Source organism: Aliiroseovarius sp. S1123, from assembly GCF_023015885.1.
In the GTDB taxonomy this organism is placed as follows: Bacteria; Pseudomonadota; Alphaproteobacteria; order Rhodobacterales; family Rhodobacteraceae; genus Aliiroseovarius.
Genome location: NZ_JALKBE010000005.1, coordinates 1 through 114,609, shown reverse-complemented (window position 1 = coordinate 114,609; position 114,609 = coordinate 1). Strand labels below are relative to the sequence as shown.

Genomic DNA, 114,609 nt, shown 5'->3' with positions numbered 1-114,609 from the left:
CGCGCTGGGTGTACATCAGCAGGTGGCCTGCGGGGTAGACGTGCAAACTGGCGTTCGGCAGCATGTTGGACAGCAGGATCTGATTGGTGATCGGAATGAGCCCGTCAAACTTCCCGGCAATCACCAGCGTTGGCTGGGTCAGCGTCCGCAGCCACGGCAGGCTGGTCCAACCACACATCGCCCGCACTTGCGAAAAGTACCCTTCCGGGCTGGGACGAATGGCGTGTTTCGAGTACTCGCGGAATTCGGCCGGTGCAAAGATCGCCTCGCCGCCATACATCAACGGGCCGATGAAATTGCCATAAGCTTTGCTGGTAAATCGCAGCGGGAACATGATTTCAGACAGCGCGATGGGCGTGCCCCACCAGCTGCCGATGCCGCCTGCGGAACAGATCGCCAGCACAAGCTTGGCCACACGATCCGGCACCGTATGGGCGATTTGCTGCGCCAAGGCGCCGCCCCACGAAATGCCGAGGATATCGAAATTCTCGATCCCGATCCGCTCCAGCACCCGCAGGGTGAAATCCGCATAGTCCGGGATGGTCGAGACCCCGTCAATCATGTGCGACCGGCCCGTACCGGGCATGTCGATTGCGATTAGGCAGCGGTCGTTGATCTCGTCCAACAAGGGCAAGAGCACCTCGATGGACTGAGCAAGGCCGTTGCAGACCAGAAGCGGCGGCAGGTCCGAATTCACGACGCGGTAGAGGTAACGGATCTTCGCGCCGTCCACCTCGATCATGTGAAATTCAGACTGGTCGATGGCCTCGATCGCCTCTTGCACGCCCATTACCCTTCGCCCTCAAGCACATAGGTGCCGGGGGCGTCAGCCAATGGCTTGTACTTGCGATTGCCCAGCGACTTGGCGGGCGCGCCGCGTTCGGCGGGGTTGTTCTGGTCCAGCCATTCCAGCCAATGCGGCCACCAGCTGCCTTCGGTCAGCGCGGCACTTTCCTGCCAGCTTTCTGCGCTGGATCCATCCGAGCCCTTGACCCAGAACTTGCGGCGCGTCTTGGCCGGGTGGTTGATCACGGTGCCCGAGACATGGCCGCCGGTGGTCAGCACGAACTCGGTCGGGCCGGACACCAATTCGGTCGCCGTGTACGAGGATTTCCACGGCACGATATGATCTCCATCCGCCGCCAAGAAATAGCACGGCACATCAATGTTGCGCGTGTCCACGGGCGTCCCGCACAGGGTCAGCGCACCCGGCTCTTTCAGCTTGTTCGCCATGTACATCTCTTCGACGAAGAAGCTGTACCACTTGGCCGGAAGGTTCTGCGTGTCGGCGTTCCAATACAGCACATCGAACGGCGCGGGCGATTTGCCCATCAGATAGTTCGACACCACGAAGCCCCAGATGCTTTCGTTTACGTGCAGCATCGCCATTGCGTTGGCGATGTCGCGGCCGGGGGCCACCCCTTCGGCCTGAAGGCGCTGGTTGTAGGCTTCGACCTGCGGCTCGTCGATGAACACTTTCAACTGACCCGGATCCGCAAAGTCGATCATCGAGGACAGGAAGGTTGCCGTGCCAAGCTTGGACTTCAGATCGTCCGGCATAACGGCCAAAGCCGCGACCAGCATAGTGCCGCCATTGCACCAGCCCATGATGTCCACAGCGTCCGATTTCGACACCTCGGACGTCACGCGCAGCGCTTCGAAAATCCCGTCCGAGACATACTCGTCCCAACCCAGATCGCCCAGTTCGGCGCTGGGATTGCGCCATGCCATCATGTAAACGCTCTGCCCTTGTTCAAGCAGATAGCGCACCATGGATTTCTTTTCGTTCAGGTCGAAGATGTAGAACTTGTTCACGCAGGGCGGCACGACAAGGATCGGTGCCTTGCGAGTCTTCGCAGCCATCGGCGTGTACTGGATCAGCTCGATCAGCTCGTTGCGATAGATGACCGATCCGGGCGTGGCACCAATGTTCTTGCCCACTTCGAACGCATCTTCGTCGGTGGTGCTGATATAGCCCTTTTCCAGATCTTCCATCACGTTCTGAAAGCCATCGATCAGGCTTTGCCCACCGGTTTCCTGCGCCAGCTTCTGCGCTTCGGGGTTGGTCGCCAGGAAGTTCGAGGGCGACATGTTGTCAGCAGCGACACGCGCGTAGAAACTCAGCTTGTCCTGTTCCTGCTCTGACAGCCCGGCTTTGTCGGCCAAATCCACCATCGCCTTCGCGGTCAGTTCATAGGAATGGCGCAGCAGCGGGAAGACGCCTTCGTTCCATGCGTCACCTTTGAACCGATGATCCTTCGACGGCTCGATTCCATCACCAGCTTTCAGCGCGGTGGTCATCCACAGCTTCGCCATGTCCTGCTGATAGGTCATCCACGTTTCAGCCCAAGCACCAAAGGGATTGTCCCCGGACTTGTTCATGTCTTCCAGCAGTTTGAAGAATTCTTTGTTCATGACGCGCGCCTTCTGATTCCGGTTTCTCGCGTTGCACTATTCCAACGAAATGCTTCACGAGTTTTTCAACTCGGTCCTTTAGGAGGGTTTATGGTTTTTTTCTCGAGCGTTTTTCAGCTTCCCCTGAAGCTTCTCGTCTTGATCGGGAACCATCGACGCCAGCCCCTCGATCAACCCGGACAGATGTTCGGCAGGGACTTTGTCTTCGATTTCGGACAGCATCAGACCGCCATAGACTTTCCACATCTCCGCCCGCAGCGCTTTGCCTTCGTCGGTGATCCGAAGCTCACGCCCACGTCGGTCATCGGCGGCAGGGCATTGGGTGACAAGCCCATCATCGACCATGCGCTTTATGGTGCGTGACAGGTTGGGCTGATCATATAGCGATTGGCGCTCTAGCTCGTTCTGGCGCATTCCTTCTTCGGCACGTTCCAGCGTCCACAAGATGTCGTACCACGCCGCCGACGGCAGGTGCGCACGCTTCAACTCTGCCTCGAAGGTTTGCGTGACCCGCTTGTGGGCAATGTTCAGAAGCACCCAGATCGCGGTGGTCTGGCTATTCGGTTTTCTATCCATCTCACATTCCCGTTACCGGCAGATTTGCCGTCTTCCCCTACGCGCTTATATTAGATACATGCACATGTATCTAATATTTCATCCCACGTTGTCCTGCAACATGACAAAGGAGCCGACACAATGAAACCTCTTCTGACCGCTGCCGTCCTTGGACTGGGCCTTACTGCCGCCGGAACCGCCACTGCCGAGATCTATAAATTCGACCCCGGCCATACCGAAATCCGCTTTTATTATAACCACGCCGGTCTGTCCGAACAGTCGGGCCAGTGGAAAGTGATCGGTGGCGAAGTTGACTTCGACCCCGCCAATGTTGCGGCCACCAAAGTCACAGTGACCGTTGACCCGGCCAGCGTCGACACCGGTGTCGGCCCGCTGGACGATCACCTGAAAAGCGCCGATTTCTTCGACGTCGAGAACTTCCCCGAGATCACCTTCACCTCGACCGGGGTCGCGCAGACCTCGGACAACACTATCACGCTGGTGGGCGACCTGACCATCAAGGACAACACCAAGCCGATCACCATGAACTTCACCCTGAACCACAATGGCCCGCACCCGCTGGGTGACTTCTTCGACTATTACCAAGGTGAATGGATCGGCGTTCAGGGCACCGGTGACATGCTGCGTTCGGACTATGGCGTGGGCATGTTCGCGCCTGTGACGTCCGACGAAGTGCGTCTGGAAATCTCGGCTGAACTGCGCGCGGGCGGCTGGGAATAAGCCATGCGGCTTACCAACACGACACAAAGCTGGGGGGCGCTGGCGCGCCTCCTGCATTGGGCGATTGCTGGGATCATCCTGTATCAATTGGGGATGGGCGTGTGGATGACGAAATTCGTCACCGACGCTTTGGCCCAGTTCCCGCTGATACAGACCCATAAAAGCTGGGGTTTCGTGGTATTCGCCTTGGCTGTAATCCGCGTGATCTGGCGTCTTCTCAATCGCAACGCGCCAGACCTGCCCGAACATATGCCCCCGCTGGAAAAGCTGGCGGCGAAGCTGGGGCATCGGGGACTTTACGCGCTGATGTTCATCATGCCGTTGTCTGGGTGGCTGATGGCCTCGGCCTCGCCGCTTCAGGATCGGTTCGGCGTGAAGAACAAGGTGTTCAACTGGTTCGAGATGTACGACCCCTTCGTACCCGGAAGCCAAACCCTGACAGACTTTTTCGCACAGGTGCATTTCCTGTCCGCCATCGCCCTTGGCCTGCTTCTGCTAGGCCATGCCGGGGCGGCGATTTGGCATCACGTCCATCACAAGGACGACGTGCTGAAACGCATGACATGGGGCAAATGACCCACCCTAAATGAAAAGGCCCGGCGCAATGCCGGGCCTTTCCGTTTTCAAGCAACAGTACGATCAGTTGCTGTCATTCCCGATCGCATTCGGATCAAACACATTTCCAAAACCGGAATTGTTCGACGACCCTGCGCCACCTTCGTCCGTAGCGCCCTCGGCTTCGTTCTGCAGCGTGTTCGGAGCGAACACCCCACCGAAGCCCGAGTTGTTGGACGGTTTCGGCGCCGACTGGCTTGCCCCACCTTCCGCACCTTCGGCGGCAGCTTTCTCGGCTGCGTCCTTGGCACGACGGTCACGCAGTTCCTGAATGCGCTTCTCGGTCTCAAGGCGCTTCTGTTCCTGCACATCGGCGATGCACTGATCCGGGCTGTAGGTCATGGCAGACGCCGTGACCGTCGCCACACCGATCACCAGCACGATCAAGGCAATCGCGGCCGGGTTACGGCTGACCAAACCGGGCACTTCGATCTTGCCCGCCAGCTCTCCCACGGTGGCATCCTTGCGCGCCTCGGCGATCATTTTCTTACGCTTGATGTTCGCTTCGTTGACCAGAGCAAAGAACACCGTCAGCGCCACGATCATGAAGGCCAAGGCCGAGATCGCCGGAGTGATCCCGTAACGCACCTTCTGGGCCAGTTCGATCGTCAGGGTCGGGTATTCGCCAAAGGTGAAAGTCGTGGTGTTGTAGTTCTCGAACGAGGCCAAGAACGCCAGCACCGACGCCGACAGGATCGCGGGCATCATGAAGGGCATCAGCACCTTACGGAACGCCTGTGCATGGGTTGCTCCAAGATCCAGAGCCGCTTCGGTCAGCGCCATATCATAGCGCTGAAGACGCGCCACCAGCACCAGCATGCAGTAGCTGGCGATAAAGGTGGACTGACCAATGATGGTCAGGAACAGACCGTTCGACAGGAAGCTATCTGCACCCAGACCCAACATCCGATTGATACGGTCCCAGAACACCAGCGTCGAAATACCAATCACAACGCCCGGAATAAGGATCGGGGCAATGATGATCGTGTAATAGGTCGCCCGAAGCTTGGGCCAGATCTGCGTCAGCATCAGCGCCCCTGCCAGACCCATCGATACCGACAGGATCACCGTGCCAAACCCAACAAGGATCGAGTTCCAGATCCCGTTCAGGATACGCTCGTCCCTAAACAGCTCGCCAAACCAGTTGAAGGTCAGGCACTCCCACGGGGTCATGCGCGGGAAGCTGGGCGAGTTGAACGCCGTCACCGACATGATGATCAGCGGGCCAAGCAGGTAGGCAAAGAAGATGCCCAGATAAACCCAGATGGATACGCGAATGATTTTATCAGTCGTCATTTGCCAATATCCCCCATGTTCACTTTGAACACACGCATCAGGGCCAGCACCAGCAGGATACAGGTGACAAGCAGAACGATCGCGTAGGCAGCGCCTTGCGGCCAGTCAGAGTTGTCGTTGAACTGCTGATAGATCAGCTGCGTGAACCACAGACTGGACGGTCCCCCAAGGATCTGGGGCGCGGCCAGAGCACCTGCAGACAGCATAAACACCATCGTACAGCCCGAGCTGATGCCCGGCTTGGCATAGGGAATGACCACTCGCTTGTGGATCCGCCACCACGGTGCGCCAAGGTCACGCGCGGCCTCGATCTGGTTGTGGTCAAGGCTTTCGATCACATTGTAGATCGGGAAGATCATCAGAAGGATGTAGGCGTATCCAAGACCCGCATAAAGCGCGATGTCGTTGCGGATAAAGTCAAAGGGCGTATCGAAAACCCCCGAACCGACAAGCAGCGTGTTGATGACCCCGCTTTCGCCAAAGATGATCCGAAGCGCAAAGGCGCGCAGGATCTCGTTGATCCAGTAGGGGATGATCAGCATCAGCGCGAAAACGCGGATGTGGTTACCCTTGTTCTGACCCAGATAATAGGCAATCGGATAGCACAGGATCAGGTTGAAGATGGTCACACAGACGGCGGCCACCAGCGTACGGAAGAACACCCGAAGGTCCACCGCGTTGTAATCCTGCGACCCGCCTTCAGGGCCAAAGATCAGGTATTTATAGTTCTCGAGTGTATAGACATCCTTCGGCCCGCCGATTTCAGGCGGGGGAAGGTTCGGACGGAACGAGAAGTCGAGCATCGACAGCTGCGGAAGAATGATAAGGCCGACGGTCCAAAACAGGACCAGACCCAGCATCAGGGATCCCATCAGCGTGCCGTTCCGGTTGAAGAATTCCTTCAGGAAACTTGGCATCGCTCCACTCCTTATTCCGCGGCCAATTCGCCGGCGGGAACCGCAACGGCGTTGTTCACGTCATATTCCAGCGTCATATCCTGACCCGAGTGGTCATCGAACGACTGGCCGTGGTTGGGGATTGCGACCTTCAGCTCTTTACCGCCATCGCCCTCCATGAAAATGTTAAAGCTGTTGCCTTCGAACTCTTCGTGGTTGACCTTTGCGGTGACGAAGTGATCGCCCTGCGTTCCGGTCGGGGCCAGCGACAATGCTTCTGGGCGGATGAACATCATCGCATCGTCGCCCACGTTCATCTTGCCCTGATTGGCGGTCGAGATGCGGGACAGCAGATCGCCCGAACGGTTGGTGCGGATCAACGCCTGATCACCTCGAACCTCAAGCACCTTCCCGCGGAAGACGTTGTTTTCACCCACAAAGCTGGCGGCAAACGCAGTCGCCGGATCGTTATAGATGGTCTTGCCGTCTGCAATCTGGTCGATCACACCGGCGCGCATCACAGCGATGTCGTCCGACATGGTCAGTGCTTCGCCTTGGTCATGCGTGATGTAGATGAAGGTAATGCCAACGCGCTTTTGAATTTCGCGTAGTTCGGTGCGCATGTGTTGACGCAGCTTCAGGTCAAGCGCGGACAAAGGTTCGTCCAGCAGCAGCACGTCAGGCTCGGCACATAGCGCACGGGCAATCGCCACACGCTGACGCTGACCACCGGACAGCTCCGAGGGCAGCTTGTCGCCCTGACCCGGCAGCGCGATCATGTCCAGAAGCTCGTCAGCACGTTTGCGACGATCACGTGCGGATGCACCCGCGATCTCCATCGAGAAGGTGATGTTTTCCCAGACCTTCATAAGGGGGAACAGCGCAAGGTTCTGGAAGATCAGCGCGGTTGGGCGCTTGTTCGGTCCAATACCCTTCATGTTATTGCCGCCGATCAGCACGTTGCCTTCGCTGGGCTCCAGAAAACCCGAAACGGCACGCAGGATCGTGGTCTTGCCACAGCCCGACGGGCCTAGGAACGAGAAGAAGTCGCCCCCTTTGATGTGCACATTCGCGTCGCGCACTGCGACGAAATCTCCAAAGCGGATCCAGAGGTTTTCAAGATCGACGCCTACTCCGGCACTCATATGGTCTCTCCCCATAAACGGGTCGCTCACGCGCTGATCTCAGGCGTGCGACCGTGTTTCCAGACGTTTCAGTCAGTTTGGTAAGGCGCCCCCATCCCACGACGGGGGCGCGCAGGTTTCAAGTCGCTTAGGCGCTCTTGAACTTGTTGACGAACTCGGTACGCACATCGGCATACCAAGGCGCTTCTGCAGGCCAGGGGTTCAGGTTGGCCAGGCTGTCACCCGGATAGGCTTCCGAGAAGTTCTTCTTGTAGGTGTCACCCGAATAGGTGTCGGCACCCAGCACCGGCGAGTTATAGCCGTGGCTGTCAATCGCCACACCAGCAGGCTGCTGACGGTAGGCGTACTCGATGAAGGCATAAACTTGCTCTTCATTCGTGGCACCTACCGGCATCGACATACCGTCGACCCATGCCATCGCACCTTCGACCGGAGCCTGATAGTGCACCGGCTCGCCTGCCGATTTCAGGGCCAGCGGCGGACCATCCCAAGTCTGACCAACCACAACGCCTTCGTTCAGAAGACCGTTCTTCTGGGTGTCAGCGTCGTTCCAGATCAGCTTGATGCGCGACTTGCGCGCGATACACCAATCGGCAATCTGACCCCAGACCTTACGCATGGTGTCTTCGTCGTTGTAAGCCGCCCAGACCGAGCCCGGCTCCATCTCGCCAGCGCGTTCCATGTAAAGACCAGCGCCCAGCATCATCGAGTGTGCACGGCCCATGGTCTTGCCAGCGTTCTCTTCCGACCAGACGTCACCATAGCTGGGGGCATCCCCTGCTGGCAGCCACTTGTCGGTGCGATATGCGATACCTTCGGTACCCCAGATATGCGGCAGCCAGTGCGCGCCGCCACCTGCGAAGTTCCAAGCATCGGTACCGATCTTGGCCATCGCCGGGTTCACAGCGTCGATGTTCACTTTCGCCAGATCGAACGGCTTCAGAAGCTCAAGCGGCTCCCACTGCAGCGAACGGTTGTTGGTCGGCGATACGATGTCGAAGCCCTGACCTTTGGTCGCTTTCATCTTGTTGATGATTTCTTCGTTCGATCCGATACCGGTGTAGTTCACCTTGATGCCGGTCTCAGACTCGAAGCCCGCGATGAACTCGGGCGGCAGATAGTCCGACCACATCAGGATGTTGACTTCACCCGAGGACGCCAGCGCGTTCTTCACGTAAAGCGGCGTCGCCAGTGCGGCAGCACCCATCGTGGTCGCGCCTTTCAGCACGGAACGACGACTGAACTTGTTCTCTGTTGTCATTGTATTCTCCCGTTGGTTTTTTAATTATTGTCTTGCGATAGTTTTTTTCATTATCCGGCCCACCAATAGCGCCAGCTTTTATCGCATGGTCAGTCCAGTTTTGGCGCGCCATGTAGGCTTCTGGACGTATACTCAGCGAAAACCCCCGCCAATCAGGACCTAGACTTGCATTTCTCCCTTTTATTTCAAGTCTTTATGTATCAAGCGCAAACTGGATACATTGGCGCGGCAATTTTCGATTTCACTGGACCGACTCCTCGGCCACTTTAAGAAGTGAACGACCTGAAAGGGGTATGAGTCAACATTTTAAGCGCTCCGCGTTTGGATTGGGCATCAGATAGATAGCCCGATAAGCGCGACTCCCCCTGCCATCAGAACCGCTGCCAACAGGCGACGTTGCCAGTTGCCTTCACCCAAAAAGACAAAGCCAATGAGTGCCGCAAAAATGACCGAGGTTTCACGCAAGGCCGACACGGCGCCCAGCGGGGCGAAGTTCTTGGCATAGAGAACCAAGCCATAGGCAGTCATCGAGACCATGCCGCCCAGAATGCCAATCATCCAGGTCCGGCGGGGCAAGGCGCGGATGGCATTCCCGCGGCGCACGGCCACGAAGCCGGTGATGAAGATGTGCAGCACCGAATGCCAAGCCCAATAAGACAGCGTGCCCCCTGACAGGCGCACACCGACCCCATCCACCAGCGAATAGCCCGAGATGCAGACCCCAGTGCCCAGGGCAAAGAACAGCGCCGCCCGGCCAACCCCGTGCCGCAGCGCCGCCCAGCTTGAAATCTGGATGGCCACCGCGATCAGCGCGATGCCGAACCATGCCTGCGCGGGAAGGATCTCGCCCACAAACAGCATGGCCCACAGCGACACCAGCGCGGGCACGATGCCGCGCGCGATCGGGTAGACGACGCTGAGATCTCCGTGTTTATAGGCCTGCCCCAGCATGTAGAAATAGCCGAAGTGGATCACCGTCGAGGCGATCAGATAGGGCCAGCTTTCCACGGCAGGCAATGGCAGCACCGCCACCATCGCCAAGCCGGGGATGACGTGGCCCAGCGCCACCAGCCCCAATGTGGCCGTCCGATCCCCCGCCGTTTTCACGATGGTATTCCACGTGGCGTGCAACATCGCCGCCGACAGGATGATCAGGACAATGCCCGTGGTCATGGGGTCAGATCACGGCTTCAAAGAGTTGACGCAGATTCTCGCGCGTCAGCTCGACCGGATTGCCACCACAGCTGGGGTCTTTGATGGCCCCTTCCACCAGAGCATCCATTTGATCGGCGCTCACGCCCATCTCAGACAGTTTGCGCGGGATTTCGAAGCTGTCGTTGAAGTCTTGCACGAAGCTTTGGAAACCTTTGAAGCCGCCCTCGATGCCTAGATAACCCACCGCACGGTCGAAACGATCCGCGATTTCAGCCGCGTTGAACTCCAACACGGCGGGCATGCAGACCGCATTCGTCGTCCCGTGGTGCGTGTTGAAGATCGCGCCCACCGGATGCGACAGCGCATGGATCGCGCCAAGGCCCTTCTGGAAAGCCGTCGCGCCCATCGCAGCGGCGGACATCATATTGGCCCGTGCCTCAAGGTCGGTGCCATCCGCATAGGCGCGCGGCAGATAGTCGATGACCAGACGCATCCCTTCCAGCGCAATGCCTTGGCTCATCGGGTGGTAATGCGGGGACGAGAACGCCTCGACACAATGCGCAAACGCATCCAGACCAGTGCCAGCGGTAATGAACTTGGGCATCCCCATGGTCAGCTCAGGATCCGCAATCACAACCGTCGGCAGCACCTTCGGGTGGAAGATGATCTTCTTCTCATGTGTGACCGAGTTCGTGATGATCGAGGCACGGCCCACTTCCGAACCGGTCCCCGCCGTGGTTGGCACCGCGATGATCGGCGCAATCGCATCCGCATCTGCGCGGGTCCACCAATCGCCAATATCCTCGAAATCCCAGATCGGGCGGGTTTGGCCCGCGTAGAACGCGACCATCTTGCCCAGATCCAGCCCCGAGCCGCCACCGAACGCGATCACCCCATCATGGCCGCCTGCCTTATAGGCTTCGACGCCCGCATGCAGGTTGATCTCGGACGGGTTCGGGTCCACGTCGCTGAACATGCCGCGGCCCAGACCGGTGGCCTTCATGATGTCCAGCGTGGCTTGCGTGATCGGCAGATCGGCAAGCCCCTTGTCCGTCACCAGAAGGGGGCGCTTCATGCCCGCCTGCGCGCAGGCCTCGGGCAGTTCCTTGATACGGCCTGCGCCGAATTTCATTGCGGTCGGATAGGACCAGTTTCCAACAAGGCTCATGATGTCACCTTCTTCAGATGGTAGGATTTGGGGCGTGTCAGGTTATGGAAGCCAATGACGGACAGACCACCCCCACGCCCAGTGTTTTTGCAGCCGGTCCAGCACAGGCCGGGATCAAGGTAATCGGCACGGTTCATGAAAACAGTCCCGGTTTCGACCTGATCGCCCACACGCGCGGCACGCTCCACATCGCGGGTCCAAAGGCTCGCGGTCAGACCGAACTCGCTGTCATTCATCAGCGCGATGGCTTCCTCATCGCTTGATACCTTCATGATCCCCACGACAGGACCAAAGCTTTCATCCCGCATCACACGCATGTCGTGGGTGACATTTGTCAGGATCTGAGGCGTCAGATACGCGCCGCCATCATCCTCGGCAAATGTCTCGATATGGGCCACAGCCCCATCGGCCAGCGCCTCGGAAATCTGCGCGCGGACCTCATCTGCAAACCGCACATTGGCCATCGGCCCAAGCGTGGTTTCCGGGTCCAGCGGATTGCCCAACTTATAGCCCTTCACGATCTCGACCGCCTTGGCGACGAAGTCGTCAAAAAGGCTCTCATGCACGTAAATCCGTTCAATCCCGCAGCAACACTGGCCCGCGTTGAACATGGCCCCGTCGATCAGCGTATCAACCGCCGCGTTCAAATCGGCGTCGTCCATGACATAGCCGGGATCTTTCCCACCCAGCTCGGTCCCCACGCCGGTAAACGTGCCCGCCGCCGCGCGCTCCATCGCCTGACCGCCGCCGACGGACCCCGTGAAATTCACAAAGTCGAACGCATTGCCCGCGATCAGATCATTGGTCACGTCATGGGACAGGAAGACATTCTGAAACACATCCGCAGGCACACCGGCCGAGGCAAAGGCCGCCGCCATCCGTTCGCCCACCAACAAGGTTTGCGTCGCGTGTTTCAGCACCACCGTGTTCCCGGCAATCAGCGCAGGCGCGACCGTGTTGATCGCCGTCATGTAAGGATAGTTCCACGGGGCGACGACAAAGACCACGCCATGCGGCACGCGCTTGATATAGCGCTTGAAGGTCTCATCCTCACCCACCTCGATATCCGCCAGACTGTCCGCCGCGATCGAGGCCATGTGGCTGGCGCGTTCATTGAACCCGCCGAACTCACCACCATAGCGCACCGGACGCCCCATCATCTGGGCCAGCTCCGGCACGATCTCGTCATTCATCGCACCAACAGCGGCAACGCCTGCCATCACCAGCTTGATCCGCTCAGCCAACGGACGCGCAGCCCAATCTGCCTGAGCAGCCCGCGCACATGCTACGACTGCCTCAGCGGCCTCCAGCGACAGAACCTCGCGCTCGGCAAAGACCGATCCGTCAATTGGCGAGATACATTTCAACATTTGGCCCATGCCAAACCTCCACGATACAGGGCAATCCAGCCCTCTTCCTCTTGCTTCAAATACCTCGGGGAGCGCGAGGCGCTGGCCCCTCGCCTAGCTCTTATGCCCGCTCAAACCCACGCGCGACTTCCCAATCGGTCACAACACGCTCGAATTCCTCGATCTCGACTTCGGCAGCGCGGGTATAGTGGTCGACCACCTCATCCCCCATCGCTGCCCGCAACATCGCGGATCCGTGCAGCGCATCGCGCGCGGCGGACAGATTGCCCGGGATCATTCCGGTTTCCCCCTGATAGACATCGCCAGTGGTCGGGGCCTGAAGCTCCAACCCTTCTTCAATGCCAGCAATACCCGCTGCCAGCATTCCAGCTATCGCCAGATAGGGGTTCATATCCGATCCAGGGATGCGGCATTCGACGCGCACCGCCTTGGTGCCATCCCCGCACAGACGGAAACCCGCTGTCCGGTTATCCACCGACCAGATGATCCGCGTGGGCGCAAAGGTGCCCTTCATGAAGCGTTTGTACGAGTTGATATAAGGCGCCATGAAATAGGTATAATCCGGCGCGTATTTCAACAGCCCCGCCATATAGTTTTTCATCAGATCCGACATGCCCAGCGCATCATCAGGATCAAAGAACGCATTCGCACCATCCTTCCACAGCGACTGATGCACATGGCTGGACGATCCCACCTTGTCGTGATGCCACTTGGGCAGGAAGGTCGCGGCATGGCCTTGCTGCCACGCAATTTCCTTCACCGCGTGTTTGGCAATCGAGTGATACTCGGCATTGTCCATCGCAGGCGCGTATTTGATGTTCAACTCTTCCTGACCGGTCTCAGCCTCGCCCTTCGAGTTTTCGATCGGCAGACCAGCGTTCCACAGGTGATTGCGGATCGGCCGCATCACGTGTTCTTCCTTGGTGGTCTGTAGGATGTGGTAATCTTCGTTGTAGCCCGAAATCGGTGCCAGATCGCGAAATCCCTCTTTGCGGATCTCGTCAAAGCTCTTCTCGAACAGGAAAAACTCCAGCTCGGTCGCGGTCATCGCGTCAAAGCCCAGCTCGGCCAGACGGACCACCTGACGCTTCAGGATCGCACGTGGCGAATGGGGAACATCCCCATGCGTATGGTGATCCAGCACATCGCACATCACCATCACCGTGCCTTCAAGCCACGGCACCGGGCGCAGGGTCGACAGGTCGGGCTTCATGACATAGTCGCCATAGCCCCCTTCCCACGAGGTCGAGGCATAGCCATCCGGCGTGCCCATTTCCAGATCCGTCGCCAGCAGATAATTGCAGCAATGGGTTTCTTCATACGCCCCATTCACAAAGTGGCCCGCATGGAACCGCTTGCCCATCAGGCGCCCCTGCATGTCGACCAGACATACCAGAACCGTATCAACGCTGCCTTCGGCAAATCGGGCTTTCAGATCATCGAGTGTCATAACTGCCTCTTTCAAGAAATGCGGGGGCGGCAGGTGGCCGCCCCACGCGGTAACATTAACCGTAGCGGTAAGGCCGTCCAGCCTTCTGCATGTCGGAATTATACTTGCGGAAGATCTCGACCACTTTGGCCTTGGTCGGGCTTTCGGCGGCGATCTCGTCCCAGAACTTGACGGCGGCCTCTTCGACCTGCGCCCATTCCTCGTCCGGGATGGTGGTCAGGCTCATCTTGTCGCCGTTGACGCGTAGACTGGCTTCTCCGCCCCAATACCACCACTGGCGATAATAGTGCGACTGATCACAGCACACGCGGAACAAGGTTTGCAGGTCTTCCGGCAGCTCGTTCCAGCGATCCAAGTTGGTGAAGAACGACCCAGCCCATGCGCCCGAGATGTTGTTGGTCAGGAAATAGTTGGTCACATCGGCCCAACCCACGGTGTAGTCTTCCGTGATGCCCGACCATGCGATCCCGTCCAGCTCGCCGGTTTGCACGGCGACCTCGATGTCTTCCCACGGCAGGGTTACGGGGACCACGCCGAACTGCGACAGGAAGCGGCCTGCGGTCGGGAAGGTAAAGACGCGTTTGCCTTTCAGATCGGCAAGCGAGTGGATCGGATCCTTGGTGGCGAAGTGGCAGGGATCCCACGACCCGGCGCTGACGTGCTTGATGCCAACGGCCGAGTATTCTTCGTCCCAGATCTCGTTCAAACCGTACTGGTTGAACAGCACCGGCACATCCAGAGAATAGCGCGAGGCGAACGGGAAGTAGCCGCCGAACACAGTCACATCGGTGGGCGAGGCCATCGAATCGTCATCCGACTGCACCGCATCAATCGTGCCCTTCTGCATGGCGCGGAACAGCTCGCCTGTCGGGACCAGCTGGTCGGCATAGAACAGCTCGATCTGCATGCGGTCTCCGGCGATCTTGTTGAACATCTCGATCGCCGGGTCGATCACGTGGGCGGCCAGTGCGGGGCCCGCATAGGTCTGCATGCGCCACTTAATCGTGCCCTGTGCAATCGCGGGCGTTGCCAAAGGAGCCGCGGCCAGACCGGCCCCGGCGGTGGTTAAAAACTTACGTCTTGTCGTCATCTTCTCTCTCCTAGTTGGTTGTTTTTATTATTGTTATTTTCCGTACACGTAATTGGGCAGCCACAGGGCGATTTGGGGGAATATCATGATGATTGCCAAAGCCAACATCATGATAAGGACGAATGGCACGATCGAACGATAGATGTCCCCCAGCCCAATTTCTGGTGGTGCCATGGCCCTCATTAGAAACAGGTTATAGCCAAAGGGTGGCGTCATATACGCGATCTGGGTGGTGATGGTGTAAAGCACCCCATACCAGATCAGATCGAAGCCCAGCACATTGACCAAGGGCACATAAAGCGGCGCCACGATGACCAGCATCGCGGTGTCATCCAGAAACGTACCCATGATGATAAAGCTTAGCTGCATCAGGATCAAAATGACCCACGGATTCAGCCCCAGCTGCTCGGTAAACAGGTTGTCGATGGCCTTGACCGCGCCCAGCCCGTCGAAGACTGCACCAAAGCCCAATGCGGCCAGAATGATCCACATGAACATGCAGGAAATCAGCAAGGTCTGCTTGGTGCAGGTCTCGAAGATGTGCCATGTCATGCGGCGTTTGGCGACGGACGCGAACAGGGCCGTCAGCGCGCCAATGGCCGAGCTTTCCACCAGCGACGTCCAACCGTTTACAAACGGAACCATCATCGCGGCGAAGATGGCCAACGGCAGCACACCCGCGCCCAGCAGACGGATCTTTTCAGCGCGCGACACTTCATGCGCGTCTTCCATGGCCGGACCAAGATGCGGTTGGATTTTACAGCGTAGCCAGATGTAGATGATGAACATCGTCGCCATCATCAGACCGGGCAACACACCCGCCAGCCACAACTGCCCAACCGGTTGCCGGGCGATCATCGCATAGAGCACCAACACAACCGAGGGCGGGACGAGGATCCCCAGACTGGATCCCGCCTGGATAACCCCCGTCACCATGATCTTATCATAGCCGCGGCGCAGAAGTTCCGGCAGCGCGATAGTGGCGCCAATGGCCATGCCCGCAACACTCAGCCCGTTCATGGCGGACACAAGAACCATCAGGCCGATGGTACCGATGGCAAGGCCTCCGTTCACCGGGCCCATCCAGACGTGGAACATACGATAGAGGTCGTCTGCCAAGCGGCTTTCGCTCAGGACATAGCCCATGAAGATGAACATCGGCAGGGTCAGAAGCGGATACCATTTCATCAGCTTCATCGCGGCGGAAAACGGAATATCCTGCCCGCCAACGCCCCAAAGCGACAGCGCTGCAATCGCACCTACAGCTCCGATTGCACCGAACACGCGCTGTCCCGTGAACAGCATCAGCATCATCGATGCGAACATGAAAATGGCGATATATTCTTGGCTCATGTGCGTGTCACACCAATCTCGTTGCCGCGGATGCGGGCGATGTCTTTGAACAGTTCGGAAATGGCCTGAAGCAGCATCAGGAAGAAACCGATGACCATGATGGATTTGATGGGCCAGGCATAGGGACGCCACGCGGTCGAAGAACGCTCAAGCCGCCCGACCTCCTCGGTTCCTGTGATCAGCCCCCAGAAATAGGAAAACGGCGCGTCTCCCCAGTATCCCAGCGAATAGGCGGTCGATCCGACGCCGCCCCAGATCAGCACACCCAGATAGACCAGCAGGAAGAACACCGTGAAGGCGTCGAACCACGCTTTCTTGCGATGGTTCCAATTGTGATAAAACAGGTCCATCCGCACATTCGACCCCATCTGGAGAGAGTACGGACCGCCCATGATGTAATAGGTCACCATGGCGAACTGCGCCATTTCCAAGGTCCAGAGCGACGGAAGGAAAAACGTCTTCGAGATCGAGGACCACAGAAGGATCCCCATCATCACGAACAGCCCCCACATCATCACTCGACCAATGCGATAGTTCACGGCGTCGACGACGCGCACATATCCGGTCATGAACGCAGTCACGCTGTGTTCCTTTCATTCATCGCGGCCCCGGCCTTTGCGATCCAGTCTGCCAGCGCCCCGACAATGCTGGCATGTTGCTCGGCCGTCTCGATCAGGTCGTTACGGATTTCGATCATCACGTTTGGCAATCCATACGGTACCGCATGTTTATTCAGGGTATGGGCCACGCCATCGACAGCCGCATAAGGTTCGTTCAACTGCACTTCCATGCCCAGATCTTCCGGGACGGTCCGCATCATGGACAGGGCCAGCCGGTCGTCATCTCCATGCAATATTCCGATCTGCACATCCCGCATCTGGCCGCGATAGACAGGCGTGAAACTGTGTACCGTCACCATCATCTGAAGGTGTGGCCGGTGCACGCCGATCTGCTCTTTCAGTGTGGTTGTGAACGGACGATAGACCTGCTTCGCCCTTTCGAAACGCTCGGCATCTGTCAGGCCAGTATTTCCGGGAATATCAAATACTTCACTACGAGATGGGATCGCGTCATGGGCCTCGGGCGGTCGGTTGCAGTCATAAACCAGCCGCGAAATGCCACCATGCACAAGCACAGCGTTCATCCGCTGCGCCAGCCCCTTGGCAACCGGCAGCGCGCCGGGATCCCAAGCGATGTGACGGGTCAGAGTTTCGTCATCCAAACCAAGCCCATCCAGATGCGCGGGTACCCGGTTCGAGGCATGCTCGCACACCACGATCACCCGGGGCGCATCGCCCATCTGGTCCACATGCACGGCCGGACCGAAGTTTGATTTTATGGTCTGTGATTCCATGTGGAAAAACATCCACAGCTTAATTAACTGTGTCAATAATTTTCCGTAACGATTTTCCCGCTCTTGATTTTCCTGTCGATTTTTTGACAGAATGACTAAATTCACAGCGAAAGGGTTTTGCCACGTGCGCGTAACTGATCAGCTTTTACAACATCGCGAAGAGATGACCCCGTCCGAGCGGCAGCTTCTGAACGTGCTTCTGGACGACTACCCCTTGTCCGGGCTGGGCAGCATCACTGAACTGGCCGCGAACGCGTCGGTGTCCACCACCACGGTTGCGCGGCTTTTGCAAAAAACCGGTTTCAAGGGCTATCCACAGTTTCAGGCTGCCCTGCGGCGCGAGTTGAAAGAGATGATCTCGGACCCGGTTGCCAAGCGCGATGTGTGGAAGACCGATCTGCCGGAAGAGCACATGCTGAACCGGTACTCGCGACAGGCGCTTGAGAACCAGCGGCGCACGCTGGACGAGGTCGACCCCGAGGAGTTCGACGGGCTGTGCAAACTGCTTTGCGATCCCAATCGCCGTATCTTCATCACCGGGGGCCGGATCACCGGCACGCTGGCGCAGTATTTCTATCTGCACCTTCAGATGATCCGCCCCGATGTGCGCATCTTGCCAGTCTCGGCCTCGTGGACACACGAGCTTTTGGACATTCGCAAAGGCGACGTGCTGATCGCGCTGGATGTGCGCCGGTACGAGAACACGACGTTGGTGATCGGGCAGCTCTGCCACGAGCGCGAGGCCGAGATCGTGCTGTTCACCGACCAGTGGCGCTCGCCCATTCACCGTCTGGCGCGCCACACTTTCAGCGCACGTATCGCTGTCCCATCTGCATGGGATTCCATGGCCGCGATTCTGGTCTTGCTGGAATGCGCTGTGGCCGAGGTGCAAGAGCGCTTGTGGGACGATGTGAAGGCCCGAACGGATGCGCTGGAAGAGGCGTTCGACCGCACCAAACTGTTTCGTAAATTCGGACAAAGTAGCGGCTCCAGCTAGAACCTTACGCTTTGTAGAAACAGTATAATTTCAGCTTCCCCCTTTTTTGTTGGGTCGAGCGCGGCTCGGCGACACCTGCCCCATTTTTGCCGCAATTATGAGAAGACCCCACTTTGTGATAGAGTAAGGGGGTAAGCCTTCTAAATTTAATTGCAAATTCTGATTTGGGCCGCGGGTGCGCATGTCCGACATTGATACCAAAATTGTGCAGAAAAACGGGGTCCGGGCAGATTGGGTTGATCTGCGGGATCAGACCTATGTTCCAAACTTGGCCATCCTGAAACACGCGCTGTCGATAGCCCCCCAACTGCTAACCCCTGCTAACGACACGGGGTTGCGGCATCCGGTTTTCACAGTGCGCAATCAAGGGACGTCTGGCCGCTGCGTGGGCTTTGCGCTGGCCAACCTGATCGACATTCAGCGTCACCTTCAGCGAACCGACCGGGGTGAACTTCCGCAGGGCAACCCAGCGCCTGCCGATGATATCACCAGCGCAGACATGCTGTATCGCATGGCACATTTCCACGACCGCTATCCCTCGCTTGAGGCCATGAAAGCCGACGCGCACGAGGGCGTTCTGACCCTGCGCTCGGCCATCAAGGGGTTTTATCACCATGGGGCGTGCCTTGACTGGCCCTTCGACACGCCGCCACCCGACGACACGCGGTGGCAGAGCGACTGCTATCTGCCGGGCGGGCCCGATGCCGGTCGACGATTCACCAGCGTGGCGCAAGCCCGGCACGCGCGCGACATCGGGCTGGGGGCCTATTTCCGGCTGGCCTCGGTCCTGAACCATTTTCACGCCGCGCTGAATGACGCGCAGGCCGTGCTGGTCAGCGCGAATATCCATGACGGCTGGCTGCAGGCCACGCCACAAAACAGCGGGGCGATTGGCTGGCCGCCCGCACAAGGTAAGCTGGGCACCCACGCTTTTGTACTGACCGGCTATGACGAACACGGCTTTCACGTGCTGAATTCGTGGGGTTCGGACTGGGGCGGCTATCTGGGACAGGCCGGGATCGGGTTATGGAGCTATGACGACTGGGCGCGCAACGTCATCGACGGTTGGGTGCTACGGCTGGGCGTCCCCGCCCCCGCCGCCTTTGGCGCATCGGTTGGCGAGAAGGGCACCAAGGGCGTGATCGGCAAGATCCGGTCCGGCTCGACCCCGTGTTTTGAACTGGTCGGGCACTACATGCATCTGGATGACGGCTATCACGTCTCGACCGGCTCCTACCCGTCGTTCAAAGACGGCTGGGTGCGGACCCAGGCGCATCTTGCCCCCAAACTGGACCCCAAAGCCGCACCGGATGACCCGCATAAATATCGCGGCGTGCTTCTGTGGATCCCCGGCAGCCTGGAGGGCATCAAGCCTGCCTTCTCCGCCGCCGTCGCGCGCAAGAATGCGATCAAGGCGATGGGGCTGTATCCGTACTCGATCTTCTGGTGCAACAGCTTCGTCGAAAAGTCGCTGGAAGTGCTGGCGACCCTATTCGAGAGCTGCACCGAACAGGCAGGCGACACTGCCGAGCATCTGGATGAACTGATCGAAAACCGCGTGCGCGGCGTCGGGCGGGCCTTCTGGCGCGACATTGAAATGAGCGCAATGCGTGCGCTGAAAGGCACCGGAGAGCTGCCATTTGAGCAGCATCACGACCGCAGCTATTCGAAAACCGGGATCGTCGGGGATTTCCTGCACAGCCTTCTGGATCTGAAGGAACAGACCGGATGTGAGCTGCACATCGTCGCCGAGGGCGCGGGCGTCTTGATGGTGCACGAGATGCTGTCTCTGCTGCAGCCCGACATGCCGCCGCCCTTCTCGCGCCCCGGCGTGGATTTCCGCGAGACATGGTTCGACACGATGCATTTGGTGCATCCAGCCATAGGACTTCCCCGTGCACAAAACGTCCTTCTTCCCCGGATCACGCAAATGAACGTTGCGTTGGATCCCGCACGCCACAGCAAAAGCCGTGCACGCGGACCCGTGGTGCAACCGCTATTGCGCGCCGCCGATCACGTGCCCGCCCGGATCTATGTCCCAACAGAAGAGCTGGAGGATCGCGTCTGCTTCGGCGCCTATGGCAAGTCTGTTTTACATCTGGTCTCGAACGCATTCGAAGACCGCTATCCCCTGCCGCGCGGCACCGACACGCCAGACGCTGGCGCTTATCTGAAAGCGCGGCCCTTTCTGGGCATGGCCAGCCTTATCGACAACGACGCGGCGGTCACCAGCGGCGCGATCTTTCGCCTGAACCGCATCCACGACCAGAAACACGATCTTGAGCGCATTCAGCAGACCGACCTGAACGCCGACCCGACCATCACCACCAGTATTTTCGAGTGCATCAGAGGATTTCAGAAACACGTGACCTGACAAAGGAGAAGACCGATGGCCAAAATCTCAGTCGAACAGCTTATGTCCCAAATGGCGGATCCCAACGTCGAAGAGACAGATCTGGCCAAGTATTTCATTCTGGACGAAGCGACCTCGGGCGCATTCAACCCGATGTTCAAGCTGAACCCGGACACGGTCGACATTCCGGAAGGGCCAGATGCACGGGCGCGCACGGCGGCGGCGATGAACTTTTTCAACTGGATTTCACGGGCACGGCGGCAGGGCATGTTCCGCGACAAGCTGAAGGCGGGCTATACTGGCCCGATCATCGTGTCTGAAGGCGACAGCTGGTTCCAGTATCCGGTGCGTCTGCGCGACACGATTGATTACCTGATGAAGCCCTATGCGGTGTTTTCGCTGGGGGCCGCGGGTGACCTTCTGAAAAAGATGGCGGACAAGCAGGAATACCTGAACGCGCTTGATGACGAGAAGGGCGAGATCCTGCTTCTGTCCGGCGGCGGCAATGATCTGGTTGCGGGCGGGGCGCTGGCTTCGCATCTTGAAAAATACGACCCGGCGCTGAAGCCTGCGGATTATCTGCTGCCCTCGTTCCACGCGCTTCTGGACGATGCGATCCACAATTACGGGCGCATGTTTCGGGACGTCCAACAGCACTTCCCGCATGTCAGCGTGCTGTGCCACGGCTATGACTATCCGATCCCGGATGGGGGCCGCTGGCTGGGCGCCCCGATGGAAGAGCAGGAGATCCTCGACAAGAAACTGCAGCGCGACATCGCGATCGAGATGATGGATGCCTTCAACCGCCGCCTGCGGCGGCTGGCGCGGTCGGTGCCGAACGCCAGTTATATCGACTGTCGCAACGTGGTCGCGGACGAGAACTGGTTTGACGAGCTACACCCCGACGACACCGGCTATGGCAAGGTCGCGCAGAAGTTCGAGGCCGAGATCAAGAAGATCGCGGCAGAGCGTATCGAGACGCCCCCCGTCATCAGCGGCCCGTTCGGGTTGGCCAGTGACCTTGAGGCCGACATTCACCCCACCCCCGTCATCGCAGGCGGCGCGCCTAAGGGCATGTCTCTGCATGTGGGTCTGAACTTGGTGGACCCGGCCCATTACGACGGCTGGGACGGAAAGTTGAACGCCTGCGAGGCCGACGCACTGGACATGGAAGCCTTGGCCTTGGCCGAAGGGTTCACCCCCACGCGGCTTCTGACCGCTGACGCCACGCGGCAAAACGTGGTTGCTGAAATCGAACGCGCCGCGGCTGAACTGACCGCGGGCGATATGTTCCTGTTCACCGTCTCGGGCCACGGGGGTCGGGTGCCTGATTTCAATCAGGACGAAGACCACGACGGCGACGAGAAGATGGACGAGACGCTGTGCCTTTACGATTTCCAGATCGCCGATGACGAGCTTTACATGCTCTGGACCAAGTTCCGCGCGGGGGTGCGGGTTTTGATGGTGCCGGACACCTGCCATTCAGGGTCGATGATCCGCTTTGGCCCCGGTGCGCCGACAACCCTGTTTGGCCGTCCGATGTCCCCAAACCCCAACGTGCGGGCGATGCCCTTACATATCGAAGACCGCGTCTGGCGCGCCAATGAAGCGGCCTATCGCGAGGCGTCGAAATCCTATAGCGCGCTGAAGGAAAGCGTGATGACCTCGCCGCTGTCCAGCCCGATCCAAGCCTCGGTCCTGAACCTTGGCGCCTGTAAGGACGAACAGTTCGCCATGGACGGCCCGCAAAACGGAGCCTTCACCGGCGCGCTTTTGAAGGTCTGGTCCGATGGCGCATTCAAAGGCGACTATCGGTCCTTCCGCATCGCCATCGACGCTGAAATCAACAGCGACAGCCAAACCCCACAACTGTTCGAAGCCCTTCTGAAAGAGCCGAATTTCGTCACGGATCGACCTTTCAGCCTGCTGCCAGCACGGGGCCATGCCACCGTCGCCAGCCCACCCCGCACCAGCGCCGAGGACGAAGAAGGCGACGAGCACGACCAGATCCCCGACAGCCAAGTCCGCGCGATCCTAGATGCCAAGGCGCGGGGTGCGGGGTTCCGAGATTCGACTGCCGCGTTGAACTGGCCGGACTATGCCGCGTTTGACGCCTTCATCCGGTCGCTGGGCCTGCGCAATTTCTCGACCGACGAGTTTCTGGTTCTGGGTGGTGGACACAACACCCCCGGCGGGGCGTGTCAGGGGAAAAACCTGTTCCCGTCGCGCAACCTTTGGGAGAACATCGCCAAGACTGCGCAGGTGCTCGACCATCTGCGGGATCGTCTGGGCAAGCCGATTGCGATCACCAACGCCTATCGCGGGCCGGCCTATAACCAATGCATCGGCGGAGCGAAATCCAGCCAGCATATGGCGTTCCGGGCGCTGGATTTCCAAGTCGCGGGGATGGAGGCCCCACAGGTCGCCACGGCCCTGCGCTGGCTGCGCGACAAGGAAGGCTTCTTCACCGGCGGGATCGGACGCTACAACAGCTTCACCCATATCGACACCCGTGGCGCGAACGCCACATGGCCGCCCGCCTTCCGAGACGCGGCCCTGCCCAGCGCATCGCCGCTTCTGCCGGTCGGCCCGGGCGCGGCCCCTGTGGTGCACAGCCCGACAGGCAAGCTGGATCTGGCGGACCGCATCGCGACGTTGTTCGCGACCGTTCTGGCCAAACCGCGATCGGCTCCGGGCGACGTCCACTCGGCCTTTGCCGAACCCACGTCACGATCTGCCGAGGAGTTCGATCCAAGCACCACCAACGCCACTGCGCAGCAAGCGCTGCAATCGGCGGTGAATGCCTCCAGCGTGATTTCCTTCGTCGACAACCTGACCCCGCTGCAAAAAGAGGACGTGCTTCTGTCGACCCTCTTCGCCCAGCGCGCTGCGGATGCCGTCTTTGACCCGGTCAAAGACCGCGCCGCGTGGTTCGTGAAATACATGGACCTGATGAGCCTTATGGGTTGGAGCCGCGAAGCCGCGCCCTTCGAGGCCAGCCAGCGGATGAAAGGCAATGGCAGCTTCGATCAGGTCATTCTGGCCACGCTGGCGCAGGTGGCAACGGGCAACCAGTTCCGCATCGTCGAAAGCGCGATAGAAGCCTTGCGCGGGCTGACGCAAGACGATGGCAAGATCAAACTGTTTGACTTCGAGACCTCGTCGTCCACTGGCGGCAACTTCCAGATCGGCAGCGCCGAGGCTTCAGGCGATGTAATCAGCATGGCCTTGGGCGCGTTCAACTTCACCTACAAGGATCGCAAGCAGAACCTGCTGTTCGTCACGTGGGGCAAAAACGAGCTGCAATATTGGCTGTCCGCCCAGAAGCTTGCGCTTAGCCCGCTGATCTACGCAGATGTGCGCGAGATCATACGCGACAAGCTGTCGGACTCGCGTAAGACGTTGATTGCAGACATTGATCTGGGCTGAGCGGGGGCTGTGATGACGCGCACCTATGACATATCCAAACTGCAAATTGATCCGCGTTATCTGCTGATCATGCTGCTGCCGGTCGTTGTTCTGATCGTGTCCGAATATTTGCTGGGTACGTTTGGGGACACGACGCTGCATCTTGAGGGGCTGGAGCTGAAAGACCAGTCCCGCCTGATCGAGTTAAGCGCGCGCTATCGCTTTCTGGCCGCGCTGTTTTTCTTCGGTGGGGCGACCGTCTCGGTCACCGCGATCTTCGTGTTCGAACTGTATTCACGCCACACGCGGCGCTCGATCTTGACCACGATTGTGGGGATCTTGGGGATCATTGCAGTCTCGCTCAGCTTTTCGACCTTTGAGCCCGACTGGATGCCCGCAGGCTTTAAAAGCCAAGCCCTTCTGGGGGACAACCTGTTTCACGCCTTGATGATCCCGGCCAGTTTGTCGGGGTGCGAAGAATGGGGAAGCCTGCCGAATGGCTGCGACCAGCAAGGAGCCTATTTCGCGATGGATTACCTGTTGGACCGTGCGAACATCCTGACCTCGCTGTCTGCAGGCGCGGTGATTGCCGGAATGGTGCTGGCCCTGTCCCGCCCGGCACATATCGGCCAGCCGACCCACCCGGACTTGGAAACAGAGGCACGCCTTCTGAAAACCGCGCAAGAGGCCACGCAGCGGTACCTCTATTGCTCAGGCATTTTGCTGACAACCGGAATGGTGCTGATGCTGTCGTGGATGTCCTGGCCGGGCGACGCCATCCTGAATGACGACATGCGCAAAGCCCATGCCGAGCTGGTCAGCGCGCTATCCATCTATCGGGGCGTCACCTATTCGGTCTTGATCCTGTCTTACTATCTGCCGGTCAGCCTGATCCTTAAAGTGCGCATCGACACCTTCCACGACGCGGTGGGTGCAGCAGGGACACCTGAACTGGCGCAGGGCGTCGCAGGCTTTGACATTCAACGCATCGCAACGCTGGACGCGCTGAAGGCGATCATTGCCATCGTGTCTCCGATCCTGACTGGAGCGATTGGATCCTTTGGAAGCCTAAGCGGATTCGGCGGGTAACTGCACCCCCGCACTACGCAACCAAGACGTGAAATTACCAGACGTCGCCACAATTTTGCTAGATTCTTGGATCCAAGATACATTAGGCTTGAAACACCACTCGCGGACAACCGTCCTTCTACCGAATAGTCATCAATGAAACAGAACATTTCAGACAATGAAGCGCGCGCTCTTTTGACTGGGCATCACATGATGACCCAAAGGGATGCATGCGCATTTGCCATCACGCGCAATATATTGATCCATGAAAACGAATGCGCCGTGCCGCCCACCCCATGGACACGGCAAAACAGTTTCAAAGAAGAACTGTGTATGGAAGGTGCCATGTGCATAATGAATGCACGTCTGCGCATCGACGAAAACTTCGATGATCTTGGCTCAGATCCGGCCGCCACCCATGTGGATTACACACAGAAAATGGGTGCGGCCGGACTGGCGGGCCTTCTACGCAAAGCGGCGACCCTACGTTCGCGCATGTCCCCTGAAATCTCGGACTGAATTGTCATGGATATTGTCGACAGCCACACCGGTGGCGAACCCACGCGCGTCATCTTGAATGGTGGACCTGATCTTGGTACCGGCCCCTTGGCCCAGCGCGCCAAGTTGCTGGCCGAGGAGCACGAGGATTTCTACCTGTCCGTGATGTTAGAGCCACGCGGCCAGCCGGCCATGGTCGGCGCGCTTCTGGTCGAACCGGTGGACCCGACCTGCGTCACCGGCGTAATTTATTTCGACGCAGGCGCGGTGATTGGCATGTGCGGGCATGGCACGATCGGGCTGGCCGTGACGCTCTATCACCTTGGGCGGATCGGGCTGGGCACCCACCGGATCGAAACCCCCGTCGGCGTGGTCGAGGTTCTTCTGTCCGATCCCAACACCGTCACCGTTACCAATATCGAAAGCCGCCGTGTGCACGCGGGCGTTTCGCTTGATGTGCCGGGGCTTGGGCACGTGACCGGGGACGTCGCCTATGGCGGCAATTGGTTCTTCATCCTTGACCCCACGCCCCTGCCCGTCGCCCCAAACAACATCCGCGCGCTGACTAATGCGGCCATCGCCATCCGCGACACCGCCAACGCACAAGGCATCGGTGGCGAAAACGGCGAGCCGATTGACCATGTGATCTTCCAAGACGCCTCGCCCAACCCGGACATGCACAGCCGCAACTTCGTGCTCTGCCCCGATGACGCTTATGATCGCTCGCCCTGCGGAACAGGAAGCTCGGCGCGGCTGGCCTGTCTGATCGCAGACGGGCGGCTGCAGTTCGGGGAAGAGATCACGCAGGAAAGTGTCATTGGCAGCCCCTATCGCCTGTCCTGTACGCCGGGGCCGAACGGGGGGGTTATCCCGTCGATCACCGGCCAAGCTTTTATCATGGCCGAGGGTCGATTGATCTTTGACGCCGCCGATCCTTTCAGGAATGGTATCCGCACCTGACCCACGTTTCCCACAAGGTCCAAGATGTCTAACGAAATCACAATCATCGGTGCCGGTATCATCGGCGTCAGCATCGGGCTGGAACTGGCCCGCCGTGGTCAGAAGGTTCGCGTTCTGGACCGCAAAGGCGTCGCGGGCGAGACCTCGGCCGGGAATGCGGGGGCGTTTGCCTTTCAGGAAGTCGAGCCGCTGGCCAAACCCGGCATCATGAAGCAAGCGCCCCAATGGCTGCTGGACCCACTCGGGCCACTGTCGGTTCCGCCCGCCTATGCGGTGCAGATCGCGCCTTGGATGCTCCGGCTGTGGCGCGCCAGCTGGCGCGACCGGTACGAAGGGTCCATGAAGGCACAGTCCGAGTTGATGCATGTGGCCAAGGCAGCCTTTGAACGACAGGTGGCGCATATCAAGCGCGAAGACCTGATCCAACGCAAAGGCCAGATGGCGCTGTATGAGGGCGAGAAAGCCTATCGCGCGACCCTGCCCGCGTGGGAGTTGAAGAAACAGCACGGCTTTGACGCCATCCACCTGACCAGCCCCGAGGCGATTGCCGAATATCAGCCAGGCCTGCATCCGCGTTTCACCCACGGGGCGTTTACCCCCAACTGGTTCAACACCGTGGACCCGAAGCTGTGGACCGAAACCGTGGCGCAAGCGCTGCGTGACGCGGGCGGCGAGATCCAGATTGCCTCGGTAAGTAACATCCTGCCCACCGAAACCGGGGTGCGGATCGACACGGATGACGGGCCGATCGAGACCTCGAAACTGATCATCGCGGCGGGTGCGTGGTCGCACCATCTGGCGCGCCATCTAGGTGACAAGATCCCGCTAGAAACCGAGCGCGGTTACAACACCACCCTGCCCCCCGGCGCGTTCGATCTACGCACCCATCTGACCTTCAGCCAGCACGGCTTCGTTGCCTCTGTGATCAATGGCGGCGTGCGGATTGGTGGCGCGGTGGAACTGGGCGGGCTGACCCTGCCCCCGAACTACAAACGCGCGGATGCCCTGTTGAAGAAAGCAAAAGCGTTTATGCCGGGGCTGAATACAGAAGGCGGCACGCAGTGGATGGGATACCGCCCGTCGCTGCCGGATACCCTGCCCGTCATCGGCGCCTCGCCCAAGGATCCAAGGGTGCTCTATGCCTTTGGTCATGGCCACTTGGGCCTGACGCAATCGGCAGGCACGGCGGAACTGGTTGCCGATTTGGCCCTCGGCGCAACGCCGGGGCTGGACCTTGCCCCCTTCGCACCGACGCGGTTTTAGGGTCAGGCCCCACTAATTCTGCACCGCTGGTTTGACTGATTTTGTCGCTGACAAGGAACATGTTCGCCGGAATAGTGGTTCTATTTCAAGGACATGTGACGCAGATCAGAGGCAAAATCAGTCAAATCCTGCGGACGCGTGAACCGCTGCAGAGCAGCGGCCTTGATCGCTTGGAAATGACCCCGCCAATCCCGGCGCGATCAAAACCACAGCTCTATTGCCGTTCGCGCGCCAGCGGTGCAGAATTAGTGGGGCCTGACCCTGCCATTCGTTACAGAGCGCTCACGCCAACGTGCGCCGCATAGCGCTTCCAATTTGCGCCCCACACCCCATATCCTTGGCTCACACCGAAGGAGGACCGCATGCGCTATCAAAAAACCCAAGACGCCATTGAACGCCTGACCCCGGAAGAATACCGGGTGACCCAACAAAACGGGACCGAGCGGGCGTTCACGGGCAAGTATGACAAGCATTATGAACCGGGCATCTATGTGGATGTCGTATCCGGCGAGCCGTTGTTCTCGTCCTCGTCCAAGTTCAATTCTGGCTGTGGCTGGCCCGCGTTTTCGACACCCATTGAAACGGCGCATGTGACCGAACACCGCGACAGCACTTTCGGAATGGAACGGGTCGAGGTCCGATCCACGCATGGTGACAGCCATCTGGGGCACGTGTTCCCCGACGGCCCGCGTGAAATGGGCGGGCTGCGCTATTGCATCAACTCGGCCTCGCTGCGCTTTGTGCCGAAAGACCAGATGGAAGCCGAAGGCTATGGCGACTATCTTGACCTTGTGGAGGGAAACCAATGACTGAACGCGCAATTCTGGCCGGTGGCTGCTTCTGGGGCATGCAGGATTTGATCCGCAAGATGCCCGGCGTGACGAAAACCCGCGTGGGATACACGGGCGGGGACGTTCCCAACGCCACTTATCGCAATCATGGCACCCATGCTGAAGGGATCGAGATCTGGTTTGATCCGGCCCAGATCAGCTATCGTACGCTGTTGGAGTTCTTCTTTCAGATCCACGATCCGACCACGGTGAACCGTCAGGGCAATGACCTTGGCACCAGCTATCGCTCGGGCATCTACTATTTGTCGGACGAGCAAAAGGCGACCGCGCTGGACACCATCGCAGATGTTGATGCCAGCGGGCTGTGGCCGGGAAAGGTCGTCACTGAAGTGAAACCCGCAGGCGATTTCTGGGACGCCGAGCCTGAACATCAGGATTATCTGGAGCGTCTGCCGAATGGCTATACCTGCCACTTCGCCCGCCCCGATTGGGTTCTGCCCAAGCGCGCAGCGGAATAAGACCGCGTATGTCACAAGCAGAGTTTGACAACAGCTTCGTCCGCGATCTTTCTGGCTTCTACGTCGATTGGAAGGGGGCGCAAGTCCCCGACCCAAAGGTCTTGCGCCTGAACCGCACCTTGGCGGACGAGCTTGGGCTGGACGCCGATCACCTTGTAACCCGCGAGGGCGCCGAGGAATTGGTCGGCATGCGCATTCCCGACGGTGGCAGTTCGGTCGCGATGGCCTATGCGGGCCATCAGTTCGGGGGGTTCTCGCCGCAACTGGGCGATGGCCGCGCGCTGTTGATTGGCGAGCTGATCGACACCTACGGCAGGCGCCGTGACCTGCATCTGAAAGGCTCGGGCAAGACGCCGTTTTCGCGTGGCGGTGACGGGAAGGCCGTGCTTGGCCCCGTGCTGCGCGAATACCTGATGGGCGAGGCGATGCACGCCCTTGGCATCCCCACCACCCGCGCGCTTGCGGCCTCGACCACGGGCGAAACGGTGCTGCGTAACAATGGGCCCGAGCAGGGCGCGGTGTTGGCGCGGGTCGCGGCGTCTCACCTACGGGTCGGCACGTTCCAATTCTTTGCGGCGCGGGGCGACCATGGGCGCGTGAAGCAACTGGCGGACTACGCCATTGCGCGGCATTATCCAGAGGTTGAAAGTGCCGAAAACCGCTATCTGGAACTGTTCCGGCAGGTGCAGGCCCGTCAGGCCGCGATGATTGCGCAATGGGTCCATGTGGGCTTTGTCCACGGGGTGATGAACACCGACAACATGACCATTTCGGGCGAGACGATTGATTACGGCCCCTGCGCCTTCATCGACGCCTACAGCCCGGAAGCGGTGTTTTCGTCCATCGACCGGCAGGGGCGCTATGCCTTCGGGAACCAACCCAATCTTGCACAATGGAATCTTGCGCGGCTTGCCGAAACGCTGGTCTTGCTGATCAACCCGGATGACCAAGACGCGGCCATCGCGCAGCTGATGGAGGTGCTGGAAGAATTCCCTGCGCTGTACCAACAGCATTGGCTGGAGGGCATGCGCCGAAAGCTGGGGCTGCTCACCGCGCGGGACGAGGATTTGGATCTGGCGAACGATCTGCACAGCCTGATGCAAGAGGCCGGCAGCGACTACACCCGCACCTTCCGCGCGCTGTCGCGTGTGGCGGATGGGGATACAGAGGCGCTGAACGGGCTCGTGACCGCCGAGGGGACCAAGGATTGGATCGCCCGCTATCAGCACCGTCTAGAGCATGACGGCGTAATCGATGCCCGCGCGGCGGCGATGGATGCGGTGAACCCCATCTACATCCCGCGCAATCACAAGGTCGAGGAAGCCCTAAGTGCCGCGTCCAACGGCGACTTGGAGCCGTTTGATCGGATGTTGGAAATTCTCAGCGCTCCTTTTAAAGAGCGTTCGAACGCCGAGGCCTTTGCCCTGCCCGCCCCGGACGGGTTCGGGCCCTACACGACCTATTGCGGGACATAGGCCGACAGATTGGCAGTTTTCCACCTTCAGCAGACCATTCCCAATCGCTCCACCGTGCTTTCCTAGCGGCAGAACGGACCTGTATCAGGGATGTTGCCGGGGCAATTCAACCAGCTCGTCTTCTTGCCGGTGAACCCGCAGAACCACCCGCATGTGAATGCGAAAGGGGCTTTAGCTGCGCGCCATCAAACGGGCGACATCCAGCATCCGGTGCGAGAAACCCCACTCGTTGTCATACCAGCCGAAGACACGCAGCAACCCTCCCTCGGAGACTGAAGTTTCAGGCCCGGAAATGACAATGCTTTCCGGCCGCATCCGCAGATCGGACGAGACCAGAGGCTCTTCTGTCCAGCCCAGCACTTTGCCGGTGGCGCCCTCTTGCAAGATCGCGCGGGCCTCGGCCTCGGTGACCTCGTCGCGGACGCGGACGGTCAGGTCGATACAGGATACGGATGCAGTGGGCACACGGATCGCGCGCGCCTCGACCTTGCCGGCCAGTTGGGGCAGTACGTCGCCCACCAGCTTGTGCGCGCTGGTCGTGGTCGGCACCATCGACAGCGCCGCAGCACGCGACCGCGCCGCATTGGCGCGGGGTTTGTCGACGGTGGGTTGGCTGCCGGTATAGCAGTGCACGGTGGTCATATGACCGCCGATCACGCCCAAGCGGTCATCAAGCAGCTTCAGCAGCGGGGCTAGCGCATTGGTGGTGCAGGACGCATTCGAGACAATCCGATGACCGGCCAACTGATCCTCATTCGCGCCCAGCACGACGGTCACATCTGCCTCGGATGACGGACCCGAGATCAGGACATTGCGCGCGCCTGCCGCCAGACCACGTTCCGCCACGGCGCGTTTGCCCGCCATGCCGGTGCATTCCATCACCACATCCACGTCAGATAGGTCCATCGTGCTAATGTCGGGCTTGTCATAGAAGGGAATGCTCTGCCCATTGATCACAAGCGCCTGATCGCCGGTCGAAACCTCGCCCGGGAAGGGGCCGAATACGCTGTCATATTTGAACAGGTAGGCGCAGGTGTCCAAGCTTTCGATATCGTTGATGAACGCCACCTCGAACGGGCCGTGATCCTGCGCCAAGATACGCAGAATGGATCGGCCAATGCGGCCAAATCCGTTCAATCCGATGCGAATCTTCTGTGACATCGTTGATCCCTCGCGCGTGTTTCCGTGCCACAGAAGGGGAAATGCGCGGAAGGTTCAACCCTTATGATCAAAACGCGTTCTAGGGCCGCGACGGCAACAGAACTATGACGAATGCTCACGTTTTCGTATGTCGCATGGACGCGAGGGGCAGATTTGGTCCAGATACCAAGAAACGCCGCAATAGATCGGCGATGGGAAAGGGCGCGTCATGCTGGACGCTTATGCACGGAAACTGATTGATCCGCCGCTGGATCGCGTGGGCGGCCTTTTGGCGCGCGCGGGCGTCGGCGCCAATGCGGTGACTCTGGTGGGGCTGGGGCTTGGCCTGCTGGCCGCGATCAGCATCGTGTTCGGGCAGTTCACGCTGGCATTGTGGCTGGTCTTGGCCTCGCGCGTCGCTGACGGGCTGGACGGAGCAATCGCCCGCGCCAGCACGCGCACCGATTTCGGTGGCTATCTGGATATCACCGCCGACTTTGCCTTTTACGGCGCCATTCCCATGGCGTTCATACTGTACGACCCCGCCACAAATGGCATTGCCGGCGCAGTCCTGCTGCTAAGCTTCTATGTCAACGGCGCCAGCTTTCTGGGCTATGCGATCCTTGCTGCGAAGAAGGGGCTCGATACCCGCGCGCAGGGCGTCAAGTCGCTCTACTATTCCAATGGCATCCTTGAGGGCACCGAGACGATCCTGTTCTTCGTCATCCTCTGCCTTGCCCCCCGTTTCTTCATGCCTCTGGCATGGCTCTTTGCCATCGCCTGCTTCGCCACCGCCATTCTGCGTGTCTGGGGTGCGTATCAGGCCTTTGGCCCCACACTTTCCGATCAACAGGAGACCAAATGAAACACCTTGCTCTTGCCGCCAGCCTTTTGGCGTCGACCCTTCTGCCCACGGCCAGCTTTGCTGATCCTGATCCCTCGAATTGGGATGCCGTGCTGAACGAAGCCAAAGGCCAGACCGTCTATTGGAACGCATGGGGCGGTTCACCCACCACGAACGCGTTCATCGAATGGGCAGGCGACCAGATCGAAGCGCGCTATGGCGTGACGCTGGAGCATGTAAAACTGACCGACACCGCCGACGCCGTGACCCGCGTGTTGTCGGAAAAGCAGGCTGGTCAAGATGATGACGGCGCGATCGACATGATCTGGATTAACGGGGCGAATTTTGCCTCGATGAAGGACAACGGATTGCTGTTCGGCCCGTTCGCCGAGGACCTGCCGAACTGGCAATTCGTGGATGCCGAGGGCAAGACCGTCCGCACCGACTTCACCGTTCCTGTCGAAGGCTTTGAAGCCCCATGGGCCATGGCGCAGGTTGTGTTCATGTACGACACGGCTGATATCGCAAAGCCGCTGCCCTCGGCCGCCGCGATTTTGGAATGGGCCAAAGCCCATCCCGGTCGCTTTACCTATCCGCAGCCGCCCGATTTCTTGGGCACAACCTTCCTGAAGCAAATGCTGGTCGAGTTGCTGGACGACCCCTCGGTTCTGGCCGCGCCCGTGTCGGACGAAAACTACGCCGATGTCACCGCCCCGCTCTGGGCCTATCTGGAAGAGCTGACCCCCACCCTCTGGCGCGAGGGCCGTGCCTATCCGCCCAACGGCACCCGCCAGATCCAGCTGATCAATGACGGAGAGCTGGACATGGCCGTGTCCTTCAGCCCCAGCGCCGCCTCGACCGCGATTGCAAACTACGAGTTGCCGGACACCGTACGCACCTTCGTCTTGGACAAAGGCACAATCGGCAACGCGTCCTTCGTGGCGATTCCCTATAACTCGGGGTCGAAAGCGGGCGCGATGGTGCTGGCGGACTTCCTGATGTCGCCCGAGGCACAGGCCAACGCCCAAGACCCGAACGTGCTGGGCTATGGCACGGTTCTGAACATGGCCGTGCTGTCCGACGAAGACCGCGCCCGATTTGACGCGCTGGATCTGGGCATCGCCACACTGACGCCCGCCCAACTTGGCCGCGTGCAGGATGAACCGCACCCCAGCTGGATGACCCGCATCGCCGAAGATTGGCAGTCGCGCTACGGCGTTCAGTAAACTCTTGATTGCCCCGCGTCCTGCGCGCGGGGCAGTATCCGAACATGATCCGCTTCCCCCGCCTTCCCCTGTTTCCATTGCTGACGGTCCTGTTTCTGCTGGGGCCGCTGGTGGCAGGGCTGTGGGGAACGCTTCTGCCCGCCTTTGGGCACTTTCCAGCGGGTGGACATACCGGCCCCTCACTCGATCCTTTCCGCGCGCTTTGGGAGTGGCCCGGCCTGTCAGATGCCTCCCGGCTTTCGCTGGTCACCGGCATTGTTTCAGCGCTGTTGTCCTTGGCCATCACGGCGCTGATCCTCGCAGGCTGGACCGGCACACGCGGGTTTCGCGTGCTCGAACGCCTGCTGTCCCCCTTCCTCTCGGTCCCCCACGCCGCCGCCGCTTTCGGACTGGCCTTTCTAATCGCCCCCTCGGGCTGGATTGCACGGCTGTTTTCGCCGTGGCTGACCGGATGGGAGCGCCCACCGGACCTTTTGATCCTGAACGACCCGTGGGGGCTAAGCCTCATCGCAGGCATGGTGGTGAAAGAGGTGCCGTTCCTGCTGCTCATGTCCATCGCCGCCCTTGGTCAGATCGACGGCCGCCGCCGAATGGCGTTAAGCCAGAGCATGGGCTACGGCCGCATCAAGGCGTGGATGGTCGCCATCTTCCCGGCGCTCTACGCCCACATCCGCCTTCCCGTCCTTGTGGTCCTGACATGGGCCATGTCGGTGGTGGATGTGGCGGTGATCCTTGGCCCGTCGACGCCGCCCACGCTATCGGTGCAGATCGTGCGCTGGATGTCGGACCCTGACATCGGCTTCCGCCTGCTCGCCGCCGCGGCCGCGCTGTGGCAGCTGGTGCTGGTGGTCGCGGGCGTCGGCCTGTGGTTTCTGGGAGAGCACCTGATCGCCCGCCTTGCCTGCCGCCTTATTCAGACTGGACGGCGTGGTCGCAGCGACACACCACTGCGCGTCGCGGGCTTCGCCCTTGGCACTACCGTTTCCCTGTCCCTGCTTCTGGGCTTCCTCGGCCTGATCATCTGGTCCTTCGCCGGGTTCTGGAGCTTCCCTGACCTTCTGCCCGACCAGTTCACGTTCCGCAGCTGGATGCGCCACCGCACCGGCAGTCTGGACGCGTTGGGCGAGACCGCGCTGATCGCTGGCGTCTCGGTCGTCATCGGGATGATCCTGACCATCGGCTGTCTGGAGACCGAGGAACGCTACGGCCTGCGCCTGACCCAGCGGGGCATGTGGTTGATCTATCTTCCGCTGATCCTACCGCAGACGGCGTTCCTACCGGGGTTGCAAACGCTGCTTTTGAACCTTGGGTTGGGTATGGGGCGCTTGCCCGTCATTCTGGCGCATCTGGTCTTTGTCCTGCCTTATCTGCGCCTGTCGCTGGAAGGCCCGTGGAGCGCATGGGACAGACGCCAAGCCACCGTTGCCAAAGCGCTAGGGGCCACGCCGAACCAGATCCTGTGGCGTGTGCGCCTGCCGATGCTGCTGGCCCCGCTGCTGACCGCCACTGCTGTGGGCGTTGCCGTGTCTGTCGGGCAATACCTGCCGACGCTGCTGGCGGGAGGAGGCCGGGTCGAGACCCTGACGACCGAGGCCGTCGCGCTCGCCTCGGGCGGAGATCGCCGCGCCATTGGCGTCTTCGGCCTGATGCAAACTGCCGCCGCGATGCTGCCCTTCGCGCTGGCCTTGGCGCTGCCCGCTTTGGTATGGCGCAACCGAAAGGGGCTTTTGAATGGCTAACGGATTGCATCTGGATCATGTCTGCATCCTGAAAGACGGCGCCAAACTGATCGAGATCGACACACATGTCGCGCCCGGATCGGTGCTGACCATCATGGGGCCCAGCGGCGTGGGGAAATCCACGCTACTGTCCGCGATCATTGGCACCCTGCCCCCGGCGTTCGCGCTACACGGCCATGTCCGTTTGAAAGGCCGCGACCTACTGCCCTTGCCGCCCGAGGATCGGTGTGTCGGGATCCTGTTCCAAGACGCGCTTTTGTTCCCGCATCTCAGCGTTGGGGCCAATCTGGCCTTCGGGCTTGCCCAAGGTGGCACCCGCGCGGAACGCCGCACGCAGATTGATACGGCTCTGGCCGAAGTGGGGTTGGAGGGCTTTGCCGATCGCGACCCCGAAACCCTGTCCGGCGGGCAACGTGCACGGGTGGCGCTGATGCGGATGCTTCTGTCCGAGCCAAAGGCGCTGTTGCTGGACGAGCCCTTTTCCGGCCTTGATGCCGCCCTGCGCGAACAGGTGCGCGCGCTGGTGTTTGACCACGCCAACGCCCGCGCTCTGCCCGTTCTGATGGTCACCCATGATCAGGAAGATGCGGATGCGGCTGGGGGCGAGGTCGTGCGTCTGGGTTAGATCCGCACCAGTTTTCGATTTTCCAACCGGTACCCCTCGGGCGCGATCTCGGCCCGGAAATCGGGGGCGTGGCTGACCAGAAGGATCGCCTGATCCAACCCTTTCAGGATCTCGGTCAAGCGGGCATAGTTGTCCGGGTCCAGCGCGTTGGTAGGCTCGTCCAAGATCAGCACTTCGGGCTCCATCGCCAGCACGGTCGCCAGCGTCACCAAACGTTTTTCGCCACCCGACAGCTTGTGCGTGATCCGGTCACGCAGATGCATCAGGCCAAGGCGGGTCAGCACCTGATCAACGATGGCCAGCGCTTCGTCCTTCGACTTGCCAAGGTTCAGGGGACCAAAGGCCACGTCCTCGGCCACGGTGGGGCAGAACAGCTGGTCGTCGGCATCCTGAAAGACAAAACCGATACGGCGGCGCACTTCGTGGAAATCCGCTTCCTCGGCGCGGGGTTTGCTGAAGGCGGTGATGGTGCCCGCATCCGGCTGCAACAGCCCCATGATGAGCTTCAATAGCGTTGACTTGCCCGCGCCATTCGGCCCGACAATCGACAGCCGCTCGCCCGGGTCCATCCGCATGGATGCCCCGTCCAACACCGGCTCAAGCCCCGGATAGGCGAAATGGATGTCATTGATTTCAAGCAGCGGCATAAGCGACCTCGGCCCAGATCAGGGCAGTCAGCGCAAGCACCATCGCGCCTGCAAACATTAGGTCCGTCCGGGTCAGACGGAACTCTTCCAACAGCACGATCCGACCACAGAACCCCCGGCACTTCATCGCCGCCAGAATACGCTCGGACCGCTCGATCGCGCGCACCAGCATCATGCCCACCAAATAGCCATAGCTGCGATAGGTGTGCCAGTTGGTGCCGGGCCGGAACCCGCGCAGTTTCATCGAGGTGCGAAGACGCAGATATTCCTCGCGCAGGACGTCGATATAGCGGATCGTGAACATCATCAGATGCACCAGCCGCTCGGGCGTTTTTAGCGCGAAAAGGGCGTGACCCATCGTCACCGGCTCCATTGATCCGACCAGCGTCATCACCGCCAGAATGACGGCGTTCGCGGTCAGCGCAATCTCGGTCGCGCGCCACAGGCCCTCCCACGTGGCGTCAAATCCGAACACCGAAAACATCGGCGTGCCGGGCATGGTGAAGGGCAAAAGGATCAGGGTGAAGATGATGAACCCATCCATCATCGCCATGCGCTTCAGCGTCTTCTGAAACGGCAGACCCGAGATCGCCAGAAGCCACATCGACAGGACCAACGCGCCGGACAGAACCCGCAGATCGTCCAGCGCAACCACGGTCACGGCATAGATCACAGTCATCACAATCCGCATCCGCGGATCAAGCGAGGACACCGCCGCGCGAAGCGCTCCAAAGCCTGTAAGCGGCTTGTCTTCGCCGGTCAGGACATAGGTCATTTGCCGCCCTCCATCTTGCGGCGTGCCGCGATGTAGAAGCCAAGGCCGAACAGGCCCGCGATATAGCCCAGCCCGCCCAAAATGGTCTGCAGATTGTTCTTGTTCTTATAGGCGCTGATTTCCTGCCGCAGGGGGCGCAGCTCGGTCCGGATCATGGTCGCAAGCTCGGCGCGTGCCTGATCGGACAGGCCAGCTAGAGCCGCCGTAGGCGCCGTTGGGGTTCCGACGGAAGCCGAAGCCGTCGACGCCGCAGCCTCCCGACCCATCAGCGCGGCAACCTCGGACGCGGGCATCATGACCTCGGCCACGTGGCCTGCGCCCAGATCACCACGGAAGATATGGGTGATGGGTTGCGTGGGGGTGTAGAGGAAAAACCCGTCCGCATCGGTCACCGTCTCACCCAGCTTGTTGCCAGCATCGTCGAAGACCTCGATCAGCAGATCGGTAGCCATGTCGCCGCTGGAAAAGCCCACCTCGCCTTCGATGTCAGACCCGGACGGGAAGACCGACGAGATTACGTTATGGGCCAGCGCTGGCATCGGCGCCGCCAAGGCGGCGATCAGGATAAGGGATCGGATCATGTCCAGCCCCCTTTCGAGCCTGCGAAAAGCTCGGGCTTCACGCGACGGGCCAGGAAGATGGCGGCCCCGGACAAAAGCGCTTCGATCACGATAACGGGGATATGCGCCACGAAGACCAGCTTGGCAGCGGGCACGAATTCGTCCCCCGACAAAGCCAGCGAGAACGCAACGGCCAGCGTCGTCGCAGCGATGGCAAAACCGCCACCAAGACCACCCCAGATCGCGCCCTGCATGGGGCCACCACGCGATACGAGGCGCCCGAAGATCAGCCCGGCCAAAACGGCCGGACCCGCAATATTCACCGCATTCACGCCCAGCACAGTCAACCCGCCGAAGCCAAAGAACACGGCCTGCAACAAGAGCCCGACAAACAGCGCCGGGAATGCCGCCCAGCCCAGAACCAGCCCCGCCAATCCGTTCAGGATCAGGTGGACCGAGCTTGGGCCAATGGGCACATGGATCAGCGAGGCCACGAAGAAGCTGGCAGACAGCACACCTGCCGCTGGAATACGTTCCAGAGGCAGTTTCTTCAGGCCCATCGCGATCCCGCCCACAGCCAACACCGCGCCGCCGATCAGCACGGGATTTGACAGGGCTCCATCTACAATGTGCATCGCGCGTTCCCTATTTCAGCTCGGAGGCGTTGATCCACAGAACCGCGTCTTGGCTCAGCTCTTTGCCGTTGTGTTCGGTTGCCGGGCCCGACCCCAAGGCCGCAAAGCCCCAATTGCCCGCTTTCGGAATGCCGAAGGTGAAGACGCCGTTTGCGTCGGTCAGGGCCACGATGGTGCCGCCGGGCATCGGGCTGACTGTGCTTTCGGTGGCTGCAAACACGGTAAGATCGGGCTCGGAGGCCATGTATTCGATCTCGATCTCGGCGCCCGCGACGGGCTTGCCTTCGGACAGAACCACGCCCGAGAAGGTCGAGCCAACGACGACGTTATAGGGTTTGTTCAGCGGCAGGATCTCGGTCGGCAGGCCAACGGGCTGATCCCAATCGGTGGGCAGCGTGTTGCGGTTCAGAACCGACTTGGTGATCTGCTGGATGTAGATGCCTTCGCTTTCCTCGTAATACGGCGCAGGCACGGTCACGACCACATAGTCGCCCGAGCGCTTGACCGGAACGGAGGCGGTGAAAGCCGCAGCTTCATTGCTCATGCCCTTGAACATGGCAGGCGCCACGCGATCCATCAGGTCGGTCTTTTCGCCATTGTGGATCATGAAGAACTCTTGCGGAGCGTCCATATCCATGGCGTGCCCGTTCTCCATCGGGTGCCAGAAGATCAAGCCAACCGGCACATCGCCGGGCCTGTCGATCAGCACCTCATCGGTGTGTTGCAGCAGGAAATGCGCCTGCGCGCCAACGGGAATTAAAGTGGCCAGTGCAGCGGCCAGAACAGTCTTTTTCATGTCGTCCTCATTCGACGTCGCAGGTTGCCCTGCAATCAGAATGAACGAACGGGGTATTGGCACGGGAGGGTCTTTGGACCGCCGGGCCAGACGCTCACCCCGGCGTCCGGTGGAAATGGGCATTTGCCCAGCGTCCGGCAGGTCTCCTGACTTGCGGGTCTTTGCTTGGCTGGCCTTCCCGGGGCGGACCCAGTGGCATGTTCAGCTTCGCTCGCCGCTCACAGTTGCGGGGGCAGTCCTGGATTTGGCGCCTGTTGGCTACACCTCACCGGGTTCCCTATTACTTCCGCGGTGCTTCTGCACACGCGAAACCGATCGCTGGCCTTGAATGTCAGAACAGGCGGGGACGAGTCAAGCGAAAGCGCGGGTGGCGATGGGTCGCATACGCGGCGGGAAAAGTCGCAAAAACTTCAAGGTTTTGTTTTGAAACGGAATTAACTTCCGCGATAAGTCGAGTACCCGTAGGGCGACAGTAAAAGTGGCACGTGATAGTGCGCCTGTTCGGTCATGCCAAAGCGGATTGGGATCACATCAAGGAAAAGCGGGCTTGCGCCATCTTGACCAGAGGCCCGCAGATAGTCGCCCGCGTGGAAGACCAACTCATAGGTTCCGACCTCGAACTCTTCCGCAGGCAGGATCTGTTCATCTGTCCGCCCATCGTCATTCGTCACAAGGGTTTTCAACAGCGCTCGCACTTCGCCTTCGATCCGGTAAAGGTCAATGCGCAAGCCCGGCGCGGGGCAGCCACGCGCCGTGTCCAGAACGTGGGTGGTCAGATATCCGGTCATGATATGTCCTTTCGTTGCTCCACTATCGAGGGAACCGCGCCAACGAGCAATCCCATTTGACCTGAACCCGGTTCCTTGGAAGGGTGGAGGGGAACCAAGCACGAGGGAACCCATGCCCGACAGATACACCCGTGACATGCGCGGCCACGGGCCGACACCCCCCAACCCGGATTGGCCCAATGATGCCAAGATCGCGGTCCAGTTTGTCTTGAACTACGAGGAAGGCGGAGAGAACTGCGTGCTGCACGGCGATGCCGCGTCCGAGGCGTTCCTGTCCGACATTCCCGGTGCCGCCCAGTGGCCCGGCCAGCGGCATTGGAACATGGAAAGCATCTATGAATACGGCGCGCGGGCGGGGTTCTGGCGGCTGCATCGCCTGTTCACCGGCGCGGATATTCCGGTGACGGTCTATGGCGTGGCGTCTGCCCTTGCGCGCAGCCCCGAACAGGTTGCCGCGATGCAGGACGCCGGGTGGGAAATCGCGAGCCACGGGTTGAAATGGGTCGAACACAAAGACATGCCCGAGGACGAGGAACGCGCCGCGATCAACGAAGCGGTGCGTCTGCATACCGAGGTCGTCGGCACGCCTCCGCGCGGTTGGTACACCGGGCGGTGTTCCGAAAACACCGTGCGACTGGTCGCCGAGCATGGCGGGTTTGACTATGTCTCGGACACCTATGACGATGATCTGCCCTATTGGGCCGAGATCGGCGAGCGTGATCAGCTGATCATCCCCTACACGCTGGAAGCCAATGACATGCGCTTTGCCACCGCGCCGGGATGGGTGACAGGCGGTGATTTCGGAGACTATCTGATCGACGCCTTTGACACGCTCTATGCGGAAGGTCAGGCAGGAGGTCGCCCTGCGATGATGTCAGTCGGGCTACACTGCCGCCTGATCGGGCGCCCCGGTAAGATCGCGGGGCTTCGCCGGTTTATCGACCACATTCAACGTCACGACGATGTCTGGTGTCCTCGCCGGATCGAGATTGCCGAGCATTGGGCGGTTCACCACCCACACCGGCGGATCGAACGCCCCAGTCAGATGGCCCGCGACCGTTTCGTTGCTCTATACGGTGGGATCTTCGAGCACTCCGCTTGGGTTGCCGAACGCGCCTTCGAGTTGGAGCTTGGCCCCGCGCATGACAGCGCGAAGGGTCTGCACAACGCGCTCTGCCGCGCCTTCCGCTCCGCCAGCGAAGAAGAACGGCTGGACGTGCTGACTGCGCACCCCGATCTGGCGGGAAAACTGGCGGCGGCGGGGCGACTGACTGCGGAAAGCACATCCGAGCAAGCCAGCGCCGGGCTGGACATGTTGACGGACCAAGAGCGCGAAACCTTTGTGCATCTGAACTCAGACTATGTGGCCAAGCACGGCTTTCCCTTCATCATAGCGGTGCGAGACCACGACAAGGCGTCCATTCTGGCGGCCTTCAAGCGGCGCATCCATAACGACCGGGCCACCGAATTTGCCGAGGCCTGCCGCCAGGTCGAACGCATCGCCGCGTTCCGCCTGATGGACCTGCTGCCATGACGACGATCACCGCGCAGCCCCTGACCGCCGAGGCCTTCGCGCCGTTCGGAGATGTGTTGGAACTGACCGACCGCGACAGCCTGACCATCAACGCAGGCCAGTGCCAGCGCCATCACGATCTGGCACAACTGGAGTTTGGCGAGGGGCGCGCCGGGATCAGCCTGTTTGACGGCAAGGCACGGCAGTTTCCCTATGCGCTGGATTTGGTCGAACGCCACCCTCTGGGCTCGCAGGCCTTCATCCCGATGAACGGCGTCCCCCTGCTGGTCACCGTCTGCCCGGATGAAGGCGGCAGCCCCGGCACGCCGCGCGCCTTTGTGATGCGCCCGGATCAGGCGATCAATCTGCACAAAGGCACATGGCACGGGGTTCTGGCCCCGATCGGGGAACAGGGGCTTTATGCGGTGGTAGATAGGATTGGAGATGGACCGAACCTCGAGGAATTCGTCTTCCCCAACCCGGTTCTGGTCCATCCGCCTAAAGCGTGATCAGTAGAACAAAATATCGTCCACAAGATCCATCTTGTCGGTCACGCCTTCGATAATCAGCACATCGCCATTGCCAAAGTCGATATGCACATCCCCGTTTTGAACGGTCGCATTATTGTTCAAGATCTGGGTGGCGGTCGCGCCACCGGTCAGGGCATCGTCGATGTATATCTTGTCGTTCTGGCCTTCATTGAAATCGACAATACGATCTGTGCCATCATCAAAATAGAACCGATCCTTGCCGAAGCCACCTTTCAGCCAATCATCGCCCGCGCCACCGTAGATATCGTCAGAAGCACCACCGCCCCTGATTTTATCATCGCCCGAGGAGCCGTACAGGATATCGCTGCCCTTGCCGCCGCGCAGCGCGTCCACGCCCGCTCCGCCCGTCAGCTCGTCATCGCCCTTGCCGCCTTTCAAATGATCGTCGCCGCCGTTGCCGAACAAATGGTTGTCGCGCCAGTTGCCAACAATCAGATCATTGCCTCCGCCGCCATAAGCGTGCTCGATGACCGATCCTTTGGCGATGATCAGGTTCCCAGTATATCCCAGCACATCCGAGATTTTACCCGGTTGCAGTCTGATCTTCTGGTTGGCCTGTGTCTGAGAGAAATCGAATGTGTCGATGCCGCCCGTATCGACCACGGTCATGGCGATCCCGATCCCGCCACCGGCTAGCGAGGCAAAATCACCGGCCGGACCTTGGGCATTCGATCCATAGCCCCAGATGGTATTGCCGGTGTTCACATTGGTCGGCGTGCCATACATGCTGTGAACCGCGGTAACATCCGCGATCATCGGCGTCAGGACGAAAGCCAGATCGGCGTTCACATTTGGGTTCTCGGTTTGGCTGAAATAGGACATGACCGACATTTGCCAACTGTCATTGGCATAGTGCGCGTCCCCTGGGAACGACCCCGACCCATTGTAGTTTCCGCCATGCCCCAGCCCAAGCGCATGACCGATTTCGTGCACATAGGTTTGGTAGGAATAGCTGTGCAGGTCATATTCTTCGCCTGCATACCAGCTTGGATGCACGTTCACCGTTGACTGAATGATGGTGCTGCCAGATGTGCTTGAGAAGTTGTAAGCCCCCGAGGGGTCGTCATCTTCAAACACGATATCTGCAGTCCCGGTGGTCTTCACGAAGTTGATGCCAGTTGCAGCGCTCCACGCTTGCAGCGCCTTTTCAATGAACCAGACCCCGGCAGCCGCCACACCGACGACCGAATAGGTCAGCGTGCCCCCGGAAGAGACAGCAAACTTGCGCGGCGAAAGACCATTTTCGGTCCAGAATCCATTGACCAGATAGTCTGCAACCTGAGTGACCGAATACGTGGGCAACGCCGCAGAAAACGCACTAACGGTATAGCCCGTGTTTCCGCCTTCTACATGCCTGAAATCACCGCATTTTTCGCACATACCAACCTCGCAAAATTTTATTTGCGTACTTCAAAGCAAAAATTGCCTCTCACCGCAAGGTTGAAATCGTTGATCAGCGGTTTTGCGCGGGCATTGCGACAAACTGCCCACGCCTTGAAACTAAGCCCCAAGGTGCCGATCCACCATCCGCTGGACCATCGGTGCGAAGTGCCAGTAATCCGGCGTTTCCATCCCGGCACGCTTGCCCGCTTCATCCAGATAGCGGACGGCGATGATCTCTTTCAGGTTGGGGTTTTTTTCGAACGCGGCCACCTCGTCCGCACTCATGGGTCCGCCCTGCAGTTCCAGCGTGTGCACCGACGCAGCGCTCAGCCGGTCGAAATAGGACGGCTTCGTGGCGCACAAATACCGCTTCGCCGCCACGTGAAACCGCACGCAATCGGTGATCACGCTCGGAAAGAACTGCTCTAACACCTCGGCGCCTGCGTCTTCGTGATGCCGGTCTTCGGTGTCGTCGGGGTGATAGGTGCCGAACTCGGACGTGAAATGGCCAATGTCATGCAGAAGGGCGCCGACAATGATTTCTTCGCTTTGACCATTCTGCTCGGCAATCGTGGCACCTTGCAGCATGTGCTCGGCCATGGTGACGTCTTCGCCCAGATACTCCTCGCCACCGCGGCGGTCGAAGATACCGCCGATAAACGCGACGATGTTCTCTGCGGTGAGGGTTTCGATATTCGGCTTCATTCTGCAGCCTCCTGCGTGCGCGAACGCGACAGGGCGGTAGCGGTCGAGCGCAGCCCGTCTTTGTCCGAGTAACAGCCCTGAAGCCAGCGCGTGCCTTCGCCGGAATAGCCTTTGCGGGCGTGCAAAACACGGGTGTTGTCGACCACGAAGCCCTCGCCCGGTTCAAGGCGGAAAGTGACCTCCATCGCCGGATCATCAATAATCTCGCCCAGACGACGATAGGCGGCGTAATAGGCCTGCATCTGGTCGAAGGGCACGTCGGTCACAGCCGCCAGCGAGCGGTTATTGAAGCGCACGCCAATGATCTCACCATCGGGGGCCAGTTCGATCATCGGGCGACGCGATTGCAGGCAAACGCCCTCCTCGCCCGCGTATTCAAACCGCGCGCAGTGATTGGCCAGAACGTCGAAGGCAGCAGGGTCTTCTTCGCGCAGGCGACGCGCGGCGGCGAAGCCGTCCACGACCATGTTCTCGCCCCCAGCGGCCGAGCTTTCCAAGCAATAGAGCACCTGAACCGAAGGCACCGGATCGCGATACGGGTTGTCCGTATGGGCCTGAAGCCCCAGCCCAGTGAAGGCAAGGTTGGTCGGGTTCACCTCGGTCCGTACCTCGAAATGACGGCCATAGTTGGTCTCGCGCACATAGCCGAACAGATCGACGACTTTGAACAGCGCGCCGTCCTCGACCGGACCGTTCACGACCTTGCCGAAGCCGTAACGTGTAACCTGTTCCAGCCACGCGCCCAGCGCATCCGAATCTGAAGAAAGCTGTGCGAAATCACCGATTGGCACATTGCCCATCAGGCCGGAATCCCAAGTCTCGATGCCTTCGCCCAGCCAGCCACGTTCCGTTGACGCCGGACGATCATAAGCATTCTCAACCAGCCAGCCGGCATTATAGGTGACAGTCTTGCCCTCGGGCGCAAAGGTGACAGTGATCTGATCTCCACTCACCCCGGCCTCGGTCATATGCGTGTCGGCGGGCAGTTCGCCAAGCGACACCAAGCGCTGGCCATTGCCTGCTGCGCGGGTCTCGGGGTCCCACGAATTGTCACGCAGCCACATGGCGTGAAACCGAAGGGGGCCGTTCGGGGTGGTCAGGGTCAGAACCTGGCCCGATGGGTCAAGCTGGCTGGTAAACATGCGCGTGTCTCCTGTGACGCGTTGATCCTAGGATGATTGTCCGCGCAAAGCGTGATAAGGACAACCAAGCGAAAACATACCTGAGACCCCGATTTACTTATGGATAATCCCCTTTCAAACCTACCCCTCGACTGGGTCCACGCGTTCGAGGCCGCCGGGCGACTGGGAAGCTTTACCGCCGCCGCTGCGGAAACCGGACTGACGCAGGCCGCGATCAGCCAGCGGATCGGGCATCTGGAAACCCGGCTGGGCGTCGCACTGTTCATCCGAAAGCCGCGCGGCGTTGTCCTGTCGGTCGAGGGCGAGGCGTGGTTGCCCTATGTCACCCACGCGCTGGGGACGCTGCGCCAAAGTTCAGAGGAACTGTTCGGCATTCAACGCACACGCCTGACGGTCTGGAGCAGCGCCTCGGTCCTTGAACACTGGATTGCGCCGCGATTGGCGGGGCTGTCGCTGGGCGCGGATGTGCAGCTGTCGTTCAAGACCTTGATGCTGGCGTCCGAGGATAATCCGCAGCTGCGCGGGGTGCGGTTGCGCTATGGCAGCGGGGATTGGAGCATCCCCCACCGCGCCCGCCTGTTTGACGAGGTGCTGGCCCCCGTCGCGGCCCCTGCCTTGATGCAGGACGTGGAGCCCGACCGCTGGCAGGACCTGCCACGGATCGGACTGTCCGGGCCACGCATGGGTTGGCACGAATGGGCGGCACAGACAGGGGACGCCCCCACTCCGATTCCGCATCTGCGATTTGACACCTTCACAGCTGCCCTTGCCGCCGCGCGGGCGGGCGCGGGCGTGCTGCTAGCCTCGATGCCCTTGGTCGAGCACGCATTGGGGGCCGGCGCGCTGATCCGATTGTCGGATGACTCGCTTCCGTCCGAAAATTCCTACTGGATGGTGGCAGAGCGCGGCGAGCTGACCCAGCGCCAATGGAACACGCTGACAACTGCATTCTGCACCTGACATGATCAAATTCGCGGCCCGAAATGTGACGTGGTAGAACTACGTTTTCTGCATTTTCTTGCGGCATTCTCTCTTGCGTCCGGGTAAAAGCCCCGTCAAACACCTGCAAACTTCGGGCCTTGGAAAGGGCACATGGACAGTCAGATGAAAGCCGCGCGGATCGAATTCAGCACCGCTGCCCTTACGGTGGCCGAGCGTCGGATTCTCTCGGACCTGTCGGTAGACCTGACCGCAAAACGCATCGGCATCATCGGGCGCAACGGATCTGGCAAGACCAGCTTTGCACGGCTTCTGTCTGGTCTGATCACGCCCAGCGCAGGCACCGTGCGGATCGACGGAGTCGATCCAGCAAAAGATCGCCGCGCGGCGCTGTCCTTGGTGGGCATCCTGTTTCAAAACCCTGACCACCAGATCATCTTCCCCACTGTGGTCGAGGAACTGGCCTTCGGTCTGCGCCAGCTTGGGCTTGACGATCCCGAGGGTGCCGCCCGCGCACAACTTGAACGGTTTGGCAAATCCCATTGGGCGGATAGCCACGTGCACGGGTTGTCTCAGGGACAAAAGCAACTCGTCTGTCTGATGGCGGTTCTTGCAATGGCCCCGCGCATTCTGGTGCTGGACGAGCCTTTCGCTGGGTTGGACATCCCCACGCGGATGCAGCTGGGCCGCTATTTGGATCAGTACGAAGGCACGTTGGTGCACGTCACCCATGACCCCGAAGAGCTTTCGGCCTATGATCATGTCATCTGGATCGAAGCCGGGGCGCTGGCGCAGCAAGGCCTGCCCGCCGACGTGCTGCCCGCCTTCACCGCCCAGATGACACAGAAAGGAGAGAGCGATGATATCTCTGACCTCTCCGATTGAGACCCGCGCCCATGGCTGGCCCGCCGGGCTGAAGCTGGCGGGGCTGTGCGTCGTGACGATCGTGCTGTTCCAGATGCAAAGCCTGTGGTTCCATCTGGCCGCTTTTGCAACCACGCTGGCGCTTTATGCTCTGCCCGGCCAAAGTTTCCTGCACGCCGGACTGCGCGCGCTGAAGGTGCTGTGGCCCTTCGTGCTGCTGGTCGGCATCTATCACATCATCATCCGCAGCCCCGTGGACGGGATGGTGATCATCCTGCGCATGCTGACCGCCGTGGGGCTGGCCAATCTGGTCACCATGACCACGCGCCTGTCTGATATGATCTCCGTCGTACGCTGGCTGGCAACGCCCCTGCGTGCGCTAGGTCTGCGTACCGAATATCTTGAGACCGCCATCGCTCTGGTCATCCGCTTTACGCCTGTGCTTCTGGCAAAAGGCACCCACCTGACCGAGGCGTGGCGCGCCCGGTCTGCCCGCCGTCCCGGCTGGCGCATCATCCTGCCATTCACGGTTCTTGCGTTGGACGACGCAGACCATATTGCCGACGCGCTGCGTGCGCGCGGTGGTTTCGACGCTATGAAGGAGTGAGAAATCATGGAAAAGAACGTAACCCTTATCGCCCTGTTTGCGGCGCTGATCGCGGCCTTGGGCCTGATCCCCAAGATTGACCTGTTCTTCGGCGTTCCGATCACCGCCCAAAGCCTAGGCATCATGCTGTGCGGCACCATCTTGGGCGCCAAGCGTGGTGCTCTGGCCGTGCTCTTGTTCCTGCTGCTGGTCGCCATCGGCCTGCCGCTTCTGGCTGGCGGACGCGGAGGCCTTGGCGTCTTTGCAAGCCCGACCGTCGGCTTCCTGATCGGCTTCCCGATCGCGGCCTTCGTCACCGGCCTGATCACTGAAAAATGGCGCGCCGGCCCCGTCTGGCTGAGCGCCGGTGTGGCTGCCGTCGTGGGCGGCATCATCGTGCTCTATGCCTTCGGCATTCCGGGCATGGCTTTCATGTTGGACAAGTCGCTGGTGGAAGCGACCGCGTTGATCACCGCGTTCATTCCCGGCGACGTGATCAAAGCAGCCCTTGCAGGCATGTTGACTGCAGCACTGGTTAAAGTGCGCCCGGCCAGCGTTCTGTCGCGCGCCGAAGCATAATCCAAAAACGCCCTTTCGGGCTTCAGCCGCAGCGCCCCCAAGCGCTGCGGCTTTTCTTTTGCCGGACGTACCAGTTTGCCGGTTTCGACGGGTCCAGTGAAACTTCCTCTGGACCGACAGAAAATCCATGCCCTATCAATTTCATAACAGGGGAGGAGATCCGCGATGACCGCCAAGAAGAATGTGCTGTTTATCATCATCGACCAGCTGCGGGCGGACTGCTTGCATGGGGCGTTGGCCGATCACGTGGACCTGCCCAACCTGCGGGCCCTTATGGACGAAAGCGTCACGTTCAAACGCCACTTCTCGGTCGTGAACCCGTGCGGGCCGTCTCGCGCCTCGATCCTGACGGGGCAATACGCGATGAACCACCGCTCGGTCCGTAACGGCACGCCGCTTCGTCACGACACCCCCACCATCGCCAGCGAGATGCGCAAGGCGGGCTATCTGCCGATGCTGTTTGGCTACACAGACACCTCGCAAGACCCGCGTGTCTTCGCCCCGAATGACCCGGCCGTGCAGACCTATGAAGCCGCGATGTCCGGCTTTGTCGAACAGGTCGAGATGCGGCTTGAGATGTCGTACCCGTGGCGGTCCTACCTGATGGGCAAGGGGCATCACTGGGACAATTACTGGCAGCTTTACATTCCCGGCGGCGATGGCTCTGCGCTGAACGCCCCGGCTGTGTATAAGGCCGAGGACAGCGACACCGCCTTCCTGACCGACCAGTTCCTTGACCGGATGCCCGCCTATGCCGATCAAAGCTGGTTCGCACATCTGACGTACATCCGGCCGCACCCGCCGCTTGTTGCCCCCGCGCCCTATAACGACATGTACGATCCAACCACCCTGCCCGCACCCACGCGTGTCGGCACGCGCAAGGACGAGGCCGCAGTGCATCCCTTCTTCGGGCCTGCGCTGGCCAAAGAAAAGGCTGCGAGTTTCGTCATTGGAGCCAAGGCCGACGACAGCGATGAGACCCTACAAGCCCTGCGCGCCGTCTATCTGGGACTGGCCACGGAAGTGGATCACCATATCGGGCGCGTCGTCACCTTCCTGAAAGACAGCAATCAATGGGACGACACGCTTCTGATCGTCACCGCCGACCATGGCGAGATGCTGGGCGACCACCACGCATGGGGCAAACATTCGGTCTATGACGCGGCCTATCACACGCCGCTAATCATCCACGCTCCGGGCTGTATCGCAGGACATGTAGTGGACGTGCCGACCGAGAGCATCGACCTGACGCCAACGATCCTGTCATGGGTCGGACAAGAGGTGCCGAACGCGATGGACGGGCGGTCTCTGCTGCCGTTCCTGTCGGGGAGCACGCCCGAGGATTGGCGCGCCTATTCCTTCTCGGAATTGGACTTTGGCGACCCGATCACACCGACCCTGTGGCAAAAAGAGCTGGGCACGGATGCCAGCAATTCCTGCGTTGGCATCCTGCGCGATAGCCGGTTTACGCTGATCGAGTTCGCCACCGATCTGCCGCCGCTGCTGTTTGATCACGATGGTCAGGGAGAGCTAGAGGACGTGGCGGACAAGCCAGAATTCGCACCTGATCTGGCCCGTCTAACCCGGCACATGCTGCGGCACCGGATGCGAAACATGGACCATACGCTATCGTATGACATGATTACCGATCAGGGGCCGAAACGTGCCCCGCGTCACCCGGAAAACGACGCCAACGCGTAATCCGCCACGTCCTTCAGGCTTGTCCCGCGCGCCATTGGCTCGACGCCGAGCCGCTCCATCGGCAGGCCATAGCGGTTCAGCCAGATCGTGTGATAGCCAAACCACGTGGCCCCGCAGATATCCCAGCAATTGGACGAGACAAACAGGATGTCTGATGTGTCACAGCCGAACGCATCCGGGCCCATCTGATATGCCTCGGGCGCGGTTTTGAACTTGCCGACACTGTCGACGGACAAAACATGGTCCAGCAGCCCGTCCAACCCAGCAGCTCTAAGCGCGCTGTCGATCATCGCACGCGTCCCGTTGGACAGGATCGCCATCGGCACCCCAGCGGCTTTCAGGCGGGTCAGTTGGGCGTGGTTCTCGTCAAATGCGGTCAGCTTTTCATAGGCGCCCATCAGGGCTGCGCGCTGTGCGGAGGTTGGCGTCACCCCATGCAGCTCGCAGGCATAATCAAGCCCATCCCCCGTCACCTGCCAGAAGTCTGCGTAACGGTCGCACAGCGTGCGCAGGCGCGTGTATTCAATTTGCTTGTCACGCCATGTGACGGCGATCTCCGCGCCCTTGCCGGGGAAGAACTCTTCCGCCAATGCACCGACCGAATAGACATCTAGTAGGGTGCCATAGGCGTCGAAGGCTATCGCTTTGATGGACATGGGTGATCCTTTCCGTTCGCATCCTTAGCCTAGGGGCAGAGGGGGCGGTCGGGAAAGGGAAAACGGGCGCGTGGGTATTCCTACCTACGCGCCCGTTTGTGTTTAGTCGATGACGCGCACCGCGCCTTTTGCGGCCGACGAGGCCAGCATCGCATAGGCCTTCAGTGCCTTCGACACTTTACGCTTGCGCGGCTCGGCAGGCTGCCAGCCTTTTTCATCCTGCGCTTTGCGGCGTGCGGCCATTTCCTCATCCGAGATGGCAAGGTTGATGGAGCGGTTCGGGATGTCGATCTCGATCTTGTCGCCGTCCTGCACAAGGCCAATGGCACCGCCTTCAGCCGCTTCCGGCGAAGCGTGGCCAATCGACAGACCCGAGGTCCCGCCCGAGAAGCGACCGTCCGTCAGAAGCGCACAGGATTTACCCAGACCCTTCGATTTCAGATAGCTGGTCGGATAGAGCATCTCTTGCATGCCCGGCCCACCGCGCGGACCTTCATAGCGGATGACCACAACGTCGCCTTCCTTAACCTTGCCGGTCAGGATGTTGTTCACGGCAGCGTCCTGGCTTTCGCAGACATGCGCGGTGCCAGTGAAGGTCAGGTTCGACGCATCCACACCTGCGGTTTTCACGATGCAGCCATCTTCAGCGATGTTGCCGAACAGAACCGCCAGACCGCCATCTTGGCTGAACGCGTGTTCCTTAGACCGGATCACACCGCCTTCACGGTCGGTGTCCAGTTCCTTGTATCGGTTTTCAGTCGAGAACGCCTGCGTCGTGCGCACGCCGCCCGGGGCCGCCTTGAACAGGCTTTCCGCTTCGGGGTTGTTGGCAACCTTGATGTCCCATTTGGCAATCGCCTCGCCCATGGTGCTGGAATGCACCGTCGAGCAATCGTTGTGCAGAAGACCCGCGCGCGACAATTCACCAAGGATCGAGAAGATGCCACCCGCGCGGTGCACGTCTTCCATGTGCACGTTGTGGATGTTCGGCGCGACCTTACACAGGCACGGCACCTTGCGGCTGAGTTGATCCATATGGGTCATGTTGAAATCAACTTCGCCTTCGTTGGCGATGGCCAGAAGGTGCAGAACCGTGTTGGTGGATCCGCCCATGGCGATGTCCAACGACATGGCGTTCTCGAACGCTTCAAAGGTCGCAATCTCGCGCGGCAGCAGACCTTTTTCTTCGTCCTGATAGTGACGCTTGGTGATCTCGACGATCTTGCGGCCAGCTTCCAGGAACAGGCCCTTGCGGTCGGCATGGGTTGCCAGCGTCGAGCCGTTGCCCGGCAGCGCCAAGCCCAGCGCCTCGGCCAGACAGTTCATCGAGTTCGCGGTGAACATGCCCGAGCACGACCCACAGGTCGGGCAGGCGTTTTCTTCGATATGCTGGACCTGTTCGTCGGTGAATCTGTCGTCGGCAGCGGCGACCATCGCATCGACAAGGTCAATCTTGGTCATGTCCAGATCGGCAATGTCGATCTTACCCGCTTCCATCGGACCACCGGATACGAAGATCACCGGGATGTTCAGACGCATGGCGGCCATCAGCATACCGGGGGTGATCTTGTCGCAGTTCGAAATGCAGACCATGGCGTCGGCGCAGTGCGCGTTGACCATGTATTCGACCGAATCTGCGATCACTTCACGCGACGGCAGCGAATAGAGCATCCCGTCATGGCCCATCGCGATCCCGTCATCGACGGCGATGGTGTTGAACTCCTTGGCGACACCGCCTGCGGCCTCGACCTCGCGGGCGACCATCTGGCCCAGATCCTTCAGGTGGACGTGACCCGGCACAAATTGTGTGAAGCTGTTCACGATGGCGATGATCGGCTTACCGAAATCGCTGTCTGTCATCCCGGTCGCACGCCAAAGGCCGCGGGCACCGGCCATGTTGCGGCCATGGGTCGAGGTTCTGGATCTGTAAGCAGGCATGTGGTTCCCACCCTTATCTTGATGTTCCTGTCTGGCTGCGATTATCACCTCGCGCGCCTTGAAACCAGACCCGATTGACATCCCCTCAGGGTTTGCACGGTGAACGCGGCGTCTTGCCAAGGCGCTTGGCGCTGGGGTACCCGGCGTTTAGGGTTGAAACAGACGATTTCAGAAAAGGTCATTTTCAATGGGTAAACGTAAGGTTCTTGTGACGGGCTCGGCCGGATTTATCGGCTATCACCTGTCAAAACTGCTGCTGGAAGAAGGCTTTCGCGTGCATGGCTTTGACGGGATGACGGATTACTATGACGTCACCCTAAAGCAGCGCCGCCATCAGATGCTTTTGCAAAACGAAAGCTTCTCGGCCACCGAAGGCATGCTGGAAGATCTGGAGCTGTTCGACAATATGGCGGACGAGTTCGAACCAGACGTGATCGTCCATTTGGCCGCGCAGGCCGGGGTGCGTTACAGCCTCGAGAACCCCCGTGCCTATATCGACTCGAATGTCGTCGGCACCTTCAACGTGATGGAAGCCGCCCGCCGTCACGAAGTTGACCATCTGTTGATGGCCTCGACCAGTTCGGTCTATGGCGCGAATGACGAGATGCCGTTCACCGAGATGGAAAAGGCTGACAATCAGCTGACCATTTATGCCGCGACCAAGAAAGCGAATGAAAGCATGGCGCACAGCTATGCGCATCTGTGGAACATCCCCTCGACCATGTTCCGCTTCTTCACTGTCTATGGCCCGTGGGGACGGCCTGATATGGCGCTGTTCAAGTTCACCAAGGGGATCATCGAGGGCACACCCATCGACATTTACAACAACGGCGACATGTTCCGTGATTTCACCTATGTCGAGGATCTGGTGCGTGGTATCCGCCTTCTGATCGACAGCCCTCCGGTGCGGCCCGACAGCAAAGAGGACATCGAAGAGGGCGACAGCCTGTCCCCCGCCGCGCCCTATCGTGTGGTGAATGTCGGCAACTCGGACAAGGTGCGTCTGTTGGATTTCGTGGAAGCGATTGAAGACGCCTTGGGCAAAAAAGCCGTGCGCAACTACATGGAGATGCAGAAGGGCGACGTGCCCGCCACATGGGCGGATGCAACCCTGCTGCAGCGCCTAACCGGCTATCGCCCGGCCACCGATTTCCGCGACGGGGTGAACAGCTTCGTCGCGTGGTACCGGGACTACTACAAAGTCTAACCCTCTACATAAAAAACAAAACCCGCCTCTATTGGGCGGGTTTTGAGCACTCTATAATCCGGTCAGCCACGCAAAAGGTCACAGCGTCACGCCAATCTTGTTGGCCATCCAGCTTTCCAGTTGATCAATCTGCGCAGCATCAGGCTGGGTTGCCGGATCATTCCAGACCTGCAATCCAAACAGGCGGAACGCGCCACGCATGCTGGACCCGCTGACCCCCCAACCGACCCGCAAAGGCTGCGCGTCAATGAACTCGTTGGCCAGATTCTGGGTTGTGTTCAAAACAACATTCCCATCCATCCGAATGACCACCTGACCAGACGTCGCCTGAAGTGTGGCGACACGCTTTTGATACCCACCGTAGGGGAACTGAGCGTACACATGCGAATTGCCGACGCCCTGGTCATCCAGACGGCTCATATACTGCAAACGATCATTGGAGGGACGCGAACCAAACGACATTGCATTGATCGAGTTCTTACTGATCTCAGCAATGTTGACGCGACCAAGCCCCGCGGTCGACAGCATCTGATAGCCGATAACCATCGTCGTAGGATTTCCCAGCCGCAGCACCGGTGCCGAGATCATCCTGTCATCCACCCCATCCATCTCGATCCAATGGAAGGTGCCATCCGTGCGATAACTTGGACGCTCAACGCTGGTTGTCTGGCTCAGATCCAGCCCGTTCGGCGATTCATCCTGCCAAAGGCCTACCGGCTGGTTATCCGCCGTCACAGAAGTCGTCCCTGCATCGTCTTGATAAAGCAGCGCCGTGTTCCCCGGATCAAACATCGCAGACGGTGCAAGTTGCAGGGGTGAGAACGGCGCGGGTGCCGCCGAAGGCCTTGCGCTTCGCAGGGCCAACGCCGGAAGTTCAAAACCTAACCCCAACATCAGGTCAGCACAAAGGCATGAATGCCGGTCGCAGTGGTCCCCAACGACATGACTTTCAACACACCCACCGGAAGAATCGAGTTGTTAGCAACAGTAACGGTGCGAATACCCCCGGCCACGCTGACAAACGAAACGGCGCCACCGGTTTCCACATACAATGACACGGCCACGTCGGGCAGATCGCTAAGATCGGACGGCACGACGGGGACCAGATCGGTGGCCGGTCCACGCAGGGACGGCGAACGGTTTTCAAAAGGATTGGACATTGCAAGCTCCTGACAAATTCACACGCAGGCGGACTGCGCCTTTCGTGATGGATGTCGAGCTTTCTAAGCAGAGGGGTTGAAGAAGGCTTAACCGGGCCGAACGCCCTGTTGCGCATCCGACAAAGCAGAAGGCAATGCATCAGGTCCAAGATCCGAGAGCTGGTCCCACAGATCGCTCAGCGTATCTTTGCTGTTCTTTGGATCACGATAGATGCGGATCTCAAGCTCTGTGACCAGACGATTGTCCACGATGGTCAGGAACCCCTTGTCAATCTCGGATTGGCACAGGCTGAGCGGAAGCCACCCCATGCCGAACCCTTCAAGAATCATCGCTTTCACACTGTTGGCCAGCGCATTCTGGTTCACCACAAAGACTTTGCGCGGGCTGACGATCTGTTCGACCACGAATTCTTGCACCGACCGCAGGGCCGACACAGCACCATAAGACAGAAGCGGCACAGCTTCTTTTGCGGTTTCACTGAATGAGAACTCCGCATCCCCACCCGGCTTACAGCGAGATACCGGGACGAAAAGGTCATGGGCCAGCGTCATATGCTCGAAATTCGCCACCTCAAGCGGGCCAAGGTAATCCATCGACGGGTGCCAATAGGTCAGGAACGCATCACAATAGCGCTGCTGCAATGCGCTGACAAATTGATCCGCCGCCCACGAGGTCGAGTTCAGATCCGTCTCCATCCCGCCTTTGGTCACCAAGGGCGCGATCAGATGCTTGTAATGCGTCATGTAAAGCGACTGGGACGCGGCAAAACGGATCACGTTTTCCTTCGCCGCATCAATGGTTTGGCAGCGCTCGATCGTTTCCTCATAGGTCCGCAGCATCAGCCGCGCCTGCGACAGGAACACATCGCCCGCAGGCGTCAATGTCAGGGGCAGCGTCTCGCGGTTGATCAGCCGGACGCCGATGTCATTTTCAAGCGCACGGATCCGGCGCGAAAATGCCGGCTGACTAACATTCCGCTCTTCCGCCGCGCGCGAGAAATTTCTGCACGCGACCAGAGCCTCAAAGTCTTTCAACCAAAGAATGTCCAAGGGACCAATCCGCCTTAAAGGCCAGGCGCATCCGCATCCAACCGACCTTCTTCAAGGGCGTGACAGGCAACCATGCTGCCGTCTGGCTGGTGAATGGCGCGCGGCTTTTCACTTTTGCATCTGCCATTCGCAAAAGCGCAGCGGCTTTCGAAGGGGCACCCTTGCGGCAAATTGATCGGCGTCGGGATCTCGCCTTTCAGGCGGATATGGTTCGGCCGGTCATCCTTCAGCTGCGGTACTGCGGACAGCAAAGCCCGAGTATACGGGTGTTTTGGATTCGAAAACAGAGTTGCCGTTTCGGCAACTTCGCAGACGGTCCCCAGATACAGAACCGCAACCCGCGTGCCGAAATGTTCAACCACGCTTAGATCGTGGGTGATGAACAGATAGGTCAGACCGCGGCTTTCCTTGGCTTCCAGCATCAGGTTCAGAACCTGCGCCTGAATAGAGACGTCCAGTGCGCTGATTGGCTCATCCGCGATGATGAACTCGGGATCGACGGTCAAGGCGCGCGCGATGGCGATCCGCTGACGTTGCCCGCCAGAGAACTCGTGCGGATAGCGTTTAATCCAGGTGGGATCGACACCCACGGACATCATGACCTCGGTCACCTTGTCGCGCACTTCTGCAGCCGAATACTTCGGGTTGTGGTGACGCACCGGCTCTTCCAGCGCTTGCAGGATCGTCATGCGCGGGTTCAGGGATGCATAGGGGTTCTGAAAGATCATCTGGATCTTCTTGCGCAGGGGCAACATGTCATGGCGTGACAGATCATCAATGCGCTGTCCCTCGTAGTGGATCTCGCCGGCGCTGGGGGTCAGAAGCCCTGCCACCAAACGGGCCACAGTGGACTTACCACAGCCACTTTCGCCCACGACGCACAGCGCCTCGCCACGGCCTACGTCCAGTGACACGTTGTTCACCGCATGGACTGATCGCGCTTCCCGCGTGATCCGGCCGCCTTTGAACTTTACCGTCTCAAGAAAGCCCTGATCCAGATCGAACCGCTTCTCAAGCCCCTTGATTTCTAACAGGGCGGGCTGGGTTGCCATGTCCTTCATGCTTTGACCTCTCGCCGGGCGTCGTTGGATTGCAGGCGCTGAACCTCGTGGCAGGCGACCTCGACCTCGCCGTAATGCGAGATTTCGGGGATGCGCGAGCGGCACAGGTCGGTTGCATATTCGCACCGCGGATTAAATGGGCACCCGGGGGGGATGTTTGTGAGTGATGGCATATTTCCCGGGATCTGCTTGAGCCGTTGGCCCGGCAGTGTTTGTTGTGGCAGGGCGTTGATCAGGCCTTGCGTATAGGGGTGCTGCGGATCGTTGATGATCTCGCGCGTGCGGCCGGCTTCGATGATGCGGCCCGCATACATAACCAGCGTGCGCTCGGTCATCTGGCTGACAACGCCAAGGTCGTGGGTGATCAGGATCAGGCCCACCTGATTGGACTGGCACAGTTCCAGCAGCAGCTCCATGATGTCTGCCTGAATGGTCACGTCCAGCGCGGTGGTGGGTTCGTCTGCGATGATCAGCTGCGGGTCCAAAAGTAGGGCAATGGCGATGATAATCCGTTGGCGCATCCCGCCGGACAGTTCGTGCGGATACTGCTCTAACCGTTCTTCGGGCGAGGGGATATAGACCTCGCGCAGCTTCACAATCGCAATCTGGCGCGCCTCTTCGCGTGACAGCTTGCGGTGCGCCATCAGGGTCTCGATCATCTGCTGGCCGATGGTCAGAACCGGATTCAGCGTCACCATGGGATCCTGAAAGATCATCGCCATGCGGTTGCCGCGCATGCCACGCAGCTGCCGATCATTCATGGTGACGACGTCTTCGCCCTCGAACATGATCTGGCCATGGTCGATAAAGCCGGGACGGCTCAGCAGGTTCATCAGGGCAAAGCCGGTAATCGACTTGCCCGCCCCGCTTTCCCCAACGATCCCAAGGCGTTCGCCCTTCGCCAGATCAAAGGAAATGCCGTTCAAAGCGGTGACCGTCTGTTCGCGCATTGCGAATTTCACGGTCAGGTCACGGACGGAAAGAAGGCTCATCGCGTCACCCCTTATAGAGTTTCGGGTTCAGGACATCTCGCATCCAGTCGCCCAGCAGGTTGATGACAAGGACCAGCACGACCAGCACCACGCCCGGAATGACGGTGATCCACCAGCTGCCCGAGAAGATATAGTCGAAGCCCGACGAAATCAGCGACCCAAGCGACGGCTGGCTGGGCGGCATACCCAAACCAAGGAAGCTGAGAGATGCCTCGGAAATGATGGCGTTTGCCACCTGCACGGTCGAGATGACAAAGATCGGAGAGAGCGAGTTCGGCAGGATATGCCGCACCATGATGCGGCCCGGACCAAAGCCCAGCACGCGGGCGCTGTCCACGTATTCTTTCTTCTTCTCGGCCAGCACGGTCGCCCGCACAGTCCGCGCATATTGCGGCCACTCGGCCACGCCAATCACGGCGATCAGGAAGAAGACGGCGTATTGGTTAAAGGTCTCGGACCCGAACATCGCCTGCGTCACCGCAAGGAAGATGATCGCGACCATCAGGGTCGAGAAGCTTAGCTGGATGTCGGCAAGACGCATCAGAAGGCTGTCCAGACGGCCGCCCACATAGCCCGCGATCAGGCCGATCGAGATGCCAAGGAAGGCCTGCAGCGCTACGGCGCAGATACCGATCAGCAGCGACAAGCGCGTGCCGTACAGGATCGTCGACCACAAGTCGCGGCCCTGATCATCCGTCCCCAACGAGAACTCGGGCAGCGATCCCGAAACCCAGAACGGCGGATATTCCGAGTTCATGATGTCGATCGACGCCGGATCATAGGGATCATAAGGAGCAAGCAGAGGCGACAGCAACGCGGACATCGCGATAATCAGGAAAATCGCCATACTGACAATCGCAACTGGGTTCTTGCGGAAACTATACCCGATATTCGAGTTCCAGATCTTCGCAAAACGCGAAGGTTCAGTGGCAGAGGTCATGGTGTTGCTGCTCATGCGCCCATCCTCGCGATGTTCACGGTCGGGTTTACAAGGCCATAGATCAGATCAACGATGGTGTTGGTGACCACAAAGATGAAACCCACTACGATCAGATAGGCCACGATCAGGGGCGTATCGACGCGGTTCACGGCCTCGAGGAACATAAAGCCCATGCCCGGCCACTGGAACACCGTCTCGGTCAGGATTGTATAGGCCACCATGGTTCCGATCTGCACACCGCCTACGGTGATGACCGGCAGCAGCGTGTTTTTCAGCGCATGCAGGAAATAGATGCGGCGCGGGCTGATGCCCTTGGCTCTGGCGAATTTCACGTACTCGGACTGCAGCACCTCCATCATTTCCGAGCGGATCAGCCGGATGAACAGGGGCAACATAATCGAGGCAAGCGCAAACGAGGGCAGGATGATGTGCATCCACCCGTCCGCCGTCAGGAAGTTCGTTTCCCAATAGCCCCAGACATGGACAACATCACCTCGGCCAAAGGATGGGAACCAACCATAGTGCACCGAGAAGACGAAAATCATCATGATCGCCGTCAGGAAAACCGGGATCGAGATCCCGACAATCGACAACCCCATGATAATGCGGCTCAGGACGGTGTCCGGCTTGATGGCCGTATACACACCAAGCGGGACCGACAGACCGATGATGATAAGTGTCGCGCCCATCACAAGCTCAAGCGTGGCAGGCAGTTTTTTCAAGATCACGTCCAGCGCCGGTTCCTTGAAGAAATAGGACGTACCCAAATCCCCCTGAAGCGCGTTGCCCGCGAACCGCAGGTACTGGGTCATGAAGCTGTCATTCAGCCCTAGCTCGTCCCGCAATTGCTGACGCGTTTCTTCTGATACCGATTGCCCGACCAGCTCGCGTAGCGGATCGCCCAGATTGCCCTGGATGGCAAAGCCGATTACCGAGATGACGAACATCACTGCAATCGCCTGAAAAACTCGCTTAACGAGATAGGCAAACATCGTTTTGACCTTTGTAGACGTGTATCTGTTGCGCACCGTGTGATGTCAGGTGACAGGCAGCTTCGCAAGAGCCAAGCGGTCGATGCGCAATCAGGATGGGATCCGGGCCAGCACAAGGCCAGCCCGGAGGTTACCTCTTACTGGACGACCAGATCGCCGAAGTAAGGGAAGTTCAGAGCGTTGACGATGTCAGCCGAGTTCATGTTCGACTTCGATCCCCATGCCAGGTTCTGCCAGTGCAGCGGAATGAAGGCCGCTTCGTCGTACAGGATACCTTCCAGCTTCTGCAGCTGCTCGGCACGGACGGCCGGGTCGGTTTCGCTGTTCGAAGCGTTCATCAGGTCATCCGCCATCGAGTTACAGTAAGCACCCGAGTTGTACTGACCGTTGCCGGTGGCTTCATCTGGGCAAGCCGACAGGAACTGGTGGAAGTTCGCCGAATCTTCGGTATCTGCGTGCCAGCCGATCATCATCATGTCAGCAGCGCGCTCGTCGAACTTGGGCCAGTACTGGGCTTTCGGCATGGTCTGCAGGTCAACCTTGATGTTGATCTGCGACAGCATCGAGGCAACAGCTTGTGCGATCTTGTCGTCGTTTACATAGCGGTTGTTCGGAGCCATCATCGTGATCGAGAAGCCATCAGCGTAACCAGCTTCAGCCATCAGAGCCTTCGCTTTTTCCAGGTCGAAACGCGGCGTGATTGCCGGGTCATGGCCCAGATAGCCAGCCGGCGATGCCTGTGCACCCACGGTGCCGAAGCCACGCATGATGCGGTCTACGATGCCAGCGTTGTTCACGGCATAGTCGATGGCCAGACGCACTTTCGGATCCTTGAAGGCTTCGACGCGGTTCTGGTTCATCTGGAAGGTGATGATACGCGTGCCCGCCATGGTGATCAGGTCAACACCGTCAGCATCGCCAACGCGTTTCAGATCAGTCGGCGGAACCGGCGCGATGAAGTCAACGTCACCCGACAGAAGCGCGGCCACACGGGTCGGGTCTTCTTTAATCGGAGTCAGGATGATCTTGTCGACGTTGCCAGCGGTTTCAGTGTCCCAGTAGTCGCCGAAGCGATCGAAGACCACTTTCACACCCTGCTCACGCTCGGACACAACGAACGGGCCAGTGCCCGAAATGTTGCGCGAGGCAAAGCTGTCGCCGTGCTTTACGATTTCCGACTTGTCTTTGCCGTCATCGGTGGTGCCGGTGTAGAACGCGCTGTCCATCGGGAAGATGTAGGTCGCGGTGTGCAGCACCAGCGGATAGGGCTCGGCCGTTTTCAGGTCGAAGGTCATGTCATCAACAACTTCAACATCGGTGAACGGTGCGAAGATGCCTTTGAAGTCGTCACTGGCCTTCAAACGGTCAAAGGTCCAGTCCACGTCTTTAGCGGTCAGCATGTTGCCTGAATGGAACTTGACGCCGTTCTTCAGCTTGAAGCGCATGGTGGTGTCGTCGATCTGTTCCCAGCTTTCGGCCAGACGGGCTTCAAACTGCAGATCTTTGGTCCAGCGCACCAGCGGGTCAAAGACCATGTGCGACAGCTGAAGCGTGCCGCCAGACAGCTGTTCATGCGGGTCCATCGAGACCGGGTCAGCGTCATAAGCGACGCGCACGGTGGTTTCGGCATATGCTGCCGATGCCAACGTCGCCACTGCGGCTACGGCCGCAAGGCTACGGACAATCTTTGTCATGGATTTACTCCCCTGTGGTTGTGACCAAAACGCTAGTCGGGGCTGCGAATGGGCGCAAATGCCGATATCGAATAGGGTATGCGCAGGGCGCATGAGGGGCACAGATGTCGGACCAACACACTTAGATATATATGTTTTTACCATCTTGCGGTTGGTCGCGACGCGTGGACAGAGGGGCTTGATCGCCAGAAAAACAAAATGCCCCGCACAGTTTGGCGGGGCATTTTGATACGCTTTGCCCAGTCAGATCGGCGATCAGAAATCCAGATTTTCGACCGACAAGGCGTTCTGCTGGATGAACTCGCGGCGCGGTTCAACCACGTCGCCCATCAGCTTGGTAAAGATGTCATCGGCCTCGGCCAGATCATCCACCTTCACCTGCAGAAGGGTGCGTGCTTCGTGGTCCAGCGTGGTTTCCCACAGCTGATCGGGGTTCATTTCGCCTAGACCTTTATAGCGCTGCAGCGTCAGACCCTTTTCACCTTCGGCCAGAATGGCGTTCAGCAGGTCAATCGGACCCTGCACCAAGATCTCGCGATCCTTGCGCGAGAGGTGCGAATGCTCGCGATAGATGTCGCGAGTGTCTTGCGAAACCTCGGACAGACGTCGCGCCTCGCCCGAGCGTAGGACAGCACCGTCCAGCGTGCGGATTTCCTCGACGCCGCGCAGAACGCGGGCCAGGCGAATGCCGTGATCTTGGGTGATACGCCCCTGCCAGCCACGCTCATATTCCACGGCGACCTTGTCCAGACGCGCGGCCACATCGTCGGCCACAAGCTGCAGATCCGCATCCGCACGACCCGGATCAAATGCACCGGAAAGGGCGGCTTGTTCCAGAATGTTGCGCGGATAATGGGTCGGGAACGCATCCAGAATACGTTTGAAGTTCCGGGCACCTTCGACCACGCGGGCCAGATCGGCACCGGCGATTTCCTCGCCATTGGCGAGGCGCAGAACCGTTCCGTCGATCCCCTGAGCGATCAGATAGTCCTCAAGCGCGACCTGGTCCTTTACATAGACCTCGGACTTGCCGCGGCTGACCTTATAAAGCGGCGGTTGCGCGATATAGAGGTACCCGCCCTCGATCAGCTCGGGCATCTGGCGGAAGAAGAAGGTCAAAAGCAGCGTCCGGATGTGCGCGCCGTCCACGTCAGCATCCGTCATGATGATGACTTTGTGATAGCGCAGCTTCTCGATGTTGAACTCGTCGCGGCCAATTCCGGTGCCCAGCGCCGTGATCAGCGTGCCGATTTCCTGACTGGACAGCATCCGGTCAAACCGTGCGCGTTCGACATTCAGGATCTTCCCGCGCAGGGGCAGAACCGCCTGATCGTGACGCGAGCGACCTTGCTTGGCCGACCCACCGGCCGAGTCACCCTCGACCAGGAACAGTTCGCGTTTTGCCGGATCTTTTTCCTGACAATCGGCCAGCTTGCCGGGCAGCGACGCCACATCAAGCGAGGATTTCTTGCGCGTCATTTCACGCGCTTTGCGGGCGGCTTCGCGGGCCAATGCCGCCTCGACAATCTTGCCGACGATCATGCGGGCGATCTGAGGATTTTCGTCGAACCACTCTTGCAGTTTTTCGTTCATCAGACCTTCGACCGCCGGACGCACTTCGGAAGACACCAGTTTGTCTTTTGTCTGCGAGCTGAACTTCGGATCCGGTACTTTCACTGACAGCACACAGGTCAAACCTTCGCGCGCATCGTCCCCGGTAAAGTTCACCTTTTCCTTCTTCGCCAGACCTGACGAGTTCGCATAGAGGTTCAGCGTTCGCGTCAGCGCACCCCGGAAGCCCGCAAGGTGCGTGCCCCCATCGCGCTGCGGGATGTTGTTGGTGAAGGGCAGCACGTTTTCGTGGTAGCCATCATTCCACCACATCGCGACCTCAACCCCGATGCCATCTTTTTCGCCGGTGACGAAAATAGGATCTTCCATCAGAGGCGTCTTCGAACGGTCGAGGTACTTCACAAACTCTTTCACGCCGCCGTCATAGTGCAATTCCGTATGCAGCTTTTCAGCGGGGCGTTCGTCTTCAATGATGATCCGCACGCCCGAGTTCAGGAAAGACAGCTCGCGCAGGCGATTTTCCAGCGTCTTGAACTGATACTCGAGGTTCGAAAACGTGTCGGTCGAGGCCAGAAATCGCACTTCGGTCCCGGTGCGGTCACCGCAGTCGCCGACCACCTTCAGATGCTCGGCCGTCTCACCGCGTTCGAAGCGGGCGACGTGCTCTTTGCCATCGCGCCAGACGCGCAGCTCTAGCCAATCGGACAGCGCGTTCACAACCGAAACGCCCACGCCGTGCAGACCGCCGGATACCTTGTACGAGTTCGAGTCGAACTTACCGCCGGCGTGCAGCTGGGTCATGATAACCTCGGCTGCGGACACGCCTTCTTCCTGGTGGATATCCACGGGAATCCCTCGGCCGTTGTCATAGACGGACACCGAGTTATCTGCGTGGATCGTAACGGTTACAGCGTCGGCGTGGCCAGCCAGCGCCTCGTCGATGCCGTTGTCCACAACCTCGTACACCATGTGATGCAGACCCGAGCCATCGTCGGTGTCACCAATATACATCCCGGGGCGCTTACGCACCGCCTCCAAGCCTTTGAGAACTTTGATGGATTCGGCGCCATACTCGGTGCCGTTCTGCGCGTCATCAGCCATGAGGGCCTTCCTGTTATTCGTTCCCGAAAATATAGAGAATCGGGGCGGGAATGTCACGCAAGTGACACAAGTTTTCCACCCCAGAGGCGATGTTTTTCCGACGGCGTTTCCCAGCTTGGACGCCGCCGCGAAAATCCCCGAGGATCATGCGAAGGGAATGATCAATCCAACGAAGATCAACAGACCTCCGGCAAGCTGATTCATACGCTGAACCGAACGCTCTGACGACAGCAAGGCCCGCGCCCTTCCGACGAAAAACGCAATCGTCAAGTTGCCCACCAATGGCACCACGAAGGATGCGGTCGCGATCAACAGTATGTCCTGTCGGGTCATTGCGGACAGGTCAAAAAAGCCGGGCAGGACACCCATGTAAAACAGGATCGCCTTGGGGTTTGCCAGAATGACGATCAGCCCAGCAAGAAAGCCCGCCAGCACACCCGGACGGGTCAGCTTACCTTCCGAGCGGATCTTGCCTTTCGCAGATCGAAAGATCGTGATTCCCATCCATAGGAAGAACAGCGACGCCACGATCCGAAGACCGAACATCGCCCCATCAAAGCTTGAGGCAATCCAGCCCATGCCAAGTGCAGCCGCAATCGCCCAGAAGAAATCCCCAATAGCGACGCCCATCGTCAGGGGCCAGGCCTGTTTGAACCCGCCCGCCATCGTCCGCGCAACCAGCGCCACCCAAACCGGGCCGGGGGTCAGGAACAGAATAAACAATCCGATGATGTAAAAGCCAAGCTCGGCGAACGTGATCGTCATGTCAGGTGACCATCTTCGTCCATCTCCCAAAACGGATTCATCGCGTATTCCCAAAGATGCCCATCCGGGTCTGCGATATAGCCCGAATACCCGCCCCAAAAGACCTTTTCCGGGCGGGCGACTTCAGTTGCACCGGCGGCAAGCGCTTTGTCAAAGGCCGCGTCGACATCGGCTTCGGTCGTGAAACACTGCGCAAGGGTCATGGCCCCGGTTTTCAGGTCTTCCACCGGCTTGCGGGTGTCCTTGGCCAGCCCCTCCAACGTGTAGAAACCGAACTTCATCCCGTTCATGTCATAGAACGCGACATCATCCAGCACGTTCGCAGGCTCCCACCCGATCGCCTCATAGAATGCACGCGCGCGGTTCAGGTCTTTGACGCCCAGAGTGATCAGGGTCACGCGATTGGTTTTCATGGTGTCACCTCTTGTACTTCCGACACGCCGTCGATCTCGGTCACTTCAAAATGCGCGGCGCGGTCGCCGAGCTCTTCAAACAGTTCCGGTCCCGTCCCGGTCATGAAGGCCTGCGCACCTAAGGCGCAAATCTCGTCATAGAGCGCGGCGCGGCGTCCTGCATCCAGATGTGCAGCAACCTCGTCCAACAGAAGGATCGGAGGCGCCCCGAAATCCCGCGCCAATGCGCGACCATTGGCAAGGATCAGGGACACCAAAAGCGCCTTCTGTTCGCCCGTCGAGCAATCCCGTGCCGCCACGCCCTTTGCCGCATAGACCGCCGCCAAATCCGTGCGATGTGGTCCGACCAAAGACCGCCCCGCCAGCAGATCCCGCGACCGGCTTTCTGCAAACGCGACCGCCAAATCATCCTCATCTCCCGGCAGGGTGCTGTCATCCGCCTGCACCAGCGACAGATCCGCTATGGGAAAGGCGGTTTCGGCCAAGGCTTGCGCCTCTTGCAACTGCTCCAGACAATAGGCGCGGTTTGCGATGATCCGCGCGCCAGCCTGCGCCATCTGTGCCTCAAGCGCATCGTACCAATGGGCATCACGCTGCCCGTCTTTCAGCAGCCGATTGCGTTCGCGCATGGCCTTTTCATAGGTCAGAACCGCGTCCGCATGGCCGGGCTCGAAGCTCATCGTCATGCGGTCCAGAAACCGGCGGCGACCTTCCGCGCCTTCGACCCACAGCCGGTCCATCACGGGGACCAGCCAGACGATCCGTGCAATCCGGCCCAGCGCCACCTGCGCCGCCGCCTTGCCGTCGATTTTCACCTGTCGGGACGCACCGGCCTCGCACCAAGTTTCAACCTCGTGCATCTGGTGCAGGCTTTGCAGCACGGCCGAGACTTTCCATCCCACCGCTTCGGGTTTCCGGATCATCTCGTCCAGTGCGGCCCGCCGCAGTCCCCGTCCGGGGGACAGCATCGACACAGCTTCCAAGATGTTGGTTTTACCCGCCCCGTTGCGCCCGTGAAGGACAACAGGCCGCCCATCCAAGGACAGGCGGGCCAGTTTATGACTGCGAAAATGGCTGAGTGTCAGCTCGCGAAGGGCGAGTGTCATCACGCCCTCCTTTTCAACGCTTCAAGGACCGACAGGTCACACGCGCATCGGCATGACGACGTAAACGGCGCTGGTATCATTGCCTTCACGCATCAGGGTTGGATCACCCGAGGAATTGAACATGAAGACGGCGTTTTCGCGGTCGACTTGGCTGGCGATCTCCAGCAGGTACTTGGCGTTAAAGCCGATTTCCAACCGCTCGTCATTGTAAGAGACGGCCAGCTCTTCTTCCGCAGCGCCCGCATCAGGTGCGTTCACCGACAGAACCAGACGATCTTCGTCCAGCTGCAGCTTCACAGCGCGCGAACGCTCGCTGGACACGGTGGCGACACGATCCACGGCCTGCGCAAACGCAGTCGCGTCCACTTCCAGCTTGCGCGTGTTGCCCGAGGGGATCACGCGGGTGTAATCGGGGAACGTGCCGTCGATGACTTTCGAGGTCAGGGTGATGACCGGGGTCGCAAAGCGCACTTTGGTTTCTGACACCGACACGGCAATCGTCGCATCGTCATCATCCAGAAGTTTACGCAACTCGCCCACCGTTTTGCGGGGAACGATCACGCCGGGCATGTCTTCGGCCCCCATCGGCAGATCGGCATCAATGCGCGCCAAACGGTGACCATCGGTGGCCACGGCGCGCAGCACTTTGCTGCCATCCGCGTCTGAAACGTGCAGATACACACCGTTCAGGTAATAGCGGGTTTCCTCGGTCGAAATTGCGAATTTCGACTTGTCAAACAGACGGCGCAGAACCGGCGCGGGGGCCGAGAAGTTTGCCGAATATTCCGACGATGCCATGACTGGGAAATCTTCTTTGGGCAGGGTGGCGAGAGAGAAGCTCGACCGGCCAGCCTCGACGCTCAAACGCCCGGTGGCTCCGTCATCGGTCAGCTGCACCAGCGCCCCGTCGGGCAGCTTGCGCACGATCTCGTGCAGGGTCACGGCGGATACGGTGGTCGCGCCAGCGCGTTCGACCATCGCGTCGGTCTTGTCGACCACCTCGATGTCCAGATCGGTGGCGCGGAAAGACACGCTGTTGCCTTCGGCCTCGATCAACACGTTGGCTAGGATTGGAATGGTGTTCCGGCGTTCAACAACCGATTGCGCCTGTGCCACGGCCTTCAGAAGCGCGCCGCGTTCGATACTGATCTTCATGTCCCACTCCTGACAGATACCGGGGCGGAGACCATATCAGGTTCACCGCCCGGCTCAATTCTTTATTCGGAATGTCCGCTTCTTTCGTGGGCGGGTCAAGGGTTTAAGGCCCAAAAACCCACCGTTTTGCGGTCGCTTTACGCTTCCAGCGCGCGGCGCAGCAATTCCAGATCTTCTGCGATCTGATCATCAACGCCCTTCAGCTCGTCGATCCGCTTCACGCCATGCATGACCGTGGTGTGATCCCGGCCACCAAAGCGACGTCCGATTTCCGGCAGCGACCGCGAGGTCATATGCTTGGCCAGATACATCGCCACCTGACGCGGGCGGGCAATCGTGCGCACGCGGCGCGGCCCTATCAGATCCGACAGGCGGATGTTGTAATGCTCGGACACCTTGCGCTGGATCTCTTCTACGGTGACCTTGCGATCCGACGCGCGAAGGATATCGCCAAGACAGTCCTGTGCCAGCTCCAGCGTGATCTCGCGCCCCACCAGCGACGCAAAGGCGAAGAGACGCATCAAGGCGCCTTCCAGCACGCGAACGTTGGTCGAAATGCGATGCGCCAGATACTCCAGCACACCATCGGCAATCACCAGACCTTTGTACTGTTCACGGTAAGCGTTCACTTTGGTTTGCAGCACGCCCAGACGCAGTTCGTAATCGGTCGGGTGCAGATCCACGACCAGACCGCATTGCAGACGGCTTTTGATGCGATCCTCAAGATCCTTGATCTCGCCCGGCGCACGGTCGGCCGAGATGATGATCTGCTTGTTCTGATCCACCAGCGCGTTGAACGTGTGGAAGAATTCTTCTTGCGTGCTGTCTTTGCCAGCAATGAATTGCACGTCATCAACCATCAGCACGTCGACCGAGCGGAACAGCTGTTTGAAGTCGATCATCTGTTTTTCGCGGATCGCCTGAACGAAGCGATACATGAACTGCTCGGCGGACAGGTACACCACCCGCAGGTCGGGCTGGCGGGTCTTCATCTCGTGCGCGATGGCGTGCATCAGGTGGGTTTTACCCAGACCAACGCCACCATAGAGGAACAATGGGTTGAACGTGACGGGGCCACCTTCGGCCACACGACGGGCGGCTGCGTGCGCCAATTCGTTCGGCTTACCGACGACGAAGCTGTCGAAGGTAAAACGTGCGTCAATCGGCGCGCCGGGCAGATCGCCATGATCGGGTTTGGTTGCGCCAGGTGCTGTGGCCGATGCCGCATTAGCGGATTGCGCAACTGGGCGGGGATTTACCTTTTCAGGCACTTTGAACTCAAGACGCGCGACATTTGCGCCCTCGCCGTTCAGGTGGCTTAGAATCTGATCGCCAAAATTCTGGCTGACCCAGTTGCCCAGAAAGTTCGTCGGCACAAGAAAACGCGCCACGCCGCCATCCAGTTCGGCAAATTCCAGGGGTTCGATCCAGCTGGTATAGTTGTTTTGTCCCACTGCTTTTTGCAGCTTATTGCGGACTTTGCCCCATTGTTCGTTCGTCATCTTACCTCGACCCAGCGTTTATTTAAGACAGCCCAAGACCGTCTCAGACAGGTACTAATATCCCATTCACATGGCGCACTTGCAGCGCACCCCTTCATAGCGACACACGAAATCCACAGCGTGCAACCAATGCACCCGCTTTAAACGCCATGTCCAAGAGTGAACCGCACCACATGGTTACCCATTCTGGCGACAAGCCCAATTGGACGTTCGGAACATTACAGTCTGCTCATCCGCCCTCGCAGAAAGGGAGGCAACATGCCTTCAGGCGCACCTTTGGAATGTGGGCGCACAATAGGCATTGGGATCTGACCTCAAAGAATCAAATCCAGATGTGGCAAAAAAGGGTATTCCCCTTAAAGTTCGTGGGTTTAGCCCACTTATGTCTGATAGTCCCAAGTCGGCGAAGTGAATCGCTGCATGCAAGCTAGCAATCCCGCTGGGACAGGCGCAATAGAACTTCACGCTTGACTCTGTGATTGCCGAAACGAATCCCAACGGCGTTCTGCAAAATCAAATTTCTTGGGGGTTTAGCAAAAAAGAGCGTGCCCATTTGGACACGCTCTTTTTTTTGTGTTCGGATGCTATTCAGCGGTAAAACTGATTCAGCCCAGTGCTTTTACACGTGCGCTCAGACGCGAGATTTTACGCGAAGCGGTGTTCTTGTGGTAAACGCCTTTGGTGACGCCGCGCATCAGTTCAGGCTGAGCAGCTTTCAGAGCAGCAGCGGCGGCTTCTTTGTCGCCCGACTCGATTGCTTCTTCGACATTGCGCAGGAAGGTGCGGATGCGCGAACGGCGGGCTTTGTTTACGGCGAAGCGACGCTCGTTCTGACGGGCGCGTTTTTTAGCTTGGGGCGAATTTGCCATGTGTCTGATCCCTCTTTCGGGTGTGTTACGTTGTCTAAGCTGCGCGCACAGCACCCGACCGGGTTCAGAACCGGTGATTCTGGCCTAAGCGGGCCTCACGCGCATGGATGGGCTGCCCTTTAAGCCATTTCGGCCGCAAAGGGAAGCCCTATTGGTTTACTTGTCGCGGAACTGCGGCTGACGCTTTTCGGTGAAGGCGGCCATACCCTCTTTCTGATCTTCGGTCGCAAAGAGCGAATGGAAGACGCGACGTTCGAACAGGATACCCTCGGTCAGCGGAAGCTGCTCGGCGCGTTTCACGGTTTCTTTGATCGCCATTACAGTGACCATCGACTTTTCAGCGATCTTGGCCGCAGCCGACATGGCTTCATCCATCAGCTTCTTGGCGGGAACGACGCGGCTGACCAGCCCCGAACGCTCGGCCTCTTCCGCGTCCATGAAACGACCGGTCAGGTTCATGTCCATCGACTTGGCGCGACCAACCAGCTTGGTCAGACGCTGCGTGCCGCCCATGCCGGCCATCACGCCCAGGTTCACCTCGGGCTGGCCGAACTTGGCGGTGTCGGACGCGATGATGAAGTCACACATCATGGCCAACTCACAGCCGCCGCCCAGCGCATAGCCCGAAACGGCTGCGATGATCGGCTTGCGGATGCGCATGATTGCATCTTCTTCCGGGGTGAACAGGTCACCGGTGAACACGTCGACAAAGCTTTTCTCAGCCATCATCTTGATGTCGGCACCCGCAGCGAACGCTTTCTCCGAGCCGGTGATGACGATGCAACGCACCTTGTCGTTTGCCTGCGCTTCGGCCAGCGCCTCGCCCAGTTCGCCCAGAAGCTCCAGGTTCAAAGCGTTCAGCGCGTCTGGCCGGTTCAGCTTGACCAGCGTTACATGATCTTCGGTTTCAACGATGATGTTCTTATAGGCCATGGTTCCCCTGCCTTTGTCACGAGTGGTTGGAGCGGAGTCCTAACACGCCACCCCAATGGATCAAGCTATCTTTGGCATTGCGGGCAATAGAATGTCGAGCGCCCAGATTGCGTTATGCGGGCGATTTGCCCCGTGCAGCCAGAAGTGACGCAACGTTCACCCTCGCGGCCATAGGTGCGGAAATTGTGTTGAAAATAACCAAGATCGCCATCTGCCTGCCGGTAGTCCTTTAACGAGGATCCGCCGCTTTCAATCGCCTCCGATAACACATCTCGGATGATAGGAACCAAACTGGCAACACGCTGTTTCGAGATCTTCGCGGCCTTGCGCGCCGGGTGGATCCCAGCCCGAAACAGCACCTCGCAGACATAGATATTGCCCAGCCCCGCAATGATTCCCTGATCCAGCAGCGCCGTTTTGATGGGCGAATTCTTGGTACGCAGCGCCGCGACCAGATAGGATTCATCGAACTGGTTCCCCAGCGGTTCGGGCCCCAACACACGGATTAGCTTGTGATCATCCAGCGATCCGGTCGGGCACAGATCCATCGCCCCAAACCGGCGCGGGTCGTTGAAGGTCACACGCGCACCGTTCTCCATGTCAAAGACCACATGGTCATGCTTTTCGGGTGCGGGGTGTTCGTGATGAAACTTCCCAAGCTTGTGACCCGAGATCAGCATCCGCCCCGACATGCCCAGATGCACGATCAACGTCTCGTCCGTATCCAGATCCACCAGCAGGTATTTCGACCGCCGCCCAAGCCGCTGCACCGTCGCCCCGGTCAGACGCTCGGCCATCCGATCCGGGAACGGCCAGCGCAACCCCTCGCGCCGCGTCTCGGCCCGCCCAATCCGCACGCCCTCCATCACAGGCAGCAATCCGCGACGTACTGTCTCGACCTCGGGTAATTCGGGCATGTTGAAAGCCTCTCCATTGTGCGTCCCTTACTGTCACGATATGAGGGATCAACCGCAAGAAGCGAGTATGCCCAATGAGCACGTCAGACAACCGCACCACGCATTTCGGGTTCAAAACCGTGAACGAAGACGACAAGGCCGGAATGGTCCATGGCGTCTTTACCAACGTGGCCTCGAAATACGACATTATGAACGATGTCATGTCCGTCGGCATTCACCGCGTTTGGAAAGACGCGATGATGGATTGGCTGACCCCGCGCGACGGGCAGCGCCTGCTGGATGTGGCGGGCGGCACTGGTGACATCTCGTTCCGCTTTTTGGGCCGCGCCCCGGGGGCCGAGGCCGTGGTGCTGGACATGACCGAAAGCATGCTGGTCGAAGGTCGCCAACGCGCCGAAGCCTCGCACCTTGCCAATCATCTGGACTGGGTCGTCGGCGACGCCATGGCTCTGCCGTTTGAGGACAACAGCTTTGATCGCTACACCATCAGCTTCGGCATTCGCAACGTGACCCGCATTCCGGACGCGCTGAAGGAAGCCTACCGCGTGCTGAAACCCGGCGGCCGCCTGATGGTGTTGGAGTTCAGCCGGCTGCCTGATCAAGGCATGCAAAAGCTTTATGACCTCTATTCCTTCAACGTGATCCCGCGCATGGGCAAGCTGATTGCCGACGACTACGACAGCTATCAGTATCTGGTGGAATCGATCCGCAAGTTCCCCGATCAGGAAACCTTCGCCCGCATGATCGGCGAGGCCGGGTTTGAGAATGTGAAGTATCGCAACCTGTCGATGGGCATCGCAGCCCTGCATTCGGGGTGGAAAATCTAAGATGCGTGGACCTCACAACATCTGGCGCCTGATCCGAACCGGCGCGACCTTCCAACGCACCGGCGCAATGGGTGTCGTGCTGGACGCGATGAACGCACCAGCATCGATCCGCATCGCGGCCCATGTGGTCGGCTGGCCGTTCGCATGGCTTGGCAAGAAAGGGAACCCCGATCTGCCGCCCGTCACGCGCGCCATCACGGCCCTTGGTCCGGCCTATATCAAGTTTGGCCAAATCCTGTCGACCCGTCCTGACGTGGTCGGTCCAGAACTGGCCGACCAGCTGCAGTATCTGCAGGACAAACTGCCCCCGTTTGATCAGGCCATCGCCCGCCGCATGATCGAGAAAGAGCTTGGGATCGACATCGACACGGTATTTTCCGAGTTCTCTGAACCGGTCGCAGCGGCCTCGATCGCGCAGGTGCATAAGGCGCGGCTGGCCGACACCGGCGAAGCTGTCGCCGTCAAAGTTCTGCGCCCCGGCATCGAACGCGCCTTCCGCACAGATATCGACGCCTTCCACTTCTCGGCTCGTGTGATCGAGATGCTGTTGCCCTCGACCCGCCGCCTGCGCCCCACCGATGTGGTCGAGCATTTTGAGACCACCGTGATGGGAGAGCTGGACCTGCGCCTTGAAAGCGCATCCGCCAGCGAATTTGCCGAAAACACCGCGCAGGACGACGGCTTTGTCGTGCCCGAGGTGAATTGGGGGCTGACCGGCCGCACCGTCATGACCCTTGGCTGGGGCGAAGGCATTCCGGCCAACGATCTAGCCGCAATCCGTGCGTCCGGTCTGGATATGCACGGGCTGGGCGAACGCGTGTTGCAACTGTTCCTGTCCCACGCGCTGCGTGATGGGCTGTTTCACGGCGACATGCATCAGGGCAACCTGAAGTTTGCCACCAATGGCGACATCATCGCCGTGGACTTTGGCATCATGGGGCGGATCGACGAATACACCCGCCGCGTCTATGCCGAGATCCTTTATGGCTTCATCACCCGCAACTATCGCCGCGTCGCCGAGGTGCATTTCGAAGCTGGGTACGTCCCGGCCGACCGCGATGTCGAGGAATTTGCCCGCGCCCTACGCGCTGTGGGCGAGCCGATTTTCGGCATGAACGCCACCCAGATTTCCATGGGCCGCTTGCTGGCCTACCTCTTTGAAGTGACCGAGAAGTTCGGAATGGAAACCCGCACCGAACTTATCCTTTTGCAACGAACCATGGTCGTAGTCGAAGGCGTAGCCCGGTCGCTGTCACCGGACATCAACATCTGGAAAGTCGCAAAGCCCGTGGTGGAAAGCTATATCTCGAACTCGATCGGGCCGAAGGCTTTGCTGCAGGATCTTGTGCTTACCGCGCGTGTTCTGGCCCGTTTCGGCCCGCGCCTGCCCGAGCTGGCCGAAGCCGCATTGATCCGCCAATCCGAACCCCATCAGGAAAACGACCGCGCCCGCCCGTTGCGTGCGATGAGCTATGTGACCTTAGGTGGTGGCTTGGCTTTGGCGGCTGTTTGGATCTCAACCCTGCTCTGACGCGCGCTGTTCCAACGCGGCAACCTCGCGATAGGCGGCGTCTCCATGCGCGGCTTTCCAGTGGCAATAGCACGCCATGCGCCAATGAAAAAGCGGCGCCAATGCAGTGTAGCGCGCCACGCCAACGGCATCGCCGTCCGCTGCCAGATAGGCTGACAAAAAGGCCGACTGATCCTCGGCCGACAAGGGATGGTTGCCATAAAGAATCTGCATCGCCGGGGACAGGAAGATCGCAAGATCCGCAGCGGGGTCCCCAATGCTCGGGCATTGCCAGTCGATCAGGCGCAGCCCATCCTCCATCACCACGACATTTCCGGGAACCACATCCCCATGCAGAAACCGTCTGGTCGGCGGCGGAAGGTCGGTCATGACACTAGGTGAAGGCGACAAATCCTTCCCAATCGCACGCGCCATCGCCTGAGTCTCGGCGATCAAGGATACGGGCGAGGTGACCGTCTCGGGCAATTCCTCGGGCGGGGTGATCTGGTGTAGGCGGGCCATCAGGTGGGCAACCCCCCCAACCGCACCGCTCCACGGCACGCCGTCCACATGCCGGTAAAGCACGCTCGCGCCCAGCGCGCTGTCCAGAAACCCGACGAAATCGGGCGCAATCCCCTTGTCCGCCAAATGCTTCAACACCAACGCCTCGCGCGTGCCATCATTTGCAAACAAGGGCGTGGCGGCGGCGGTGTCATACAGCTTGCAGACAAGGTCATGCGGCATGTCGTCAGACGTGATGTGCCAGATCGGATTGCTCCGCCCGCCCATCAGATGGGACCATTTGGCGTGCTTGGACACATGCCCCTCTTCCTGCCAAATTAAGGCAAGTGCCTGTTGCAGAGCGTCTTGATCTTGCCGCTTGGCCAAATCATCCAACATGGTGTCGCGAAGTGTCATACGGGCTGTATAACCAACCCGCCGCGCGACGAAAACTTATTCAGCGGCTTCGCGCAGGGCGGAAACGGCATCTGCGGTCACCCGCTCGCCACTTTCCAGCACAAGCCATAGCTGCCCACCGTTGTTTTGCGTTTCAACAATCCGGCCATAGCTTTCCATTGGATCGGTCGACAGGTGCCGCCCGTTGCTTCGGCTGGTCAGTTCGAAGGAATAGACGCCGTGGGGCAACGCGTTCCCATACTGGTCGCGCCCATCCCACTCTACCGGGTCGGTCGAAACCGGCAGCGGTTCGCTGTCAACGATAGTGCCTTCAGCATTCTTCACCACCAGAATGACCTCATCCGCAGCTGCAACGGGATTCGGAGACAGGGTAATCGGATCACCATCAAACAGAACCGGGGCCGCCACGCGCGCCTCTTTCCCGACCCAATCCGCGATATCCGACATGCCCATTAGGCCCAACTGGGTTCCCATTGCCTTCAACAGATCATTGGTGCGCACCTGCTGTTCCACGCCTGAAAACGTCGCAAGCTGCACCGCATAATCGGATGACTCGATCGGATTGAGCGGATCCTGATTTTCCATCTGCGCGGTCAACATCACCAGAAATGTCTCGAAATCAGACGACACCATCGGCCCGTCCGAGGCCGACGCCTGCGTATAATCGGCCGGCGGCGCCGTCAGCGCGGCGGGCAGGGCTGTAGGGGTAACGTTCATGCTGTGCTCCTTAAACTCGAATATCCACACCAGTACGTCCCGCGATGGTCAGCACGCGCGACATAGGGTCTTCCGGCACGCTCTGCCGATCGACTTGCGGATCATGTGAGGGTTTTGCCGATCCACCCTCGGAATGCGTTCCGCCGCCCCCTTCGGATGTTTGCTGCTGAAACGTGAAACTGACGTCCGACATGCCAGATGCGCGCATGTCTTGCGCCAGCTGATCAATATGCCGCCGCATCAGATCCAGCGTGTCAGGTCGTTCGAAACTGAGAACCACATGCATGGTCGAGCCTTCAGACTGGAACGACATGCGCAGACGCCCAAGTTCCTCGGGGCTGAGCGTCAGTTCAACTGGGCGGTCTGGCTGCTGCCGGACGATCTCGGCGATTTGTGCCATGATGACGCGCGGGACTTCCGTCCCGCGAGTCTGCACAGCGGGCCTCAGATCACCCGCAGACGAAGACACCTGCTCGACCACGCGAAATCCTATGTCGTCGGGGACCGGACGTTCGGCCTCTTGCGCGAGCGTGTAGGTCCAGGGTGCATTGGCCAAAGGTAGTGGAGTTTGCCTCAGCATATCTGAAACTGGCACGGTCTGAGCACCTGGTTCTGTCGCAGGTCTGGGCGCGGGCGTGTCAGTCTTCAGCTCTTCGGCTTGCGCTCTCGGGCTACTCTTCTGTTGATCATGCTTGGCAACAGGGATGGAAATATATGCACCGGCGTTTTGCAATTCACCTGGCCGTAGAGGCGCGGCAATTTTGCCTTGGGAAGATTCCGCCATTGCTTCGGGATGTTCCAAAACCTGTCTGGACGTATCAGCAACTGTCCCAATGTCAGGGACCTGCGTCGCCGTTGCTGCAATACCCAGCTCGGGCATGCGATCACTTTGGAGATTGGGGTCAGATAGAACCTGTGTTCGGGCGGACAGCGCTTCCCGCGCGCGCCCTATGTCCAAAATATCCAAACGGGGAGCTGCGCGAGGTAGCTCGGCAATCAGCGCAGGAACATCGTTCGCCACCTGTTGTCCCGAAGCAGTTGCGAGCGTCTGGTCAGTCGGCACCACATATTCGGCGGTGGAATTTTCACCAGCATCCCCGGCCAACGCCTTTGGTGCTTCTGTTTCGGCGTGCTTCTGCGGCGTTCCCTCTATTTCTTCGGGCATGCCGGTAGGGCGCAAGTACCATGCCGGAACAGCTTCCAGCCACTTCTCCGCTGGAAGCGGCGCGGGCTCGGAGCTTACGGCCGTTGCAGCAGTCAAGTTCGGCTCCCCTGACAGCGAGCGTTCTGTCGGCTTGCTATCGCCCTGCGCTGCGACATCAGCCATGAGCCGTCCCGGGGCCGTCACCTCGGGCAACTTCTTTTGCACACCGTCCACTGGCTCGGTCGGGCGCGGGGGCAACTCAGCCGACCCTTCTCGAAGAGCGGGGTCGACATCTGATAGCGCTTCAGAAATCTCCGCATCACCCATAGCGCCAGCATCTGGTTCAACCACCGTTACCAGATGCAGTTCCATCGCCCCCTTCAGGTTCTTCTGATCCAGAAAAACCATGTCAAACGGCATCGCCAGCGACCCAATCGACTCGCCCAAATCCGCAACAGGGATTTGAAGTTCACGTTCTGCCTGTCCCGCATGTGCGAAAAGAAGCTGTGCAATATGCATATGTTCCGTCCGGGATTTCTGCCTCGGTTGAACGCAGATTTGCAGACGGGAATTACCAAATCTTTACCGCTGGCAGCGAGACTTGGAAAAACTGTGATCAATTTGAAAGGTCGACATCATGGATCCTGTTTCAGGTGTATCGCACACTGTCGCGACGTATAAACCGATCGCAACAGACCAAGACAAAGCGCTTTGGGACGCCGCCAAAGAGCTTGAAGCAAGCTTCCTATCCGAGATGCTGAAATCCGCCGGGATCGGTAAGACGCCCGACAGTTTTGGCGGCGGGATAGGAGAGGATCAATTCGCCTCGTTCCTACGGCAGGAACAGGCCCGCGGCATGGTCGATAGCGGGGGGATAGGCCTTGCCCAATCCCTATTCGAAGCTTTGAAGGAGCGTTCTGATGCACAAGGTTAAAGCTCTGCGCACCCTGCTCGAGGATGAACGTCAGATGATTCTAAATGGCAATTTTCGCGATCTACCCGCACTGACCAAAGCAAAAGAGGATGCCCTGTCACAGCTTGGGGAATCATCTGCCACCCAGAAACAGCTTGCAGAGCTTCAAACCATAGCAGCACGCAATCAAAGCCTATTAACTGCAGCTGCGAACGGCATTCGCTCTGCGCGCAAGCGACTCGAAGCCATTCGCGATCGAGATCAGGGCATCAAAACATACACGCGGACGGGTGCATCACGCATCCTGTCGCGAAAACCTTCGAGTTTTGAGAAGCGTGCCTGAACTGGCTCTGTTTAGTTCAACTTGTATGGAATCTAGCCTGCGAGATTCAGTATTCGTTCAGAGTTTCCACTGCAGTTTCGCTTTGCATCTAAACGGATGGCGCAGCCGATTAAGTTGGCTTGCAGATGTCAGAAGGCAAAGACGCCCCACGTGAAACCGGGGTGAGGGAAACAGGCGCAAAGCGCCGTAGACTGAAGGAAATAAAATATGTCCAGCATTCTGACCAACAACAGCGCGATGGTTGCGCTTCAAACGCTGAAATCCATCAACTCGAACCTTGCCAGCACGCAGGCCGAAATCTCGACTGGTAAATCGATCAGCTCGGCCAAAGACAACGCAGCAGTCTGGGCCATTTCGAAAGTGATGGAGTCCGACGTGAAGGGTTTCAAAGGTATTTCGGAAAGCCTCTCGCTGGGGGAATCGACCGTCGCCGTTGCACAGAAAGCTGCGGAAACGGTGACCGATCTTCTGACCCAGATGAAAGGCAAGATCGTTGCCGCTCAGGAAGAGAACGTGGATCGTTCGAAGCTGCAGACAGACATTGCTGCGCTGCGTGATCAGATCGGTTCGGTTGTGAACGCGGCCCAGTTCAACGGTTTGAACTTGATCGATGGATCCAGCACCGACACGATGGATGTTCTGGCCTCGCTGGATCGTGATTCGTCGGGCAACGTGACGGCCCGTCACATCGAAGTCGACCGCCAGAACCTGTCGGTGACCACTCCGGTGACCTCGGCAGCATTCGGGACCACCGACCCGGCAGACCAGGCAGCAGCCAACGCGTTGATTCAGGCGGGTGCGAACAACACCCAAATCAACGATGCGGCTTTTGACCCGGCCTCGCCGACTGCAACCATCGCAGATGGCGGCGACCTGACCTTTACGATCGGTTCGGTTAGCGAGGGCCACAGCTATCAGGTCATCCTGGATGACGTGAATGTCAACGTGGCCGGCGGCGGCACATCGCTGGGTCAGCGTACCTTCGAATATGTCGCTGGTGCCACTGACGGTACAGCTGACGTTGCACAACAGTTGGTTTCGCAGATCAATTCGTTCTTCGCGGCAGCGACCGGATCGGCTGAAGGCTACTCGATCACGCAAGGAACCGGCAGCAATACCAACCAGTTCACCATCACGAATGCGGCTGGCGGTGTTACTGACGCCATCAACGTGGGCGTGCGTGCGCAAACTGGTGGTACGCCGGGGACCACCACAGCATCGGGTGGCCTAGGCAGTCTGCAAACCATCGACGTAACCACCGACGCTGGCGCAACTGGCGCGCTAACCGCAATCGAGAGCCTGATCGACCAGTCGATCGACGCCGCAGCTGCCTTTGGTTCGGCTCAAGGCCGGATCGAGACGCAGTCGAACTTTATCTCGTCTCTGTCCGACTCGCTGACCTCGGGAATTGGTGCGCTTGTGGACGCGGACATGGAGGCAGCCTCGGCACGTTTGCAAGCGCTTCAGGTTCAGCAACAACTGGGCACGCAGGCACTGTCGATTGCCAACCAGGCGCCGCAGAACATCCTGTCGCTGTTCCGCTAAAGGGCTGACCGTGGGGCGCCAAAATGGCGTCCCGCACTCCCTTTTCACATGACCACTATTGTTTCCGGAAGGACATCCTGTGACCGCTATGAACATGACCAAAACGGCTTATGCGGCAACTCAACACACCGTTCGCACACCGCGCGGTATCGAATACGAGGCTTTTGCCCGTATTACACACCGCCTGAAATCCTCGGCAGAGAAAGGCCGCAGCGAATTTGGGCAACTGGCGCAAGCCATTCACGAAAATCGACAGCTTTGGACTTTGCTGGCCGCCGACGTGGCCGCCGACGACAACGGCCTGCCCGCCGATCTGCGCGCCCGCATTTTCTATCTCTATGAATTCACCAATCAGCATTCGCGCAAAGTTCTGAAGGACCCTGATGAGGTCAGTGCGCTTGTCGAAATCAACACCGCCATCATGCGCGGTCTGCGCCAGACAGGAGTAGCAACATGAGCGGATTGGTCCTTAAACTCAGCCCGAAAGAACGTGTGTTGATCAACGGTGCCGTGATTGAAAATGGCGACCGAAGATCGCGACTTTCCGTCGTTACGCCAAATGCTAACATCCTGCGCCTGAAAGATGCGATCCACCCTGAGGAAGTCAACACGCCTGTCCGACGGGTCTGCTATATTGCACAACTGATCTTGTCAGGAGACGCCAAGAAAGATGACGGACAGCTCCAACTGCTGCGTGGAATTGAACAGCTGAGCCAGGTGCTGACTGACCCCGACAGCCGCTCGATTCTAAGCACTGCCACCGGTGCGGTTCTTGACGACCAGTTCTATCAGGCGCTCAAACAACTCAGATCCTTGTTGCCACGTGAAGAGCGCCTTCTTTCGGCGCGGTTCGCATGAGCTATCAACCGGTCATACCGTTCAGCGGCGCGGCCGGTTGGGCTTTCTTGCAGCGCACGAAAGATGTGCAGCAAGCCGCGTTCGAGAGCGGCGCGGTCCTTCAACGCGACGTGCAGTATTTCCAAGACAATATCGGGGGCATCACAACAGCCGAGCAATTGGTAAGCGATCGCCGACTGCTCTCCGTCGCGCTTGGGGCTTATGGGCTGAGCGACGATATCAATAACACCTATTTCATCCGCAAGGTCCTGGAAGACGGAACGCTAAGCGCTGACGCATTGGCCAACAAACTTTCTGACCAACGTTACTTTGAAATGGCCCGCGATTTCGGGTTCGGGGATTACAACATACCACGGACCCAGATCTCGGACTTCGGCACGAAGACCGTTGCGGCGTACAAAGAACGACAGTTCGAAGTTGCGGTTGGAAACCAAGATCAGGACATGCGCCTTGCGATGAGCCTTGAACGCGATCTTGGAAATATAATTGGCAAATCTACATCTGATGCAGGCAAATGGTACTCGGTCATGGGCAACCCGCCTTTGCGCCAGGTATTCGAAACCGCTCTGGGACTTCCATCTTCTTTCGGGACCATCGACATCGACAAGCAACTTGAGGTCTTTCAGCAGAAGTCCGAACGCTATTTCGGGTCGTCTACAATTGACCAGTTTTCGGATCCGGAACAGCTGGACGAACTGACCCGCCTGTTTCTTGCACGTTCTCAGATCGCACAGGGAACAGCAGCGTTGAGTTCGAACTCGATCGCTCTGACATTGCTGCAGAACGTTTGACGCTAGCCCGCACTTCTTGCCATGCACTCCGCCAGCCGATCGAAGCTGGAACGCGTGTCCACCACCTCAGGCGCTGCCAAGAAGCCCTCGATCTTTGGCCAAGCCTCAACCGCATGATCAAGCATCGCATCCGATCCTGCGGAATAAAGCCCAGCCTGGATCATCATTTCGGACCGATCGTACAATCCCAACAGCTGGCGCCCTGCGAGAATAAGGGCGTTCTCATCGTCCGAAGCTGCCTCGGGCAGCGCGCGCGACACCGACCGCAGCACATCAATCGCCGGGAACCGTCCGCGTTCCGCGATCTTTCGATCCAACACGACATGACCATCCAGAACCCCGCGCAGGATGTCCGCCACAGGTTCTTCCATATCTGACCCTGCCACGAGAACCGAGAATACGGCCGTGATGTCGCCGCTCTGATCGACGCCAGGGCCGGCCCGTTCACAAAGCGACGTGATTTGCTGCGTTGTGGATGGGGGAAAGCCACGTAGATTTCCGTTCTCACCCGAGGCAAGCGCAATCTCGCGATGCGCCTCGGCAAACCGCGTGATGCTGTCGGCCAGAAACAACACCTGTCGCCCCATATCCCGGAAGTGCTCGGCAACAGACATCGCCATCCACGCACACCGGCGTCGCATCATCGGTGATTGGTCCGATGTCGCAGCAACGACAACGGCACGTTTCATCCCTTGCTCGCCCAAGACACGTTCAACAAACTCACGCACCTCGCGCCCGCGCTCGCCAATCAACGCAATCACGACCACATCGGCGTGTACGCCGCGTGCCAGTTTCGCCAGCAATGTTGATTTCCCTACACCAGAACCTGCAAAAAGCCCGATCCGCTGCCCGGAAACAATCGGAAGAAAGGTGTTGAACACGGTCATTCCGGTCTCAAGCCGATCACCCAAGGGACGGCGCGCGGTCGGGTTCGGCACCTCGCCCTTTAATGCGCGCGCCTGCGTTCCCTGCAGGATCGGCTGTCCATCCAGACTTTGCCCCAACGGATCCACAACACGTCCAATCCAGCTGTCATCCGGGGCGATACTGGTTCCGCCCAGCAACACGACCTCGTCCCCAATCTGAAGCCCCGTGCAGTCCCCATCTGGCAGAACCGAAATGTTCCCACCCGACAACCCCAGAACCTCGCCCATGCGGGGGGCTCCCTTCCGCGGTTGGATTTGCACCAGATCCGCTTGCGCGGCGATTTTTGCAAGCCCAGACACCTCGACCATACCTTGCCGAATGTGAGTCACGCGCCCGATATGTCGAACGACTTGCAACGATGTCACCGCTGCAGACACCTGCTCGAACCCAACATTGTGCATCGGCATTCTCCTAAAATTTTCGTTGAAACTGTTTATAAAGGAATCAGGGTTAAGCCTTGGTTGAAGCCAATCGAGGGAGAAGCCCCGATGTTTGAAAAACTGAGTATTTTTGCCAAGGCAAACGACCTTGCGCTCCATGCTGCGGCACGGCAGTCCGTCATCGCGCAGAACGTGGCGAATGCGGATACGCCGGGGTATCGCGCCCGCGATGTCGCCTCGTTTGCCGAGACGTATCAGCCCGACCGGCCCGACCAGATGCGTGCAACGCGCAGTGGGCATTTCGGGGCAAATTCGGCAACATCAGCACCCGCAGAATCCAATGTCGTTTACCGCGCTGGTGCGACTTCGCCCAATGGGAACTCTGTCTCGCTTGAGACCGAGATGATGATGGCCGCCGAAGCCAAGCGGGATCACGACATGGCACTGGCTGTTTACAAATCCACGCTGGGCATTGTGCGCAGCTCACTGGGGCGGAGGTAACAGGCCATGAGTGATCTTCGCAATTCGGTCACCGCAGCCGCGTCAGGCATGAAAAGCCAGGCCAACCGCCTGCGCCATGTGTCCGAGAACATCGCCAATGTGGACACGCCCGGCTATCGCAGAAAGATGGTCAGTTTTCAGGCCGCCCTTGAAGGTGGGCGCGCCACTGGGCTGGTGGAAACGGGACGCGTCCAGTTGGACAAGTCCGCCCTGCCCAGCATCTATGACCCATCACATCCGCTTGCTGATGAAAGCGGTCACTATCAGGGCTCCAACGTGGATCTGGTGATCGAGATCGCGGACGCCCGCGAGGCCCAGCGGAGCTATGAGGCCAACCTGAAAATGTTCGACCAGTCGCGCCAGATGTCGCGCGGGCTTCTGGAATTGCTGCGCCGGTAGGAGGATAGATTATGGATATTCGTGCAACACTTGCGTCACAGCAATATGCGGCTTCGCGTCAGGCGGCTCAGCCGACGGCAAATAATGAACAAAAAGTGAACGGCTTCGCGAGTGTCGCGCAGGACTTCGCCCAGACCGTACAAAACGGCGAGCGCACCGCGATGGCGGCGCTGTCTGGCGATGCAGATCCGCATGCGTTGGTACAGGCACTGGCCCAGACCGAGCTGGCTGTCGAGACCGCGGTGACCGTCCGCGACAAGGTGGTCGAAGCCTATCAGGAAATCCTAAGGATGCCGGTCTGATGGACGAGATTATCTTTTATGACACGCTGCGCGCGGGGCTTTGGGATGCGGTCTTGATCTCGCTGCCCATCCTGTCGGTCGCGTTGATCGCGGGTCTGATCGTTGGTCTGTTCCAAGCACTGACCTCGATCCAGGAAATGACCCTGACCTTCGTGCCCAAGCTGGTGGCCATTCTGGTCGTCTTCTGGGGCAGCATGGGCTTCATGACCGAAACGCTGGTCAGCTTCTTCCAGCTGCGTGTCGTTCCCTTGATTGCAGGAGGCTGAGATGGACAATATCGGCTATACATCCCTGACACGGCAATCCGGCTTGATGCGCGAAATGCAGAGCATCGCCAACAACATTGCCAACGCCTCGACCACCGGATTCCGGCGCGAGGGCGTGATTTTTTCTGAGTATATTCATGCACTTGACCGGGACGACCCCTCGTTATCCATGGCGACAGCCAACACGCGCGCGCTGAATTTGGAACAAGGGGCGCTGACCCAAACCGGCGGCACGTTCGACTTTGCCATCGAAGGCGATGGGTTCTTTCTTCTGGACGGGCCGACCGGCCAGTTTCTGACCCGCGCGGGTGCCTTCACGCCCTCTGCCGAGGGCGAGCTCGTGACCCCTGACGGCTATCGCCTGTTGGACGGTGGCGGATCGCCCGTGTTTATCCCCCCGGATGCGAAAGCCGTATCGATGGCCGCAGATGGGACACTGTCGGCTGATGGCCGGGCGCTGGCCCTGATCGGGCTGTTTACCCCGGTGGATCAAAACGACCTGCAGCACCGCGACGGCGTCCGGTTCGAAGCGCCCGGCGGTGTCGAACCCGCCCTGACCGAAGCCTCGATACTGCAAGGATTTGTCGAAGGGTCCAACGTCGATCCCATCGCCGAAATCGCCCGCATGATCGAAGTCCAGCGCAGCTATGAGCTGGGTCAGAAATTCATGGAAAAAGAGGATGAACGCATCCGCTCGGTCACCAAAACGGTCATCGGACAATAGGAGGCTTAAATGCGCGCACTGAACATTGCAGCAACCGGGATGTTGGCCCAGCAAATGCGGGTCGAAACGATCTCGAACAACCTCGCGAACATGTCGACCACGGGCTACAACGCCCGCCGGGCCGAGTTCGCAGACCTGCATTATCAACAGGCCACGCGGGCGGGCACGATCAATGCTGCGGACGGGACGGTTCTGCCCACCGGCGTCCAGCTGGGCCTTGGGGTGCGCCCAACCTCGGTTACGATGATGGTGCAGCAGGGCACACTGGCGCAGACCAATGGCGATCTGGATCTGGCGATCGAAGGACGCGGATATCTGGAAGTCACGCTACCCTCGGGCGCGTCAGGCTATACGCGGGACGGCGGGCTGAAACTGTCTGGCGACGGCTTGATCGTGACCTCGGACGGCTATCCCGTCGTGCCTGAAATCACCATTCCCAGCGACGCGCGCCAGATCTCGATCAACGCAGACGGCGAGGTCTATGCCTATTTCGAGAACACAATCGAACCCGAACTTATGGGCGCATTTACCCTCGCCGGCTTCACGAACGACAAGGGGCTCGAGGCGATTGGATCGAACCTGTTTCGCGAAACGCCTGCCTCGGGCCCGGCCTTTGTCGGGGCCCCCGGCACGGACGGGCGCGGGACGCTTCGGCAGGGCTATCTGGAAAACAGCTCGGTCGACGCCGTTCGCGAAATCACCGAACTGATCGCGGCACAGCGCGGCTATGAGCTGAACTCGAAAGTCATCACCGCAGCCGACCAGATGCTTGCGGCAACCACACAGGTGCGCTGATGAACCGGTTTCTGACACTCCTTTTTATAGGGATCGCCGTACCGGCTGCCGCCGATACCGTTGTCGCCGCCAAGAACCTGCGGCCCGGCATGATCGTCTCGGCACTGGACGTAAAGTTGGTCGAAGCCGAGATCCCGGGTGGTTTTCAGTTGCTCGAGGACGTCATCGGGCAAGAGGCGCGCGTGGTGCTATACGCTGGTCGGCCCGTCCTACCGAACGACATCGGACCACCTGCACTGATCGACCGAAACCAGATCGTCACCCTGATCTATACCGCCGGACCAATGACCATCCTGGCCGAGGGGCGCAGCCTTGGCCGCGGCGCCGTCGGGGACCGTGTGCGGGTGATGAACCTGTCATCACGCACCACGATCACCGGTTCGGTGTCCCCCAATGGCGACGTCATCGTCTCGAATTCTCACACCCAATTTTGACAAGGAAAACCCATGCGTTTGATCCTGCCCATCCTGATCTTGTCCATATCAGTCTCTGCCTGTGCCCGCATGGAGAATGTCGGCAAAGCCCCCGAGCTGAACCCCGTTGAAATGAGCGCGGAACATCAGGCGATGCAAGCCTCGGCGCTGCCGCAGGACATTCCGCAGCAAGGAACGGTGGACCGTTCGTCCCTGTGGAGCGGCGGGCGCCAATCGCTGCTTGGCGATCGACGTGCTCAGGGTTCGGGTGACATCCTGACTGTAGTGATCGAGATCAATGATCGCGCCGAGTTCTCGAACAGCTCGTCCCGCGCGCGTGGCGCTTCCGATGACATGGGCGTTCCAAACCTGATGGGTATACCGCAGTTCATCGACAACAGACTGCCCGAGGGTGCTTCGATGGCGAATGCGGTCGGGATGTCGTCAAGCAGTGCGTTTAATGGCAATGGGTCGGTTAAACGAAACGAGAAACTGGAACTGCGCGTAGCGGCGACGGTCGTGGGGACGTTGCCCAACGGCGTGTTGAAAATTCAGGGCACGCAAGAGGTTCGGGTCAATTTCGAACTGCGCGAGCTTCTCGTCACGGGCTTCGTGCGACCGGAAGACATCTCGCGCCAGAACGAGATCCCGTATGACAAGATCGCCTCAGCGCGCATTTCCTATGGCGGTCGCGGTCAGATCACCGACGTTCAACAACCGCGCTATGGTCAGCAAATCGCTGACATCATTCTTCCGTATTAAAGGGGGTCAAGATGGGCAAAATCATCCCTATCATTCTCGCCCTGATCGGGCTTGGGGTCGGCGCGGGGGCAGGCATGTTGCTTCAGCCTGAACCTGAACCCGTCGCGATGAATCCTTGCGGTGACACAGACACTGTCGCAAAGGACGAACACGAAGACACGGCCGAGGGCACGCCCACCGATACTGAGTTCGTGAAGATCAATAACCAGTTCGTGGTACCCGTCGTTTCCGATGGAAACATCGCGTCCCTAGTGGTGATGTCTCTGAACATCGAGGTCGATTTGGGTGGGCGTGAAACGGTTTACCAACGCGAACCCAAGCTTCGTGACGAATTCCTTCAGGTAATGTTCAACCACGCCAACACGGGTGGGTTTGACGGCGTGTTCACGCAATCAAGCCGCTTGGACCCTCTGCGCAAGGCCTTGCTTGAGGTGGCGCAATCCATTTTGGGGCCGAGCGTGAAAGATGTGTTGGTGACAAACATCGTGCGGCAAGACACCTGAATTTTAGGCGCCGCCACGACGCGTTTCACCACTTTGTTTGAAATACTTCAACCTGCCCAGCGATGTTGTTAGTCTGCCCATAAGGGAGACCATTGAATGCAGTTGAAATCCGTAGACGTATCGAAGACCGCATCAGCCACCACCATCATTTTCGAGGCATTGAAACAGGCCATCGTCGAGGGTGAGCTGGAGGACCGCACTCCGCTGCGGCAGGATGAGATTGCGAAGATGTTCAACACCTCGCGCATCCCCGTCCGCGAGGCCATCCTGAAGCTGGAAGAACACGGGTTGGTGACGTCCCAACGCTATAAAGGGGCTGTTGTGTCGTCACTATCGCAGGACGAGGTACGCGAGATCTTTGACTTCCGCGCCCTGTTAGAACCGCATGTCATCGCGCAAGCCGTTCCACAGATGGATGCCGAGACGCTGCGCATTGCCCGCGGACACTATGAAGCACTGGCCTCGTCGAACGATTCTTCGGAATGGGGTGATCTGAACCGGAAATTTCATGCGACGCATTATGCCGCCAGTGGACTGACATATCATCTGGCCGCCATCGACAATGCCCTGAACCGGATCGATCGCTATCTACGGGCGCGCATCATGATGGATGATGGCATGATCCGCGCCAACCATGACCACCTGATGATTCAGGAAGCATGCGAGGCCGGGGACGCAGAAAAAGCGGCCGAATTGACACTGACCCATATCGAAGAGGCACGCGACAAGCTGTTGGCCTACCTGAAGTAAGCCGCGCAAGGATCCGAAAAGACCAATCCTATTCGATAAGTGTGGTAACGCTGCCCAGCCCGTCGATCCGCGCAACGCAGGTATCGCCCGACTGAAGCGGGCCGACATTTTCAGGCGTGCCTGTGAAAATCAGATCCCCCGCGCTGAGCTCTACCAGCGTCGACAGATAGGCGATCACGTCCGCCACCGGCCAGATCAAATCGGAAATATCCGAGTTCTGGCGCGTCTCGCCATTCACGGCCAGCGAAATGGCACCTTTGGTGAAATGCCCCACCGCGCCGACAGGGTGCAGCTCTCCGCAAGGGGCTGAACGGTCAAACCCCTTCGCCATATCCCACGGACGCCCGTTCGATTTCGCATCCGCCTGAACGTCGCGCCGGGTCAGGTCATTACCAACCGCATAGCCCCAGACATGATCCAACGCGGTATCGGCTGCGATGTTCGACCCGCCTTTGCCAAGCGCCACGACCAGCTCGACCTCGTGATGCAGGTTCGACGTGCCCGGCGGATACGGGATGCTTGCCCCATCCGCGACCAGCGCGTCGGCGGGCTTGGAAAAGAAAAACGGCAGCTCCCGATCCGGGTTCGATCCCATCTCGCGCGCGTGGGCCGCATAATTCTGCCCGACGCAGAAAATCCGACGTACGGGGAATTTCTGGTCCGAGCCAGCGATAGGAAGAAACGGTTGTGCGGGAGCGGGAACAGCCCAAGTCATTTCAGGAACACCTTGCCTTTCATCGTGTCTGCAATCGGCGCACCCATCAGCGACAGGACGGTGGGCGCAAGCTGAGTTTGGCACAGAATATCGCTGTCATCGACAACTTCCGCATCGCCGAAATAGTAAAGCGCGACGTCTTGCTGCAGGTCTTCATGCCCGCCGTGATGGCCACGATCCGTTTGACCGTGATCTGCGGTAACGATCACGTCAAAGCCCTGATCCCGCCAGCGTTTGATAAACGGCGCCATCTGTTCATCCATCTTGAAACAAGCGTCATCCATTTCATGACATTCGTGCCCGAAGCGGTGCCCCATGCTGTCCAGCGTGCACGTGTGTAGGATACCGTAATCAATGCCTTTGCGTTCACACAGCATGGTCAGCGTGCCAAACAGGCCGACATCAGCCGGGGTGCATTGGTTGATCATCCCATAACCGGTCATCGTATGGAAACGCCCGTGGTTGATCGTGGTGCTTTCGGGCTCGTCATATTCCACATCGCGCACGACATCGAAGGGCGCGCGGTTGAAGAACTCGGACCAGAAGGAATGCGTAACCGCGCCCGTTACGCCACCTGCCTTGCGGACTTGGCTGAAAACATCGTCATGCGACAGGCGGAAGACATCGTGGTTACCGGTGCAGCCATGTTCCTGCGGGGAGACCCCCGTGTGGATCGATGCATAGCAGCTGGCCGAGGTCGACGGCAGCACAGCCCGCATCTTCAGAAGCTTCGCATCCCCCGATTGCACCCAGCCTTCCAGATTGCCGAACAGCCGGCGCCAGTTGCGATGCGGCACCCCGTCGATGATGAGAAGCAGGAGTTTTCTGTCCATATCAGCGCCCTTCCAGATTGCGCGTTGAGTTGCCTCAGACTAGGCGCGGGGCGTCACGGATTTATGTAACAGACGCGCCAAATTGGGTCGGTTTTGGCCCGAGAAAAGAAAACGGGGGCGCAATAGCGGCGCCCCCGTTACTTTCGAATTGCCGAAATCAGTTGCCGGCGCTTGCCATTTTGCGGTTCCCCACGACCTCTTCCAGCCACCCAAGACGCATCTCGGGAACAGAGCTGAGTAGCAGGTCGGTATAGTCGTCGAACGGAGGCTCCAGCACCTCGGCTTTTGGACCATAGCGCACGACGCGCCCCTGATACATCACGGCGATACTGTCCGCGATGGCCCTCACCGTCGCAAGGTCGTGCGTGATGAACAGATAGGCCACGTTTTCGATTTTCTGAAGATTTTCCAGAAGCTTCAGAATGCCATCTGCCACCAGAGGGTCCAGCGCCGATGTCACCTCGTCACAGATGATGACCTTGGGCTTGGCGGCCAACGCACGGGCAATACAGACACGCTGTTTCTGCCCGCCGGAAAGCTCGGCCGGATAGCGATCCATGAACTCCGGACCCATCTCGATCTCTTCCAGAAGTTCCAAGATCCGCTTTTTCTTTTCGGCGCCTCTCATGCCGAAGTAGAATTCAAGCGGGCGGCCGATGATCGTGCCCACGGTCTGACGCGGGTTCATAGCGACATCCGCCATCTGATAGATCATCTGAAGCTCGCGCAGGTCATCGCGGGTGCGGCCTTCCAGATCCGAAGACAGGTCACGCCCGTCGAAATGGATCTTTCCCTCGCGGGGCGGCAACAGGCCGGTGATCACGCGGGCCGTGGTCGATTTGCCCGATCCGGATTCACCCACAACAGCCAACGTCTGGCCTGGGTGAAGCTCCATGGTGACATTGTGCAGAACATCGAAATTCGTGCCCTTATAGCGGGCTGTGACGTTCTCCACGGTCAGAATTGGATTGTCCGTGGGCGGCTTACCATCATGCTGGGTGGACCGGACCGAGACCAGATCACGGGTGTATTCCTCAACGGGATTGTTGATGATCTGATCCGTGGTGCCATGTTCAACCATGTCACCCATGCGCAGCACCATGATCTCGTCCGAGACCTGAGCCACCACCGCAAGATCGTGCGTGATATAAAGCGCCGCGACACCGGTATCCCGAATGGCTTCCTTGATCGCCATCAGAACGTCGATCTGCGTGGTCACATCCAGCGCGGTGGTGGGTTCGTCGAACACCACCAGATCAGGCTCGGGGCACAGCGCCAAGGCCGTCATACACCGTTGCAGCTGGCCACCCGACACCTGGTGTGGATAGCGATCGCCGATTTTCTCGGGATCTGGAAGCCCCAGCTTTGCGAACAGCTCGACCGCGCGCGCTTCAGCCTCTTTCTTCGAGAACTTGCCCTGATGCAGCGACGCTTCGATCACCTGCTCCATGATCTTCTTGGCAGGGTTAAAGCTGGCCGCAGCCGACTGGCTGACATAGGTCACCTCAGTCCCGCGCAGCTTGCGCAGATCGCGCAGGCTGGTGCCAAGGATCTCGCGACCATTGACCCAGACCTTGCCGCCGGTGATCTCGACCCCGCCCCGGCCATAGGCCATCGAAGCCAGACCGATGGTGGATTTTCCAGCCCCGGATTCTCCGATCAGACCCAGAACTTTGCCCTTTTCCAGTTCAAAGGACACACCGTGCACGATGTCGATATCGCGGGGCTTTTCGCCGGGCGGATAGATCCGCGCGCCGATTTTCAGGTTTTCGACCTTCAGAAGTTTATCGCTCATCCGCGGCCTCCTTTCAGGCTGGTGGTGCGGTTCAGCACCCAGTCGGCAACAAGGTTCACGGAAATTGCCAGCGTCGCGATGGCGACCGCGGGCACAAGGGCTGCTGGTATGCCATAGACGATGCCGTCTTTGTTTTCCTTCACGATGCCGCCCCAGTCAGCATTCGGCGGTTGCACGCCAAGGCCAAGGAACGAAAGCGTCGACACGAACAGCACTGCAAAAATGAAGCGCAGGCCCATTTCGGCCACCAAAGGCGACAGCGCGTTGGGCAGGATTTCGCGGAAGATGATCCAGCGACGGCCTTCGCCGCGCAGTTTGGCAGCTTCAACAAAGTCCATGACGTTGATATCGACAGCAACCGCACGGGCAAGGCGATAGACACGAGTCGAATCCAGAAGGCCCATCACAAGGATCAGGATAAGCAGCGTCACCGGCATGACCGACAGCACGACAAGTGCGAAGATCAAGGTCGGGATCGACATGATCAGGTCGACGAAACGGCTCATTGCCTGATCGACCCAACCGCCAACCACGGCAGCTGTGAAGCCAAGGATCGAGCCCAGCGAGAAGCTGAGAATCGTGGCCGCGGTGGCGATAAAGATCGTCGTCCGTCCGCCATAGATCATGCGGCTTAACAGGTCGCGGCCGATATTGTCCGTGCCCAGCCAGTGCTCGGACGAGGCTGGCTCCCAGACATCACCAACGATTTCAGTCATCGGATAGGGCGAAATCAACGGGGCGAAGATTGCCATGAAGAAATAAAGCCCGGTGAAGAACAGGCCAATCATGGCCGCAGGGGGTATTCTCATCATTTCGGATGCCTCAGCCTTGGGTTCGCCAGGATCGACACGATGTCAGCCACCATATTCAATCCGATATAGACCGCCGCGAAGATCAGACCGCAGGCCTGCACAACGGGCACGTCACGTTTGGCTACGTGGTCGACCAGATACTGGCCCATGCCGGGATAGACGAAGACCACCTCGACAACCACAACGCCCACGACGAGGTACGCAAGGTTCAGCATGACCACGTTCACAACCGGTGCGATCGCATTCGGGAAAGCGTGGCGCGCGATGACCTGAAAACTTGTCAGGCCTTTCAGTTCAGCTGTTTCGATATAGGCCGACTGCATCACGTTCAGAATAGCGGCACGCGTCATGCGCATCATGTGCGCCAGCACAACCATGGTCAGAACGGTCACAGGCAGCGCAATAGCGTTGAGCTTTTCGCCCAAGGACATGCTGTCATAGATCGTGGAAACAGTGGGCGCCCAGCCCAGTTTCACGCCGACATAGTACATCAGCACATAGCCGATCAGGAATTCCGGCACCGAGATCGACGCCAGCGTCACCGCCGAAATCAGCTTGTCAGGCCAGCGCTCGCGATAGCGCACAGCCAGCAAGCCAAGGAAAATGGCAAGCGGCACGGCAACTACGGCAGCCCAGAAGGCCAAAAACAGCGTGTTTTTCAATCGCCCGCTAAGGCTTTCGACAATATCGCGCCCATTGGTCAAGGCCGTCCCAAGATCGCCCTGCAATGCACCAAACAGCCAGTTGAAATAGCGTGTGGTGGCGGGCTGATCCATGCCCAGCTCTTTTCGGAGGTTGGCAAGGCTTTCAGGTGTAGCGGATTGTCCAAGGATGTTTTGTGCGACATCCCCCGGAAGGATGGTGGTGCCCGCAAAGATCAGCACCGACGCTGCGAGAAGAAGAAGGGTGCTCAGCGCCAAGCGCTGAGCCACCAGTTTAAGGACGGGATGCATGAGCTGGCCTTATTTCAACCAGCAACGCGATGTCGCCAGACCTGCCATCAGTTCAGCATTCGGATCCGGCATATAACCACCGATATCGTTGCTGATCCCATCGATGAAGTCATTGAACATCGGGACAATCACGCCGCCTTCGTCATGCAGGATACGTGCCATGTTGCTGTACAGATCTTTGCGCTTGACCGGATCAAGTTCCGCCTTGGCTGCCTGCAGCATGTTGTCGAAATCAGCGTTGTTGAAACGGGTGTCGTTCCAGTCAGCCGTCGACAGATACGCGGTCGAGTACATCTGGTCCTGAACCGGGCGACCCGTCCAGTACGACGCACAGAAGGGCTGCTTGTTCCACACTTCCGACCAGTAGCCATCGTTCGGTTCACGCTTGATTTCCAGCGGAATGCCAGCGGCGGCTGCGCTTTGCTGGAACAGCTGTGCTGCGTCGACAGCGCCCGGGAAGGCGGTTTCAGCGACGCGCAGGACGATCGGAGTACCGTCATGGCCCGAGTTCTTATAGTGCTCGGCTGCTTTGACCGGATCGTATTCACGCTGCTCAAGGCTGTCATCGAACAGCGGGTAGGCTGCGTTGATCGGAACATCGTTGCCGACGCCACCATAGCCACGCAGGATCTTGTCCACCATTTCCTGACGGTTGATTGCGTATTTCAGCGCAAGGCGCAGCTCTTTGTTGTCGAAGGGCGGCGTGTCAGTGTGCATGATGAACACATAGTGGCCACGGCCCGAGACGTTCTGAACGGTAATGTTGGGCGCGCGATCCAGCAGGTTGGCGATTTTCGGATCAACCGAGTTCACCATGTGTACCTGACCGGACTGCAAAGCCGACATACGAGCAGTGGCATCGTTGATCACCAGGATCTCGACCGAGTCCGCATGACCTACGCTGTCATCCCAATGGTTGGCAAACTTGGTAAAGGTGTGACGAACACCGGGCTCGTTGCTCTCGATCTGATAGGGGCCAGTGCCGATCCCTGCGGTGGGATCATCCATGCCGCCATTGGGCTGGATGGCGAGGTGGTAGTCGGCCATCAGATAGGGAAGGTCAGCATTCGGCGTATCAAGGTTCAGCGTCAGGGTGTTGCCGCTGACCGACATGCTTTCGATGCCTTTTACGATGCCCAATGCACCCGATTTGGATTCTTCGTTCGAATGACGCTCGATGGTTTTCATCGCGTCTTCGGCGGTCAGGGTTTTACCATTGTGGAACTCGACACCCTGACGAATGTTGAAGTGCCAGGTTTTCGCGTCGGCCGAGCTGTCGATGCTTTCAGCAATGCGCATATCGATCTCGCCGGCGGGCGAGACGTTTACAAGTGTATCACCCCAGTTGCCCAGAGCAGCCCGCGGCGTCTGAGAAGCAACCAGACCCGGATCCAGCGAGTCCGTACCCGCGCCGCCATTCATACCCAGCTTGATGGTGCCGCCCTTGTTGGGTCCAGCCGCCAACGCAGCCGACGACAGCATGGTGCTTGCCGCAGCCGTCGACACGCCCAAAGCACTTGCGCGACCCATAAAGTCACGACGTGACAGTTTGTTTTCTGCAACGCGTTTAGACAGATATTCGAGTTCTTTTTTCATTGATGGCTCCCTGAGTTTTTCAGCACTGCGAGTGGCGCGCTGTATTTTATTGGTTCGGCCAATAGAGTTGCCCAGAACCCAAGATACCGCAAGGGCGGATACCGACTCTCGGTTACAAGTTTGCGACATGACATGACGCATAACGACAATCTAAGTGCGAAAACCGGACTGCATCGCGGGGGACATCAACGAAAAAGGGCCGGATAAATCCAGCCCTTTCAATGATTTATATATGTATCTACGCGTGCAGATCAGAAGTTGAGAGAGATGTCACGGTGATAGGCCGTACAGGATGCCATCTCGAGCGCCTGATCTCGCGTAAAGCGCGCCTGCTGGCGGATACCCAGGGTATCTCTGATTCCGTCCAGATAGGCATTCAGCCCATCACGCAGCTTGGCATCAGCCTCGGCGCGCCATGTCAGCTGTGCCTCGAAGGCGTCCACTGCGTCCTCATAGGCTTCAAGCGCTTTCTCACGATCCGGGGTCTTGGCCTTCAACGCTTTGCGCGCCTTGCCAAGGGCTTTCTTCACGTCATCCGCACCTTCGACCTTACCGAACACTTTAGACAGTTCATTCACAAGATCTTCCGCCTCATCTTCCGGCGTCGACATGATCGTCGCCTTCATGTCACGCAGATCCTGCTCCAACGCTTTGAAGGCGTCATTGGCGTCCAGCACAGCCAGAACCGAAAGCGGCGCTTCCCATGCCTCATCCGCCGCACGACGATACTTGGAACGCGCAGTGTTTTCTGCCTTGGTCAGGGTTTGGAACTCTTTGTGCACTCCTTCCCAGCTGGCCGGGATCCCCGCGTGAAGATGCTCGATTTCAGCCTTCAAAGCGGCTGCTTGCGTCTCAAGCTTGGCTTTCTCAGCGACCTGACTTTCGTCACGCATCCGGCTGGCAAGTTTTTCAAGCTCGTCCACTTCGCGCTGGATGTTGCGGATCTGCTTTTCGATCCCGCGTACCAGGCGCAACTGCGGACGATATACGCCCGACGCCGCCTGCACAGCGTCAGCCGCCGCAAAGGCACCTTCCAACTGCGCAATCGCGTCGTCAGCCGCATCCAGACCATCGGTCAGATCACCTGCCAAATCCTTCGGCAACCCAGACAGGTCCAGACCACGTGCAGCCGCAATGGCATCACGCGTAGCCGAGTTTTGCGCCAATTGCTGACCCACGTAATCCTCGACACACAGCTGTAGTTTCGGGTTGCGCGGCGGCGGGCTGCTTTCCGACAGGAAACTGACGCGGTTGGGCAGATAGTTCACCAAGGGCGGGTACAGACCCACGATCACCAGCGCCGCAATCTGCAACGAGATGAAAGCAATCACGCCCTTGTACATCTGCACCGTCTTCACGATCGCAGGGGCCACCCCGCGCAGATAGAACAGAGCGAACCCAAACGGAGGCGTCAGGAAGCTGGTCTGAATGTTCAGACCAATCATCACACCCAGCCAAACGGCGGTGATGTTTGCCTCGGGATCGGCCAGCAGGATCGGGGCCACAATCGGCACCACGACCACGGCAATCTCGATGAAGTCCAGGAAGAAACCCAGAATGAAGATCACCAGCATGACGATGAAGAATTGCGTCCAGAACCCGCCCGGCAGGCCCAGCAGGAATTCTTTCACCAGATCCTCGCCCCCGAATGCACGGAAGGCGGCGGTCAGCATGGCGGCGCCCAGAAGGATGATGAACACCAGCGATGTCGTCTTTGCCGTTTCCAGCATGACGCCTGCCAGAGTGTTCTCGATCTTCAGCACACGCCAGCAGGACCAGATCAGCGCAACCATCAACATGACCGACCCGATCGCACCCAGAATGATGCCGAGCCGGTCTGTGCCATCCTCGATCGCTTTAACGTTCATGTCGAAGTTGAATAGGGCAAAAGCAATCAATGCCAGCGCCGCAATTGCCAAAAGCGCTGGATGATAAAGCCCTTTGCTGGATTTCGGCAGGCGATAGCCCGCCATGATCATCGCACCCGCGGCTCCAATGGCACCGGCTTGGTTCACGGTGGCCACACCTGCAATGATCGATCCCAATACAAGGAAGATCAGCGCCAGCGGCGGCACCAGAGTGATCAGAATGTTCTTCAGGAACGTCCCATCATACTTGCCCTCATAGGGCACGGCCGGGGCCTGCTTGGGTTTCAGGATCGCGTAGACAAGAATGTACAGCATGTACAAACCCACCAACAACAGACCCGGAATAAACGCGCCCAAAAACATCTCGCCGGCCGACGTCGACCCCACATCGAAAACCGACGGCATGGACAGCTCGCCAGTCGCTTCCTTGTGCAGCGCTTTGCGCGCGGTCGACGCCTGGTCGGTGGCCGAAGCCAACTGGTCGGCCAGAATGATCAGCACGATTGAGGGCGGAATGATCTGCCCCAGCGTGCCCGAGGCCGCAATGGTCCCGGTCGCCAGCGACGGCGAATAGTTGTTACGCAGCATGGCTGGCAGTGAAATCAGGCCCATCGCCACAACGGTCGCGCCGACGATCCCGGTGGTGGCCGCCAACAGGGCACCCACGAAGACAACCGAGATGCCCAGACCACCCGGTACGGGGCCGAACAGCTGTGCCATCGCGACCAGAAGGTCCTCGGCGATCTTGGATCGTTGCAGCATGATGCCCATGAAGATGAAGAGCGGGATGGCGATCAGGGTATCCCTCTCGACCTCCCAATAGACGCCCCTAAGGTTCGTCACCCCCGCAGAAAGCCATTGGTTTGGCCCGCCCGAGTGGAAATAGGCATCTGTCGAGCCTGCAAAGATATAACCGGCACCGGCCGCAAGACCGATGGTGATGATGGCCGCGCCGGGAAGCGCAAAGGCCACTGGATAGCCGGACCCAAGGGCTGCGGCCATGATCAGGATAAGAAGGGCTAGGAAGTAGAATTCCATCTGTCGTGTCCTTAATGGGCCGCCGGGGCGACTTCGCGGTGTCCGGGCTCGTCACGTTTGTCGGCGACGGCCTCAAGGAAATAGCTGACGAACTGGATCAGCATGCTGATGGCGAACACGCCAAGGAAGGCGGCCATCTGGTATTTGATGAACATGCCCACGCCACCAGACTGCGAGATCTCGAAATTGATGATCGGGCTGTTGATGATCGCGGTCTTGCCGTTAAAGCCAACCGCAAGGATCACCCAGACGGTGCTCATCCCAAGCGCGATCGAGCCAAAGGCGTTTACAAAGCCGCGGGTCGTGCGGCCGAAACCGGCATACAGCACGTCCACGCGCACGTGGCCTTCCTCGAACAGGGTATAGGCCGAGGCAAACAGGAACAGGGCCGCGTACCAGTAACGCACAAGATCGCCCATCAGCGCTTGCTCAAAGCTGAACACAAAGCGCGAGATCACGATCAGAAGCTCGGCCGCGACGATCATCAAGGCAAGCCACGTGAAGCCCAAGGTGCGCGTGAACAGTGCAATGATGAAACCCGCCACGATCAGCGGCATGTGGATATAGGGGCCAACCCAGCGCGACTTGTTGAACAGCTTGACGGTGTCTTCATTGAACATTCCGTCCAGAATGCCCTCGACCCGCATAAAGGCGATGGCGCTGTCCGCGACACCGACCAGCAGGACGGACCAGAACATGGCGCGGATCAGATAGACATTGAACTTGTGGATCTTCATCGCGTCCCAACGCAGCGCGTTGGCTTTGGTGCTAAGGACATAGAACGCCGCGACCGCGATGCTGACGATATAGACCGCCAGATTGGCCCAGCTGCCACCCGTCGCGCCGCCTTGGAAGATCGGCTTTGTGCCGGGCATGCCGAAGCCTACGACCAGTGTGTTGTTAACCAAAAACGCGAACAGGAAGCCAAGCATGCCCCATGCAAACAGCCGTGGGCCAATCGCCGGGCTGCCTTCGCGTGAAATGTCGGAAAAATCGGTTGCCATCAGCTCCCCCGGGGTCGGTTTGCGTAAGGGTCAAGGCAGTGGTCGCCCTTGCGCCTTACAAAAGAGCGGGACCATTTCGGCCCCGCTCTGATTGCTTTTCAGCGATCTAAGGCTTACTCGCCCAGACCCAGCACGCGGTTACGCTGGTTGATGTAGCCCACTTCGAACTGAGCCATCATGGTACCCATCTCGCGCAGTTTCGACTGGAAGTCGTCGTTGATACGCGCAGCCAGCTCTGAGTGGTCGCGGGTTTCTTCGAACACTTCTTCTGCGGCTTCACCGAAGCTGTCCCAAACATCGTCGTTGAACGAACGGACTTCTACGCCCTGCTCGTCAACCAGCTTGGCCAGATACTCGCCGTTCTTCGCGATGTTTTCTTCGTGCGATGCGGCGTGCTCTTCGTTACAGGCGGCCTCGATCACGGCACGCTCCCAGTCGGACAGGCCGTCATAGAACGCACGGTTCATGCTGAAGGACAGACCACCACCCGGCTCGTGCATACCAGCGGTGTAGTAGTACTTTGCCGCTTCGTAGAACTTCATGAAATAGTCGTTGTACGGACCAACCCACTCGGTCGCGTCGATGGCGCCCGACACCAGGTTTTCATAGATCTGCGAACCGGGAACCGACACGGTCGATGCCCCAAGCTTCGACAGAACCTGACCACCCAGACCAGGAATACGCATTTTCAGACCTTTCAGGTCGTCAGCGCTTTCGATCTCGCGGTTGAACCAGCCACCGGCCTGCGTACCGGTCGAACCAGCAGCAAGAGCCTTCAGGCCAAACTCGCCCGAGACTTCGTCCCACAGTTCCTGACCGCCACCAAACTTGATCCACGCATTCCATTCAGGCGTCGACATGCCGAACGGCACCGAGGTGAAATACGCAAAGCCGGGGTGCTTGCCGGTAAAGTAATACTCGGCCCCGATATAGGCCTGAGCGTTACCAGATGCGACTTCGTCGAATACGTCGAAGGCCCCAACACGTTCGCCAGACGCAAAGTATTCAACATTCAGTGCACCGTCGGACAGTTGGCCGATACGGGCGGCCAGACGCTGCGCCGAAATACCCAGGCCCGGGAAGTCCCGCGGCCAGGTCGATACGATGGTCAGGGTTTTGCCACTTTGGGCAAGTGCGGGCGTTGCAAGAGCGGTTGCACCAGCGCCCAGCGCTGCACCCTTTAGAAACTTACGGCGTTCCATATTGGAAATTCCTCCTCCGAGTTCTTAATTTTGTTCTTCTAAGACGCACAGGTAAACCACTGGCCCGCCTGCGCTGCCACGGTAATTACTACGCAGCTAGATTTAGATTTCAATTGGAATCTACTTAACTGGTAAAATATTCTTACCAGAGTACGTCATTCGTATGCTGATCCAAGAAAACCAACAACACCATGCGATCGCTTGCCCAAAACTGAACCCCAACACTCTGGAAATTGACACAGTTTTCTTTACCGCACGCTGCTTGACGTAACGTCCACCACCCGCTCGACATTAATTAACAATCTGGACATTTCATTTTCTGAACTATATCCGAGCGCTTACCATGGAAGGAAGCCGTTCGATGAACACACCTATTGGTCTCGACACTGACGGGCTTGAGCCAGAACTACGTGCCCTGATTGGCGTCTTCTCGCTCTATACCTATATTGACACAAATATGCGTCAGCAGGGTGACGACTGCGGCGGCCCCAACCTGGAACGCAAGGTTCTGGTCAAGCTGGACCGCCCCAAACGGATCGGCACCTTGGCCCGCGATCTGGATGCACTGCCATCGACCATGACAACCGTGGCCGACCAGATGGAAGCGCGCGGCCTGATTGAACGCATGCGCGACCCGGAAGACCGGCGCGCGTGGCTGCTGTGCCTGACGGAAAAAGGCCATCAGCAGCGCATGGAAACTGTCGGCCTTGCCCACACACTTCTACACGAGACGCTCGGCCTGTCCGACGACGAGGTCGAGGCATTCGCCCAGATCTCTTTGAAAATACATCTGAAAATCCAAGAATTGAATAACGGCTGAGTAATGCACATGACCCATTCTACCCGTCCCCTTGTTGCAGCCATACTGGCAACGGCATTGTCCTTAAACGCGGCCGTCGCACAAGACAGCACCGCCCAGCTGGACACCGCAAAACCGGTTAAACTGATGACCATCTCGGAAAACCAGCAGTCGTTCTCGCGCACCTTCTATGGCAAGGTCGTTGCCCGCCAGACCATTGATCTGGCTTTTCAGGTCGGCGGTCAGATCGTCGACCTTCCGATTATCGAAGGCGAGCTTTTGCCCGAAGGCAGCTTGATTGCCCAACTGGATCAAGAGCCGTTCTCGCTGGCACTTGAGCAGTCCATCGTCCAGAAAGATAAGGCCGACCGAACAGTCGAGCGTCTGACCAAGCTGAGTGGGAATACGGTCAGCCAAGTCACGATCGACGACGCCGAAACGCAGGCCAGCCTTGCCGACATCGCGTTCCGTCAGGCTGAGAAGAACCTGGACAACGCCACGCTTTACGCCCCGTTCGACGCGCTGGTCGCTTCGCGCAATGTTGGCAACTTCAACACCATTGGTGCTGGCACCCCCATCGCTCGCCTGCATGACATGAGCGAGATCCGCATCGAAATCGACGTGCCCGAGATCCTGTTCCAGTCCGCGGGCGACGAAAAGAACATCCGGATCATGGCGCATTTCGCAGGTCACCCCGAAGCCTACCCGCTTGGCATCCGCGAGTTCAACGCCGAGGCCGCCGCAGCAGGTCAAACCTATCGTCTGACCCTTGGGATGGCGCCGGTTGAAGGCTTGCAATTGTTGCCTGGCTCGTCCGTGGATGTGCGCATCAGCGCGACGACCGACTCACGCGAAATCAAGCTGCCCGCCACCGCCATTTCCGTTGACCCTCAGGGCAACACGCTGGCCATGCGCTTTGTTGAAGGCGGCGAAGGTACCGGCACGATTGCCGCGACTCCGATCGAAGTTACAACCGCCTCGGACGGTAATTTCATCGTGACCTCGGGCCTGTCAGGTGGGGACGTCATCGTCGCCGCCGGTGCATCGTCGGTGCAGGATGGCGAAACCGTGCGTCCGTTTAACGGCTTTGCGAACTGAGGCCCGACATGTTGAACATCGCCCGCGCCTCGATCGAGAAGCCGCTTTATACGTGGCTGATCATCCTCACCATGCTGTTTGGGGGAACCTACGGCTTTTTCAATCTGGGCCGCCTTGAGGACCCCGCATTCACCATCAAACAGGCCGTTGTGGTCACCCAATACCCCGGCGCCAGCGCCGAACAGGTCGCGACCGAAGTGTCTGAACCGTTGGAAAGCGCCCTTCAGAAGATGGAAGAGGTGGACAAGATCACCTCGACCAACCGCCCCGGGGAAAGCCGGATTGATATCGAGATCAAGTCGACCTATCCGGCCGACGCCCTGCCCGACATCTGGACACGGCTTCGCGCGAAGGTTCGTGATACCTCCCGCAACCTGCCCTCTGGCGCCATGACGCCCTTCGTGAATGACAGCTTCGGGGACGTATTCGGCCTGTATTACGCCGTCACCAGCCCCGGCTTCACCGATGCCGAACGGCACGAGCTGGCCACCTTCCTGCGGCGCGAGCTGCTGGCAGTGGATGGCGTCGCCGACGTGGATCTGGCAGGCCTTCCCGACGAGGTGATTTATATCGAACCCAACATGACACTGGCCGTCAATCAGGGCATTCCGCCGAATGCGATTGCCGGGGCGGTGTCGACCTCAAACTCGGTCGCGTCTGCGGGCGGGCTGGACAATAACGCCGGGCGTACCATGTTCCGCGCGCCGGAAGGCTCGGAAACCATCGGTGACATTGCGTCGCTGAATGTGGGCGTGAACGGTGTGCTGGTCAACGTCGCAGACATTGCAAATGTCTCGCGCCAACGCGAGGCAAACCCCGACCAGATGATCCGCTTCAACGGGCAAGAGGCCTTCACTATCGCCATCGCGGGCCTTGAAAGCGAAGACATCGTTCAGGTCGGCCATCGCGTTGACGCCCGCATCGCCCAGCTTAGCGAAAACATCCCGCACGGGATCGACCTGCACCCGATCTATCAACAGCATCTGGTGGTCGAGCAAAGCTCGAATGACTTCCTTGTGAACCTCGCCATGTCCGTGGGGATCGTGATTGTTGTGCTGGGTGCCTTCATGGGCTGGCGCGCGGCCATCGTGATTGGTTCGACGCTTTTGCTTACCGTGGTGGGCACCATCCTGTTCATGTGGCTCTTTTCCATCGAGATGGAGCGTATTTCGCTGGGCGCCCTGATCATCGCAATGGGGATGCTGGTGGACAACGCCATCGTTGTGGCGGAAGGGATGCAAATCTCGATGCTTCGCGGTCGGAATTCACGCGAAGCGGCAGATGACGCCGCAAAGAAAACGCAAATCCCGCTTTTGGGCGCCACCGTCATCGGCATCATGGCCTTTGCGGGCATCGGTCTGTCTCCGGATTCGACCGGGGAATTCCTGTTCTCGCTTTTCGCGGTGATCGGCATTTCGTTGCTTCTGTCATGGGTGCTGGCGCTGACCGTGACCCCCCTGCTGGGCCACTATCTGTTCAAGCACGATAATCAGAACCCCGAAGACGCTTATAACGGGCCATTCTTCCGCCTGTATAAACGCACACTCGATCTGGCGCTGTCCGCACGCTGGATGGTGATCGCGGCACTGGTGGCCATCACTGTAGTTTGCTTTGCAGGCTTTGGCCAAGTGAAGCAGCAGTTCTTCCCGAACTCGAACACGCCCTTGTTCTTTGTCTACTACAAGCTTCCGCAAGGCAGCTCGATCCATCAGGTGTCGGACGATCTTGCACAGATGGAAGCGTGGTTGCTTGAAGAAGAGAAGGTCGTGTCGGTTGCGTCCTATGCTGGGCGCGGGGCGTCCCGCTTCATGCTGACGTACGATGGCGGCAAGGACAATCAAAGCTACGGCCACCTGATCATCCGGACCGAGGTTCTGGACGACATTCCCGACCTGCATGCGCGCCTTGAAAGCTTCGGCAAGGAAACCTTCCCGCAGGCTGAGTTCCGCGTGCAGCGACTGGTCTTTGGTCCGGGCGGCGGTGATCCCATTCAGGCGCGCTTCTCGGGCAGCGACCCGAAAGTCCTGCGTGAACTGGCGGACCAAGCCGCAGCGATCATGCACAAGAGCTCGGACAGCCTTTTGAACCTACGCACCGACTGGCGCGAGCAAGAGCTGGTGATCAAACCGATCTACGCCACCGAACGCGCGCAAACCGCAGGCGTGAACCGCGATGACATCGCCGCGACTCTACAGTTTGCCACAGATGGGCAACGCGTGGGCGTCTATCGCGAGCGCGAGCGCCAAATCCCGATCATCATGCGCCGCCCGCAGGAGGAACCGTTCAATATCTATGACCAGCTGGTCTATTCGCCGGTCGCGCGCAGCCATCTGCCGATTGAACAGGTGACGGATGGGTTCGAGGTGCACACGGAAAACACGCTTGTGCACCGACGCAACCGCGTTCCCACGATCTCGGTCGGGGCGGATGTGATGCCGGACGTGACCGCTGCACAGGCCCATTCCGAAATCCGCGCCGCGATCGAGGCGATGCCGCTTCCCCCCGGCTACAAGCTGGAATGGGGTGGTGAATTCGAGAACGCCAGAAAAGCACAAGCCAGCCTTGGGGCGCAGTTGCCAGTCAGTCTGCTGATCATGGTCATGATCTCGATCCTGCTGTTCAACGCGATTCGTCAGCCGATCATTATCTGGCTTTTGGTGCCCATGTCGGTGAATGGCGTTGTGGTTGGACTTCTTGGCACGGGCCTGCCCTTCAGCTTCACCGCGCTTCTGGGTCTGCTCAGCCTGTCGGGGATGCTGATCAAGAACGGCATCGTTCTGGTCGAGGAAATCGACCTTGTCCGCGCCGAAGGCAAAGCCCTGCGCCCCGCGATCATCGAGGCTTCGGCATCCAGGGTCCGTCCCGTGGTGCTGGCTGCCGTGACCACCATCCTTGGCATGGCACCGCTACTCAGCGACGCCTTCTTCGTGTCGATGTCGGTCACCATCATGGGCGGCCTTGCCTTTGCGTCGATCCTGACGCTGGTTGCCGCCCCGGTGTTCTATTACGTGTTCTTCAAACGCGACGAAGCACGCGACGCTATTTCTGCGACCTGACCCACCCCAACTCACGGAAGCAGAAAAGGAAGGGCGGCCCATTGGGTCGCCCTTTTTTCATTCAAAATGCGGGCTTGATAGCGCGAACTAACGCTAACGCGAACTTATGTGCGATGCGCTAAAAGGAATGCTGACGCTCAAGCGTTTGCAGGAAGAGAGATGTGATCCGATTGGGGTTTGGCCTACGTCGCGTGACCGCGCAGAAAGTCGTGCGATAATACAGTTGATCAGGCAGGACCGCTTTCATGCTTCCGCGTTGCTCGAAATCCTTAGCAAGGTGATCGGGAAGAAACCCGATGTAACGCCCGGACAAGATCAGAATGGACAGCGCATGTTCGCTTTGAACTTTGGCCGCACGACGCAGCCCAAGCTTTTGCCCTACATGCAGGTTGGGTGAGTTCACACTGATGCCCGCATAGTTGGTCTGGCGCACGTCAGCCATCGAAATCTCTGCGTCACTGCGCTCGTAAAACTCGTGTTCCCGGCCACAATACACATACATGTTTTCGCCATAGATCGGCACATAGTTCAGGCTGGGCGAGGGGCGGTGCTGCGCGATGATGCCGATATCCAGCTCTCCACCGATCACCTTGGTTTCGATGGCCGTCGGCGGTTCAATCGAGAGGTCGATTTCGACATTCGGCGCGGCAAGGTTAAAGGCAGCAATAGACTTTGCCAGATTCACCTCGGGATTCGAGGCACATTGATCAAAGAGCGCGATACGGATGGTGCCGACCAACCTCTTCTTGATCTCATTCACCTCGGCGCGAAAATCCGAAACGCTGCCCAACAGGCTCTTAGCCGCCTGAAGAACTTTGGCGCCGTCCTCGGTCAGGGCGAATCCGGCCGGTCCCCGATTGCACAATCGCAGGTCCAATCGGTGCTCAAGGTCTGAAAGATGCTTCGAAATGGTAGAGCGGCCGATGTTCAATTCGGTCTCGGCAGCGGCCAAACCACCGCTTTCGACCACCGATTTGAAGATCCGCAGCAGTTTCAGGTCAGCATCGCCGATATTATTAACAAGTGAATTCCGTGCCATAGTCATGTTCGCAATATATGAAACTTTGCGCGCATAAGTTTATATTTTTGAAACGTTAATGGCAACCTACCCTCTTTGCACCGAGGCGAACGGGATCATTGAAAGCGCATGAGGAGAGCGCATTCCGCAGTCGCCCGATCATCCAAGATGACAAACCGGGAGGACATCCATGTCATTTTTCAAGAAAGTCTGCACTCTGACCGCAGCCGTATCTGTCACCGCTTTGCTTGCTGCTGGCGCAGCTCAGGCGAAAGACTTCAAGATCGCTGTTGGTGACGGAGCTGGCGGCACTCAGGAAGCGCTGGGCAAGGCATTTGTCGCAGCTTTGGAAGAAAACACCGGCGGCAAGCACACCGCATCGCTGTTCCTGAACGGTCAGCTGGGGTCCGAGCAGGACACCGTGAACGACGCTGCGATCGGCACGCTGGATTTCTCGATCCTGGCCATCAACAACGTCACCCCGTTCTCGCCGACCGTTGGCACGCTGACCCTGCCTTACATGATCCTGAGCCTGGAAGATGCTGAAAAGCTGACCCAAGGCCCGGTAGGTCAGGAACTGGTGGAAAACACCATTCGTGACGCTGGCGTCCGCATCATCGGCTGGGCCTATTCGGGCTTCCGCGTTCTGACCAACTCGAAGCACCCGGTGACCACCGTGGCCGACCTGTCGGACCTGGTCATCCGTACGCCGAAGAACGAAATCATGATCGCGACCTACCAGTCCTGGGGCGTGAACCCGACTCCGATGGCATGGTCGGAAACCTTCGCTGGTCTGCAGACCAAAGTTGTTGATGGTCAGGACAACCCCTACATCACCAACTACGCGATGAAGTTTGATGAAGTTCAGACCTACGTCACCAACCTTCGTTACCTGTTCTCGATCGAACCGCTGATCGTATCGGAAGCCGTGTTCCAGGACATGTCGGCTGAAGATCAAGCTGCCGTTCTGGCCGCTGGCGAAGCCGCAACCGCGTTCTCGGCGCAGTACCTGCGCGACGAAGAATCCAAGATCAAAGTCGTCCTGCAAGAGCGCGGCATGGAGATCTCGGACCCCGCAGACGGCGAAGCCGAGTTCATCAAACTGGCGACCGAAGCAGTCTGGCCGAAGTTCTACGACTCGGTTGGTGGTATCGAAAAGCTGAACGCAGCCCTGGCCGAAATCGGTCGTGACCCGGTCCAGTAAGCACACCCTGTGTCACTGAAAAAAGATAACGAGGAAGCGCCACGGCGCTTCTTCGACCACGGGAGGAGACTGCAATGTTCTGGAAATTTCTAGACAACATCGAAAGCATCATTTGCCGCTTTCTGTTGTCGGGCTTTGTCTTACTACTATTCGTGCAAATCCTATCGCGCGAACTGTTTGGATATTCCTTCAGCTGGATCGAAGAACTTTCGGTCTACATGTTCGTCTGGTTCGTCTTTTTCGGCGCCAGCTATGCGGCACTGAAAAGCGCGCATAACCGGGTCACGTTCCAGTTCAAATTTCTGCCTGCCCGCTACATCAAGTGGATCGAGGCGTTCGCGGATCTCTTTTGGATCTTCTTCAACGTCTACTTCATCTACCTGTCTTATGATTTCGTCTTCAACAAGATGAACAAGTTCTGGAAGTCCCAGACTTTGGGCGTCGAGATGAAATACATCTACATGGTTCTGCCGGTCGCCTTCACGCTGATGACGATCCGCATCCTTCAGGTGAATTACAAGAAACTCGTCCTCGGTGATAACATCGCCGATCCCGACCAGATCGACCTTGATGAGATCAAGGCGAGCACGGGTGGGGCGACAGATGTGGACGAAAGCCGGTAACGGCGATTCGAAGGGGAAATTCAATGGAAACTCAAATCGTTACACTCCTATTCGGGTCGTTTCTTGGGCTGCTTTTACTGGGCGCTCCGATCACCGTGGCGCTGGGCGTCTCGTCGCTGATCTCGTTCCTGTATCTCGATGAAAACCCGATCAAATTCGTGCAGATCGCGTTCACCTCGGTGGGGTCCTTCCCGCTGATGGCGCTGCCTGCCTTCATTCTGGCCGGTGCGCTGATGGAAGCCGCGGGGATCTCGAAACGACTGATCAATGTGGCTGAAAGCCTTGCCGGGCCGTTCACCGGCGGCATCTCGGCCGCCACCGTCATGGCCTGCCTGTTCTTCGGGGCGATCTCGGGCTCGGGTCCGGCCACCACCGCTGCCGTCGGGATGCTGATGATCCCGGCAATGATCGAGCGCGGCTATGGACGTGGTTACGCCTCGGCGATCACCGCGTCGTCCGGCGGTCTTGGCATCATCATTCCGCCCTCAATCCCGATGGTTATCTTTGGCATCGCGGCCCTCGGCATGGCGCCCCCGCCCGAAGCGGTCGAGAAATTCGGCACCTTCCAGTCGGTATCGATCTCGAAGCTGTTCATCGCGGGCTTCGTCCCTGCCTTCCTGATTGCCACCAGCCTTCTGATCATGAACTATATCATGTCGAAGAAGCGCGGCTTCAAAGGGTCGGCTGAAGGCTGGTCCCCGCGTGGTGTCCTGTGCGAGATGTATCGCGGCTTCTGGTCGCTGATGGCTCCTCTGGTGATCCTTGGCGGCATCTATTCCGGCTTCTTCACCCCGACCGAGGCCGCAATCGTCGCGATCTTCTATACCCTCGTCGTGGGCGTGTTCATCTATCGCGAGCTCACCTGGTCGTCGCTGTTCCAGTCGCTGGAAAGCACCACCTGGCTGACCGGTCGCGTGCTGCTGATCCTGTTCACCGCAACGGTGTTTGGCCGCCTGCTGGTGGAGAACAAGATCCCAGCAATCATCGCGGACAACATGCTGAGCTTCACGGACAACCTGTATGTGATCTGGGCGCTGATCATCTTCTTCCTGCTCTTCGTGGGCATGTTCATGGAGACCCTGGCAACCATCCTGATCCTGGTGCCGGTGATGCTGCCGGTGGCCTATTCGGTGGGCATCGACCCGATCCACTTTGGTGTGGTGATGGTGTGTACGCTGGGCATCGGCTTCCAGACACCTCCGCTGGGCGAGAACCTGTTCATCGCATCGGGGATATCCAACATCTCGATCGAAAAGATCTCGATCCGCGCGCTGCCCTTCGCTGCCGTGAACACGATCGCGATCTTCATCATCGCCTTCTTCCCCGAGCTCTCGCTCTGGCTGCCACGCCTGTTTGGCTACTGATGAAAGGGTGACACCATGACTGTACTGATCACCAATATCCTTTTCGCCACGGACCTGTCGAAGAACTCGACCTATGCGCTTCGCCATGCGGCGTGCATTGCCAAGGCCACCGGCGCCTCTATTCACGTCCTTCACGTGAACGAGCCGATGTCCGAGGACGCCCGCGTGGCAATCGAGATGTTCGTCCTGAACGAAGAAACCCGCAAGACGGCTCAGAAGCGTCGCCACGACATGGTGAAGAAGGTTCTGGCCGAGCGGCAGGCACGGTTCTGGGGAAGCTTCGATGGTGAAGATGACCAGATCCGCGATCTGGTCTCGTCGGTGGAAGTGACCGACGGCCACCCCGCCGAAGTTATCCTGCGCCGCTCGAAGGAAATGGGCTGTGACCTGATCGTTCTCGGCGCGCATGACCACGGGTTCTCGCACACTTTTCTTGGCTCGGTGGCCAAGCGGGTGCTGCGCAGATCTCACATCCCAACCCTGATTGTTCCTTATCTGGGCGATCAGGACCCCCTTAAAGACTGAAAGACCTGACCAATGACCAAGACCCTGACTGCCCAAGATCTGGCCGACACCTTTGATGCGTTCAACCGCCACGATGTTGATGCGGTGATGACCCATTTCGCCGACGACTGCGTGTTCTTCACCGTGGCCGGAGACGAAAAATACGGCAACAAGATCGAAGGCGCCGAAGCCATTGCCAACGCCTTTTCCGCCGTGTGGGCCGGGATGAAAGACGCGCACTGGGATCACCACTCGCATTTCGTGCACGGCGACCGTGCCGTCAGCGAATGGACCTTCTCGGGCACCGATGCGAACGGGATGCGGATCGAAGCCGAAGGGGCCGACCTGTTCACCCTGCGTGGCGGTCAGATCATCGTGAAACAGGCGCTTCGAAAGACGCGCCCCATGTTCAAAGCCTAAGCCCGGAGCGCGAGCCTCGCCTCTGACATCCGGGCCCTGAAAAAGGCCCGGATATTTCTTTCTTCAACCCCTGTTTCGGGAGTGTCCCTCATGGTTGACCATACCCTTCCCCGTCACTGGCCCAAGTCCAGCTATGACCCGAAATACGACCCGATCATCGACGCGGGCCCCGGCCACAATCGTGACCACGCGCCGACTTATTGGATCGGTACTGCGGGCGAGCCGCCCGCAGATGACGGGCCTGTCTCGTCGGATATGGATGTGGATGTTGTCGTTATCGGCTCGGGCTATACCGGCCTATCCACCGCGATCCATTTGGCCAAGGAATACGGCATTCAAGCAGTCGTGCTTGAGGCCAACACAGTGTCCTGGGGCTGCTCGACCCGCAATGGCGGGCAGGCGCAGATCTCGTCCGGCCGCTTGAAGCGTTCACAGTGGATCCAGCGCTGGGGCGTCGATGTTGCCAAAGGCATGCACCGCGAAGTGGCCGAAGCGTTCGAGCTTTTTGAAGACCTGATCGCGCAGGATGACATCGATTGTGATCCTCAGACCGGTGGCCACTACTACATCGCGCACCGCGAGAAGGTGTTGCCGAAGCTGGCCAAGGAAGCTGCGCTGCTGAACGAAACATTCGGCTATGGCGCACGCATGATCAGCCGCGAGGAACTGCACGAGAAACACGTCAAAGATCAGGAAGCCGTCGGCGCAATGTGGGAGCCCGACGGGACCTGCATCCACGCCGGTAAGCTGGCCTTCGGTTATGCCAAAATGGCCCGCCGCCTAGGTGTGAAAATCCACACTGGAAGTCCGGTCATGGGCTGGGAAACCAAAGGCGACGTGCACCACCTGCGCACCCCGGGTGGCATCGTGCGCGCCAAGTCTGTGGCGCTGGCTACGGCGGGCTACACGCCCCCCGGCCTCAACAAGAAAACCAAGCATCGCCTGATGCCGATTCTGTCCAATTCCATGGTCACCCGCCCGCTGACTGAAAGCGAGTTGAAAGAGTGTGGAATTCAGACGAAATCGCCGCTGACGGACACACGTACCTTGCGCCACTACTATCGCCTTCTGCCCGATAACCGGATGCAGATCGGCTCGCGCAGTGCCGTCACGGGGCGTGATGCCGAGAACAACAAGCACCTTGAGCTTCTCAAGGCTGGCTTGGCCCGCAAGTTCCCCGCGCTCGAGGATATCAGCCTTGATTACTCGTGGTGGGGATGGGTCGATGTCAGCCATGATATGATGCCGCGGATCTTCCAGCCAAATCCTGCTGAAAAGATTTATTACGCAATGGGTTATGGTGGTAATGGTGTGATGTATTCGGCCCAGGCTGGACGCCGCATGGCGCAGCTGGTCGCGGGCGATAAATCGGATAAGGCATTTGACCTTCCGATCTTCACCTCGCCCCTGCCCAGCCATGGTTTGCTGACCCCGTTCCGCCGTTTGGGGCAGAGATTTGCCTATGTTTGGTACTATCTCAACGACGAGGTTCTGTAACAACATCAACGGTGCGGGTGCGATGAATCTTGCGTGATCTCACCCGCTCCTCTCGCTATCTGGATATAATCTGATTTTATATCTGGCCCTACATTCAGTCGGGGTAATACCCCCTTAACAGACACAAGCAACACACATGCTGTCGCTGCCTGACAGCGACCAACAAAAGGATCAGCACAATGAAAATGACGACAGAAGAAGCCTTCGTAAAAGTGCTTCAGATGCATGGGATTGAGCATGCGTTTGGTATTATCGGGTCGGCGATGATGCCGATTTCGGACATCTTCCCGGACGCTGGCATCACCTTCTGGGACTGTGCGCATGAAGGCTCGGGCGGGATGATGGCCGACGGGTACACCCGTGCGACCGGCAAGATGTCGATGATGATCGCGCAGAACGGCCCGGGCATCACCAACTTCGTGACCGCCGTCAAAACCGCCTATTGGAACCACACCCCGCTTCTGCTGGTGACCCCGCAGGCCGCCAACAAGACCATTGGTCAGGGTGGCTTCCAGGAGATGGAGCAGATGCGCATGTTCGCTGACTGCGTCGCCTATCAGGAAGAGGTCCGCGACCCCGCGCGTGTGGCTGAAGTTCTGAACCGCGTGATCATGAACGCCAAGCGTGCCAGCGCGCCCGCGCAGCTGAACATCCCGCGCGACATGTTCACCCAGATCGTCGACATCGACCTGCCGGCGATTGTTGAGTTTGAACGCCCCTCGGGCGGTGCAGAAGCCGTGGCTGAAGCGGCCAAGCTGATCTCGGAGGCCAAGAACCCGGTCATCCTGAACGGCGCGGGCGTTGTTCTGTCGAAAGGCGGCATCGAGGCCTCGAAAGCCCTGGCCGAGCGTCTGGACGCACCGGTTTGCGTTGGCTACCAGCACAACGACGCCTTCCCCGGCTCGCACCCGCTGTTCGCTGGCCCCTTGGGCTATAACGGCTCGAAAGCCGGTATGGAGCTGATCAAGGACGCGGACGTTGTTCTGTGCCTCGGCACGCGCCTGAACCCGTTCTCGACCCTGCCGGGCTATGGCATGGAATACTGGCCTGCAGACGCCAAGATCATCCAGGTCGACATCAACCCGGACCGCATCGGCCTGACCAAGAAAGTGTCGGTTGGCATCATCGGTGACGCCGCCAAAGTGGCTGAAGGCATCCTGGCACAGCTGAGCGACACCGCCGGTGACGCAGGTCGTGACGAACGCCGCGCCACCATCGCGCAGAAGAAGTCAGCCTGGGCCCAGCAACTGACCGAAATGACCCACGAGGACGACGATCCGGGCACCACCTGGAACGAACGCGCACGTGCAGACAAGCCCGAGTGGATGAGCCCCCGCATGGCATGGCGCGCGATCCAGCAGGCGCTTCCGAAAGAGGCAATCATCTCGTCCGACATCGGCAACAACTGCGCGATCGGCAACGCCTACCCGTCGTTCGAGGACGGCCGCAAATACCTGGCGCCGGGCCTGTTTGGTCCCTGTGGCTATGGTCTGCCGGCTGTTGTCGGCGCCAAGATCGGCTGCCCGGACGTGCCGGTTGTGGGCTTCTCGGGCGACGGTGCCTTCGGCATCGCCGTGACCGAGCTGACCGCCATCGGCCGCGAGGAATGGCCCGCCGTGACCCAAGTTGTCTTCCGCAACTACCAGTGGGGTGCGGAAAAGCGCAACTCGACCCTGTGGTTTGACGACAACTTCGTCGGCACCGAGCTGGACCAGCAGGTCAGCTACGCCGGCATCGCCAACGCCTGTGGCCTGAAAGGCGTCATCGCCCGCACCATGGACGAACTGACCGCCGCGCTGAACCAGGCCGTGGAAGACCAGAAGAACGGCATCACCACCCTGATCGAAGCGATGATCAACCAGGAACTGGGCGAACCCTTCCGCCGCGACGCGATGAAAAAACCCGTCAAAGTCGCTGGCATCAGCAAAGACGACATGAAACCGCAACAGGTTTGATGAACCCTCCC

At 59.1% G+C, this 114,609-nt stretch carries 110 protein-coding genes and 1 riboswitch (1 of these 111 only partly in view); of the genes, 52 read left to right on the top strand and 58 right to left on the bottom strand.

Annotated features, from left to right (window positions below; translation table 11 throughout):
* From MWU53_RS10995 to MWU53_RS10985, 3 genes are all read right to left on the bottom strand, one after another.
* Window positions 1-790 carry the 5' portion of an alpha/beta hydrolase gene (locus MWU53_RS10995; protein WP_247093261.1) on the bottom strand. Its footprint begins 44 nt before the window's first position, so the window shows 790 of its 834 coding nt (coding positions 1-790); its start codon is at window positions 788-790; the stop codon falls past the left edge of the window.
* Complete coding sequence (locus tag MWU53_RS10990; RefSeq protein ID WP_247093259.1) at window positions 790-2,415, bottom strand: alpha/beta fold hydrolase; 1,626 nt, start codon at window positions 2,413-2,415, stop codon at window positions 790-792. Before MWU53_RS10990 ends, MWU53_RS10995 begins: the two co-directional genes overlap by 1 nt.
* 78 nt (window positions 2,416-2,493) lie before the next feature.
* A complete protein-coding gene (locus MWU53_RS10985; RefSeq protein ID WP_247093257.1) occupies window positions 2,494-2,991 on the bottom strand; it encodes a helix-turn-helix domain-containing protein in 498 nt (165 codons plus the stop codon).
* A gap of 120 nt (window positions 2,992-3,111) precedes the next feature.
* On the opposite strand from MWU53_RS10985, the gene MWU53_RS10980 reads away from it, so the two are divergent.
* Entirely contained in the window at window positions 3,112-3,711 is a 600-nt protein-coding gene (locus MWU53_RS10980) for a YceI family protein (protein ID WP_247093255.1), read from the top strand.
* Between the two features lie 3 nt (window positions 3,712-3,714).
* On the top strand, window positions 3,715-4,287 hold the full coding sequence (locus MWU53_RS10975) for a cytochrome b (protein ID WP_247093253.1): 573 nt from the start codon (window positions 3,715-3,717) through the stop codon (window positions 4,285-4,287).
* A gap of 63 nt (window positions 4,288-4,350) precedes the next feature.
* Here the strand turns inward: MWU53_RS10975 and MWU53_RS10970 are convergent, their stop codons facing one another.
* The 12 genes from MWU53_RS10970 to MWU53_RS10915 form a co-directional block, all read right to left on the bottom strand.
* A complete protein-coding gene (locus MWU53_RS10970; protein ID WP_247093251.1) occupies window positions 4,351-5,622 on the bottom strand; it encodes an ABC transporter permease in 1,272 nt (423 codons plus the stop codon).
* Window positions 5,619-6,539 (bottom strand): ABC transporter permease, encoded by a 921-nt coding sequence (locus MWU53_RS10965; RefSeq protein WP_247093249.1) that lies wholly within the window; start codon window positions 6,537-6,539, stop codon window positions 5,619-5,621. The genes MWU53_RS10970 and MWU53_RS10965 overlap by 4 nt, the downstream gene beginning before the upstream one ends.
* An 11-nt stretch (window positions 6,540-6,550) precedes the next feature.
* Window positions 6,551-7,663: an ABC transporter ATP-binding protein gene (locus MWU53_RS10960; protein WP_142853931.1), complete on the bottom strand. Its 1,113-nt coding sequence runs from the start codon at window positions 7,661-7,663 to the stop codon at window positions 6,551-6,553.
* A 127-nt stretch (window positions 7,664-7,790) separates the two neighbouring features.
* A complete protein-coding gene (locus tag MWU53_RS10955) occupies window positions 7,791-8,924 on the bottom strand; it encodes an extracellular solute-binding protein (protein ID WP_247093247.1) in 1,134 nt (377 codons plus the stop codon).
* 333 nt (window positions 8,925-9,257) lie between these two features.
* Window positions 9,258-10,097, bottom strand: a complete 840-nt coding sequence (locus MWU53_RS10950; RefSeq protein ID WP_247093245.1) for an EamA family transporter — start codon at window positions 10,095-10,097, stop codon at window positions 9,258-9,260.
* 4 nt (window positions 10,098-10,101) lie between these two features.
* Window positions 10,102-11,247 carry an iron-containing alcohol dehydrogenase gene (locus tag MWU53_RS10945; protein ID WP_247093243.1) on the bottom strand — a complete coding sequence of 382 codons (1,146 nt, stop codon included), beginning with the start codon at window positions 11,245-11,247 and terminating at the stop codon, window positions 10,102-10,104.
* Window positions 11,244-12,626, bottom strand: coding sequence for an aldehyde dehydrogenase family protein (locus MWU53_RS10940; RefSeq protein WP_247093241.1), 1,383 nt, complete (start codon window positions 12,624-12,626; stop codon window positions 11,244-11,246). The genes MWU53_RS10945 and MWU53_RS10940 overlap by 4 nt, the downstream gene beginning before the upstream one ends.
* Window positions 12,627-12,717: 91 nt before the next feature.
* Entirely contained in the window at window positions 12,718-14,067 is a 1,350-nt protein-coding gene (locus MWU53_RS10935) for a glutamine synthetase family protein (RefSeq protein WP_247093239.1), read from the bottom strand.
* A 55-nt stretch (window positions 14,068-14,122) separates the two neighbouring features.
* Window positions 14,123-15,157 (bottom strand): TRAP transporter substrate-binding protein, encoded by a 1,035-nt coding sequence (locus MWU53_RS10930; RefSeq protein ID WP_247093237.1) that lies wholly within the window; start codon window positions 15,155-15,157, stop codon window positions 14,123-14,125.
* Window positions 15,158-15,190: 33 nt separating this feature from the next.
* Window positions 15,191-16,510 carry a TRAP transporter large permease subunit gene (locus MWU53_RS10925; RefSeq protein ID WP_247093235.1) on the bottom strand — a complete coding sequence of 440 codons (1,320 nt, stop codon included), beginning with the start codon at window positions 16,508-16,510 and terminating at the stop codon, window positions 15,191-15,193.
* A complete protein-coding gene (locus MWU53_RS10920; protein WP_247093515.1) occupies window positions 16,507-17,079 on the bottom strand; it encodes a TRAP transporter small permease subunit in 573 nt (190 codons plus the stop codon). The genes MWU53_RS10925 and MWU53_RS10920 overlap by 4 nt, the downstream gene beginning before the upstream one ends.
* An 8-nt stretch (window positions 17,080-17,087) precedes the next feature.
* Entirely contained in the window at window positions 17,088-17,900 is an 813-nt protein-coding gene (locus MWU53_RS10915; RefSeq protein WP_247093233.1) for an N-formylglutamate amidohydrolase, read from the bottom strand.
* 88 nt (window positions 17,901-17,988) lie between these two features.
* Here MWU53_RS10915 and MWU53_RS10910 point away from each other — a divergent pair, with 88 nt between their 5' ends.
* From MWU53_RS10910 to MWU53_RS10865, 10 genes are all read left to right on the top strand, one after another.
* Window positions 17,989-18,861 carry a MurR/RpiR family transcriptional regulator gene (locus tag MWU53_RS10910; RefSeq protein ID WP_247093231.1) on the top strand — a complete coding sequence of 291 codons (873 nt, stop codon included), beginning with the start codon at window positions 17,989-17,991 and terminating at the stop codon, window positions 18,859-18,861.
* Window positions 18,862-19,042: 181 nt separating this feature from the next.
* Window positions 19,043-21,235 (top strand): C1 family peptidase, encoded by a 2,193-nt coding sequence (locus tag MWU53_RS10905; protein WP_247093229.1) that lies wholly within the window; start codon window positions 19,043-19,045, stop codon window positions 21,233-21,235.
* A gap of 15 nt (window positions 21,236-21,250) precedes the next feature.
* Window positions 21,251-24,643: a D-Ala-D-Ala carboxypeptidase family metallohydrolase gene (locus MWU53_RS10900; RefSeq protein WP_247093227.1), complete on the top strand. Its 3,393-nt coding sequence runs from the start codon at window positions 21,251-21,253 to the stop codon at window positions 24,641-24,643.
* A 12-nt stretch (window positions 24,644-24,655) separates the two neighbouring features.
* Window positions 24,656-25,711 (top strand): hypothetical protein, encoded by a 1,056-nt coding sequence (locus MWU53_RS10895; protein WP_247093226.1) that lies wholly within the window; start codon window positions 24,656-24,658, stop codon window positions 25,709-25,711.
* A gap of 324 nt (window positions 25,712-26,035) precedes the next feature.
* Window positions 26,036-26,209: a hypothetical protein gene (locus tag MWU53_RS10890; RefSeq protein WP_247093224.1), complete on the top strand. Its 174-nt coding sequence runs from the start codon at window positions 26,036-26,038 to the stop codon at window positions 26,207-26,209.
* A gap of 6 nt (window positions 26,210-26,215) precedes the next feature.
* Entirely contained in the window at window positions 26,216-27,148 is a 933-nt protein-coding gene (locus MWU53_RS10885) for a proline racemase family protein (protein ID WP_247093222.1), read from the top strand.
* 24 nt (window positions 27,149-27,172) lie between these two features.
* A complete protein-coding gene (locus MWU53_RS10880; protein WP_247093220.1) occupies window positions 27,173-28,411 on the top strand; it encodes an FAD-binding oxidoreductase in 1,239 nt (412 codons plus the stop codon).
* 362 nt (window positions 28,412-28,773) lie between these two features.
* Window positions 28,774-29,220: a peptide-methionine (R)-S-oxide reductase MsrB gene (gene msrB / locus MWU53_RS10875; protein ID WP_247093218.1), complete on the top strand. Its 447-nt coding sequence runs from the start codon at window positions 28,774-28,776 to the stop codon at window positions 29,218-29,220.
* Complete coding sequence (gene msrA, locus MWU53_RS10870; RefSeq protein ID WP_247093216.1) at window positions 29,217-29,720, top strand: peptide-methionine (S)-S-oxide reductase MsrA; 504 nt, start codon at window positions 29,217-29,219, stop codon at window positions 29,718-29,720. Before msrB ends, msrA begins: the two co-directional genes overlap by 4 nt.
* An 8-nt stretch (window positions 29,721-29,728) precedes the next feature.
* On the top strand, window positions 29,729-31,195 hold the full coding sequence (locus MWU53_RS10865) for a protein adenylyltransferase SelO (RefSeq protein WP_247093214.1): 1,467 nt from the start codon (window positions 29,729-29,731) through the stop codon (window positions 31,193-31,195).
* A 171-nt stretch (window positions 31,196-31,366) separates the two neighbouring features.
* Here MWU53_RS10865 and MWU53_RS10860 read toward each other — a convergent pair whose 3' ends face one another.
* The gene (locus MWU53_RS10860; protein ID WP_247093212.1) at window positions 31,367-32,356 is read right to left on the bottom strand and encodes a glyceraldehyde 3-phosphate dehydrogenase NAD-binding domain-containing protein; all 990 of its coding nucleotides are present in this window, start codon (window positions 32,354-32,356) and stop codon (window positions 31,367-31,369) included.
* A gap of 208 nt (window positions 32,357-32,564) precedes the next feature.
* On the opposite strand from MWU53_RS10860, the gene MWU53_RS10855 reads away from it, so the two are divergent.
* Genes MWU53_RS10855 through MWU53_RS10840 form a run of 4 tightly spaced genes read left to right on the top strand, consistent with a single transcriptional unit; the run spans window position 32,565 to window position 36,769 of the window.
* Window positions 32,565-33,200, top strand: a complete 636-nt coding sequence (locus tag MWU53_RS10855; protein WP_247093210.1) for a CDP-alcohol phosphatidyltransferase family protein — start codon at window positions 32,565-32,567, stop codon at window positions 33,198-33,200.
* Window positions 33,197-34,405, top strand: a complete 1,209-nt coding sequence (locus MWU53_RS10850) for an ABC transporter substrate-binding protein (protein WP_247093208.1) — start codon at window positions 33,197-33,199, stop codon at window positions 34,403-34,405. Before MWU53_RS10855 ends, MWU53_RS10850 begins: the two co-directional genes overlap by 4 nt.
* A 44-nt stretch (window positions 34,406-34,449) precedes the next feature.
* Window positions 34,450-36,144: an ABC transporter permease subunit gene (locus MWU53_RS10845; protein WP_247093206.1), complete on the top strand. Its 1,695-nt coding sequence runs from the start codon at window positions 34,450-34,452 to the stop codon at window positions 36,142-36,144.
* Window positions 36,137-36,769, top strand: coding sequence for an ATP-binding cassette domain-containing protein (locus MWU53_RS10840; protein ID WP_247093204.1), 633 nt, complete (start codon window positions 36,137-36,139; stop codon window positions 36,767-36,769). The genes MWU53_RS10845 and MWU53_RS10840 overlap by 8 nt, the downstream gene beginning before the upstream one ends.
* Here the strand turns inward: MWU53_RS10840 and MWU53_RS10835 are convergent.
* The 6 genes from MWU53_RS10835 to uraH form a co-directional block, all read right to left on the bottom strand.
* Entirely contained in the window at window positions 36,766-37,416 is a 651-nt protein-coding gene (locus MWU53_RS10835) for an ABC transporter ATP-binding protein (RefSeq protein ID WP_247093202.1), read from the bottom strand. The two genes, MWU53_RS10840 and MWU53_RS10835, sit on opposite strands and share 4 nt — an antisense overlap.
* Window positions 37,403-38,191 carry a cobalt ECF transporter T component CbiQ gene (gene cbiQ / locus MWU53_RS10830; protein ID WP_247093199.1) on the bottom strand — a complete coding sequence of 263 codons (789 nt, stop codon included), beginning with the start codon at window positions 38,189-38,191 and terminating at the stop codon, window positions 37,403-37,405. The genes MWU53_RS10835 and cbiQ overlap by 14 nt, the downstream gene beginning before the upstream one ends.
* Window positions 38,188-38,772 carry a cobalt ABC transporter permease gene (locus MWU53_RS10825; protein ID WP_247093197.1) on the bottom strand — a complete coding sequence of 195 codons (585 nt, stop codon included), beginning with the start codon at window positions 38,770-38,772 and terminating at the stop codon, window positions 38,188-38,190. The genes cbiQ and MWU53_RS10825 overlap by 4 nt, the downstream gene beginning before the upstream one ends.
* Entirely contained in the window at window positions 38,769-39,386 is a 618-nt protein-coding gene (cbiM, locus tag MWU53_RS10820; protein WP_247093195.1) for a cobalt transporter CbiM, read from the bottom strand. Before cbiM ends, MWU53_RS10825 begins: the two co-directional genes overlap by 4 nt.
* Before the next feature lie 10 nt (window positions 39,387-39,396).
* Window positions 39,397-40,182: a DUF4198 domain-containing protein gene (locus MWU53_RS10815; protein ID WP_247093193.1), complete on the bottom strand. Its 786-nt coding sequence runs from the start codon at window positions 40,180-40,182 to the stop codon at window positions 39,397-39,399.
* Between the two features lie 118 nt (window positions 40,183-40,300).
* A riboswitch (cobalamin riboswitch) is annotated at window positions 40,301-40,513 on the bottom strand.
* A 103-nt stretch (window positions 40,514-40,616) separates the two neighbouring features.
* Entirely contained in the window at window positions 40,617-40,970 is a 354-nt protein-coding gene (uraH, locus tag MWU53_RS10810) for a hydroxyisourate hydrolase (protein WP_247093191.1), read from the bottom strand.
* A gap of 112 nt (window positions 40,971-41,082) precedes the next feature.
* Between uraH and puuE the strand changes: the two genes are divergently transcribed.
* Together puuE and MWU53_RS10800 are read left to right on the top strand one after the other, a co-directional pair.
* Window positions 41,083-42,504, top strand: coding sequence for an allantoinase PuuE (puuE, locus tag MWU53_RS10805; RefSeq protein WP_247093189.1), 1,422 nt, complete (start codon window positions 41,083-41,085; stop codon window positions 42,502-42,504).
* On the top strand, window positions 42,501-42,992 hold the full coding sequence (locus MWU53_RS10800; protein ID WP_247093187.1) for an ureidoglycolate lyase: 492 nt from the start codon (window positions 42,501-42,503) through the stop codon (window positions 42,990-42,992). Before puuE ends, MWU53_RS10800 begins: the two co-directional genes overlap by 4 nt.
* Here the strand turns inward: MWU53_RS10800 and MWU53_RS10795 are convergent, their stop codons facing one another.
* The 3 genes from MWU53_RS10795 to MWU53_RS10785 all read right to left on the bottom strand — a co-directional run bounded on the left by MWU53_RS10795 (window position 42,993) and on the right by MWU53_RS10785 (window position 46,264).
* The gene (locus tag MWU53_RS10795) at window positions 42,993-44,414 is read right to left on the bottom strand and encodes a M10 family metallopeptidase C-terminal domain-containing protein (protein WP_247093185.1); all 1,422 of its coding nucleotides are present in this window, start codon (window positions 44,412-44,414) and stop codon (window positions 42,993-42,995) included. It lies immediately after the preceding gene.
* 120 nt (window positions 44,415-44,534) lie between these two features.
* Window positions 44,535-45,122, bottom strand: a complete 588-nt coding sequence (locus MWU53_RS10790; protein ID WP_247093183.1) for an HD domain-containing protein — start codon at window positions 45,120-45,122, stop codon at window positions 44,535-44,537.
* Window positions 45,119-46,264 (bottom strand): TauD/TfdA family dioxygenase, encoded by a 1,146-nt coding sequence (locus tag MWU53_RS10785; RefSeq protein ID WP_247093181.1) that lies wholly within the window; start codon window positions 46,262-46,264, stop codon window positions 45,119-45,121. The genes MWU53_RS10790 and MWU53_RS10785 overlap by 4 nt, the downstream gene beginning before the upstream one ends.
* Before the next feature lie 99 nt (window positions 46,265-46,363).
* Here MWU53_RS10785 and MWU53_RS10780 point away from each other — a divergent pair, with 99 nt between their 5' ends.
* From MWU53_RS10780 to MWU53_RS10760, 5 genes are all read left to right on the top strand, one after another.
* Window positions 46,364-47,224 carry a LysR family transcriptional regulator gene (locus tag MWU53_RS10780; protein ID WP_247093179.1) on the top strand — a complete coding sequence of 287 codons (861 nt, stop codon included), beginning with the start codon at window positions 46,364-46,366 and terminating at the stop codon, window positions 47,222-47,224.
* 132 nt (window positions 47,225-47,356) lie between these two features.
* Complete coding sequence (locus MWU53_RS10775) at window positions 47,357-48,088, top strand: ABC transporter ATP-binding protein (RefSeq protein WP_247093178.1); 732 nt, start codon at window positions 47,357-47,359, stop codon at window positions 48,086-48,088.
* Window positions 48,063-48,674: an energy-coupling factor transporter transmembrane protein EcfT gene (locus tag MWU53_RS10770; RefSeq protein WP_247093176.1), complete on the top strand. Its 612-nt coding sequence runs from the start codon at window positions 48,063-48,065 to the stop codon at window positions 48,672-48,674. Before MWU53_RS10775 ends, MWU53_RS10770 begins: the two co-directional genes overlap by 26 nt.
* A 6-nt stretch (window positions 48,675-48,680) precedes the next feature.
* Window positions 48,681-49,232, top strand: a complete 552-nt coding sequence (locus tag MWU53_RS10765) for a biotin transporter BioY (protein WP_247093174.1) — start codon at window positions 48,681-48,683, stop codon at window positions 49,230-49,232.
* 165 nt (window positions 49,233-49,397) lie between these two features.
* Window positions 49,398-50,933: a sulfatase-like hydrolase/transferase gene (locus tag MWU53_RS10760; protein ID WP_247093172.1), complete on the top strand. Its 1,536-nt coding sequence runs from the start codon at window positions 49,398-49,400 to the stop codon at window positions 50,931-50,933.
* On the opposite strand, the gene MWU53_RS10755 is transcribed toward MWU53_RS10760, so the two are convergent.
* Both MWU53_RS10755 and ilvD read right to left on the bottom strand, forming a co-directional pair.
* Complete coding sequence (locus tag MWU53_RS10755) at window positions 50,906-51,589, bottom strand: haloacid dehalogenase type II (RefSeq protein ID WP_247093170.1); 684 nt, start codon at window positions 51,587-51,589, stop codon at window positions 50,906-50,908. The genes MWU53_RS10760 and MWU53_RS10755 overlap by 28 nt on opposite strands.
* A gap of 102 nt (window positions 51,590-51,691) precedes the next feature.
* Window positions 51,692-53,527 carry a dihydroxy-acid dehydratase gene (ilvD, locus tag MWU53_RS10750; protein ID WP_247093167.1) on the bottom strand — a complete coding sequence of 612 codons (1,836 nt, stop codon included), beginning with the start codon at window positions 53,525-53,527 and terminating at the stop codon, window positions 51,692-51,694.
* A gap of 187 nt (window positions 53,528-53,714) precedes the next feature.
* On the opposite strand from ilvD, the gene MWU53_RS10745 reads away from it, so the two are divergent.
* A complete protein-coding gene (locus MWU53_RS10745) occupies window positions 53,715-54,734 on the top strand; it encodes an NAD-dependent epimerase/dehydratase family protein (protein ID WP_247093165.1) in 1,020 nt (339 codons plus the stop codon).
* Between the two features lie 78 nt (window positions 54,735-54,812).
* Here MWU53_RS10745 and MWU53_RS10740 read toward each other — a convergent pair whose 3' ends face one another.
* The 17 genes from MWU53_RS10740 to mutM all read right to left on the bottom strand — a co-directional run bounded on the left by MWU53_RS10740 (window position 54,813) and on the right by mutM (window position 72,956).
* Entirely contained in the window at window positions 54,813-55,469 is a 657-nt protein-coding gene (locus tag MWU53_RS10740; RefSeq protein ID WP_247093163.1) for a hypothetical protein, read from the bottom strand.
* A gap of 158 nt (window positions 55,470-55,627) precedes the next feature.
* Window positions 55,628-55,894 carry a hypothetical protein gene (locus MWU53_RS10735; protein WP_247093161.1) on the bottom strand — a complete coding sequence of 89 codons (267 nt, stop codon included), beginning with the start codon at window positions 55,892-55,894 and terminating at the stop codon, window positions 55,628-55,630.
* Between the two features lie 87 nt (window positions 55,895-55,981).
* Window positions 55,982-56,944, bottom strand: a complete 963-nt coding sequence (locus MWU53_RS10730; protein ID WP_247093159.1) for a LysR family transcriptional regulator — start codon at window positions 56,942-56,944, stop codon at window positions 55,982-55,984.
* A 14-nt stretch (window positions 56,945-56,958) separates the two neighbouring features.
* On the bottom strand, window positions 56,959-58,005 hold the full coding sequence (locus MWU53_RS10725) for an oligopeptide/dipeptide ABC transporter ATP-binding protein (protein ID WP_247093157.1): 1,047 nt from the start codon (window positions 58,003-58,005) through the stop codon (window positions 56,959-56,961).
* Complete coding sequence (locus tag MWU53_RS10720) at window positions 58,002-58,997, bottom strand: ABC transporter ATP-binding protein (RefSeq protein ID WP_247093155.1); 996 nt, start codon at window positions 58,995-58,997, stop codon at window positions 58,002-58,004. The genes MWU53_RS10725 and MWU53_RS10720 overlap by 4 nt, the downstream gene beginning before the upstream one ends.
* 4 nt (window positions 58,998-59,001) lie before the next feature.
* Window positions 59,002-59,952: an ABC transporter permease gene (locus tag MWU53_RS10715; RefSeq protein WP_247093153.1), complete on the bottom strand. Its 951-nt coding sequence runs from the start codon at window positions 59,950-59,952 to the stop codon at window positions 59,002-59,004.
* A complete protein-coding gene (locus tag MWU53_RS10710) occupies window positions 59,949-60,929 on the bottom strand; it encodes an ABC transporter permease (RefSeq protein WP_247093152.1) in 981 nt (326 codons plus the stop codon). Before MWU53_RS10710 ends, MWU53_RS10715 begins: the two co-directional genes overlap by 4 nt.
* A gap of 137 nt (window positions 60,930-61,066) precedes the next feature.
* The gene (locus MWU53_RS10705) at window positions 61,067-62,623 is read right to left on the bottom strand and encodes an ABC transporter substrate-binding protein (RefSeq protein WP_247093150.1); all 1,557 of its coding nucleotides are present in this window, start codon (window positions 62,621-62,623) and stop codon (window positions 61,067-61,069) included.
* A gap of 255 nt (window positions 62,624-62,878) precedes the next feature.
* Window positions 62,879-65,296 carry a DNA topoisomerase (ATP-hydrolyzing) subunit B gene (gene gyrB / locus MWU53_RS10700; protein WP_247093148.1) on the bottom strand — a complete coding sequence of 806 codons (2,418 nt, stop codon included), beginning with the start codon at window positions 65,294-65,296 and terminating at the stop codon, window positions 62,879-62,881.
* A 144-nt stretch (window positions 65,297-65,440) separates the two neighbouring features.
* Window positions 65,441-66,061 (bottom strand): LysE family translocator, encoded by a 621-nt coding sequence (locus MWU53_RS10695; protein ID WP_247093146.1) that lies wholly within the window; start codon window positions 66,059-66,061, stop codon window positions 65,441-65,443.
* Window positions 66,058-66,474 (bottom strand): VOC family protein, encoded by a 417-nt coding sequence (locus MWU53_RS10690; RefSeq protein WP_247093144.1) that lies wholly within the window; start codon window positions 66,472-66,474, stop codon window positions 66,058-66,060. Before MWU53_RS10690 ends, MWU53_RS10695 begins: the two co-directional genes overlap by 4 nt.
* Window positions 66,471-67,583, bottom strand: a complete 1,113-nt coding sequence (recF, locus tag MWU53_RS10685; protein WP_247093142.1) for a DNA replication/repair protein RecF — start codon at window positions 67,581-67,583, stop codon at window positions 66,471-66,473. The genes MWU53_RS10690 and recF overlap by 4 nt, the downstream gene beginning before the upstream one ends.
* Before the next feature lie 33 nt (window positions 67,584-67,616).
* The gene (dnaN, locus tag MWU53_RS10680; protein ID WP_247093140.1) at window positions 67,617-68,735 is read right to left on the bottom strand and encodes a DNA polymerase III subunit beta; all 1,119 of its coding nucleotides are present in this window, start codon (window positions 68,733-68,735) and stop codon (window positions 67,617-67,619) included.
* Window positions 68,736-68,872: 137 nt separating this feature from the next.
* Window positions 68,873-70,237 (bottom strand): chromosomal replication initiator protein DnaA, encoded by a 1,365-nt coding sequence (gene dnaA, locus MWU53_RS10675; RefSeq protein ID WP_247093137.1) that lies wholly within the window; start codon window positions 70,235-70,237, stop codon window positions 68,873-68,875.
* A 605-nt stretch (window positions 70,238-70,842) separates the two neighbouring features.
* Complete coding sequence (gene rpsT, locus MWU53_RS10670) at window positions 70,843-71,106, bottom strand: 30S ribosomal protein S20 (protein WP_247093135.1); 264 nt, start codon at window positions 71,104-71,106, stop codon at window positions 70,843-70,845.
* A gap of 156 nt (window positions 71,107-71,262) precedes the next feature.
* On the bottom strand, window positions 71,263-72,039 hold the full coding sequence (locus tag MWU53_RS10665) for an enoyl-CoA hydratase (protein ID WP_247093133.1): 777 nt from the start codon (window positions 72,037-72,039) through the stop codon (window positions 71,263-71,265).
* A 65-nt stretch (window positions 72,040-72,104) separates the two neighbouring features.
* Window positions 72,105-72,956: a bifunctional DNA-formamidopyrimidine glycosylase/DNA-(apurinic or apyrimidinic site) lyase gene (mutM, locus tag MWU53_RS10660; protein WP_247093130.1), complete on the bottom strand. Its 852-nt coding sequence runs from the start codon at window positions 72,954-72,956 to the stop codon at window positions 72,105-72,107.
* A gap of 74 nt (window positions 72,957-73,030) precedes the next feature.
* Between mutM and ubiE the strand changes: the two genes are divergently transcribed.
* Together ubiE and ubiB are read left to right on the top strand one after the other, a co-directional pair.
* On the top strand, window positions 73,031-73,783 hold the full coding sequence (gene ubiE, locus MWU53_RS10655) for a bifunctional demethylmenaquinone methyltransferase/2-methoxy-6-polyprenyl-1,4-benzoquinol methylase UbiE (RefSeq protein ID WP_247093128.1): 753 nt from the start codon (window positions 73,031-73,033) through the stop codon (window positions 73,781-73,783).
* A gap of 1 nt (window position 73,784) precedes the next feature.
* A complete protein-coding gene (gene ubiB / locus MWU53_RS10650; RefSeq protein WP_247093126.1) occupies window positions 73,785-75,314 on the top strand; it encodes a 2-polyprenylphenol 6-hydroxylase in 1,530 nt (509 codons plus the stop codon).
* Here ubiB and MWU53_RS10645 read toward each other — a convergent pair.
* The 3 genes from MWU53_RS10645 to MWU53_RS10635 are packed head-to-tail and all read right to left on the bottom strand — an operon-like array spanning window position 75,300 to window position 78,591.
* On the bottom strand, window positions 75,300-76,211 hold the full coding sequence (locus MWU53_RS10645; RefSeq protein WP_247093124.1) for a phosphotransferase: 912 nt from the start codon (window positions 76,209-76,211) through the stop codon (window positions 75,300-75,302). The genes ubiB and MWU53_RS10645 overlap by 15 nt on opposite strands.
* A gap of 36 nt (window positions 76,212-76,247) precedes the next feature.
* Complete coding sequence (locus tag MWU53_RS10640; protein WP_247093122.1) at window positions 76,248-76,928, bottom strand: flagellar hook capping FlgD N-terminal domain-containing protein; 681 nt, start codon at window positions 76,926-76,928, stop codon at window positions 76,248-76,250.
* Between the two features lie 10 nt (window positions 76,929-76,938).
* Window positions 76,939-78,591, bottom strand: a complete 1,653-nt coding sequence (locus tag MWU53_RS10635) for a flagellar hook-length control protein FliK (RefSeq protein ID WP_247093120.1) — start codon at window positions 78,589-78,591, stop codon at window positions 76,939-76,941.
* A 118-nt stretch (window positions 78,592-78,709) separates the two neighbouring features.
* Between MWU53_RS10635 and MWU53_RS10630 the strand changes: the two genes are divergently transcribed.
* From MWU53_RS10630 to MWU53_RS10605, 6 genes are all read left to right on the top strand, one after another.
* On the top strand, window positions 78,710-79,006 hold the full coding sequence (locus tag MWU53_RS10630) for a rod-binding protein (RefSeq protein ID WP_247093118.1): 297 nt from the start codon (window positions 78,710-78,712) through the stop codon (window positions 79,004-79,006).
* Window positions 78,993-79,328, top strand: coding sequence for a hypothetical protein (locus MWU53_RS10625; protein WP_247093116.1), 336 nt, complete (start codon window positions 78,993-78,995; stop codon window positions 79,326-79,328). The genes MWU53_RS10630 and MWU53_RS10625 overlap by 14 nt, the downstream gene beginning before the upstream one ends.
* Before the next feature lie 207 nt (window positions 79,329-79,535).
* Complete coding sequence (locus MWU53_RS10620; protein ID WP_247093114.1) at window positions 79,536-80,873, top strand: flagellin; 1,338 nt, start codon at window positions 79,536-79,538, stop codon at window positions 80,871-80,873.
* 88 nt (window positions 80,874-80,961) lie between these two features.
* Window positions 80,962-81,330: a flagellar biosynthesis regulator FlaF gene (flaF, locus tag MWU53_RS10615; RefSeq protein WP_247093513.1), complete on the top strand. Its 369-nt coding sequence runs from the start codon at window positions 80,962-80,964 to the stop codon at window positions 81,328-81,330.
* Window positions 81,327-81,731, top strand: coding sequence for a flagellar biosynthesis repressor FlbT (flbT, locus tag MWU53_RS10610; RefSeq protein WP_247093112.1), 405 nt, complete (start codon window positions 81,327-81,329; stop codon window positions 81,729-81,731). Before flaF ends, flbT begins: the two co-directional genes overlap by 4 nt.
* Entirely contained in the window at window positions 81,728-82,522 is a 795-nt protein-coding gene (locus tag MWU53_RS10605) for a DUF1217 domain-containing protein (protein ID WP_247093110.1), read from the top strand. Before flbT ends, MWU53_RS10605 begins: the two co-directional genes overlap by 4 nt.
* A 2-nt stretch (window positions 82,523-82,524) precedes the next feature.
* Here the strand turns inward: MWU53_RS10605 and MWU53_RS10600 are convergent, their stop codons facing one another.
* On the bottom strand, window positions 82,525-83,850 hold the full coding sequence (locus MWU53_RS10600) for a FliI/YscN family ATPase (RefSeq protein WP_247093108.1): 1,326 nt from the start codon (window positions 83,848-83,850) through the stop codon (window positions 82,525-82,527).
* A gap of 87 nt (window positions 83,851-83,937) precedes the next feature.
* On the opposite strand from MWU53_RS10600, the gene MWU53_RS10595 reads away from it, so the two are divergent.
* The 10 genes from MWU53_RS10595 (at window position 83,938) to MWU53_RS10550 (ending at window position 89,244) form a co-directional block, all read left to right on the top strand.
* The gene (locus MWU53_RS10595; protein WP_247093106.1) at window positions 83,938-84,330 is read left to right on the top strand and encodes a FlgB family protein; all 393 of its coding nucleotides are present in this window, start codon (window positions 83,938-83,940) and stop codon (window positions 84,328-84,330) included.
* A gap of 6 nt (window positions 84,331-84,336) precedes the next feature.
* Complete coding sequence (flgC, locus tag MWU53_RS10590) at window positions 84,337-84,729, top strand: flagellar basal body rod protein FlgC (protein ID WP_247093104.1); 393 nt, start codon at window positions 84,337-84,339, stop codon at window positions 84,727-84,729.
* Between the two features lie 11 nt (window positions 84,730-84,740).
* Window positions 84,741-85,031 (top strand): flagellar hook-basal body complex protein FliE, encoded by a 291-nt coding sequence (gene fliE, locus MWU53_RS10585; protein WP_247093102.1) that lies wholly within the window; start codon window positions 84,741-84,743, stop codon window positions 85,029-85,031.
* Window positions 85,028-85,297, top strand: coding sequence for a flagellar biosynthetic protein FliQ (locus MWU53_RS10580; protein ID WP_133487000.1), 270 nt, complete (start codon window positions 85,028-85,030; stop codon window positions 85,295-85,297). Before fliE ends, MWU53_RS10580 begins: the two co-directional genes overlap by 4 nt.
* Before the next feature lies 1 nt (window position 85,298).
* A complete protein-coding gene (locus MWU53_RS10575) occupies window positions 85,299-86,021 on the top strand; it encodes a flagellar hook-basal body complex protein (protein WP_247093100.1) in 723 nt (240 codons plus the stop codon).
* 9 nt (window positions 86,022-86,030) lie between these two features.
* A complete protein-coding gene (gene flgG / locus MWU53_RS10570) occupies window positions 86,031-86,816 on the top strand; it encodes a flagellar basal-body rod protein FlgG (protein WP_247093098.1) in 786 nt (261 codons plus the stop codon).
* Entirely contained in the window at window positions 86,816-87,250 is a 435-nt protein-coding gene (flgA, locus tag MWU53_RS10565) for a flagellar basal body P-ring formation chaperone FlgA (RefSeq protein ID WP_247093096.1), read from the top strand. The genes flgG and flgA overlap by 1 nt, the downstream gene beginning before the upstream one ends.
* A gap of 12 nt (window positions 87,251-87,262) precedes the next feature.
* Window positions 87,263-87,991, top strand: coding sequence for a flagellar basal body L-ring protein FlgH (flgH, locus tag MWU53_RS10560; RefSeq protein ID WP_247093094.1), 729 nt, complete (start codon window positions 87,263-87,265; stop codon window positions 87,989-87,991).
* Window positions 87,992-88,002: 11 nt separating this feature from the next.
* Window positions 88,003-88,494, top strand: coding sequence for a flagellar basal body-associated FliL family protein (locus tag MWU53_RS10555; RefSeq protein ID WP_247093092.1), 492 nt, complete (start codon window positions 88,003-88,005; stop codon window positions 88,492-88,494).
* A 96-nt stretch (window positions 88,495-88,590) separates the two neighbouring features.
* A complete protein-coding gene (locus MWU53_RS10550; protein ID WP_247093090.1) occupies window positions 88,591-89,244 on the top strand; it encodes a GntR family transcriptional regulator in 654 nt (217 codons plus the stop codon).
* Between the two features lie 28 nt (window positions 89,245-89,272).
* Here MWU53_RS10550 and MWU53_RS10545 read toward each other — a convergent pair whose 3' ends face one another.
* The 9 genes from MWU53_RS10545 to MWU53_RS10505 form a co-directional block, all read right to left on the bottom strand.
* Complete coding sequence (locus MWU53_RS10545; protein WP_247093088.1) at window positions 89,273-89,959, bottom strand: fumarylacetoacetate hydrolase family protein; 687 nt, start codon at window positions 89,957-89,959, stop codon at window positions 89,273-89,275.
* Window positions 89,956-90,792, bottom strand: coding sequence for an alkaline phosphatase family protein (locus tag MWU53_RS10540; RefSeq protein ID WP_247093086.1), 837 nt, complete (start codon window positions 90,790-90,792; stop codon window positions 89,956-89,958). Before MWU53_RS10540 ends, MWU53_RS10545 begins: the two co-directional genes overlap by 4 nt.
* Window positions 90,793-90,949: 157 nt before the next feature.
* Window positions 90,950-92,587, bottom strand: a complete 1,638-nt coding sequence (locus MWU53_RS10535) for an ABC transporter ATP-binding protein (RefSeq protein ID WP_247093084.1) — start codon at window positions 92,585-92,587, stop codon at window positions 90,950-90,952.
* Window positions 92,584-93,399 (bottom strand): ABC transporter permease, encoded by an 816-nt coding sequence (locus MWU53_RS10530; protein ID WP_247093082.1) that lies wholly within the window; start codon window positions 93,397-93,399, stop codon window positions 92,584-92,586. The genes MWU53_RS10535 and MWU53_RS10530 overlap by 4 nt, the downstream gene beginning before the upstream one ends.
* Complete coding sequence (locus tag MWU53_RS10525; protein WP_247093080.1) at window positions 93,396-94,352, bottom strand: ABC transporter permease; 957 nt, start codon at window positions 94,350-94,352, stop codon at window positions 93,396-93,398. The genes MWU53_RS10530 and MWU53_RS10525 overlap by 4 nt, the downstream gene beginning before the upstream one ends.
* A 9-nt stretch (window positions 94,353-94,361) precedes the next feature.
* Window positions 94,362-95,948, bottom strand: a complete 1,587-nt coding sequence (locus MWU53_RS10520) for an ABC transporter substrate-binding protein (RefSeq protein WP_247093078.1) — start codon at window positions 95,946-95,948, stop codon at window positions 94,362-94,364.
* 251 nt (window positions 95,949-96,199) lie between these two features.
* A complete protein-coding gene (locus MWU53_RS10515; protein ID WP_247093076.1) occupies window positions 96,200-98,854 on the bottom strand; it encodes a TRAP transporter large permease subunit in 2,655 nt (884 codons plus the stop codon).
* A gap of 11 nt (window positions 98,855-98,865) precedes the next feature.
* A complete protein-coding gene (locus tag MWU53_RS10510) occupies window positions 98,866-99,858 on the bottom strand; it encodes a TRAP transporter small permease subunit (protein ID WP_247093074.1) in 993 nt (330 codons plus the stop codon).
* Window positions 99,859-99,971: 113 nt separating this feature from the next.
* Complete coding sequence (locus MWU53_RS10505) at window positions 99,972-101,060, bottom strand: TRAP transporter substrate-binding protein (protein ID WP_247093072.1); 1,089 nt, start codon at window positions 101,058-101,060, stop codon at window positions 99,972-99,974.
* A gap of 361 nt (window positions 101,061-101,421) precedes the next feature.
* Here MWU53_RS10505 and MWU53_RS10500 point away from each other — a divergent pair, with 361 nt between their 5' ends.
* From MWU53_RS10500 to MWU53_RS10490, 3 genes are read left to right on the top strand one after another with little or no spacing between them, the layout of a single operon-like run.
* Complete coding sequence (locus tag MWU53_RS10500) at window positions 101,422-101,880, top strand: MarR family transcriptional regulator (protein WP_247093070.1); 459 nt, start codon at window positions 101,422-101,424, stop codon at window positions 101,878-101,880.
* 9 nt (window positions 101,881-101,889) lie between these two features.
* The gene (locus MWU53_RS10495) at window positions 101,890-102,957 is read left to right on the top strand and encodes an efflux RND transporter periplasmic adaptor subunit (protein ID WP_247093068.1); all 1,068 of its coding nucleotides are present in this window, start codon (window positions 101,890-101,892) and stop codon (window positions 102,955-102,957) included.
* Between the two features lie 11 nt (window positions 102,958-102,968).
* The gene (locus MWU53_RS10490; protein WP_247093511.1) at window positions 102,969-106,013 is read left to right on the top strand and encodes an efflux RND transporter permease subunit; all 3,045 of its coding nucleotides are present in this window, start codon (window positions 102,969-102,971) and stop codon (window positions 106,011-106,013) included.
* A 118-nt stretch (window positions 106,014-106,131) separates the two neighbouring features.
* On the opposite strand, the gene MWU53_RS10485 is transcribed toward MWU53_RS10490, so the two are convergent.
* A complete protein-coding gene (locus MWU53_RS10485) occupies window positions 106,132-107,052 on the bottom strand; it encodes a LysR family transcriptional regulator (protein ID WP_247093066.1) in 921 nt (306 codons plus the stop codon).
* A gap of 169 nt (window positions 107,053-107,221) precedes the next feature.
* Here MWU53_RS10485 and MWU53_RS10480 point away from each other — a divergent pair, with 169 nt between their 5' ends.
* The 7 genes from MWU53_RS10480 to xsc all read left to right on the top strand — a co-directional run bounded on the left by MWU53_RS10480 (window position 107,222) and on the right by xsc (window position 114,598).
* Window positions 107,222-108,235, top strand: coding sequence for a TRAP transporter substrate-binding protein (locus MWU53_RS10480; RefSeq protein WP_247093064.1), 1,014 nt, complete (start codon window positions 107,222-107,224; stop codon window positions 108,233-108,235).
* A gap of 74 nt (window positions 108,236-108,309) precedes the next feature.
* Window positions 108,310-108,858, top strand: a complete 549-nt coding sequence (locus tag MWU53_RS10475; protein WP_247093062.1) for a TRAP transporter small permease — start codon at window positions 108,310-108,312, stop codon at window positions 108,856-108,858.
* A gap of 23 nt (window positions 108,859-108,881) precedes the next feature.
* The gene (locus tag MWU53_RS10470; protein ID WP_247093060.1) at window positions 108,882-110,222 is read left to right on the top strand and encodes a TRAP transporter large permease; all 1,341 of its coding nucleotides are present in this window, start codon (window positions 108,882-108,884) and stop codon (window positions 110,220-110,222) included.
* A 15-nt stretch (window positions 110,223-110,237) separates the two neighbouring features.
* A complete protein-coding gene (locus tag MWU53_RS10465) occupies window positions 110,238-110,747 on the top strand; it encodes a universal stress protein (RefSeq protein WP_247093058.1) in 510 nt (169 codons plus the stop codon).
* Window positions 110,748-110,759: 12 nt separating this feature from the next.
* Entirely contained in the window at window positions 110,760-111,146 is a 387-nt protein-coding gene (locus MWU53_RS10460; RefSeq protein WP_247093056.1) for a nuclear transport factor 2 family protein, read from the top strand.
* A gap of 90 nt (window positions 111,147-111,236) precedes the next feature.
* On the top strand, window positions 111,237-112,643 hold the full coding sequence (locus tag MWU53_RS10455; protein WP_247093054.1) for an FAD-binding oxidoreductase: 1,407 nt from the start codon (window positions 111,237-111,239) through the stop codon (window positions 112,641-112,643).
* Window positions 112,644-112,822: 179 nt separating this feature from the next.
* On the top strand, window positions 112,823-114,598 hold the full coding sequence (gene xsc, locus MWU53_RS10450) for a sulfoacetaldehyde acetyltransferase (RefSeq protein WP_247093052.1): 1,776 nt from the start codon (window positions 112,823-112,825) through the stop codon (window positions 114,596-114,598).
* The last annotated feature ends 11 nt before the right edge of the window (window positions 114,599-114,609 follow it).

Excerpts from the sequence above, each read along its gene's own strand:
- MWU53_RS10790 (WP_247093183.1), bottom strand. The coding sequence starts at position 45,122 with ATGAAGCCGAATATCGAAACCCTCACCGCAGAGAACATCGTCGCGTTT.
- MWU53_RS10785 (WP_247093181.1), bottom strand. The coding sequence starts at position 46,264 with ATGTTTACCAGCCAGCTTGACCCATCGGGCCAGGTTCTGACCCTGACC.
- MWU53_RS10690 (WP_247093144.1), bottom strand. The coding sequence starts at position 66,474 with ATGAAAACCAATCGCGTGACCCTGATCACTCTGGGCGTCAAAGACCTG.
- MWU53_RS10985 (WP_247093257.1), bottom strand. The coding sequence starts at position 2,991 with ATGGATAGAAAACCGAATAGCCAGACCACCGCGATCTGGGTGCTTCTG.
- MWU53_RS10800 (WP_247093187.1), top strand. The coding sequence starts at position 42,501 with ATGACGACGATCACCGCGCAGCCCCTGACCGCCGAGGCCTTCGCGCCG.
- ubiE (WP_247093128.1), top strand. The coding sequence starts at position 73,031 with ATGAGCACGTCAGACAACCGCACCACGCATTTCGGGTTCAAAACCGTG.
- MWU53_RS10775 (WP_247093178.1), top strand. The coding sequence starts at position 47,357 with ATGGACAGTCAGATGAAAGCCGCGCGGATCGAATTCAGCACCGCTGCC.
- flaF (WP_247093513.1), top strand. The coding sequence starts at position 80,962 with ATGAACATGACCAAAACGGCTTATGCGGCAACTCAACACACCGTTCGC.
- dnaA (WP_247093137.1), bottom strand. The coding sequence starts at position 70,237 with ATGACGAACGAACAATGGGGCAAAGTCCGCAATAAGCTGCAAAAAGCA.
- MWU53_RS10525 (WP_247093080.1), bottom strand. The coding sequence starts at position 94,352 with ATGCATCCCGTCCTTAAACTGGTGGCTCAGCGCTTGGCGCTGAGCACC.
- MWU53_RS10495 (WP_247093068.1), top strand. The coding sequence starts at position 101,890 with ATGACCCATTCTACCCGTCCCCTTGTTGCAGCCATACTGGCAACGGCA.
- MWU53_RS10665 (WP_247093133.1), bottom strand. The coding sequence starts at position 72,039 with ATGGCCTATAAGAACATCATCGTTGAAACCGAAGATCATGTAACGCTG.
- mutM (WP_247093130.1), bottom strand. The coding sequence starts at position 72,956 with ATGCCCGAATTACCCGAGGTCGAGACAGTACGTCGCGGATTGCTGCCT.
- MWU53_RS10635 (WP_247093120.1), bottom strand. The coding sequence starts at position 78,591 with ATGCATATTGCACAGCTTCTTTTCGCACATGCGGGACAGGCAGAACGT.
- MWU53_RS10955 (WP_247093247.1), bottom strand. The coding sequence starts at position 8,924 with ATGACAACAGAGAACAAGTTCAGTCGTCGTTCCGTGCTGAAAGGCGCG.
- ilvD (WP_247093167.1), bottom strand. The coding sequence starts at position 53,527 with ATGCCTGCTTACAGATCCAGAACCTCGACCCATGGCCGCAACATGGCC.
- MWU53_RS10645 (WP_247093124.1), bottom strand. The coding sequence starts at position 76,211 with ATGACACTTCGCGACACCATGTTGGATGATTTGGCCAAGCGGCAAGAT.
- MWU53_RS10555 (WP_247093092.1), top strand. The coding sequence starts at position 88,003 with ATGGGCAAAATCATCCCTATCATTCTCGCCCTGATCGGGCTTGGGGTC.
- MWU53_RS10720 (WP_247093155.1), bottom strand. The coding sequence starts at position 58,997 with ATGAGCCTTCTTTCCGTCCGTGACCTGACCGTGAAATTCGCAATGCGC.
- gyrB (WP_247093148.1), bottom strand. The coding sequence starts at position 65,296 with ATGGCTGATGACGCGCAGAACGGCACCGAGTATGGCGCCGAATCCATC.
- MWU53_RS10825 (WP_247093197.1), bottom strand. The coding sequence starts at position 38,772 with ATGATCCGATCCCTTATCCTGATCGCCGCCTTGGCGGCGCCGATGCCA.
- MWU53_RS10605 (WP_247093110.1), top strand. The coding sequence starts at position 81,728 with ATGAGCTATCAACCGGTCATACCGTTCAGCGGCGCGGCCGGTTGGGCT.
- MWU53_RS10485 (WP_247093066.1), bottom strand. The coding sequence starts at position 107,052 with ATGGCACGGAATTCACTTGTTAATAATATCGGCGATGCTGACCTGAAA.
- xsc (WP_247093052.1), top strand. The coding sequence starts at position 112,823 with ATGAAAATGACGACAGAAGAAGCCTTCGTAAAAGTGCTTCAGATGCAT.
- cbiQ (WP_247093199.1), bottom strand. The coding sequence starts at position 38,191 with ATGACCTATGTCCTGACCGGCGAAGACAAGCCGCTTACAGGCTTTGGA.
- MWU53_RS10725 (WP_247093157.1), bottom strand. The coding sequence starts at position 58,005 with ATGAAGGACATGGCAACCCAGCCCGCCCTGTTAGAAATCAAGGGGCTT.
- fliE (WP_247093102.1), top strand. The coding sequence starts at position 84,741 with ATGGATATTCGTGCAACACTTGCGTCACAGCAATATGCGGCTTCGCGT.
- MWU53_RS10860 (WP_247093212.1), bottom strand. The coding sequence starts at position 32,356 with ATGTCACAGAAGATTCGCATCGGATTGAACGGATTTGGCCGCATTGGC.
- MWU53_RS10980 (WP_247093255.1), top strand. The coding sequence starts at position 3,112 with ATGAAACCTCTTCTGACCGCTGCCGTCCTTGGACTGGGCCTTACTGCC.
- flgA (WP_247093096.1), top strand. The coding sequence starts at position 86,816 with ATGAACCGGTTTCTGACACTCCTTTTTATAGGGATCGCCGTACCGGCT.
- MWU53_RS10705 (WP_247093150.1), bottom strand. The coding sequence starts at position 62,623 with ATGACAAAGATTGTCCGTAGCCTTGCGGCCGTAGCCGCAGTGGCGACG.
- MWU53_RS10815 (WP_247093193.1), bottom strand. The coding sequence starts at position 40,182 with ATGAAAAAGACTGTTCTGGCCGCTGCACTGGCCACTTTAATTCCCGTT.
- MWU53_RS10970 (WP_247093251.1), bottom strand. The coding sequence starts at position 5,622 with ATGACGACTGATAAAATCATTCGCGTATCCATCTGGGTTTATCTGGGC.
- MWU53_RS10945 (WP_247093243.1), bottom strand. The coding sequence starts at position 11,247 with ATGAGCCTTGTTGGAAACTGGTCCTATCCGACCGCAATGAAATTCGGC.
- MWU53_RS10530 (WP_247093082.1), bottom strand. The coding sequence starts at position 93,399 with ATGATGAGAATACCCCCTGCGGCCATGATTGGCCTGTTCTTCACCGGG.
- MWU53_RS10505 (WP_247093072.1), bottom strand. The coding sequence starts at position 101,060 with ATGGAACGCCGTAAGTTTCTAAAGGGTGCAGCGCTGGGCGCTGGTGCA.
- MWU53_RS10925 (WP_247093235.1), bottom strand. The coding sequence starts at position 16,510 with ATGAGCCAAGAATATATCGCCATTTTCATGTTCGCATCGATGATGCTG.
- MWU53_RS10765 (WP_247093174.1), top strand. The coding sequence starts at position 48,681 with ATGGAAAAGAACGTAACCCTTATCGCCCTGTTTGCGGCGCTGATCGCG.
- cbiM (WP_247093195.1), bottom strand. The coding sequence starts at position 39,386 with ATGCACATTGTAGATGGAGCCCTGTCAAATCCCGTGCTGATCGGCGGC.
- MWU53_RS10935 (WP_247093239.1), bottom strand. The coding sequence starts at position 14,067 with ATGACACTCGATGATCTGAAAGCCCGATTTGCCGAAGGCAGCGTTGAT.
- uraH (WP_247093191.1), bottom strand. The coding sequence starts at position 40,970 with ATGACCGGATATCTGACCACCCACGTTCTGGACACGGCGCGTGGCTGC.
- MWU53_RS10905 (WP_247093229.1), top strand. The coding sequence starts at position 19,043 with ATGTCCGACATTGATACCAAAATTGTGCAGAAAAACGGGGTCCGGGCA.
- MWU53_RS10520 (WP_247093078.1), bottom strand. The coding sequence starts at position 95,948 with ATGAAAAAAGAACTCGAATATCTGTCTAAACGCGTTGCAGAAAACAAA.
- MWU53_RS10855 (WP_247093210.1), top strand. The coding sequence starts at position 32,565 with ATGCTGGACGCTTATGCACGGAAACTGATTGATCCGCCGCTGGATCGC.
- MWU53_RS10625 (WP_247093116.1), top strand. The coding sequence starts at position 78,993 with ATGCACAAGGTTAAAGCTCTGCGCACCCTGCTCGAGGATGAACGTCAG.
- MWU53_RS10540 (WP_247093086.1), bottom strand. The coding sequence starts at position 90,792 with ATGGACAGAAAACTCCTGCTTCTCATCATCGACGGGGTGCCGCATCGC.
- MWU53_RS10990 (WP_247093259.1), bottom strand. The coding sequence starts at position 2,415 with ATGAACAAAGAATTCTTCAAACTGCTGGAAGACATGAACAAGTCCGGG.
- MWU53_RS10500 (WP_247093070.1), top strand. The coding sequence starts at position 101,422 with ATGAACACACCTATTGGTCTCGACACTGACGGGCTTGAGCCAGAACTA.
- MWU53_RS10475 (WP_247093062.1), top strand. The coding sequence starts at position 108,310 with ATGTTCTGGAAATTTCTAGACAACATCGAAAGCATCATTTGCCGCTTT.
- MWU53_RS10575 (WP_247093100.1), top strand. The coding sequence starts at position 85,299 with ATGGACAATATCGGCTATACATCCCTGACACGGCAATCCGGCTTGATG.
- MWU53_RS10480 (WP_247093064.1), top strand. The coding sequence starts at position 107,222 with ATGTCATTTTTCAAGAAAGTCTGCACTCTGACCGCAGCCGTATCTGTC.
- MWU53_RS10845 (WP_247093206.1), top strand. The coding sequence starts at position 34,450 with ATGATCCGCTTCCCCCGCCTTCCCCTGTTTCCATTGCTGACGGTCCTG.
- MWU53_RS10550 (WP_247093090.1), top strand. The coding sequence starts at position 88,591 with ATGCAGTTGAAATCCGTAGACGTATCGAAGACCGCATCAGCCACCACC.
- MWU53_RS10930 (WP_247093237.1), bottom strand. The coding sequence starts at position 15,157 with ATGACGACAAGACGTAAGTTTTTAACCACCGCCGGGGCCGGTCTGGCC.
- flgG (WP_247093098.1), top strand. The coding sequence starts at position 86,031 with ATGCGCGCACTGAACATTGCAGCAACCGGGATGTTGGCCCAGCAAATG.
- MWU53_RS10620 (WP_247093114.1), top strand. The coding sequence starts at position 79,536 with ATGTCCAGCATTCTGACCAACAACAGCGCGATGGTTGCGCTTCAAACG.
- MWU53_RS10835 (WP_247093202.1), bottom strand. The coding sequence starts at position 37,416 with ATGCCGCTGCTTGAAATCAATGACATCCATTTCGCCTATCCGGGGCTT.
- MWU53_RS10470 (WP_247093060.1), top strand. The coding sequence starts at position 108,882 with ATGGAAACTCAAATCGTTACACTCCTATTCGGGTCGTTTCTTGGGCTG.
- MWU53_RS10780 (WP_247093179.1), top strand. The coding sequence starts at position 46,364 with ATGGATAATCCCCTTTCAAACCTACCCCTCGACTGGGTCCACGCGTTC.
- msrB (WP_247093218.1), top strand. The coding sequence starts at position 28,774 with ATGCGCTATCAAAAAACCCAAGACGCCATTGAACGCCTGACCCCGGAA.
- MWU53_RS10760 (WP_247093172.1), top strand. The coding sequence starts at position 49,398 with ATGACCGCCAAGAAGAATGTGCTGTTTATCATCATCGACCAGCTGCGG.
- MWU53_RS10770 (WP_247093176.1), top strand. The coding sequence starts at position 48,063 with ATGATATCTCTGACCTCTCCGATTGAGACCCGCGCCCATGGCTGGCCC.
- MWU53_RS10940 (WP_247093241.1), bottom strand. The coding sequence starts at position 12,626 with ATGGGCCAAATGTTGAAATGTATCTCGCCAATTGACGGATCGGTCTTT.
- MWU53_RS10920 (WP_247093515.1), bottom strand. The coding sequence starts at position 17,079 with ATGACCGGATATGTGCGCGTCGTCGACGCCGTGAACTATCGCATTGGT.
- flgH (WP_247093094.1), top strand. The coding sequence starts at position 87,263 with ATGCGTTTGATCCTGCCCATCCTGATCTTGTCCATATCAGTCTCTGCC.
- MWU53_RS10460 (WP_247093056.1), top strand. The coding sequence starts at position 110,760 with ATGACCAAGACCCTGACTGCCCAAGATCTGGCCGACACCTTTGATGCG.
- MWU53_RS10965 (WP_247093249.1), bottom strand. The coding sequence starts at position 6,539 with ATGCCAAGTTTCCTGAAGGAATTCTTCAACCGGAACGGCACGCTGATG.
- MWU53_RS10865 (WP_247093214.1), top strand. The coding sequence starts at position 29,729 with ATGTCACAAGCAGAGTTTGACAACAGCTTCGTCCGCGATCTTTCTGGC.
- MWU53_RS10640 (WP_247093122.1), bottom strand. The coding sequence starts at position 76,928 with ATGAACGTTACCCCTACAGCCCTGCCCGCCGCGCTGACGGCGCCGCCG.
- MWU53_RS10745 (WP_247093165.1), top strand. The coding sequence starts at position 53,715 with ATGGGTAAACGTAAGGTTCTTGTGACGGGCTCGGCCGGATTTATCGGC.
- MWU53_RS10695 (WP_247093146.1), bottom strand. The coding sequence starts at position 66,061 with ATGACGATCACGTTCGCCGAGCTTGGCTTTTACATCATCGGATTGTTT.
- MWU53_RS10890 (WP_247093224.1), top strand. The coding sequence starts at position 26,036 with ATGTGCATAATGAATGCACGTCTGCGCATCGACGAAAACTTCGATGAT.
- MWU53_RS10600 (WP_247093108.1), bottom strand. The coding sequence starts at position 83,850 with ATGCACAATGTTGGGTTCGAGCAGGTGTCTGCAGCGGTGACATCGTTG.
- MWU53_RS10465 (WP_247093058.1), top strand. The coding sequence starts at position 110,238 with ATGACTGTACTGATCACCAATATCCTTTTCGCCACGGACCTGTCGAAG.
- MWU53_RS10595 (WP_247093106.1), top strand. The coding sequence starts at position 83,938 with ATGTTTGAAAAACTGAGTATTTTTGCCAAGGCAAACGACCTTGCGCTC.
- MWU53_RS10900 (WP_247093227.1), top strand. The coding sequence starts at position 21,251 with ATGGCCAAAATCTCAGTCGAACAGCTTATGTCCCAAATGGCGGATCCC.
- MWU53_RS10755 (WP_247093170.1), bottom strand. The coding sequence starts at position 51,589 with ATGTCCATCAAAGCGATAGCCTTCGACGCCTATGGCACCCTACTAGAT.
- puuE (WP_247093189.1), top strand. The coding sequence starts at position 41,083 with ATGCCCGACAGATACACCCGTGACATGCGCGGCCACGGGCCGACACCC.
- MWU53_RS10885 (WP_247093222.1), top strand. The coding sequence starts at position 26,216 with ATGGATATTGTCGACAGCCACACCGGTGGCGAACCCACGCGCGTCATC.
- MWU53_RS10545 (WP_247093088.1), bottom strand. The coding sequence starts at position 89,959 with ATGACTTGGGCTGTTCCCGCTCCCGCACAACCGTTTCTTCCTATCGCT.
- MWU53_RS10710 (WP_247093152.1), bottom strand. The coding sequence starts at position 60,929 with ATGTTTGCCTATCTCGTTAAGCGAGTTTTTCAGGCGATTGCAGTGATG.
- MWU53_RS10960 (WP_142853931.1), bottom strand. The coding sequence starts at position 7,663 with ATGAGTGCCGGAGTAGGCGTCGATCTTGAAAACCTCTGGATCCGCTTT.
- MWU53_RS10715 (WP_247093153.1), bottom strand. The coding sequence starts at position 59,952 with ATGAGCAGCAACACCATGACCTCTGCCACTGAACCTTCGCGTTTTGCG.
- dnaN (WP_247093140.1), bottom strand. The coding sequence starts at position 68,735 with ATGAAGATCAGTATCGAACGCGGCGCGCTTCTGAAGGCCGTGGCACAG.
- flgC (WP_247093104.1), top strand. The coding sequence starts at position 84,337 with ATGAGTGATCTTCGCAATTCGGTCACCGCAGCCGCGTCAGGCATGAAA.
- MWU53_RS10840 (WP_247093204.1), top strand. The coding sequence starts at position 36,137 with ATGGCTAACGGATTGCATCTGGATCATGTCTGCATCCTGAAAGACGGC.
- MWU53_RS10850 (WP_247093208.1), top strand. The coding sequence starts at position 33,197 with ATGAAACACCTTGCTCTTGCCGCCAGCCTTTTGGCGTCGACCCTTCTG.
- MWU53_RS10880 (WP_247093220.1), top strand. The coding sequence starts at position 27,173 with ATGTCTAACGAAATCACAATCATCGGTGCCGGTATCATCGGCGTCAGC.
- MWU53_RS10515 (WP_247093076.1), bottom strand. The coding sequence starts at position 98,854 with ATGGAATTCTACTTCCTAGCCCTTCTTATCCTGATCATGGCCGCAGCC.
- MWU53_RS10950 (WP_247093245.1), bottom strand. The coding sequence starts at position 10,097 with ATGACCACGGGCATTGTCCTGATCATCCTGTCGGCGGCGATGTTGCAC.
- msrA (WP_247093216.1), top strand. The coding sequence starts at position 29,217 with ATGACTGAACGCGCAATTCTGGCCGGTGGCTGCTTCTGGGGCATGCAG.
- MWU53_RS10630 (WP_247093118.1), top strand. The coding sequence starts at position 78,710 with ATGGATCCTGTTTCAGGTGTATCGCACACTGTCGCGACGTATAAACCG.
- MWU53_RS10795 (WP_247093185.1), bottom strand. The coding sequence starts at position 44,414 with ATGTGCGAAAAATGCGGTGATTTCAGGCATGTAGAAGGCGGAAACACG.
- MWU53_RS10735 (WP_247093161.1), bottom strand. The coding sequence starts at position 55,894 with ATGTCCAATCCTTTTGAAAACCGTTCGCCGTCCCTGCGTGGACCGGCC.
- MWU53_RS10535 (WP_247093084.1), bottom strand. The coding sequence starts at position 92,587 with ATGAGCGATAAACTTCTGAAGGTCGAAAACCTGAAAATCGGCGCGCGG.
- flbT (WP_247093112.1), top strand. The coding sequence starts at position 81,327 with ATGAGCGGATTGGTCCTTAAACTCAGCCCGAAAGAACGTGTGTTGATC.
- MWU53_RS10455 (WP_247093054.1), top strand. The coding sequence starts at position 111,237 with ATGGTTGACCATACCCTTCCCCGTCACTGGCCCAAGTCCAGCTATGAC.
- rpsT (WP_247093135.1), bottom strand. The coding sequence starts at position 71,106 with ATGGCAAATTCGCCCCAAGCTAAAAAACGCGCCCGTCAGAACGAGCGT.
- MWU53_RS10510 (WP_247093074.1), bottom strand. The coding sequence starts at position 99,858 with ATGGCAACCGATTTTTCCGACATTTCACGCGAAGGCAGCCCGGCGATT.
- MWU53_RS10975 (WP_247093253.1), top strand. The coding sequence starts at position 3,715 with ATGCGGCTTACCAACACGACACAAAGCTGGGGGGCGCTGGCGCGCCTC.
- MWU53_RS10895 (WP_247093226.1), top strand. The coding sequence starts at position 24,656 with ATGACGCGCACCTATGACATATCCAAACTGCAAATTGATCCGCGTTAT.
- ubiB (WP_247093126.1), top strand. The coding sequence starts at position 73,785 with ATGCGTGGACCTCACAACATCTGGCGCCTGATCCGAACCGGCGCGACC.